Genomic DNA, 115,343 nt, shown 5'->3' with positions numbered 1-115,343 from the left:
TTTCGTCTGAATTCCAGTAATTTCTTATAATATTTTGCGCCTCTTCTGAATTTGAAAAATATTCATTTGCAATCCAATTAATTTTTTCTTTTTTGGATAATTTAGAAAATCCGGCAACAGCGTTGTTCATTCTCAATGTATTAAATAATAATGTTGCGGCAAAGATACTATTTTAAGAGTTTTGATTGCAATCTATTTCAGACATGAAAGTACGCAATCGTTATTTTTTTTAACATTTAACACTTAAAATGTGTATTATGTTTATTTTTTTTACTAAAATTGGGCTCTTTTTATATTTAAAATAATTCTAATGAATACAAGCAAATTTACTGCAGTACTTTTATTCTTAACTGCGGTTGTTTTTGGACAGCAGAAAATAACTGTCGAAAATGTTTTTAGCGGTACTTTCCGGGCAAAAGGAATGGATGAATTACAATCGCTGAAAAATACAAATCAATATACTGTTTTAAATGTTGATCAGGCGAGCAGAAGTATGCAGATTGATTTATACGACTTTGCTACCCTGAAAAAAGTATCAAATCTTATCGATACTAAAAACTTCAAAGAACTTGCAGACGGAATTGATAGCTACACTTTTGATGCCTCTGAAAAAAAGATCTTAATTGCTTGTAATTCTTCTAAAATCTTCCGTCACTCTTTTACTGCAGATTATTTCCTTTATGATATCGCAGCAAAATCTCTGACTAAACTTGTTGATTTTCAAATTCAAGAACCAACATTTTCACCTGACGGAACAAAAATCGCTTACGCAAAAGAAAATAACTTATATGTGTACGACGTAGCATCAAAAAAATCTACGGCTATTACAACAGACGGGAAGAAAAATGCTGTTATAAATGGTATTACTGACTGGGTTTATGAAGAGGAGTTTGCATTTGTTCGTGCTTTCGACTGGAGTAAAGACAGTAAAAAAGTAGCTTACATCCGTTTTGACGAAAGCCAGGTTCCTGAGTTTTCAATGTCAATCTTCCATAAAGATCTATATCCTAAAATTGAGACTTTTAAATATCCTAAAGCTGGAGAAAAAAATTCTGAAGTATCATTGCATATCTATGATGTAGCTGCGGGAGCAACAAAAAAAGTAGATTTAGGAAAATATAATGATTTCTATATTGCAAGAATGCAATGGACAAATGATGCAAATGTGCTTTCGGCACAGGTTTTAAACCGTCACCAAGATAATTTAGATCTATTGTTTATTGATGGAAATACAGCAACTGCAAAAGTAGTTTTAAATGAAAAAGATAAAGCGTATGTAGATATCAATGATAATTTGACGTTCTTAAAAGACAACAGTTTTATCTGGACAAGCGAAAAAGACGGGTTTAATCATATTTATGTATATGATAAAAACGGAAAACTTAAAAATCAAGTTACAAAAGGAAACTGGGAAGTGGTTTCATACTACGGTTTCGACGAAAAAACAAAAACTATTTTCTATCAGTCTACAGAAAATGGTTCTATCAATAGAGATCTTTACAGAATTGGTTTAGACGGAAAAAATAAAGTGCGTTTGTCTTCAAAAACAGGAACAAGTGCAGCTACTTTCAGTCCAAACTTCCAATACTTTATTACAACTTTCTCAAGTAATACACAGCCTACAACTTATACTTTAAACGAGGCTAAAACAGGAAAAGAAATTCAGGTTATCGAAAACAATCAGGCTCTTGCAGATAAATTGAAAGCGTATAACCTTCCTTCAAAAGAATACTTTGTTTTAAAAACAGCAAAAGGAAACGAATTAAATGCATGGATTTTAAAACCAAAAGATTTTGATCCTTCAAAAAAATATCCTGTTTTCATGTTCCAATATTCAGGGCCAGGATCTCAGCAGGTGGCAAATCAGTGGAATAATTCTAATGATTACTGGTTCCTTTCTTTAACACAACAAGGTTATATCGTAGCTTGTGTTGACGGACGAGGGACTGGTTTTAAAGGAGCTGATTTCAAAAAAGTGACTCAAAAAGAATTAGGAAAATACGAAGTTGAAGATCAAATCGATGCTGCAAAAGTAATTGGTGCTTATCCTTATGTTGATGCTTCAAGAATTGGAATCTTCGGATGGAGCTACGGTGGATTTATGGCTTCTAACTGTATTTTCCAAGGAAATGATGTGTTTAAAATGGCAATTGCTGTTGCGCCAGTTACAAACTGGAGATTTTATGACAGTGTTTATACAGAAAGATATATGCAGACTCCGCAAGAAAATGCAAGCGGATATGATCAAAACTCTCCAATCAATCACGTCGATAAATTAAAAGGGAAGTTTTTGTTGATTCACGGTTCTGGAGATGACAATGTTCATGTTCAAAACACAATGCAAATGATGGAAGCTTTAATTCAGGCAAATAAACAATTTGATTCTCAAATTTATCCAGATAAAGATCATGGTATTTATGGCGGGAAAACAAGAGTTCAGCTTTATACTAAAATGACCAACTTTATCAAAGAAAATTTATAATCTAAAAATAATTTAACCTAATTAAATAAACGAATAATATGGGAGAAAATCAAGTGAAAACTGCGCATCCAAAAGGACTTTGGGTATTGTTTGGAACTGAGATGTGGGAGCGGTTCAATTTTTATGGAATGCGAGCTTTATTGACTTTATTTCTTGTGAATTCATTATTGATGAAAGAAGAGGAGGCGTCATTAATTTATGGAGGTTTTCTTGGACTTTGTTATTTGACCCCAATGTTAGGTGGTTTTGTTGCTGACCGATATTTAGGAAACAGAAATTGTATCTTATTAGGAGGATTATTGATGGCAATAGGACAATTGCTTTTGTTTACGAGCGGGAGCGTTTTTGGATCTAATTTAGGTTTAGCAAAAATCATTATGTACTCTGCATTAGGAGTAATTGTTTTTGGTAATGGATTCTTCAAGCCAAACATTTCTAGTATGGTTGGAAGTTTATATCCAAAACAAGAAAAAACCAAATTAGATAGTGCTTTTACTATTTTCTATATGGGAATTAACATCGGAGCATTTTTAGGCCAGTCTATCTGTCCTTTGTTAGGAGATGTTAAAGATGCAGGAGGAATTAGAGATATTCATGCTTTTAGATGGGGATTCTTGGCAGCTTCTGTTGCAATGTTATTAGGAACAGTTCTTTTCTATTTCCTGAAAAATAAATATGTAGTTTCTCCGGAAGGAAAACCATTAGGAGGACTTCCTTCTAAAAATGATGCTTCAGATTTTGAAGAAGGAGAAGCGCAAAAAGCAAACTTTTCTAATAAGGCTTTGGCAGTTGCAGGAATTGCGTTTATCGCTTTAGGATTCTTTTTTCATTATGTTGTAGGTCAGAACTTAATTTATACTTTAATTTATTCAAGTGGTTTAGCTTTGGCGGGATTAATTATATCTGATACTTCTTTAACTAAAGTTGAAAGAGATAGAATTATTGTAATCTACATCGTGTCGTTCTTTATCATCTTCTTCTGGGCGGCGTTTGAACAAGCAGGTTCATCTTTAACTTTTATTGCAGATAACCAAACAGACAGGCATTTCTTTGGTTGGGCAATGCCTCCATCGATGGTTCAGATTTTTAACGGAATGTTTGTTGTGGTTTTAGCAGTTCCTTTTAGTATTCTTTGGGATACTTTAAGAGCTAAAGGAAGAGAGCCGATCTCTCCGGTAAAATTAGCAGCTGGTCTAGTCATAATTTCTGTGAGTTTCTTTATGATCGCTACTCAGGTTTCTTATATCGGAACTTCTGGTTTATTGCTAGTTAAATGGTTAATCTTATTATATTTCTTAAATACATGTGCTGAATTGTGTTTATCTCCAATTGGTTTGTCTTTGGTTGGTAAATTATCTCCAAAACGTTTTGCATCATTATTATACGGAGTATTCTTTTTATCTAATGCATCAGGATATGCCTTAGGAGGAACTTTGGGTTCTATCTTGCCTGCAACTGGTGATAAATTTGCAAAAGCAAAAGAATTAGGAATCGATCTTCAAGCGGTTTTAGATAAAAAAGTAACGTTATCGGCAGAGCAATTATCTTTATTGGATCACCATCAAATTAGTGCGCAAAATCCAATTTTTGCAGGATTTGAAATCCATAATTTATATGAATTCTTTATGGTATTTGTTGTGCTTACAGGTATTGCTGCAATCTTATTATTTGCTTTAACACCACTATTGAAAAAATTAATGCACGGTGTTAGATAAAAAAATGGAAAACAATATTACTTTAGAAGAAATTCAAAATTTTAAAGGCAAGTACCCAAAGCAATTGTGGTACTTGTTTTTGGTTGAAATGTGGGAGCGTTTTTGTTTCTACGGAATGCGTGGGGTTTTAGCTTTCTTTATGGTGGACCAATTAGGTCTAGTGGAAGGAAAAGCAAATTTGCAATATGGAGCAATTCAGGCCTTTGTATATGCATTTACTTTTATTGGTGGAATTTTTGCTGATAAAATTTTAGGATTTAAGAAATCGCTTCTTTTTGGAGGAATTGTCATGATTCTTGGGAACTTGCTTATTGCAGCTTCTCCGCATGATTTCTTTTACTACGGAATAACACTTTCTATTATTGGAACAGGTTTTTTTAAACCAAACGTTTCTTCAATGGTAGGAGAGTTGTATCATGAAAACGACGGTCGTCGTGATGCTGGTTACGGATTGTTTTATGCGGGAATTAATATAGGTGGAATGCTTGGTGGAGCAATTCCTATTTATTTAGGAAAGAACTATTCTTGGAGTCTTTGCTTTCTTTCTGCGGCAATTGTTATGGTAATTGGAGTTATTACTTTTCTTTTAACGAAAAAACATTTAGCGCCAATTGGAAATTCTCCATTAGAAAATCAAGCGCCTAAAAAACGTAATCTTTACGAAATTGCGGTATATGTTGGTTCTTTTGTTGTAATACCATTAGTTTATATAATGGTTATCAATTCTGATTTTACAGAGTACTTTATGTATACTATGGGAATAGTAGCATTAGGGTACTTTGCATATGAATTGATAATGCTAAAAGATGGAAAACAGCAGCGAAAACTTTTGGCTGCATTTGTGTTTATTTTTGGATACTTTATGTTTATGGCAATTTCGGAACAATCTGGAGGTTCATTGTCATTGTTTGCAAAAGATAATTTATCTAACAAGTTATTGTTTTTTAATATTGATCCAAACGTAGTAAATAATAGTATCAATTCATTGTATGTTGTTATTTTTAGTCCGTTGGTAGGATTGTTATGGATATTTATGGCTAAACGAAAAATTGAGCCTAATACTGTTATTAAGTTCGGTTTGTCATTTGTTTTGCTTGCAGCAGGTTTCTTCATTTTTTACTCTGCTAGATTTTTTGTTGATGCAGACGGATTAAGTTCTCTAGATGTTTTTGCTTTAGGATATCTTGTATATACGCTTGGAGAGTTGTGTATTGGTCCAATCGGAATGTCGGTAATTACAAAATTATCGCCTAAAAGATTATTTGGAATGATGATGGGATTATGGTTCCTATCAAGTGCATTTGGTCAGTTTGCTGCTGGGAAATTAGGAGCTGAAATATCTGATGCCAATACTGGAACTACATTAATGTCTAAACTTATTGCTTATACAGACGGATATTATCAATTAGCACTATATTCTTTAATTGCTGGAGTTGTTTTAATTGTTTTTACCCCGTTAATTAGAAAATTAATGCAAGAAGTTAAATAATTATGTTGTAATAACTTTTTGCATAAATTTGTGAAAAATTTCCCATTATGAAAAAAATAGTACTTATTGCTTTGTTTTTAATTGGTGCTGCTAATCTACAGGCACAAGAATTAAAATGGTATACAGATGTTAGAGAAGCAATTACTGTTAGTAATAAAGAGCAGAAGCCTATGCTGATGTTTTTTACAGGCAGTGATTGGTGCGGATGGTGTATTCGTTTACAAAATGAAGTTTTAAAGACTGCTGAGTTTAAAAAATGGGCAACAGACAATGTGGTTTTAGTTGAGTTAGATTATCCTAGATCCGTTCCTCAGACACCAGAGCTAAAAAGTCAGAATAACGAATTGCAACAAGCTTTTGGAATTCAAGGTTTTCCGACGGTTTTCTTTACTAGTGCAGAAACAAAAGATGGTAGGGTAAACTTTAAAGGTCTTGGTAAAACAGGATATGTTGCCGGCGGGCCGTCAGCTTGGTTAACTGTTGCGGAAGAAATAGTGCATCCGAAGAAATTGTAGTTTTTAATTAAAAGATAATGAAAAGGTCTCTTGCTTTGCAAGAGACCTTTTTTTTGTTTAGTAGGAAAAGCTCTTTAGAAAACTCTAGTAAATTGAGCATTATTTATTTTATTATATCTAAAAAAACATATAATGTATTTTTTGTGCTAATATAATTTGGATAACTAAAATATAATGTTAATTTCGTCTTGCTAATCTAACCAAAACCAATTTATATGACTAAAAAATTACTTATCCTACTGTTTTTTTTAGGTTCATTTATGATGCAAGCACAAAACTTAGCATGGAGAACAAACATGACAGATGCTATTGCTATAAGTAATGACCAGAAAAAACCAATGCTGATTTTATTCACTGCCTCAGGTGTACCAGAAAATCTTCAAAATGAAATCTTTAAAACACCCGATTTTGCTGTGTGGTCACGAGACAACGTGGTCTTAGTAAAATTAGATTTATCTGATATGAATGCTTCAGATAGTGATCGCGAGCAAAACGTAAAATTGAAAAATGCATTTGGAGTTCAAGATCTTCCAGAAGTATGTTTTGCAATGGCATCAGTAAGAAAAAACAAAACTACATTTAGTGCTTTAGGAAAAATAGCCTACAAACCTGGAGGAGCAAAAGCGTGGATTGCAGAATCTAATGCAATTTTACATCCAGCAGAATAGTAAACGATTTCATTCGACTTTTATTTTAATTTTTTTTAGTCCCTTTCTGTTTCATGCAGAGAGGGATTTTTTTTGATCTAAAAATAAGATGTAAAGAATTTGATTATTTCGAGGAGTGTTTATTTTACATTTGTTAAAAAACAACCTTTTTATTATCAATTTCATTTTAATGCTTAAAGGTTGATTTTTAATAGCTTAAATTTTTTATAGGATTGTGTTTTTGTATTAATTTAGTTGTATTAACCTACCAAAACCCCAATTATATGCCTAAAAAATTACTTATCCTATTGCTGTTTTTAAGTCCGTTTTACATGAATTCTCAAAATGTAATATGGAAAACAGACATTAATGATGCTGTGGCTGTGAGCGCTGAAAAAAGAAAACCTCTATTGATTTTTTTTACTGCTCAAGGTGTTAATCCTCAGTTGCAGAATGAAATTTTCTCTACTCGCGATTTTGAGGAATGGGCGCGTAAAAACGTTATTTTGTTAAAACTTGACCTTTCTGATCCTACTGCATCTGAAACTGCTAAAGAGCAAAATTTAAGATTAAAGAATGCTTTTGGTATAGAAGATATTCCCCAAGTATGTTTCTCTGAAGTCGCGGTCAGGAAAGGAAAAACCAATTTTAATAAACTGGGACTTATTGCTTATAAAGCTTCTGGAGTTAAGAATTGGATTTCTGAATCTAATTCGATTTTAAATCCAGAATAAAAAATTATAGTTGATAATATCCCTTTTCTTTTGTTGAATGAAAAGGGATGTTTTTTTTAAGACAGCTTTTTTTCCAGTATTTCTGAATCGAATTAGAATTTGAACCATCTGCAATAACAACTTTTGGATGAATATCTTCCAGTACTCGATCTAGATTTATTTTTGAAGTCTGAGTAAGGATTAAAATGTCTGGGTGAATTTTTTCTGGAACAACTTTAGCACTGTCAATTATTAGAATTTTGTTGTTTTTAAAGTAAAGCACGTTTTTAATCTCTTTGATTTTAGACAGATCAATTGAATTTCCAACGAGATAAGAATTTATAGTTCTTGTATTGATGTTCTTCTGAATTGTATCTCGGGTATAAAGTGTAATGTTTCTTCCTAAACGTTCAGAAATAATTGTATTGCTTTTTTCATTATAAACAATTAATTCTTCTTTGTTTTCGGTTTCGATTTTAGTTAGAATAAAAGAAATTTGGATCGTTATGATTGAGATAAATACCAATATCAATTTGTTGTAGTTTGGTTTTTTAATCCAGATTATTGAGCCAATTGTAAAGAGTGAGAATGCCCATAAATGATAGAAGTTGAAACGAATATCTCTAATGACAAATGAATCGACAGATGCTACAGCATGAATCATTAAGTTTAAAAGATAAATGCTTTTTTCAAAAATCAATGTTATGAATAACGGTGGACTTGTAAAAATGGCGATAATCATAACTACTATTCCTGCAATCATAATAAAAGACAAAACGGGAAGGATAATGATGTTAGTGACAAAAAAGAGACCTGGAAATTGGTGAAAATAGTAAAGGCATAAAGGCAAAGTACCAATTTGTGCCGCAAAAGAAACAGTCAAAGCCTCCCAAATATAAACTGTCAATTTGTTCTTTGGTTTATAAAGGTTTTTTAAAATAGGATGTAACCAAAGTATAAAGAATAAGGCGATATAACTTAATTGAAAACCAACATCAAATAAAAAATAGGGTTCAAAGAGTAATATCAATAAAATAGAAACTAATAAAGTATGATAGATATTACCATTTCTGCGTATATGACTTCCGATTGCAACAAATGAGAACATAACTACAGATCTTAAAACCGAAGGAGATAAACCAGAAATTATAGCAAAACCGACCAATGAAATTAAGATTGATGCCAATTTAAAGAAAGAACCTTTTCTCGTGTTTGGAATAGGTTTAAGGATAAAAGTGATGAAAAGCATTATAAAGCCTACATGGAGCCCTGAAACAGATAATATATGCGTTGCTCCAGAATATTGATAATCCTGAATAATATCTTGTGAAATCTCCTGTTGCTGTCCTAAAATTAGAGCCAAGGCAACATTCATTTCAGCTTTATTGAATTTTGATGTTTCGAGATTGGAAATTATTCTGGAATGCAATTTTGCACAGTAATACCAAATGTCTTTTTGAATCGTTTTGCTAACCAAAATTTCTTTCTTCTGACAATAAATCTGCGCGTAGATTTGTTTGTCTGCCAGATACCTGCTGTAATCAAACTGGTTTGGATTTTTGTTTGGTTTGTTTTGCTGAAGTACGGTTTCAAGTTTAATGTTATTTCCTATCAATAAAGTATTTTGGCTGCTATCTTTTTGAACGTTTACAATTACTTTTCCTGAATATGCTTTGCCCGAGATTGTTTTTATGAGGCCAATGTATCGATCGCTAAAATCGTTGCTTTTTAATTTTTCTCTTAAGATTAATGTGATAGATTGCGGATTCTTAAAAGCAATTTGACAGTGTGTGTAATTATTTTTCTGAAGACTTTGTGTATGGCATAAAAGTGTTAATGCTCCAATGTAGAAAGATAAAATGTAACTCAAAAATCCGAATAATTTCGATTTCTTATTGCGTTTTAAATTCCAAATGAAAACTCCGGAAAATGCTATAAAACTAATCGAGACGAAAATGCAAACTAGCGAGATGGAAAAATGAAGATAATACGAAGCAATTATGCCAAGTATAAAGGTAGATGTGATTTTTACTAACGGAAAATCTAATACTTTCATGGCATAAAAGTATTAAATATTTGTAAGAAAAATAATAAAAAAATATTCTTTTTTAAGGAATTACTCTGTTAACCTGTTCAAAAGAGTTTTTGTAATAAGGTTCTTTGGTAGAGGAAATAATTACTCCTTTTGAAGTCGAAGAATGAACAAATTTTACTTCATCAGAATTGACTTCTGTAATCAATCCAACATGATTGATTTGTCTGCTTTTGTTAGTTTTAAAGAAAATTAGATCACCTTTTTTGGCATCATTTAACGGAATCACTTTTCCAATTTTTGCCTGCTCATAAGAACTTCTTGGAAGATTGATGCTTTCGCTTTCAAAAGTAGTATAAACCAATCCAGAACAATCAAATCCGCTTTTTGTGGTTCCTCCCGCTTTATATCGAACACCAATATTGTCAGTAGCTTTTTCAACTAGATTATTTACTAAAGTTCTGTTTTCCCTTTTAGATTCGTTTTTGTTTGTAACCGAAGAGGTTGATTTACAAGAAGTAAAAGCAATTGCTAAAAGCAGAAAAAGGAGTATTCTTTTCAAAATAGATTAATTAGTTTGTTTTAAATCGGCAACAATGAGTTTTGCTGTGTTTTTACTTGCGCCAACTCCTCCCAATTTTTGTTCTAATATATCGTAATTTTGCAGTACTTTATTGCGATGACTAGGCTCTAATAATTTTTGAAGCTCTTCTTTAATTCGTTTTTTATTGCAATCTCCCTGAATCAATTCAGTCACAACTTCCTGATCCATAATTAAATTGACAAGAGAAATATACTTTAAAGTGATAATTCTTTTTGCAATTTGATATGAAACTTCGCTTCCTTTATAGCAAACCACTTCTGGCACTTTAAAAAGAGCTGTTTCAAGAGTTGCGGTTCCAGAAGTTACTAATGCAGCTGTCGAAGAACGAAGCAGATCATAAGTTTTGTTCGAAACAAACGCGATATTTTTATTTTTTAGGAATTGCTGATAGAATTCGTATTCCTGACTTGGAGCACCAGCAATAACAAATTCGTAATCCTGAAAATCATCTACAACGCTCAACATCACGCTTAACATTTTTGTAATTTCCTGTTTACGGCTTCCTGGCAGAACAGCAATGATTGGTTTTTCGCCTAGATTGTTTTCTTTTCTAAATAAAGCTTCATCAAAAGCAGGTTGATTCTGAATGGCGTCAATAAGCGGATGTCCAACAAAATCTACTGGAAAATGATGTTTGTCTTCGTAGAAGCTTTTCTCAAAAGGCAAAATCACAAACATCTTATCGACATCTTGTTTGATGGCTTTAATTCTGTTTTCTTTCCAAGCCCAAATTTGAGGAGAAATATAATAGTGTGTTTTATAGCCTAATTCTTTTGCCCATTTTGCAATTCGCATATTAAAACCAGGATAATCAATAAAAATAATCACGTCTGGTTTAAATTCTGTGATGTCTTTTTTACAGATTTTGATATTGTTCAAAATGGTTTTTAAATTGAAAACCACTTCAATAAAGCCCATAAATGCTAGATCGCGATAATGCTTTACCAGAGTTCCGCCTGCTTTTTGCATTAAGTCTCCGCCCCAAAATCTAATTTCTGCTTCTGGGTCTTCAACATATAATGCTTTCATTAAATTTGAACCGTGTAAATCTCCAGAGGCTTCTCCTGCAATTATGTAATATTTCATGTTGGTTTTTTTGTAAATGTGCTAAAGTTGTAACCGTTAAAGGGAACTTAGCAAAGATAAGATTTAAATAACTAATGTAGAAATTGCCAATACAATCACAGCTAAAATTACCCCTCGAGCCATATATTCTTTGTTTCTCTTTAAAAGAATAGCAAATACGCCAAGATCTAAAAGTGTTCCTATGGTAATTATTTTTCCAAGATATCCGTATTCTCGTATCATTTGAAATCCTTGTGAAATATCAAATGTGGTAAAAAAAGTGATGAAGAGATAACTTCCTAAAAGAGCCGTGAAAATTCCGATTATAAAACCGATCAGTATTTCTTTAGTCATTTAATTTCCAAGTATTAAGTTGCTGAATAGAGTGGTGGGCAGTCAAGTCAAATTGTACCGGAACTACCGAAATATATCCGTTTGCCAAGGCCCATTCATCGGTATCTTCACCTTTATCTTCGTTTACAAATTTGCCCGCAAGCCAGTAATAATCTTTCCCGAATGGAGTTTGTCTTTTGTCAAATTTCTGCGCATAATACGCTTTCGCTTGACGGCAAACTTTAATGCCTTTAATTTCAGATTCCTTTAATTTTGGAAAGTTGACGTTTAAAACTACTCCAGGTGGCAATTTATTGGCCAAAGTTTCTAAAGCAATTTTTTTCACAAAAGACTTGATCGGTTCAAAATCAGCATTCCAATCAAAATCTAAAAGAGAAAAGCCTATCGCCTGAATGCCTTCAATTCCGGCTTCCACTGCAGCACTCATAGTCCCAGAATAAATAACATTAATAGAAGAATTCGATCCATGGTTGATTCCCGAAACGCATAAGTCAGGTTTTCGTTTCAAGATTTCATTTACTGCCAATTTTACACAATCTACAGGGGTTCCAGAACAGCTGTATTCTGCAATTGTGTCATCGTCTTTTGAAATTTTATCGATAAACAAAGTATTGTTGACTGTGATTGCGTGTCCCATGGCGCTTTGTGGTTTGTCTGGCGCAACAACAATGACATCGCCTATTGTTTCCATAACGCTAATAAGGGCTCTAATTCCGGGAGCCAAAATACCATCATCGTTAGTTACTAATATAAGTGGTTTCTCAGCTTTCATTTAATAAGTATTATGTGTAGTTTTAACAATTGTAAGATTTTAAGAACAAAATTAATCACAATTATTTGCGATAAGTCACAAATACTGTAAAATTTGTCAACTAAGGTAAAGAACTTTTTTACGAATTAAACATTTTTATATCTTTAACAAAAAATTATCGAAGCGTTAGCTCTCGTGGCATAGTTTTTAACGTAACTTAGATAAAAAAATTGATGAATGCTATTATAAAGTTTATGAAAAGAAATTATAAGATACTCATAGCCGTATTGTGCTTATCGCTTACATTATTTGCATTTAAGATGAATGCTGATAGGACAATCGACCCAGATCCGAACAGAGACAAGACACTTTTAGAATTATTAGCATTTGTTATTGAAAAAGGACATTATAGTCCAGCAGAAATAAATGATGAGTTTTCAAAAGGTATTTTTAAGGATTATATTGATGCTTTAGACCCTTCAAAAAGGTTCTTTCTTCAGTCTGATATTGATGAGTTCAAACAGTATGAATTAATGTTGGATGATCAGTTTTTGAATAAAGATATTACGTTTTTTAACCTTACTTATACAAGGTTAATGAAGCGTATGGAAGAAAGTAAAAAACGTTACAAAACGATTTTAAGTCAGCCATTTAACTATAATGTCGATGAGACTTTTGATGCGGATTATGAGAAAATCCCGTATGCAAAGAACTTAAATGAGATTAATGAAAGATGGAGAAAACAGATTAAATTATCTACTCTTTCTTCTTTAGTTACAAAACAAAAAATTGAAGAAGAAAAGAAGAAAAAAGATCCAGCTTACAAAGAAAAATCTTTTGAAACTTTAGAAAAAGAAACTCGTGAAAGTTCTTTAAAATCTTTAGATGATAATTTTAGCGTAATTAAAGATTTGAATAGAGACTACTGGTTTTCTGTGTATTTGAACTCTATCATGGCTCGTTTTGACCCACACACAAGTTATTTTGCACCAGAAGAAAAAGATCGTTTTGATGTAAATATCAGTGGAAAACTTGAAGGTATCGGAGCTCGTTTGACTAAGAAAAACGATTTTACTCAAATTGATGAATTAATTTCTGGAGGTCCAGCTTGGAAAGGAAAACAACTTGAAGCTGGAGATTTAATCTTAAAAGTGGCTCAAGGAAATGAGGAGCCGGTTGATGTTGTTGGAATGCGTTTGGATGATGTTGTGAAAAAAATTAAAGGTCACAAAGGAACCGAAGTAAAACTGACAGTTAAGAAAGTTGACGGTTCTATCAAAGTAATTTCTATTATTAGAGATGTTGTTGAAATTGAAGAAACATATGCTAAGTCTAGTGTTGTTGAGAAAAATGGTTTGAAATACGGAGTAATTTATCTTCCTAAGTTTTATATCGATTTTGAAAATAAAGACGGACGTGATGCAGGAAAAGATATCGCGCGTGAAGTAGAAAGATTGAAACAAGCAAACGTTAACGGTATTGTTTTAGACGTTCGTGATGATGGTGGAGGATCTCTTTCTACAGTGGTTGATATTGCAGGTTTGTTTATCGAAGACGGACCAATCGTTCAGGTAAAATCTGCTGGTAAAAAGAAAGAAGTTTTATACGATAAAGACAAAAAAATCGAATGGGATGGTCCATTGGTTATTATGGTAAACAGTTTTTCTGCTTCGGCATCTGAGATTTTAGCAGCGGCAATTCAGGATTACAAACGTGGTGTAATTATCGGAAGTAAACAGACTTACGGAAAAGGAACTGTTCAAAATGTATTAGATTTAAATCAATTTGTGCGTAATGCAAATTATGGAGATCTTGGCGCATTGAAAATTACAGGACAGAAGTTTTATAGAATAAACGGTGGTTCTACTCAGCTTGAAGGAGTTCATAGCGATGTTGTAATGCCAGATCGTTATGCTTACCTTAAAATGGGCGAGAGAGATATTGATAATGCAATGCCTTGGGATAAAATTGATCCAGCTGATTACAGCACATGGGCTTCTAATGAGAATTTTTCTAAAGCAATCAATAACAGTAGAAACAGAATTGCACAAAATCCTCAGTTTAAATTAATTGATGATAATGCAAAATGGATTGATGTTAAAAATAAAGAAAACGTTTATAGCTTGAATATTAAGAGTTTTAAAGAGACTCAGGAACAAGTTGAAAACGAAGGAAAAAAATATAAGCCAATTTCTGATTACAAAAACGATCTGATTTTTACATCACTTCCTTATGAAGAAGAAGAAATGAAAGCTGATGCTTCTTTAAAAGAAAAAAGAGACGCATGGCACCAAGCATTATCTAAAGATGTTTATGTAGAAGAGGCTTTAAATGTATTAGATGATTTGCAAACAAAAAGTTTGGTAAAAACTACAGTTAATCCTAAAATGAAAAAGGATAAGCTAGTGAAGTCTTAAGTTCGAGAAGAATTTAATTTGTTTAAAAACGCTCTATAAATTTTGAATTTATGGAGCGTTTTTTTGTAAGTTCGCTTTTAAAAATAGAAATATGAAAGGTTGTGTCGGTTTAATTTTGCTGAGTTTTGCATTATTATCATGTAAAAAAGAAAATGCGGAAATTAAGGAAGATATAAATAGTAATGAAGTGGTTTCTTTTAAAGGGAATTCTACTCACAAAGATTCTTTATACACAGTTGCTTATCTCCCGACTTCGACAACCAAACAGATTGTAAAGCACCAATATTACACGCTTTCTTATAATGAAAAATTTGAACAGGCAGAATGGGTGGCTTACGAATTGAAAAAGGAGTATTTAAAAAACAATGATTACAAAAGACCTTATTTTATAGAAGATCCAAAAGTAACAACAGGTTCGGCTGATTGGAGAAATTATAAAAAATCAGGTTATGATAAAGGGCATCTTTGTCCTGCTGGTGATATGGAGTTCAATAAAGATGCATATAATGATACTTTTTATACGTCGAATATTTCTCCACAGAAAAAAGAATTTAATGCAGGAATTTGGAATAGAATCGAGCAGAAGACTCGCTATTGGGCAGGAAAATACAATGATATTTATGTCGTAACTGGTGGAATTGCGAAAGATTCGGATAAAAAAATTGGAACAGAGAAAGTTGCGGTTCCTAAATATTTTTATAAAATTGTTTTAGCTAAATCAGGAAAAGAACATAAGGCAATTGCTTTCTTAGTGCCAAATGAAAAAAGTGATAAATCCATTTATGATTTTGTTGTTCCAATCGAAACTTTAGAAAAAATGACTGGAATTGATTTCTTTCCAAATCTTAAAAATTTAAAAAGCAGTAAAGATTTTTAATTAAATACTGTTTACCTATAATTAATCTAGAATAGAAATAAGAATGCCTTTTTTTAAAATGAACAAGCAATTGATTTTTGCTGGTTTAATGATTGCTTTTATCATAAACCACGGCTATAGCCAAACAATACTGAATAAACAAAATATAGAAAATACGCTTAACGAGGCCTTTAATAAATTTAAAGATTTAAAGGAAGGAAAAAATGCTGACTATATTAAAGAACTAGCCAATGTTGATCCTAATATTTTTGGTATTGCAATTGTTACTTCAGAAGGAGCTGTCTATACAAAAGGAGATATAACATCAATGGTTTCAATTCAAAGTATATCGAAAGTATTTACGATGGCAAAAGTAATTGAGCAAGAAGGCCCACAGTTTTTGCAAGACAAAGTAGGCGTAAATGCCACTGGATTACCATTTAATTCGATTGTTGCAGTAGAAATGCATAAAGGTGATAAAATTAATCCTCTTGTAAATCCTGGAGCTATTGCAACTACGAGCCTTATTCGAGGTAATGATTCTGTAGCAAAATGGAAAGAAATCCAGAAAGTTCAGAGCGACTTTGCCGGAAGGCAGCTTTCTATGAATCGACCTGTTTATATAAGTGAGGCAGGTGATAATTTGCGAAATCAAGCTATTGCACATTTGTTATTGGCTTATAATAGAATGTATTTTGATCCAGTACAAGCAACAGACATTTATACTAAACAATGTGCATTGAATGTAAATGTAAAAGATCTTGCTACAATGGCGGCCACATTGGCAAATGGAGGCGTTAATCCTATTACAAAAAATAAGGTGGTTAGTCAGGCAACTGTAATGTATACTTTACCTGTAATGGCAACTGCGGGGCTATATGACAATTCTGGAATTTGGCTTTTTAATTCGGGACTTCCAGCAAAAAGTGGTGTAGGAGGAGGAATGCTGGCGATATGTCCTGGTAAATTTGGAATTGCTGTTATTTCGCCGCCATTAGATGAGTCTGGAAATAGTTTGAAAGCTCAGAAAGTGATCCAATATGTTGTAGAAAAACTTAAAGTGAATCCTTATTGGATTGAACCTAAGTAGGTTTTAGATAATAAAAAAGAAGAGTCCGAAAAATAATTTTCAGACTCTTCTTTTTTATTTTTGAAAATTTAAAAAGCAGTAAGATTTTTTAAATCTGCTATGGTTTCTGTTGGATTTTCAGCTTTAAAAACAAAGCTTCCGGCCACTAAAACATCTGCTCCAGCTTCGACTAATTGTTTTGCGTTTTTGCTGGTTACACCGCCGTCAATTTCGATTAATGTTGAAGCGTTTTTACGAGTAATAAGTGCTTTTAGCTTCTTTACTTTGTCGTAAGTATTTTCGATAAATGATTGTCCTCCAAATCCAGGATTTACACTCATAATGCAAACTACGTCGATGTCATTAATAACGTCTTCTAATAAGTCAACATTGGTATGTGGATTCATGGCAACACCAGCCTTCATTCCTTCTGCTTTAATTGCTTGCAGTGTTCTGTGTAAGTGTGTGCAAGCTTCGTAATGTACAGTAAGCCCATTTGCTCCTAAATCGGCAAAAGTCTTTATGTAACGATCTGGATCAATAATCATTAAATGTACATCAATATACTTTTTTGCATGTTTTGAAATTGCTTCTAAAACGGGCATTCCGAAAGAGATATTCGGAACAAAAACTCCATCCATAATATCGATATGAAACCAATCTGCCTGACTGTTGTTAAGCATTTCTGAATCGCGCTGTAAATTACCAAAATCGGCAGCAAGAACTGAAGGAGCAATAAGTGTATTTTTCATTGTGTGTTGTTTTATTGCAAAGATAAAGTTTTTATATTGTTGATTATAATTTAACCGCAAAGCACGCTAAGAATTACGCAAAGTGCACTAAGTTTTTTGCCACAGATTAAAGGGATTAAAATGATTTTATAATCTGTGTAAATCCTTTAATCTGTGGCTGTTTCTTTTTTTTGTGAACTTTGCGTAATTCTTAGCGTGCTTTGCGGTAAAAAAAACTTTAAAAATAAAAAACTCCGGTAATCAGCCGGAGTTTCAATCATCAATCAAAAAACGAACAGTCAATCAAACTGTTGTTTGCGGTACAAAGGTTTCAAGTTTCATGTTTCAAGTTACAAAAGCAACCTGAAACTTTAAACCTGAAACAAATATTGTCTTATCCTAAATAAGTTTTAAGGATTTTACTTCTAGAAGTGTGTTTCAATCTACGGATTGCTTTTTCTTTAATCTGACGAACACGCTCACGAGTAAGGTCGAAAGTTTCTCCAATTTCTTCAAGAGTCATTGGGTGCTGATCGCCAAGACCAAAATACAAACGAACAACATCTGCCTCTCTAGGAGTTAATGTTTCTAAAGAACGCTCTATTTCAGTACGAAGAGATTCGTGAATTAATTCTCTATCTGGATTTGGAGATTCACCAGAACGCAATACGTCATAAAGGTTAGAATCTTCTCCTTCAACAAGAGGAGCATCCATTGATAGGTGACGTCCAGAGTTTTTCATAGACTCTTTTACGTCGTTTACAGTCATGTCAAGTTCTTTTGCAATTTCTTCAGCAGAAGGTGGACGCTCGTTAGATTGCTCTAATAAAGCATACATTTTGTTGATTTTATTGATAGAACCAATTTTGTTTAATGGCAAACGTACAATACGAGACTGTTCAGCTAGAGCTTGAAGAATCGATTGACGAATCCACCATACAGCGTAAGAAATGAATTTGAAACCACGAGTTTCATCAAAACGTTGAGCCGCTTTAATTAAACCTAAGTTTCCTTCATTAATTAAGTCAGGAAGAGTTAATCCTTGGTTTTGATATTGTTTAGCCACAGATACTACGAAACGTAGGTTGGCTTTTGTTAGTTTTTCTAAAGCTCTTTGATCACCAGCCTTTATTCTTTGTGCTAATTCTACCTCTTCATCAGCGGTAATTAGGTCAACTTTTCCAATTTCTTGTAGATATTTATCTAACGATGCAGTTTCACGATTAGTTACCTGCTTGGTGATTTTAAGTTGTCTCATGTTGTTGTCTCCCTATTTTTAAAGTGTACAAATGGTTATACGTAAGGAGTATCGAAAAAGTTACAAAAAATTATTTTATTTTTTTAAAATTAAAAAATTTTAGTTGCCTGAAATTATAAAAGCCTTGATTTACAATGTAATCAAGGCTTTTAATTATTTGTTTTTTTACTGTAATTATTTTACTGTAATATTTTTTGAAACGTAAACCGGGTGTCCATTTTCAGTAAAACCTTCTAGAACGACCTCAAAATTTCCTTTAATATCGGAAGTGTAAAATGACAAATTTTCTTCTTTTGTATTTAGATTAATATCTGGCTTCCATAATAATTGATATCTGTAATCAGGAATTCTCTGTAATTTATTTCCAGATGAATAATCAGGATTATTATAAACTTTTTCAGGATTAGGACGCTGAAGTTCCATTGTTTTTAGATACTTTTTCGCATAATTCTCTGAAAATTCATTGTTTTTGGTTTCGAAACTAATTAACCCACCATATAAATTTGGACCATATACATAAGGTTCTGTAATTAAACTAACCTTATTGACATTTGCCATGTTATACTCAAAAAGATCACTTGGATCTTGAATTAAAAGCCCGTCAACAAGTACCAATGGTGGCCCAAAAATTTGCAAATCTTTTTGATTGTTTCTTATAAAGAGCTGATATTTTCCGTTGTTTTTTCTATAATAAAGTTCTACAATAATCTCTACAATGTTTTCTTTTAAAGTTGGAAATCGGGTATAATCATCTAAAACATATGATTTTTCGATTGTAGTAAAAAAAGGATTCATAACAGCCTCTGTAACCAAACTGTCTTTCTTGATTTGATAATAGGCATTTTGAATTTGACTTGCTGTTGATCTTTCTTCAATGTCATTTTTTAATTCTGGCGATAAATTTAGTTTTGATGAAAACTGTAATGAAGAAGCGTCAAATTTTGGAAACGGATCTAGATTGATAGTATAATCGTTTCGGTTTTCATCAAGTACCTGTAAAATTGCATTTGGAAAATTAGGAAATTGATCCAGTAAAAATGCAAATTTTCCCTGAGCATTTGTTTTTACAATTTTTAAAACATATTCCTTACCTGGTAGCGATAACGCAATCGATTTGTTGGCTACGTTTTGATTAGTACTTGAAGTTAGATTTCCTGTAATTAATTCTGATCTAATTTCTGGAATATAAATAAAACTGTTTGGAGTATTAACATAGTTTTCAGCAGTTTTTTTTGCAAACTCTGATGGGCTTAATTGTTTTAATGTCGGAATTTGGTCTGTTTTTCTTATCGAAACAGAATAATTCCCTTTTTCAATTGTTTCGGTTAGATGCTTTAATTTTAAGTCTACCTTTTCTCTTGTATAATAGCTTTCTTTGTCAAATAATAAATCGATTCTTTTATCATTTTCAGAGTTTGAATTTGTGGTTTGGATTACTGTATTCGATTTTCCAGGATTGGCTATGTCAAATGTAATATTGTCATTTGGTTCTTGAGTCTGAAATGGGTTAATAATAAAAATATCAATTTCATATTTTTGAGAATTAACATTATTGAGCATCCATTTTGTATATGCTACAATTTTATAATTTCCTGTTTTTAAGGTTGTAGGTATAAAATAATCTCCAGTTCCAATTCCTTTGTCAAGGTATATTTTGTTTTTTTGGAGTGGTTTTTTTTCACTGTCAATCAATTCAACATAAGCAATTTTGCTTATTTGGCTAGTTTTATTATTTAATGGATTTAGACAGTATAATTTGAAATATAATGTCTCACCAGTCAAAAAAGTTGTTGTATTTGAATGGATAAAAATAGTTTCCTGATCGGTAATATTTGGTAACGAATTTTTGTTTTGCAAACTCTGTGCGCAAGCAAATTCGATTTGAATAAACAAAAACATCAAAAACAGTAATTGTTTGATTCTAATTGAAAAGTTATTCGGGTTATGTATAGAAAAGTGTTTCATGAGATTTTAAAATTGTATTAATCTACCCAAAAAGGAGGAATGATATTAGAAGAAAATGAAGTACAGTCTCCACATGGAGTATTTACCATAAAATAAAGATTTTCAGCTTCGCTTGAAGAAAAGTATGCTAGTGTGAAAGTATTAATTCGTGATCGTAAAATAGCGCCGTTACATTCAGGGTTTGTTGGATCATCACAATTTTTAAATTTCTGCATTAAACAATTGCTTTCATAATATGGCGGTAATGGCTCTTTAGGAAATAAATCAGCATAATTAAAATAAATTCTTTCAGACGAAACCGCAGAAACTTCAAAAAAACCAATAACTTTCTCGTCCGAATTTTCATCTGATTTTATATTTCCATAAAAGAAGCCTGGTTGTTTTGGGGAAAGGATATTTCCTGAAGTTGAGGATATATCTCTCATCGTTTTGTAAAAACTATAAGAGGCTAAAGTTTGGATATATTGCTTTACGAAAATTGTATATCGATGGGATATAATATAGTTTTGGTCACTAATGAAACGAACAGGGAAATGAACTCTGTCTTCACTGAGATTATTTGTACTATTCAAGATAATTTCTTCAGATTTTTTACTAGAATAGCATGTTCTTGTTTCTTTTGTTCTCGGACTTATGATGATAGAAGTTCCCTCTGTTGTTGCTTTCCGAGAATCCCACATCGGAGCTATAATTTTATAAGTTTCTGTGTATTCGTACCTATAATATTTTGAGGTATTAATAGGGTCATAACTATTTACGTTTATTTGAACACCTCTTTGTCCGTTAACCGTTTCTACAGTTGCGGTTACATTATCAATTTTTGTTTCTGTCGTTAAAGTTTGTTGATCCGAAGAATAATTTTTGGCTTCTTTTGTTCTAATTTTTAATTGATATTTTCTTTCTGGTTCTGCTTTGAATGGAGTTATAGATGCATAAACAGTGTCTTTTTCCTCAAATTGATATTCTGTCCCCTGATCATCTAAGATATAGACGTTTGCGCCAGTTTCAAATTTCGGTCCTGTTTCTTCCAGTTGATAAACTTTAGAAATTTTAATGGTTTGATTTTTAAGCTCATTTGTAATTGTGCCTTCAACAACTAATGCACTTTCAAAATCACCATTCTTAAAAGCATATTGTTCTGTGCAGCTATTAAAAATAAGTGACAGAAAAAATATGACTAATATTTTATATTTAATATAATATTTCATGTTTTTTGAAATTTATTCTACCCAAAAAGGAGGAACAATATTAGATGAAAACGTTGTACAATCGCCACATGGCGCTTTAACCATAGAATAATCAAGTCCAGCAGAAGATAAATAGGATAGATAGCGACTGCTTATACCAGAACGTAATTGAGCACCGCTACATGGCGGGTCTCCTATACAATCTCTGAATTCTCTAACTGCACAATCACTTTCGTAGTAAGGAGGAAGCGGTTCTCTTGGAAATAAATCCGCGTAATTAAAGAAAATCCTCTCTGAAGACACAGATGACACTTCAAAAAAGCCAATTACTTTTTCAGATGGATTCTCTACAGACTTGATATTTCCATAGAAAAATCCAGGTTGTTTTGGAGAAAGGATACCTCCTGAACTCGATAAATTTTTTAAAGTTTCATAGTAAGTGTACGCTGCTAAATTTTGAACATATTGTTTTACGAAAATACTGTAGCGATGAGTGATTATATAGTTTTGATTGCTAATAAATCGTACAGGGAAATTCACTCTGTCTTCACCAAGATTATTTGTGCTATTCAAAATGATTTCATTAGATTTTTTTGTAGAATAACAAGTTCTGGTTTCTTTTTTTCTAAGGCTTATTACAATGTCTTCTCTTGCTGGGGAACCAGGAATATCTTCAGCAGGGTTTGCAGGAACTGCAGGAACATTTAGTATAGATGTTTCAAAAGGGCTCCATAATGGGGCTTCTATTTTGTACGTTTCAGCATATTCGTATCTGTAGTATTTTGAAGTATTGCTCGGATCGTAACTTTTTACATTAATCTGTGCACCTCTTTGTCCATTCACAGTTGTTGCAATTGCAGTAACATTGTCAATTTTGGTTTCGGTAGTTAGAACCTGTTCGTCAGAGGTATAGTTTTTACCCGCACTTGTTCTAATTTTTAATTGGTATTTTCTTCCCGGTTCTGCTTTAAAAGGTGTTATAGATACGTATATAGTATCTTTTTCTTCAAACTGATATTCATTGCCCTGATCATCAGAAATAAAAACATTTGCCCCTTTTTCCATTTTTGGGCCACTTTCTTCAAGTTGATAGACTTGAGAAAGTCTTATGGTTTGATTTTTAACTTCATTTGTAATAGTTCCTTCGACAACAAGAGCACTTTCAAAATCATTGTTCTGAAAAACATACTGTTCTGTACAACTGCTAGCCACAAGCGCGAGAAGGAATAAAAGACTAATTTTATATATGAAACTTTTCATGATTTTAGAACTTGAAATTGTAAGTAATACTAGGAATTGGAATAGAAAAAATAGATGTTTTGTAAGCTTTAATCTGTCCTTTATCAGTAACAAAAAATACCGAGTAAGGATTGTTTCTTCCTAAAACATTATACACTGAAATATTCCAAAAACTATGAGCTAACTTTTTAATTTTATGATTTCCTTCGATATTTAGGCCAACGTCAAGTCTGAAATAATCTGGGATTCTAAATTTGTTACGATCACTATATAAGGTGTATTGCTCATTGCCATAATCATATTTTCCAATAGGATATGTAATTGGTCTTCCTGTTTGATATGTAAAATTACTTGAAAAACTATAACGTTTGGTAATTTTATAGTTTAAAACTGCACTGAAATCGTGCGGTTTATCAAAGTTTGAAGGAAAGTATTTTCCGTTGTTTACCTTTTCCTGCTGAAATTGACTGTCAAGTTTTATCAATGATCTTGAATACGTATAGCCAAGCCATCCATTTAACTTTCCAACTTGTTTCTTTAACAAAACTTCGACACCATAGGCTTTTCCTTCACCTTGTAAAAGTTCAGTTTCAATATTTTCATTCAACAATAATTCGGCTCCAACCTTGTAATCCAAGATGTTTTTAGATCTTTTATAATATCCTTCTAAACTAAGTTCAACATCACCATCTTTTAAATTTTTGTAGAATCCTAAAGAAACTTGCTGTGCACTTTCTGGTTTAACGTTTAAATCTGAAAGCTTCCAAATGTCAGTTGGCGATTGTGTGGTATTGTTAGATAGTAAATGAATATATTGATATGTTTTGTCGTAACTTGCTCTTACAGAAAAATCATCTGTAATAAAATATCTTGCAGCGACTCTCGGTTCAAGTCCGCCATACCTTTTAATCACTTCATTGTTGCCATAAGTTTTGGTGTCAATTACAGTCGCATCGCTTATAGGCTGATTATCCTCGTAAATTCTCTGAGTAGATTTTCCTAAAGCAGCAAAAGTGGAATAACGCAAACCGAAATCAAGAAGAAATTTATCGCTTATTTTGAAATTATCACCAATATATGCGGCAGATTCTAAGCCTTTTTCTGTTTCTACATCAATAGGAACCAAAATACTTTCAGGATTTTTCGGATTTAAATATCCAGGATCAACAGAATATAATTTTGTTGAAATACCATAACTAAATTTGTGCTTTTGGTTGTACAAATAATTCATTTTGATCATTGCCTGAGTTTCGTTGATTTTATAGCCAAAATCAAAATTGTTTACTCCTTCAGACTCATAATCAATATTGAATTTATATTCACTATTAGTAACAATCAGAGAACCTTTATTTTTTTCATTAAAAGTATGATTCCATTTTAAAGACGCTAATCTGTTACTGTATTTGTATAAAGAATCTGAAGAAACGCTAAATTTATCGTGACTATAATATAAGGTAGATTCAATATCGTTACTTGCATTTATTTTATGGTTGTATTTTAGAATTAAATCATAAAATGAAGCTTGGCTGTTTTTTAAATTTTCATCGTCAAGACTTTTTAAAATATAATCTGAATAAGTTGCTCTTCCTCCCGCAACTAGGCTTGATTTCCCTTTTACAATTGGAGTTGAAACCATTAAATTGCTGGTTACAGGTCCAATACCACCTTCACCTTGAAATTCGTTGACATTGCCGCTTTTTGATGAAATATCAAAAACAGATGATAATCTTCCTCCAAATTCGGCAGGAATACTTCCTTTATAAATGTCTACTTTTTTAGTTGTATAAGGATTTAGCGCTGTAAAAAAGCCAAAGAAATGTGACGGATTATATAAAGTAGCATGGTCTAACAAGAATAGATTTTGATCTTCTTTACCACCTCTAACGTTAAATCCTGCTGAACCTTCGCCAGCAGTTTTTATTCCAGGCATAGTTAAAGCAACTTTAAGGATATCACGCTCTCCAAGCACCAAAGGAACGTTTTTAATTCCTTCAGAATCAATTGTTGTTACTCCTGTTATAGCAGATTTTGCGCTTTTGCTTTTATTGGTTTTAATAAGTACTTCATCCAGTTGGTTTATATTGTCCGTTAAAGAAAAATTTAATGCACCATCATTATAAACCATTATATTTTTAGTGACCTTATTATAGGAGAAACTTTCGGTTTCTACGACATTTAATCCTCCTGGAACTTGCAAGCTGTAGAACCCTTTTTTGTCTGTTACAGCAGAAAACTCAGAATTTGGTATTTTTACTACAATATTGGCAAGGCCAGAATTGTTTTTTCCGCCCTTTATAAATCCAGATAGTGTATAAGTAGATTTCTTTTTTTGATTTTTTACTTCCTTACCAATTAGAACAAGATCTCGAATGTTTTTATTAGGATTTCGAGAGTTTGTCTTTTTTAGCGAGTCGTATTGCTGATAAAATATTGGAGTTATTTGTCCGTTTTCATCTCTTTCTAGCGGAATCCCAAAATAATCATCTGGCAATTGACTGTAGATAATACTGTTATTAGTTACTATAACCTTGTTTTCAGAAATATAAAAATTAAAGCTCGTATTTTGAAAAACGTCTTCAAGAACTTCACCAATTTTAACTTCTTTATATTGTTTAGTTATAGATGTGCTGTCATTTTCAAACCATTTTTCATCAAAATAAAATTTATAATAAGACACTTTTTCAATGTCTTGAATAGCAGTTTTTATATTGGCATTTTTAAAATCAACAGATATTTTGTCACTGATTACTTGAGAATATATGATTTGTTGAAAGGCAATTAGAAATAGAATAAGAGTAATTTTTTTCATTTAATTAGAACTTTTTTTTAAAAGACCATTGATTTGTTTCGTTAGATTTTCCATGAATTGGGGCTTGTTGGAACGTTCTAAATTTTTATCGGTACTATAAATATTGTTTATTTCTTTCTTAAAATTTGGAAAAATTTTCTTGAAATCCTTTTCTGTTTCGACCTTATAGAAATAGTTGTTGTATTTTAAGATATAGCCTATTTTATAAATGAAATTATAATAGATGATATCTGCTTGAAAAGACTTTACTTTTTCTTTGGTATGCTTGATATAAAGAGAGACATTGTCTCCAATGTATGTCTCCTCATAAATGCCTTTTATGATAGAAGGAAATTTTACCGATTCTTCTTTTAGGTTGACAAATTTTTTGTTTTTAATAAAGAAGTAATCGACCTTATCGGTAATTAAGTTGATAGGTACATTTTCTGAAGAGCCATTCTGTTTGTAAATGACTTGATCGACAAGAATATCGTATTTAAGATTAACATTTGAATAAATCTGACCTTCGAAACTTATGTCTCCAAGATTGAACTCATCAATGTAATATCTGTTTTTGCCTTCTAAGGGGCGGAAAGATTCACTATGAATGATTCCGTTATTGATGTTTAGATTGTCTTTTCCAACCGCCTCATCGAAGTAATCGTATAGTGAGGATTTTTCAGTGGTTTGGGAATGTGCGTACGATATGTTTAACAGGCTTGCAAATATCGAAAGATAAATGATTTTTTTATTGTAATTTTTCAAAGGAAACGTAATTTTTGTTTTTGGATTGATGAATTTCAAAAGTATTAAAAAAATGTTATAAAAATCACGTAATATTGTTAAAATGTAATAAAAATTTTATGAATTGATTTAAAACTATATTTTCAGTATATTTTAGAAGAAAAGTTAGGAATTGGCTTGAAAAGCCAACAACAGTGATCTTTAATTTTCGAATCAACTTAAATTAAATAATGTTTGCTTCTATAAGCTGAAAACCCCAGTTCGGCAAAGAAGTGGGGACATAGTAGATTTTTATAGCAGTAAGATCTGAGAACTTATTCAGTTTTGAATGTTTTATAAAAATGAACATACTCCCCTGTTTCGGTAATTCCTTCTAAACTGATCTGATAATCTCCAGAAATATCAGATGTATAAAAAGGAATTGTCATGTCGCTATCTTTAAAAACAATATTGGGTTTCCAAACTAATTGATATCTATAATCCGGAATTCGACTAAGGTTGCTTGATGTATCGTATTTTGGTTCAAAATATACTTTTGCAGGTTCGGGTCTTAAAATCGTTGTTTTAAAAATATTTTTGTCGTTATAAATAGTGGCAAAATCCTTGTTTTTTGTAATGACACTGACTATTCCATTAAATATTTTAGGCCCATAACAATAAGGTCTATCTACAACGCTAATACTTTCAATTTGATAAGTGTTGTAATTTAATAGTGCATTTATATCCTGAATTTGTAGTCCGTCAACCAAAACAAGACATGGTTCGGGAGATTGTGTGATATTGTATCTGATGTCTCTTAAATACATTGAAGGCACTTGATTATAATCTTTAAAGTTAAGTTCGATAACAATTTCTATTATTGTTTCTTTAAACGTTCTAAATCTTTCAAAATCATCAAGATTATATTTTTTTTCGGTAGGTTGAAAAAAGAAATCGGTATTTTCAGTTTCAATAAGACTGTCTTTTTTCTGTGAAAAATAAACGTTTTCGACTTGAGTTGCTAGAGAACGCTCCTGAATCGTTTTTAAATATTTAGCCGAAATAAAGGTCTTTTTGGAAAAAACTAAATTTGATAAATCTGGACTTGGATTTTTATCTATTACAATAGTGTAATTTTCTTTATCAAGTTCTGATAACTGCACATAACAGTCCGATGTATTGGTTTGTTTATCTATTAAAAAAATGAATTTTCCGTTGCGATCTGTTTTGCTTGTTTTGAAAATGAAATTTTTTCCAGAGACAGATAATGTAACTATTTTAGAATCTAAATTAGAATTTGCAGCTTTTGCAGTTATATATCCAGTTATAACTTCGCCTCTTGTTTCTGGAAGTATCTTTATTTCTTGGTTTAAGTTTATATCAGCATTACTTGTTTCGCTATTTGTGTTTGTAGGCATAAGATCTATTTTCCTGATATTTAGAAAGTAATTTCCTCGATCTAATGTTTTTGGTATTACAAGAGAAGCTTTTTCTCTTTTAGAGTATTTTTCTTTATCAAGACTTAAGAGAATATTTTCAGATGTGTTTTTGGCTTCATCTTGAGAAACGTCAACTTTGTTATAAGAACTATCAATGACCATATTGATATTTTCTTGAAATGGATTTATAATTGTAAAATCTTTTTCAAAAAAGTTATTTGTACTATTGTTTAACATCCAGTTTGTGTAAGCAATAAGTTTATAGTTTCCAGTTTTTAATATGGTTGGAATAAAATAATCGCCAGATCCGATTCCGTTTTTCAGGCTAATTTTATTTTTAAAGACACTTTCTTTCTTATCATTAATTACTTCTACGTATGCAATTTTACTAATGTCAGAAAATACATTCGTCTTACTTAAACAGTATAATTGGTAATATAGAGTTTCACCGGTTAGAATTACTGAGGTATTCGTTTTAACTAATAATGATTCTGTGCTCAAAATAGTATTGTTTTGAGCGCTGCTTTTTAAAGTAAAATTTACTAATAGCAGTAGAAAAGCTAATTTGATGTTTAATTTTCCCAAAATGAAGGTATTACGTTAGACGAAAATGTTGTGCAATCGCCACATTTTTTTTCAACCATTATGAAACTGGTAGGAATAATTCCTCCAGGACCATCTGCTATATAAACATGTGTACTAAGTAAGAGATAATTTTGTCGCTCTATTTCAGCAAAACCATATGGTCTGGCATCGCAAGTTTGAAAATATTTAACAGGTTTTTCTAAGGGGAAAAAGTCGTTGAAGTTAAAAAAGATTCTTTTTTTGGAGACAGATGCGACTTCAAAATATCCCACAACTTTTTCATGTAAATCGGTTGTTGATTTTATATTTCCGGTAACATATCCTGGCTGATTTGGTGATAGTAATTCTCCAGAATCAATCATTTTTTTTGATTTGTAATAATAATCATAGGCAGATTGACTTTGCGTGTATTGAGAAACCATTATGCTATAACGATTTGTTAGCATATAATCTGTGTTGTTAATAAAACGGACAGGGTATTTTACACGATCTTCAGTTAAATTTACGGTATTGGTTTGCCTTATTCCTGTAGAATGCTTAGTTGTGTAGCAAATTTGAGTGTTTGGCTCAGCAGGAACTTTTTCGAAGCTATAGGAGTAATCGCTTTTTTGGACTAATTTGAGACGTGTTTGAATATTGTAAGGAGTTATTATTTTGTACGTCTCTTCATATTCATATCGATAATATTTGGAAGTATTGGTTGGATCAAAACTTTTAACGTTAACCTGAACCCCTCGAGCTCCATCTTTGTCTGCAATCTCTGTTTCTAGATCAATACTATTTTCTGTAGGCAAAATTTCTGTTGAAGAGACATACGATTTTCCAGAACTCGTTGTTATTTTTAATTGATAGTTTTTATTTGGTTCTGCTTTAAATTCATTTGCAGAAATATATTTTCCATCTTTTTCGTCAAAATTAAATACATTTCCATCGCTATCAACAACAGTAACGTTAGCTCCAGATTCTGGTTTTTTTATTGTATCGTTAACCAGTCTTGTTCGTGAAATGTTTATTTCCTGATGTTTTAATTCATTTGTTAATGTGGCTTCAACGTTCATTGCGTCTTCAAAATCTTGATTTTGATATACATATTGTTCTGTGCAACTTGATAAAAAAGCAAATGCAAAAATGGCCAACGATTTTTTTTTGATTATTGATAAATTCATATGCATGAGATAAATGAATTAAAACTTGATATTGTAAGTGATTGTTGGAATTGGAACAGAAAAAATAGAGGTTTTATAAGCCTTGATTTTTTTATCTTCAGTAACAAAATAAACATTGTAAGGGTTGTTTCGTCCAAGAACATTATAAACTGAAAGGTTCCAAAAGCTATGAGCGAGTTTTTTTATCTTGTGATTTCCTTCAAAATTAAGCCCTATATCTAATCTATAATAGTCTGGAATTCTATATTGGTTGCGATTGCTGTATAAAGTAAATTGCTCTCCTGTTAAGTCGTAAGATCCAATAGGGAAGGTGACAGGTCTGCCGGTTTGGTAAACAAAGTTAGTTGATAAGCTATACCTTTTTGTGAATTTATAATTTAGAATAGCACTAAAATCATGCGGTTTGTCATAATTCGTAGAAAAATAATCTCCATTGTTTATTTTTTCAGCGTCAAATCTGCTATCCAATTTTATTAAAGCTCTCGAATAAGTATAGCTTAACCATCCATTAAAATTTCCTTTTTCTTTCTTGATTAAAAATTCAATTCCATAAGCTTTTCCTTCTCCTTGAAGAAGTTCAGTTTCGATGTTTTGGTTCAAAAATAATTCAGCACCGACTTTGTAATCCAGAATATTTTTAGAGCGTTTATAATAACCTTCGACGCTTAGTTCTAATGATTTTTCAATTATATTTTTGAAAACTCCTAACGAGAATTGATTAGAAGATTGTGGCTCAGTATTTAAATCTGAAAGTTTCCACACATCCATTGGAGATTGAGTAGTGTTTGTAGACAGTAAATGCATATATTGATATGTTCTGTCAAAACTTGCTTTTATAGATAGATCTGGAAGTATAAAATATCGAGCTGAAACTCTAGGTTCAAAGCCACCATAAGTTTTTACAGACTCATTATTAGAATAGGTCTTGGTATCAATAATGGTTCTATCAGATTTAGGTTGGTCATCTTGGTAGATGTTTTGCGTGGCAGGGCCAAGTGCAGAATAGAAAGAATAGCGCAAACCTAAATTTATTAAAAACTTATCGTTGACTTTATAATTTTCGGTAAAAAATAAAGCCGACTCTAAAGCTTTTTCTTTTTCAAGTGTAATATCTTTAATTAGAGAATTGCCGCCTGTTGGTTTGAGAAAGCCAGGCTCGACATTGTATAATTTACTGCTAATGCCATAATTAAATATGTGTTTTTCATTAAGATTGGACTTCATTTTAAAAACAAACTGAGTTTCATTGATTTTATAGCCGTAATCAAATGATTTTTCTGGTTGAGAATCGTAGTCGATGTTAAATTTATATTGGCTATTGGTAACAATTAACGAAGATTTGTTTTTTAGATTGAAATCATGATCCCATTTTACTGTTGCTAATAAATTGCTGTATTTGTAGATAGAATCTGAATTAATACTGTATTTGTCATGACTATAATATAAGGAAGTTTCCAGATCATCTTTTTTTGAGATTTGGTGATTGTATTTTAAAAGCAAATCATAAAAAGAAGCTTGACTATTGTCTAATTCAGGTTCTTTGATAGTTTTTAGAATCCAATCAGAATAACTCGCTCTGCCACCAAATAACAAGCTTGATTTTCCTTTTACTATCGGAAGTTCGAGTGTTACATTGCTCATTACTGGGCCAATTCCTGCTTCGCCAGAAATTTTTTCGGTATTTCCGCTTTTAGATTTGATATCAAAAACAGAAGAAAGACGTCCTCCAAACTCAGCAGGAATACTTCCTTTGTAGATATCGGCTGTTTTGGTTGTAAATGGATTTACAGAAGAAAAGAAACCCAAAAAGTGAGATGGATTGTAAAGAGAAGCGTTGTCAAGTAAAAACAAGTTTTGGTCATCTTTTCCTCCACGCACATTAAATCCTGCAGAACCTTCTCCTGCCGTTTTTATTCCCGGAAGTGTTGTCGCAACTTTAAAAATATCTCTTTCACCTAGAATTAAAGGAACATTTTTGATGTTTTCAACATTAATGCTTGTAAGACCAGCAACTGCCGAAGCTGTATTTTTTGTTCTTTTATTTTCGATAACAACCTCTTTAAGTGCATTTACATTTTCATCTAAATTAAAATCAACCTTTCCATTATTATAAAGCACAATTTTTTTGGTCTTTGATTGATGATTTAATGATTGTGTCTCAATTATATTGATTCCTGCAGGAACTCTAAAGCTATAATAGCCATTTGCATCAGTTGTGGTGCTTATGTCTTTATCTTTTACTTTGATGGTGATATTGTATTCTGGTTTTCCTGAAATTCTGTCTTTAATGTAGCCTGATAAGGTATAAGTTTGAGATGTGTTTATTAAAGACTGTTTTCCTAAAGAAATTATAGAGTCTGAATCTTTCTTAGAATCATTTAGATACTGTTTATTATAAATTGGAACAACTTGCAAAGTGCTGATTTTGCTAACAGTTTTATTGTCAGTGTTTTTGAAATAATTTTCAGTAATCGGGTTTGATATTAATAGGCCATTGCTCAGAATTATATTATTGTTGTCAATAATATAATTTATGGTCGTGTTATTAAAAACAGCATCTAAAATTACTGTAATAGATGTATTCTTAAATTCGCCCGAAATAAGTTCATCTTTAGATAGCCATTGGTCTTCAAAATAGAAATGAAAAGATGTATTTTTTTCAATTATTTCGATAGCTTTTTTTCGTGTTACGTTTGAATATGCTACAGAAACATTTTTTTCCTGAGAAAAAAGAAAGAGTGGCAGTAACAAAAATAAACAGAAGAGAAAGTGTTTTTTCATTTAGATTTAGAAATAGAGCTTATAAATTGTTATCAATAAATTTTAGTAAATCTGCTTTAAATAGGTTTGGGGCTGTCTCTTCTAAAAGTTTATTTTTTTTGTAATAATCTTTTATTTCTTTTTTTAGGTCAGGAAATATTGCGAGGATTTCTTTTTGTGTATTTACAGGTGCAAATTTTGAATTATAAAGAACCTGATAATCACTCAATTCTTTGAATTCTGTATACAAAGTAGTTTCAATTATAATTTCTTTTGCAGTTTTAAAGTGCTTAATATATAAGGAGATTTTTTTGCCTAAATACTTTTCTTCAAAAAAGCCAGTAATAGCTTTTGGGAATTTGTATTTAGTATCAATATTGATGAATTTTTTATCTTCAATGAAAAAGTAATCTGTTTTTTCATTTATCAGAGTTATACCGAATGCGGTATTATTTGCAAACGATTTAACAAGTTGATCTTTGTATATGTCATACTTTATGAGGACATTTTCATAAAACTGGTTGTCATAAAAAACAGATCCTTTAATAAAGTTTTTATTTAAATAATAATTATGGCTGTTTTTTAAATTATAAGGTTCAATATGAATTTTGCCGTTATTGATATTTAAAATCTCTTCGCCAACAATTTTGTCAAAATAATTGGAAACTTCTTTTTTTTCATTGGTTTGAGAAAAGCTGTTGATTGAAAGCAATAAAAGGATGAAAACTATTGTTGGGGGAGATATAATTTTCGATGGTTGGTTTTTACAATATAGTTTGAATTTAAAAGAGATGGTAATAAATAATATTGTGTTATTAATTCTTGACCTTGCAATACCTTTTTTCATCAATATTTTAGTTTTTGTGTAGCTATTTTCTATATAAAACTATGTTAATGACGGTCCTTTAAAAAATAAATTAAACCAACAACATTGATTTTTAAACCAACAACATTATTTAACCTATAATGCGTTTTCTGAAAACGTTGTAGACTAGTGTTTTAACCTTTTGATTTTAGATTGGAAAGTAGCTGTAAAACTTAAAAACCCCAATTCAAATAAATGAATTGGGGTTTTTTATGAATAAACCTTTAGTAAACTAAGATCTGATTACTCTTTTTTCTCCTCACGTGGAGGTCTTGGAACAAGTGCTTTTTTAGACACTTTTTCTTTTTTAGTTTTAGGGTCAACTCCTAAGTATTTCACTTGGAAAACATCTCCCATTTTAACTACATCGGCAACATTTTCAGTACGTTCCCAAGCAAGCTCAGATACGTGAAGCAATACTTCATTTCCTGGTGCAGCAGTATATTCTACTACGGCTCCAAAATCTAGCATTTTGATTACTTTAACTTCATAAGCTTCTCCCATTTGAGGTTTGAAAGTCAATGCATCAATTTTAGCCAATACTGTTTTGATACCTTCTGGATCAGTTCCTAAGATTTCAACAACTCCTTGCTCGTCAACTTCGTTGATAACAATAGTTGTTCCAGTAGCTTTTTGTAATTCTTGAATTACTTTTCCACCAGGACCAATTAATGCTCCAATAAAGTTTCCAGGAATAGTTCTGGTAATGATTTTTGGTGCGTGCGCTTTTACGTCAGCTCTTGGAGTTGCAATAGTTTCAGTTAATTTTCCTAAAATATGCATACGTCCATCACGTGCTTGAGCCAAAGCTTGCTCCATAATGTCATAACGCAAACCATCAATTTTGATGTCCATTTGGCAAGCTGTAATACCGTCAGCAGTTCCAGTTACTTTAAAGTCCATGTCTCCTAAGTGATCTTCATCACCTAAAATGTCTGACAATACAGCAAATTTCTCTCCGTCAGTAATCAATCCCATAGCAATTCCAGAAACTGGTTTTACCATTTGAACTCCAGCATCCATCAAGGCCATTGTACCAGCACATACTGTTGCCATAGAAGAAGAACCGTTAGATTCTAAAACCTCAGAAACAACACGAATTGTATAAGGACAATCTGCAGGAATCATATTTTTTAATGCTCTTTGAGCTAAGTTACCGTGACCAACTTCTCTTCTTGAAGTTCCTCTTAGTGGTTTTGCTTCACCAGTTGAGAAAGGAGGGAAGTTATAGTGTAAGTAGAATTTCTCTTCACCTTGTTCAGATGGAGAATCGATTTGGTTAGCTTCTCTAGATGTTCCTAAAGTTACAGTTGCCAAAGCTTGAGTTTCTCCACGTGTAAATAAAGAAGATCCGTGAACTCTTGGTAAATAATCAGTTTCACACCAGATTGGTCTGATGTCTGTAGTTTTTCTACCATCTAAACGAACGCCTAATTCTAATACTACATTACGAACAGCTTCTTTGTTTGTTTTGTAGAAATATTTAGAAACTAAATCACCGTCAGCAGCTAATTCTTCTTCAGTAAATAAAGCTTTTACTTCTTCTTTTACTTCAGCAAATGCAGCGCCTCTTTCGTGTTTAGCTGAACCAACTTTTGCAATAGCATAGATTTTATCGTATGCTGCTTCTTTTACTTTTTTGTAAATTTCTTCATTTTCTTTCTCACCTTCGTAAGTACGGATTTCTTTTTTACCAAAAGCTTCCTGTAAACGGTATTGAGCTTGAATTTGAACTTTGATAGCTTCGTGAGCAAATTTAATTGCTTCGATCATTTCAGCTTCTGAGATTTCTTTCATCTCACCTTCAACCATCGCTACAGAATCCATAGAAGCACCAATCATCATGTCGATGTCAGATTTTTCTAATTCTTCTCTACTTGGGTTGATTACTAATTTTCCGTCGATACGTGCAACACGTACTTCAGAAATTAAGTTGTAAAATGGAATATCTGAAACTGCTAATGCTGCAGAAGCAGCTAAACCAGCTAAAGCGTCTGGCATAACTTCTTCGTCGTGAGACATTAACTGAATCATAACTTGTGTTTCAGCATGGTAATCGTCTGGGAAAAGCGGACGCAATACACGGTCAACTAATCTCATTGTCAATACTTCGCTGTCGCTTGGACGTGCTTCTCTTTTAAAGAAACCTCCAGGGAAACGACCTGCTGCTGCAAATTTTTCGCGGTAATCTACCGTTAACGGTAAAAAATCAACGCCTGGGTTTGATGTGCGAGCTGAAACTGCTGTTGCAAGAATCATAGTGTCGCCCATTCTAACTACTACAGAACCATCAGCTTGTTTAGCTAAACGTCCTGTCTCGATTGTGATGCTTCTGCCATCACCTAAATCGATCTTTTCTACAAATAATTGTGGAATCATAAATTTTTTCCTTATTGATTATACAATGGGTTTTAGTTGTGTTGTAGTTGTTGTTGTGTGTAGTTGTTGTTATCTAAAACCCAATGAAAAACCAAACTTTTTTTCTTGTAATATGCTTATTATAAACAGCAGTAATGTAAAAACAAAAAGAGGCACTTTCGCACCTCTTTTCTATATTGATTATTTTCTGATATTCAATACTTTGATAATCTCACGATATCTGTTAATTTCTTTCTTTTTCAAGTAATCAAGTAACGCTCTTCTTTTACCTACTAATAGTACAAGAGAACGCTCAGTGTTGTAATCGTGACGATTTTTTTTCAAGTGTTCAGTTAAGTGAGAAATTCTGTAAGTGAACAATGCGATTTGACCTTCTGCGCTTCCTGTGTTTGTTGCACCACCGTGTTGTGCGAAGATTTCTTCTTTCTTTTCTTTAGTTAAATACATTCCAATATTATTTAATGATTTTTATGTATGTCATACAACTTTTGTAAGACGGGTGCAAAATTAGATTAAAAAATCAAAAGAATCAAACAAAAACAAAAGAATCTTAAAATATTGGGTAATAAATTCTTTTTTAAGGATATAGATACTTTCAAATCTACATTATTTACCTTTTATTGTTATAGGTATAGAGAAAAGGGTGGATCTTTTTATTCCCCTAATTTTTCCAGGAATCCAGTTTCCAGCAGAGTATAAAGCTTTTACAGCTTCTTCACCTGTTCCGTATCCTAAATCTTTTATTATTATTGGTTTTGTAATTTTGCCTATTACGTCAATAACAAAAGTAACATAAATTTGACCTTGCACCTTGTTTTTAAGGGCTTCATCTGGAGTTTTGTAGTAAAGAGCAATATTTTTATAAAAATTATCCATGCCTACTTCAGGAGTTGGTTTTTCAAATATTTTTGAATAGGAATATTTTAGGCTGTCTTTGTCAGTGCTTATTCCAGAAACCAGTTTTCCTTTGTTGTAAGTTTCAGTATATCTAACTTTGTTTATTAAATCCTTGCCATACCAAACGTCTTGTTTTAATCCGTCTTTTATTTTTCCTTTTTCCTGAAAATCTTCATCATTATCATCACATTCTCCGTTTCCATCAATTACAGTAAGTTGATTTTCTTTATTCCAAAATCTTATAAGGAGTGTTTTTAAAGTTTTGGCTTTAGGATCATAGATGTTTTCCTTTTCAAATTTAGAATTCCCATTGTCATACCATTTATACTCTTTGCCCGTTTTCCAGCCATCAGAATAAGTTATAATAGCTTCTTTAGTGCCGTTTTCGTAAAAGTAAATAAAGGTGCCATCTTTTTTAATGATATCTTTATTTAAGGTTGTTCCTACCATTTTTTTTGCCCCAGACTTGTATAATTCTATTACCTTATAACTGTCTTTGTTTAAAAAATAATCTTCGATTACTCTTTTATATTTATGATTTTCTTCTGTTGTTTCACGATATAAAGAGTCTAGATAAACAGCTCTTGATGAATTTTTCTGTGCTGAAATAGTAAGCGAGGTTAAAGAAATAAGAATTAAGAAGAAGTTTTTTTTCATCAGCTTTTTTGTAGTAAAAATAATATTTGATAATTCATGAACAACTATTATTATTTTATTTTCTGAACTTTTTTACCTGCTTGCTTTTCGCTTAAAGAAGAATAAGAAAATTTGATATTCTTTTCATCTATACTTACGCCAGAAATTAGAACTCCACGATCATAATTATCAACAAATGTAATTTTTCGCAGACTATCGCTTCCTTCCCAAACTCCTTGTTTCAATCCATCTTTAAGAGTTCCTTTTTGTGTTACAAATAAATCGGTTTCTTCAAATTCACCATTTCCGTCCGTTACAATCTGATTTTTATTTTGATCCCAACAGTTCAGAACTAAGGTTTGCTGTTTTTTTGTTTTAGAATCCCAGATATTTTGTTTTTCACACTTTTTGCTTTGATTTTCATACCAACTAATCTCTTTGCCATTTTTATGATCATCAGTATAATTTACAACAGTTTCTTTAGCTCCGTTTTTATAATAATAGATAAACTCTCCGTCTTTTTTTAAAACATCACGATCGAGAGTATTGCCCGTCATTTTCTTTCTTCCATTTTTATAGAAATCTGTTACCACGTAGCGAATGCTTTTTTGAGAATAATTTGTAATTACTCTTGTGTAACTGTAATTGTCGGGCGTGCATTCGCGATTTAACGAGTCTAAAAAGATTTTTTTAGAAATCATGTTAATTTGCGCAGAAAGTTGAACTGAAATAATCAGAAGCAAAAAGAGTAAGCTGTTTCCTTTCATTCAGTTCTATTTTTTATTCTTAAAGATAATTTTTTTAGAATAATTTAGCAACCTCTTGATTTACAAATTCTAAAAATCTTTCGTCGGCTTCTGTAAACGGATCAATAACATGACTGTCAATATCAATTTGGCCAATATTTACTCCATTTACAAAAAGCGGAACTACGATTTCAGATTTAACTGTTAAACTGCAGGCAATATAATTGTCTTGTGCTTTAACGTCAGGGACTACAAAATTGGCATTGCTTTCGGCAACTTGACCGCAGATTCCTTTACCAAACGGAATAACTGTATGGTCTGTTTCTGCACCAACATATTGACCTAGATGCAAAGTTTTAGTATCGTGATTAGCAAAATAAAAGCCAACCCAATTGTAATATTCTATATTCTCGTTTAATAGCTTGCAAACTGCTAATAATTTTTCGTCTCTATTTGTTTCATTGTCAGCGACAATTGCACTTATTTTTGGTTGTAATTCTTGAAATGTCATGATATTAAATTTTATACAAAAGTATTTAAAGCTAAACTCAAAAAATATATAAATTTGAAAAAAAAATCTCTTGAAAAAATATTTAGTCCAGTTTAGGCCATTTCTGATTTTTATAAGCATCTTTTTTCTGACTTATATTGTTTTTACACTGCTTTATAAATTTTATTTAAACAGCTATCAAGCAGAAGATCTTGATGCTATAACGATGATTTCTGGCAAAAACTCAGAACAATTGCTAAAGCTTTTTGGGTACGATGTATTAATTCAGAAAAATTCACAAAATCCTTGGCAAGACATTATTTTAAATGGCAGATTTATAGCGCACATAACCGAAGGCTGTAATGCTGTAAGTGTGATGATACTTTTTGTGTCGTTTGTAGCCGCTTTTTCGGGAAATTTAAAAAAGACGCTATTATTTATAATCTTTGGACTTATATCTATTTATATTTTAAATATTGTTAGAATTTCACTTTTAATTGTACTTGTGTACCACTTTTCGCAATATACCAGTTTTCTGCATGGAACTTTCTTTCCTTTGATGATTTACGGATATGTTTTTATTTTATGGATTTTCTGGATCAATAGATTTTCAAAGTATGCTAAATAATTTAAAAGAGAATAGATTTAAAATCCTTACTGCAATTGTTGTTGTAATAGGTTTGGCTTTAATTAGAACATTTGAAAGGAAATTGTTTTATGATCCATTTCTGATATATTTTAATGCCGATTTTCATTCCATTCCACATCCTCCAGTAGAAGATCTAAAACTTTTCGCGGGACTTTTTTTTCGTTATTGTTTAAATTCGGCTCTATCTCTTTGGCTAATTTTTGCCTTATTTCAAGATCGTGATATTTTTAAGTTTAGTCTATTTGTTTACGGTTTATTTTTAGTCTTGTTTTTAATCGCATTTTATATTATTCTTGAATATTTTCCAGACTGCAATTGGCTTCTTTTTTATGTGCGTCGATTTTTAATTCAGCCCATTTTAGTGTTATTATTTATTCCTGGATTTTACTATCAGCTTCAAAAAACTAAAAAATAACATTTGTTTAGGTTTTTTTTATGCGGTTTTTAAATAGCTTTGCAGTATGAATTTGAAAAAGTGTACAGGTCTGTTTTTAGCGTTCCTTTTATTGGTTTCCAATATTGGGTTTGCTTTTGATGTGCACTATTGTGGCGGAGAAATTGCTTCAGTTTCTTTAAAAACTACGGCAGAACCAGTTGTTGAAAAGAAATGTTGCGGTTCTAAAGAAAAAGAAAACTCTTGCTGTAAAGATAAAGTTGTTCATTTCGAAAAGAAATCAGACAACGCGACCATCAAATTCTTCTTTTTTCAATTTGCTTTTCCAGCTGTTGTACAAGATTATAAACCTTTAGTCTTTTTAGAAATCCCAACGTTTAAAAAGAAAGAAGTTCTCTCGTATTATGCTGATGCAAATGCACCCCCCTTATTTAAATTATACCATCAGTATATTTTCTATTCCTGATTTTAATGTTAAGATGAAATGCAGGTCTTGATTAAGACTTTGTGTTTACATTTTGATTGTTTTTGTTCTTGTAAAAACATCAAAAATGTAATTCTATTTAAACATTAAAATCATTTTTTATGCAAAAAAATATAATGCTTTTTACAGCGTTTTTACTTTCTATTTCTGCCTTTTCACAAGAAGATCTGCAAGAAGTAAAAATTACTAAAAAGCAAAAAGGGATTAAAAAATCCTTTACAGTAACAGCCAATACATCTGTAATTACAAGTAAAGAACTGCTTAAAGCGGCTTGCTGTAATCTGGCAGAAAGTTTTGAGACCAATCCGTCAATCGATGTTAATTTTTCCGATGCTTTAACAGGAACCAAGCAAATTAAAATGCTGGGACTTACAAGTCCGTACTTGATGATCACAGAAGAAAATATTCCTTCTGTTCGCGGAGCTTCTCAAGCTTATGGTTTATCATTTACACCAGGAACATGGATTGAAAGTGTTCAAATTACAAAAGGTGCGGGGAGTGTTGTAAACGGTTATGAAAGCATTTCGGGCCAGATTAATACAGAACTTTTAAAACCGTTAAATGATATTCCTTTCTTTCTGAACGCTTATGGTTCAACCGATTCTCGTTTTGAATTAAACACGCATTTCAATAAAAAATTATCAGATAAATGGGCAACCAGTTTGTTTGTTCATGGAAATGCCCGTGTAGCAAAAAACGATATGAACAAAGATGGTTTTTTAGATAGTCCGTTAGGGAAACAAATTAATGTTTTAAATCGTTATCAATATTACAATCCAGAAAGTGGTTTGGTAAGTTTTATCAATTTCAGATATATGAATGATAAAAAACAAACCGGAGAAGTTAATTTTGATAAAGATCGTGATCGCGGTACAACTAACTATTGGGGTTCAGAAATCAATACAGAGCGTTTTGATGTTTCTACAAAAATCGGATATGTATTTAAAGACATGCCATTCCAAAGTATTGGTTTTCAAAATGCATTTAATAGTCATAAACAGGATTCTTATTATGGTTTGAATCAATACGATATTAAGCAAAATAGTTTTTATTCTAATTTGATTTTCAATTCGATCATCAATAATACGATGCATAAGTTTTCAACGGGTCTGAATTTTACTTACGACCAGTATCAGGAATTTGTAAACGTAACCGACGTAAGCAGAATTGATAATTCTGTTGGAGCTTTCTTTGAATATACTTACGATAATACAGATAATTTCAGTTTGATTTTAGGAGGAAGAGTTGACAATCATAACCGATTGGGACTTTTTGTTACGCCAAGATTGCACATGAGATATAATCCTTGGAAGAATGGAGTAGTTCGTTTTTCTGCGGGAAGAGGAAAACGTTCTGCTAATATCTTTGCCGAGAATCAGCAACTTTTTGCTAGTTCAAGAACTTTTTCGATTTTAGATTCTAATGGAAAAGTGTACGGATTAAATCCAGAAATTGCATGGAATTATGGTGTGAGTTTTTCGCAGAAATTCCGTCTTTTCAACAGAAATGCCGACGCAGGGTTCGATCTTTATAGAACCGATTTTCAAAATCAGGCTGTTGTAGATGTGATGCAAAGTCCGCAACAAGTATTGTTTTACGATTTGAAAGGAAGTTCTTTTGCAAACAGTCTTCAACTCGAGTTTAATTACGAATTGATTCACAACTTAAATTTAAGAACAGCCTACAAATATTATGATATTCAGACTGATTATTTGAGAGGGACATTTCAGCGTCCGTTACAGGCAAAACATCGTTTCTTAGGGAATCTAGAATACGAAACTATGATGAATAACGATAAGCAATGGAGATTTGATTTTACCTATAATTGGTCAGGAAAACAGCAGTTGCCTTATACTGCCACAAATCCTGCAGAAGATCAGTTTCCTGATTTCTCACCATCGTATGCGGTGATGAATGCACAAGTAACCCGCGTATTTTCGCCAGTTTTTGAAGTATATGTAGGAGGAGAAAATATTGGAAATTACAAACAAGAAAAAGCAATTTTAGGGGCAAATGATCCTTTTGGACCTAATTTTGATGCATCGATTGCATACGCGCCAATTTTTGGACAAATGTATTATGCAGGACTTAGATTTAAAATCAAATAACAATATCAAATAACAATATCAAAAATCAATTTCAATAACAATAAATTAAATACAATGAATAAAATAGTTTTAATCGCAATGATGGTTTTTCTGGGGTTTTCAGCTCAGGCTCAAACTAAAAAGAATAAGAATTTAAAATACACTACAGAGGTAAACGGAAACTGTGAACAATGCAAGAAACGAATTGAAAAAGCAGCTTACGGCGTTCCGGGAGTAAAAACAGCAACTTGGGATGTTGGTTCGCACCAGCTTTCGGTTATTTTAAACGAAGAGAAATGTTCTCCTTCAGATTTAAATAAAGCAATAGCAAGGGCAGGTCATGATACTAAGGAAGTTAAATCGACTACTGAAGATTATGACAACTTACACAGCTGTTGCAAGTATGTAAGAGAATAATAATTAGAGAAGCCCGAACAACTAGTTTGGGCTTTTTTTAATAGTTAATTTATGTTTAAAATACTGCATTTTATTGTGGTTAAGGTAAATTATTGTTACTTTCACAAACTATAAAAAATAACCAATCACATTTATGAATAATTTTGAATGGACTCAATTACTAAACCCTGAATTTTATATTACTTTAAGCGTCGGAGGTTTTCAGATTGGGTTGTTTATTGTTCTGTTTATAGTTTTTGCTGAGACAGGACTTTTTGCAGGTTTTTTTCTGCCTGGAGATAGTTTGCTTTTCTTAGCGGGTATTTACAGTCGTGATCTAATTGAAAATGTTGCCTATATTCCGAATGATTTTCTAAATGTATTTCTGCTTGCAACAGCTGTTGCTATAATGGGTGTTTTAGGTAATATGACTGGTTATTGGTTTGGTGCAAAAAGCGGTTATTATTTGTTTAAAAAAGAAGATACCTTCTGGTTTAAGAAAAAATACCTGCTTCAATCAAAAGACTTTTTTGAAAAATATGGAGGAAAAGCAATCATTTATGCGCGTTTCCTGCCAATTTTTAGAACTTTTGCTCCAATCGTTGCCGGAATCGTTTCGATGGACAAAAAGAAGTTTATGTTTTATAATGTTTTGAGTTCTTTCCTTTGGTCATTTATATTAATCTTCGCAGGACATTATTTATACGGTGTTTTCTTAAAACAAGGAATAGATTTAAAGAAACATATTGAATATATAATTATCATTATCATTATAATCTCTACTTTCCCAGTTATATTGAAACTTTTGAAAAAGAGACCTAGTGAAGAAATATAATTAAGATAAAAATAAGAAAGTCCGAAGTTTTGCTTCGGACTTTTTTGTTTTAACCAAGTCTATCTTCAATGACTTAATTGTGTGCTATTTTTGATATGGCTAAATATTTTAACTGTGACTACATAAGAGAAGATATTCAATCCATTTGATTCGATGATCGGCAAAACTTGAAAGCGATGGAATAAAAAAAAAGCTGTAATTAGTTTTTGAAAAACAATTACAGCTTTAGTTTAACTTATTTTATATTTCGAATTGAAATTTGCGATTTAGAAATTGAATATTTTAAACATTACCATTCATTCACTTTATTGGCATCCATTTTAAGGAAAATAAACAGCAAAATTGTAAATCCCCAGAGTCCAGAACCTCCATACGAAAAGAAGGGCAGAGGAACCCCGATTGTTGGGAAAATTCCAATTACCATGGCAATGTTTACAAAGAAATGTATGAAGAGAATTGCGGCAACACAATATCCGTAAACCCGGCTGAATTTTGTCTTCTGTCTTTCTGCTAAGTAAATTACTCTAAGTAATAAACTAACAAAAAGTAGAATAACAACAAAAGAACCTGCAAAACCCCATTCTTCACCAACCGTTGTAAAAATATAATCGGTATGTTGCTCAGGAACAAATCCTCCTTTGGTTTGTGTGCCTTCAAGAAAGCCTTTCCCGATCCATCCTCCAGATCCAATGGCAATTTCAGATTGGTTGGTATTGTATCCAATCCCTTTCATATCTACAGTTTTACCTAGTAAAATATTGAAACGATCTCTGTGGTGCTGTTTAAAAACATTGTCAAATACGTAATCAACAGAGAAAACAAATCCAGAAATTAAGACCAGTAAAATTCCGCTTAAAATAATATTTCTGTCAACCACTCTTCCTTTAAAATGTATAATGGCCAACACGATAAAAGCCATTCCAATAACAGCGTACGGCTCTAAAACTAAAGTAAGAACGAAAAGGACAATAGTGATAAATGCTGTCCATACATACCAAGAAGGCAAGCCTTCTCTATATAAAACAAGGATAAATGCGCTATAAATTAAAGCACTTCCTGGGTCTGGTTGTGGTAAAATCAATATTACAGGCAAAAGCATAATAGCCAAAGCTTGGATTTGTCTATTGGTTTCTTTTAAGTTGATTTGTGTATCACTTAAGTATTTGGCCAATGCCAAAGAAGTGGCCGCTTTTGCAAACTCAGATGGCTGTAAAGTGAAGCTTCCTATGGCATACCAGCATCTCTGTCCTGCTATGGTTTTTCCAAAGAGAAATAACCCTGCAAGAGATAATAAGGAAACTCCAAAGATGATACTGGCATATTTTTCGTAAAATTTACCATCAACAAAAAGCACAACAAATATCAATGGAATAGTACAGCAAATAAAAATCAGCTGTTTTTGATAGGTTCCATCGGTTGATAATAAAGAAGACGAATAAATATTAAGCCAACCTAAAGTTACCAGCGCAATGTAGATAAAGACACTTATCCAATCAATATTATTTTTTACACTTTGATTTTTCATTTGAAATAATCTTTCTTAGTTTTTCTTAGTTGTGTCTACCGCTGTTTTTTTAACTTCAGTTTTTGGTGCCGTTGTAACTGGTGCTTTTGGTTTTAAAATTTTTGCTTGTAAAACAGAATCTTTTGGGACAGATTCAATTTTAAGAGCATCACTTATTCCGCCTACTTTAGCATATTCCGAAAGTAAGCTTTTGTTTAATACTCTTACTTCTAGATCTGTTCTTGTGATTTTTTTTCTTAGATATTTTTCAATCATTAAACTCGCAATCGGACCTGCTACTGTTGCTCCAAAACCTCCATTTTCAATCATAACTGCAATAGCAATTTTCGGATTGTCTTTTGGGGCAAAAGCAACAAATATAGAGTGGTCTTTAAGCTGGGTTCTTTTACCGTTTATTTTGGCAAAGTTCTCGGCAGTACCTGTTTTTCCGCAAATATCGATTCCTTCTACTCTAAGACTGTAAGCTGTACCTTTGTTGTAAACGTCAAATAGTCCGCTGATAACCGGCGGGAAATATTTTTGATCAATCGTAGTCACGTGCTTTGTCGTGAACTTTTCGTCTATTTTTTCTCCCTCAATTTTTTTAATGATGTGAGGAGTATAATAATAACCCTGATTTGCAACGGTGGCCATCATGTTGGCTAATTGAATAGGAGTCATTAAAACCTCTCCCTGACCAATTGCATTTGATACAATGGTTGAGCTTCTCCATCCTCCGTTAGGGTAAATTCTTTTATAAGTTTTAGAAGTTGGAATATTTCCTCGTTTTCCAATAGGTAAATCATATCCCATAAATTGGCCTAATCCAAAACTTTTTACGTGACTGCTCCAAACATCAACAGCTTGACCGGGATCTTTGTACTTGTTGATCGTAAGCATATAGGCTTGTCCGAAATAAGTATTACAAGAGTTGTAAATTCCGTTATGCAATTGATGTGGACCAAAACCGTGGCATTTCATGAATCGGCCTCCACCATAACTAAATCCATGATGACACATAAAAGTAGTTTGTTCATTTATTACGCCTTCTTGCAATGCAACTAAACCAGTCAGGATTTTGAATGGAGAACCTGGAGGGTACTCTGCTAAAAGTCCTCTGTCATATAAAGGTTTTGCAATAGAATCGTGATATAAAAGTGTGTAATTTTTAGATCTTTGGCGTCCTACCAAAATACCTGGATCATAAGAAGGGGCAGTAACCAATGCTAGAATTTCTCCAGATTTAGGTTCAATTGCGACAATACCTCCTCTTTTGTTAATCATCAATTCCTCTCCATATTTTTGAAGTTCGGCATCGATAGTTAAATTGATATCTTCCCCAGCTACGGCAATGGTGTCGTATTTCCCTTCTTTATATGGGCCAATTTCTCGGTTGTATTTATCTTTCTGAATGTATTTTACCCCTTTTATTCCTCGTAAAATTTCTTCATAGCTTTGTTCTACACCTTGTTTACCAATTAAATCACCACTATTGTAGTAAGGATTTTTTTCGATCTGTTTTTCGTTCACCTGTGTAATAAAACCAAAAATATTGGCTCCGTAATCTACTTCGTAATCGCGAAGTGATCTTTTCTGGAAGTAAAAACCATCATATTTTCTGATTTTTTCCTGAAAAGCGGCAAATTCATTTTTATTCAGCTGAGATAAAAATACAGAAGGAAGTCTTGGGCTGTAGACTTTTGCTTTTTCAATACGTTTATGATATTCTTCTTCAGTAATATTTAAAAGGGCACAAAATTCGGCAATGTTTAAATCCTTTTTTATATCTCTTGGAATAACCATGATGTCATAAGAAGCCTGATTCGCAACAAGAAGTTTTCCGTTACGATCATAAATATAACCTCTTTCAGGATAGTCATATACTTTTTTTATCGCATTATTTTCCGATTTCAGTTTAAAAGAATCATCAATAATCTGCAAGTAAAAAATCCTAATCACTAGCAAAGACGCTGCAATAATAATTATAGTGGGCAGCAAGACTTTTCTCATCGTTTATTGGGCTTAATAAGATAAATTATTATTATTGAGGTGATTATAGTAAAGATAGAACTAAATAATGTTCGGAGCAAAATGTCCCAGATGAATTTGAACTGAAATGCTTCCAAAACAAATAATACAATATGGTGCATTAAAACCGAGACCAGTATAAATGAAAATCGTTCTGGTGTTAAAGAATCATTTAGTTTAATGGTTTGATACTCATAACTTAAACCAAAAGAAAATTTAAAAATGTAAGGCCTGTAATAGGCTAAAATAACACAGGCAGTTGCGTGTATTCCGCCAGAATTACAGAACATATCCATTATTAGTCCCAAGAAAAAACTAGAAATAATTAATCCTGCTTTATTGCTGTTTACAGGGTAAAGAATGATATACAAGATATACGGAAAGGGACTTATATATCCTAAGAAATTCATATTGTTGAAAATAACAATCTGAATTGCCAGTAACATAATAAATCGAAAAATATTGACTAACAGAGCGCTATTCATTTTTTTCTTTGTTTTCTAAATTAATAAGTTCCTCTCTGTCCTTACTCTTGATAATATAGACGTGTCCTAAGTTTGTCATATCGTTAAATAGCTTAACTTTTATAACATAAAAACTTGTTTGGGTTTCTTTGTAAATTGTTTCAACAGTTCCGATATTAATCCCTTCAGGGAAAATTACAGACTGTCCTCCTGTTACAATTGTATCTCCTTTTCTAACTGAAGCTAATCTTGGAACGTCTCTTAGCTGTACAAATCCAGTACTTTTTCCATCCCATGTCAAAGAACCAAAATGATTTGATTTTTTTAACTTGGCATTAATCTGAGATTTCATGTTCAAAATACTCACAACGGTAGAATATCTTGGTGATGTGTCATCTACAATACCAACAATTCCTAAACTGTTTATTACTCCCATATCTGGTTTTACGCCATCATTGGATCCAGAATTTAAAGTAAGAAAGTTTTCGTGTGTGCTGTATGTGTTATGGATTACTTTTGATACGATGATATCAGCAGGTTTTACACCTTTAATGGTATCTGGTAAAGGTAATTTAGATGTGTCTTCTTTATTAAATAAAAGACTTTTTAATCTTGCGTTCTCAAGTACAAGTTCGTCGTTTTCGGCTCTTAAATTCATGTACTCATTAACACGATTGATTTTTTCATAAACACCTCCACTTAAGAAATTTGCTGAGCTGATTATTTTGCTTCTGTGATAAGAATGAGATTGAATCGTGAGTCCTAACGATATACCTAAAAGCAGCAAAAACAGCAATCGATTACTGTTTCTTATAATGAAATTAAATATTTGCTGCATTTCTTGTCTGGTTATTTTGTTTCAGGATATGCTTAAAAGTTTCAGTTTTTACAAGGGTCAAAAAGTATAAATTTGACCCTTATAAAAGTAAATTGATTGTTATTTTTTGATCTTATTTAATTAAGATGCTTTTAAATTTAGCAATGTTTTTAAGGGCCATTCCTGTACCACGAACAACAGCTCTTAATGGATCTTCAGCAATGTAAACAGGTAAATCTGTTTTTTGAGAAATACGTTTGTCAAGACCTCTCAACATAGATCCACCACCAGCTAAATAGATACCAGTATTGTAGATATCTGCTGCTAATTCAGGAGGAGTCTGAGATAATGTTTCCATTACCGCATCTTCAATACGCTGAATAGATTTGTCTAAAGCTTTTGCAATTTCACGGTAAGAAACATCTACTTGTTTTGGTTTACCAGTAAGCAAATCTCTACCTTGAACTGACATATCTTCTGGTGGGCCATCTAAATCTTCGATTGCCGCTCCGATTTGAATTTTAATTTTTTCAGCAGTACTTTCTCCAACAAATAAGTTGTGTTGTGTACGCATATAATAAACGATATCATTTGTGAAAACGTCACCTGCAATTTTTACAGATTTGTCACATACAATTCCGCCTAATGCGATAACAGCAATTTCTGTTGTACCACCTCCAATATCCACAATCATGTTTCCTTTTGGTTGCATAATGTCAATACCAATACCAATTGCCGCTGCCATTGGCTCATGAATCAAGTAAACTTCTTTTCCGTTTACTCTCTCACAAGATTCCTTCACCGCTCTCATCTCCACTTCAGTAATACCAGAAGGAATACATACAACCATACGTAAAGCTGGGGTAAACATTCTTTTTTTCAATGCAGGAATACTTTTAATGAACATATTGATCATTTTTTCCGAAGCATCGAAATCAGCGATTACACCATCTTTCAAAGGCCTTATAGTTTTGATGTTTTCATGTGTTTTACCTTGCATCATATTGGCTTCCTTACCAACAGCAATGATTTTGCCTGATACTCTATCACGTGCAACGATAGACGGACTATCAATGACAACTTTATCATTATGAATGATTAAAGTGTTTGCGGTTCCAAGGTCTATCGCAATATCCTCGGTCATGAAATCAAAAAATCCCATAAGTTTTTTAGGGGTTTAAAATGTTATAAATTATTTATCGAACAAAGTTAAACAAATTAATGTTTAAAATGACGAGTTCCTGTAAATACCATTGCAAGATTATTTTCATTGCAATAATTTATACTTAATTCGTCTTTAATCGAACCTCCTGGCTGAATTACAGCAGTTATTCCTGCTTTTTTAGCTAATTCTACACAATCCGGAAATGGGAAAAATGCATCACTTGCCATCGAAGCTCCATTTAAATCAAATCCAAAAGCTTTTGCTTTGTCAACAGCTTGAATTAAAGCGTCAACTCTTGAAGTCTGACCTGTACCTGATGAAATCAATGTTCCGTTTTTAGCAAATACAATTGTGTTTGATTTTGTATTCTTGCAGATTTTAGAAGCAAAGATCAAATCTTCGATCTCTTGAGCAGTAGGTTCTGTAATTGTAACGGTTTTTAAATGCTCTTTATTATCCGTAATATTATTTCTGTCCTGAATTAACAAACCATTAAGACAAGTTCTTACTTGACGAGCTGGTAATTCAACTTCATTTTGAACTAATATAATTCTGTTTTTCTTCTCTTGTAATACCGTAACAGCCTCATCATCATAAGCTGGAGCAATTACAACTTCGCAGAATAATTTGTTGATTTCTTGTGCAGTTTCTAAATCAATTTTAGTGTTAGAAATTAACACTCCGCCAAAAGCTGAAGTAGGATCACAAGCTAAAGCTGCTAAATAAGCCTCACTGATTGTTTTTCTTGAAGCCAATCCGCAAGCATTGTTGTGTTTTAAAATCGCGAAAGTTGGTCCGTCAGTTTTAAACTCAGCAATTAAATTAACTGCAGCATCAACATCTAGTAAGTTGTTGTATGATAATTCTTTTCCGTGAAGTTTTTTGAACATTGCATCAAAATCTCCAAAGAAGAATCCTTTTTGGTGAGGGTTTTCACCGTATCTTAAAACTTGACCGTTTGCAATACTTTCTTTGTAAATAGTCTCGTCTGTATTGAAATAATTAAAAATAGCTCCATCGTAGTGAGATGAAACGTGGAATGCTTTAGTAGCCAACAATCTTCTGTTCTCCAAAGTTGTTGCTCCATCTTGTTCTGTAATCAAATCTAAAAGTAAACTGTACTCGTTTACAGAAGCCACAATTACAGTGTCTTTGAAATTTTTCGCTCCAGCACGAATTAATGAAATTCCGCCAATATCGATTTTTTCAATAATATCTTGTTCACTTGCTCCGGAAGCAACTGTTTTTTCAAAAGGATATAGATCAACAATTACCAAATCAATTTGAGGAATGTCAAATTCCTTCATTTGCTGAACATCGCTTTCATTATCCTGGCGATTTAAAATACCTCCAAAGATTTTTGGGTGTAAAGTTTTTACTCTTCCTCCAAGAATTTCAGGGAAAGAAGTAATGTCTTCAACAGGAACTACTGGAATACCAAGGTTTTTGATGAAATCTTCAGTTCCTCCAGTTGAATAAAGTGTTACATTTTGTTCGTGTAATTTTCTAACAATTGGTTCTAATCCATCTTTAGAAAAAACAGAAATTAATGCCGATTGTATTTTTTTTGTTGTGCTCATTGTGTAGTTATGATTTTGAGACTGCAAAAGTAGTTTTTTTATATATTATATTAAAAAAAATTAGTGTAACAAAATGCTAAAAAAATCTACTGATGAGTAAGTTAACTTTTATTAGGTTTTTGAATTTAAATTATTGAATTTTACTTTATTGAAAAATACAAAAATATGATCGTTTATCTGAGATTATTAAAGGAAAGTCTGAGCTTTGCCATCAATGCTTTGCGAAATAATAAATTGCGCACTTTATTATCGCTATTAGGTGTAACAATCGGTATTTTTTCGATTATCGCTGTTTTGGCTGCTGTTGACTCTTTAGACAAAAAAATCTCAAAAGATTTGAGCAGTTTAGATAAAAATACAATTTATTTAATGAAATACTGCTTTGGACCGTCTGAAATTCCACAATGGAAGAGAGAACAATTTCCAAATGTGAAATATGACGAGTATATCGGATTGAAAAATTCAATGAATAATACCGATCAAGTAGCATATCAGCTTTTTGTAAATAGAGAAAGCTTAAAATACGATTCTAAAACAGTCAGCGATGTAAATATTATTCCATCGTCAAGCGAAATGGTCGATATTGACGGATTGAGTTTTGATAAAGGAAGATTTTACAATGAATCTGAGTCAAATTCGGGAACTCCCGTTATTGTTTTAGGATATGACATAGCCGAAGGACTTTTTGGTTCAAGCGATCCAATAGGGAAAAATATTCGCTTATACGGACAGCGATTTACTGTAATTGGCGTAATGGCTAAACAAGGAGCTGGATTCTTTGGAGACAGTAATGATACTTCGGTTTATCTTCCGGCAAATTTTTTAAGAAGAATGTACGGTGATAGCGATTCTATGACTCCTGTAATTGTTTTAAAGCCTGTAAAAGGCGTGGATATGGATGCTTATAAAGCGGAGATAGCTCAAAAACTTAGAGCAATACGTGGAATGAAAGCAGGAGAAATGGATAATTTCTTTATTAATGTGCTTTCTGGCTTTACTGATTTTATTGATGGAATTTTGGGGCAGATGAATGTTGTAGGCTGGATTATCAGCGGATTTTCTCTTTTAGTTGGTGGTTTTGGAATTGCGAATATTATGTTTGTTTCAGTTAAAGAAAGAACAAATCTTATCGGAATTCAGAAATCACTGGGAGCAAAAAATAAATTTATCTTATTCCAGTTTTTGTTTGAAGCTGTTATTTTGTCGGTTATTGGAGGGATTATTGGTCTTCTCATGGTGTGGGGAATTGCTTTTGCTCTGACAAAACTGCTAGACTTTGAATTTGTTTTAAGTTTAGGAAATATTCTTTTAGGAACCGGTTTGGCTGCTTTTATTGGTCTCGTTTCCGGAATTCTTCCTGCCATTTCGGCGGCAAATCTAGACCCTGTTGAAGCCATTCGAACAGGAATGTAAAATGTTGTTTTTGTGTTATTTAATTGTAAATTTTGTTGAGTGGAAATAATTAGATACATTTGATAGACAACAAATTAAAACGCCACATAAATGAGCTTTAATCTTAAATCTGTTGATACTGTTGAGTCGATTTCCAAGGAAGATTTTAAAAAGAATTACCTAGATAAAAGAAAACCTTTAATCATAAAGGGGCTTACAAAAGATTGGCCAGCAAGGGAAAAATGGTCAACAGAGTATCTCAAGCAGATTGCTGGAGATATAGAGGTTAAACTTGTGGATAATTCTAAGGCAGATCCAAAAAAAGTAATCAATGCTTCGATTGCGAGTATGAAATTTGGGGAATATCTGGATTTGATAAAGCGCGAACCAACCCAATTGCGTATTTTTTTCTTCAATCTTTTCAAGCATAGACCCGAATTAATTGATGATGTAAAAGTTCCGAAAGAATTAATGGGCGGTTTTATAGAAAGTATGCCAGCCATGTTTTTTGGCGGTTCTAAGGCAATTACTTTTCTGCATTATGATATCGATTTGCCACATCTTTTTCACACTCATTTTGGTGGACGAAAACATATTATCTTATTTGATAACAAATGGAAAAAAAGATTGTATTGTCTTCCTAATACAACTTATGCTTTAGAAGATTATGATGTCGCCAATCCCGATTTTGAAAAATTTCCAGCATTAAGAGGAGTAGAAGGTTATGAAGTTTTTCTGGAGCACGGAGATACTTTATTCATGCCAACAGGAATGTGGCATTGGATGCGTTATATAGATGGTTCTTTTTCGCTCACACTTCGTGCTTGGGATTCGTCGATTTCTCGAAAAATGGCTAGCGTTTGGAGTTTATTTATGCATGGCGCAGTTGACAGTGCTATTAAAGTTGTTTTTAGAGAACGTTATGCAATCTGGCGTGAAAAATTAGTTTTTAAAATCGCTGAAAAAGAATTGAAGAAGGATTTGAAAAAGGCTGGGTAATAATTTAGGGTCTAAAAATATAAAAATCCTGTAGGAACTATATGTGCTAATTATTTGGTTTTTTTACAAATTTGACAAGTTCAGGAAATTTAATTCTTGTTTTATCCCATTTAATATCGGCAGAATTGTAATATTTATTATTTCTCTTATAATAAATAATCGTGTCTTCTTCCTGTGTTGTTCTTCTAATAACGATAAAATCTCTATCTTTCTTAAAGTAATTTAAAGATTTATTTAAATCAAAAAATATTTTAGAATTTAAAGTGTCAGATTGAGATGCGATGAAAGTTGCATTTCTAAAATCATCTTTATAATTCAATTTAATAAAATCATAAATATTTTTATTTGAAATTTCAATTAGATCTCTTGGATCTAAATCAGCGAAGTATGGAATTGTGTCTGTATTTGGTGTTCCACAGATCATTCCTATGCCTTTATTTTGCAAATAATAAGCCGTAGAATCTGAGTTGATGATAAAAGTATTTGTTCCGTAAAACAACCAGCCAGGTATAGGTGGAGGAGGTGGAACAGTGTCATTGTTTCGTATTATTGGTTTGTTTTCTTGCGAAATTATATAGGGAATGTTTTTTTCAATTTTAGCTTCTTTCTTGGTGCAGTTCCAAAAAAGGATACAAATCATAAAACCAATAAAAATTCTCATCATAAAAATCAGATTTAAAATAAAGATATAAAAAATCCCAAGAAGCAATTTCTTGGGATTTCTATTTTAAGTAGTTTTAAAACTATCTAATATCATTATTTTGAATCAAATCGATATATAAGTTGATCTTATCTTTCAATTCTTTTCTAGGCGTGATAAAGTCCAAGAAACCGTGCTCTAAAAGAAACTCAGCAGTTTGGAAACCTTCTGGTAAATCTTTTCCTGTAGTGTCACGAACAACACGAGGACCAGCAAAACCAATCAAAGCGCCTGGCTCAGAGATGTTGATATCTCCTAACATTGCGTAAGATGCAGTTGTTCCTCCAGTTGTTGGATCTGTACAAAGAGAGATATAAGGTAATTTAGCTTCAGCTAATTGAGCTAGTTTTACGGATGTTTTTGCTAATTGCATTAAAGAATAAGCAGCTTCCATCATACGAGCTCCACCAGATTTAGAAATCATTACAAAAGGAAGTTTGTTTTTGATGGCGTGATCAATTCCTCTTGCGATTTTCTCACCTACAACTGCTCCCATAGATCCACCGATAAAAGCAAAATCCATACAGCAGATTACAAGTTCTCTTCCTTTAGATTTTCCTACTCCCGTACGTACAGCGTCTTTAAGGTGAGTTTTTTCCATTACATCTTTCAATCTGTCTGCATATTTCTTTGTGTCTACAAAATGCAAAGGATCTTTAGAAGTCATGTTTTTGTCTAACTCAACAAATTCGTTGTTGTCGAATAAAATTTCAAAATAGGTTGCGCTTCCAATTCGAACATGAAAATCATCTTCAGGGCTAACGAATAAATTTCTCGCTAATTCGTCAGCATCAATAATTTTTCCAGTAGGAGATTTGTACCACAATCCTTTCGGAACGTCCATCTTATCTTCTGTCGCGGTCGTAATCCCTTTTTCTTGTCTTTTAAACCAAGCCATATTGAATGTTTTTTTTGTTTTAGGTTTCAATTTTCAAGTTGCGAAACCTGAAACTTGAAACGTTAAACTTGAAACTTTTTTATTATAGTGTATTCACATTATTTAAATCAGCAAAAGCTTGTTCAAGTCTTGCATTGAATGTTACTTCGCTTTCACGAACCCATCTTCTTGGATCGTAATATTTTTTGTTCGGAGCATCTGGACCTTCTGGGTTTCCAATTTGAGATTTCAAATAATCAAGGTTTTTAACCATATAATCACGGATTCCTTCAGTGTATGCAAACTGTAAATCAGTATCAATATTCATTTTGATAACTCCGTAGCTAATTCCTTCTCTGATTTCTTCAAGTGTAGAACCTGAACCTCCGTGGAAAACGAAATCAACTGGATTGTGTCCTGTGTTGAATTTGTTTTGTACGAAATCTTGAGAATTTTTTAAGATTTTTGGAGTTAATTTTACGTTTCCTGGTTTGTAAACACCGTGAACGTTTCCGAAAGCAGCAGCAATTGTAAATTTAGGGCTTACTTTAGATAATTCTTCGTAAGCGTAAGCTACTTCTTCTGGTTGAGTATATAATTTTGAGCTGTCAACATCAGAGTTATCAACACCATCTTCTTCACCACCTGTAATACCAAGTTCGATTTCTAATGTCATACCCATTTTGCTCATTCTAGCTAAGTATTCTTTGCAGATCTCAATGTTTTCTTCGATTGGCTCCTCAGACAAATCGATCATGTGAGAACTAAATAATGGTTTTCCTGTTTCTGCGAAATGTTTTTCAGAAGCGTCTAATAAACCATCAATCCAAGGTAAAAGTTTTTTTGCACAGTGGTCAGTGTGTAAGATTACAGTTGCACCGTAAGCTTCTGCCAAAGTATGAATATGTTTTGCTCCTGCGATTCCTCCCGCGATTGCTGCTTTTTCACCTGCATTTGATAATCCTTTTCCAGCGTTGAATTGTGCTCCACCGTTAGAAAATTGAATGATAACTGGCGCGTTAAGTTTCGCTGCAGTTTCAAGAACTCCATTAATTGTGCTTGATCCAGTAACGTTTACTGCTGGAAGAGCAAAACCCTTCTCTTTCGCATAATTAAAGATCTCTTGTACTTGATCTCCTGTAGCTACTCCTGGTTTAATGTTGTGTGCCATTTTAATTTTTTTTTATAGTTGTTTTTAGTTTTTAGGTTGCAAAAATAAGAATTAATTAGCATTAGAAAGGATAATTTATACCAAAATTTAAAACCGAGTGTCCAAAATTGTATTCTTTAAACCATCGGTCTCCCTTCTCATGTGCTGGATTATAAGTCTTAAAGCCTAAATCTAAACGAATCACAAAAAAGCTTAAATCGTATCTTAAACCGAATCCTGTACCTAAAGCAATTTCAGCTAAATCGTTTAAGTTGTCAAATCTTGCTTTCGGATCTATGACATTATCGAGCACATTCCAGATATTTCCGGCATCTGCAAAGAATGCTCCTTTAACATCTCCGAAAACTTTGAAGCGGAATTCGGCACTCGCCGCAATTTTCATATTGGCCTCATTAAAGTCGTTTACTGCATTGGTACTTCCAGGTCCTAAAGCGTAAGGCTGCCAAGCACGGTTGTCATTGGAACCTCCGCCATAATAACTTCGTGAAAAAGGAATATAGTTTGAATTTCCAAACGGAATTGCAATTCCAAAGAAGCTTCTAACTGCTAAAACTTTCTCTTTTCCAAAATCCCAGTGTTTAATATAGTCAAATTCAGTTTTTATATACTCTGAATATTCCAGATTAAAAATCTCGTAATTTCCTTTTGCGTTTTTTTGAAGATTTCCGACTTCAGAAATTAATGATAATAATGTTCCAGCAGATTCAATTTTGGTTCTAAATTGATAGAAATTATTATCTGCTAGATCTTTTTTGGTTGTTTTGGTAAAAGAAAAACTTGTGGCTAGAATAAAATCATTTTCGGTCAAACGAACTCTTCTTTCCTCAATACTTTCAACTTCTTGATATTGCGAGTTGTCTGGAGTTAAAGCTGTTTGTCCTGTCAACACATCATTAGTAAATCCCGTAGTCCCTTTTGGAATCGTAAGGTCTTTTCTGGCTTGTTCCTCAGGTGTAGTTCCCCAGTTATTGACATCAGTATTATAATCTTTACCAATAAAATTCAGATCATCGTAAGAAGAAGTATATACATTAAAGTAATTGTCAGGATTTAAATTACGAACAAACTGTGCGTTTAGCAATTCGAATTTTGCTGTGTTATGACGTTTTGGTGTCCAGTTGTACGAAATACCTCCTGTAAAATTTTCTTTATCCAAACCAATATTTCGTTGTTTCGAAAAACCAGAAGTTATAGAGGTGTAGGGGATCATACTTTTTGGGATAATCTTTTCTGTCCCAAACGGGAGAAGAATTCTCGGAAAATTCAATTTCATATCCAAACCATACTCAGAGACATTAAAGAAATTATTGTTCGGATTGGCCATATCTCTAGATGATCCAACATTTAGACGCGCTGATATTTCTAAAGTTTCTGCACGGTTAAATACATTTCGAATAGTTTCAGAAACACTGGCTCCAATCCCGAAATCCTGAATGTTAGAATGCGTTACGTCAAGAGTGGCTCCAAAACTGTATTTTTTTCTCGGAGTCAAATAAACATTGGCAATAAGAGATTGCGCTGTAGAATCTCTTTTGTCTACTTCGTATTGAATTGATGGATAGTTGAAAATCCTTAAATTATTTAAATATCGAGAAGAAAGAGTAGTTCTAAAATCGGCAAAAGTACTTCCTTTCGTAATGAAAATAGCATCGGTAATAGCGCGTGGTTTGTATTTTAAGGTCTTGTAACTGTATAAATTAAAGTTATTATACGTTACACTATCTGTTGGTTTTTTCTTGGCATTTGCAGCAGAATAATCTGTGTAAATGTTTACGTCGCTAATTTTATACAATTTAAAAGGTTCTGTGCGGCTAGAATCTCTCTCTTGAATTGTATTGTTGTTTATAATTAAAGTTACATCGGCTTTGGCTTTTTTACCAATCGTGTCAATGTCAAAAGTTACATAAGTAGGCTGAAAATAGTAGGCGCCGTGATTTCTAAAGTATGTTGTAATACGATTTTTTTCTTCTTCAAAATCTGTGGTTTTGTATTGATTACCAGATTTTAATAGCGAAGGCTCATTATTAGTTCTGTATAATGAGTCCAGTGCAGGAGTCATTATTTTAGTTGTAATAGTATCTAATTTGTAAGCTGGCCCTGTAGTAATATTATAATTAATTGCGGCTCTTTTTGTTCCGACTGTATCAATAGTGTAATCTGTTTTAACATTAAAATATCCACTATTAAAATAATAGTATTTTAGCCTCAGTAATGATTTTTTAGTTTTAGAAGTATCTATTATTACTGGTGGTTCTCCAGTGTTTTTTAGAAATTCATGAATTCCTTTATAATAAAAAGATTGTCCAAGGCGATCTACTTGTTTTGCTGAGAATATTTTTGACATACGCTCATACTTTCCCGGATTGTTTTTAAATTTGGCCTGATAAGTAGAATCTGGATTTAAATTGGCTAAATTGTACAGATTTAATCGAAGCTTATAACCTAATAGTTTGCCATTTGGTTTTTGGTACATCTGATTAGAAGCTGTCTCATCGTTTGTTGATTTTCCGTTAACTAGAATATTATTTTTTACAAGAAGGTTTTTTCCATCGGGAACTCTTTTTACGGCATTACAAGCGCAAATTAATATTGCAATTAGAAGAAATGCTATTATTTTTGTGGAATTCTTTTTCAAGTGTTTTTTTAATATTTAATTCAAAAGTACATTATTTTATGGTTAGTAAAAACCAAATAAAGCTTATCTCAGGCTTACATCAAAAAAAGCAGCGTTTTGCCAATCAATTATTCTTTGCTGAAGGAGTAAAAGTAATTCAAGAATTGCTGCAATCCAATTTTGAATTAGAACATTTATACACCACATTGAATGATTTTGAAACAGTTCACGCTTCAAAACGTACTCTTATTAATGATCAAGAACTGAAAAAAATAAGTGCTTTGTCGACTCCAAATTCTTGTCTGGCAGTTTTTAAAATTCCAGCCGAAAAGAAAATAGTCGATTCGGGTTTAATTTTAGCCTTAGACGATATTAGAGACCCTGGAAATCTAGGGACTATTTTACGTCTTTGTGATTGGTTTGGTATTAAGCAGATTGTCTGTTCTAAAGAAACAGTAGATATTTATAATCCGAAAGTGGTACAAGCTACAATGGGGTCTATTACCAGAGTAAATGTAAGCTATGTTGATTTAAAACTTTTTCTTGCTCAAACTAAACTGCCAGTTTTTGGAACTTTTATGGACGGAGAAAATATTTATCAATCCAAATTACCTCAGAGTGGCATCATTATTATGGGTAATGAAGCTAATGGTATTTCAGAAGAAATTGAAAAAATCATAACCAACCGTCTCACAATTCCTAGATTTGGAGAGCTTCAAAAAACCGAAAGTTTAAATGTAGCTACTGCAACCGCAATTATTCTTAGTGAATTTAAACGAAATAGTTGATATTTTGTTTTAATGAAAAGTGAAATTTATTAAAATCGCTCTAGATTTCATTGAATCAATGTTTCCTGTCCATGGACTGTCTGGAGTATTATCTCTAATAAGCTCATCGGTGATACCGAACATTCCTCTAACAGAAGGTGAGAAAATAAAGTATTCGGTAAAAATATCAATTCCTAAACCTAATTCGTAGGCAGCAGTCCATTGCTTTACTCTAAATTTCTGCTCAAAGTTATCGTCTTGAGATTTTGCGTTACTTGATAAATTTAAAGTTGTAGACATACCGCCCACTAAGTATGGGCGTATGTTTCCTGTACGTTTTGCAGAAAACTTCAATAATAACGGGAAGTGAATGTATGTACTATTTACTTCTCTTAAATAATCACTTTCGGTGTTTCCAATACCAGGAAAAAAAAGATCACGTTTAGTATAGTACAAACCTGGTTCAAAACGAAGATTGATATATTCCTGAAGTCTTAAATCGGCCACAACGCCCACATTAAACCCAGTAGTTTTTTTAACCTGAATATAGTTTTCTCCCGGAGGAGTTTTGTAATCAAATTTAAAGTCAAAACTATTAAAGCCTAAATAATAGCCAAAGTAAATACGCTGTTTCTGCCAGTTTTCAAGATTAATGATAGGATCTTTGCTAAACATATTTTTAGCAAATTGCGAATGTCCTTTTGTCGTTAAGACCAATAAAAATAAGATTACAATTTTTTTCATACTATTTTTTAGATGCAGAATAAATTGTTGCGACACCAAAAGTTTGAGGCATTGCCACAACATCTATAAACCCAGTTTTTCTTAAAATATTGTTTAAGGCTTCTCCATAAGGAAAAGCGGCGGCCGATTCAGATAAATAGCCATACGCATCATTATCTTTAGAGAATAATTTTCCGATTAACGGAAGTATATTTTTGCTGTAAAAATTGTATCCTTGTTTATAAGGAAATTTATCTGGAACAGAAGTTTCTAAAATAACAAAAATTCCGTTTGGTTTTAAAACCCTTAAGATTTCTCCAAAACCTTTTTCTAGGTTTTCAAAATTTCTTACACCAAAACCAACTGTAATAGCATCAAAATAATTGTCTTCAAAAGGCATGTTTTCAGAATCTCCTAAAACGAGTTCGATAACATTCGAAAGTTTTTTTTCTTCTACTTTCTTTTTCCCTACTTCCAGCATTCCGGCAGAAATATCAAGACCAATAATTTTTTCGGCATTAGTTTGTGAAAGTAAAATGGCTAAATCACCGGTTCCTGTTGCAATATCAAGAATAACTTTTGGTTTTTTGTCTGATACTAATTTTAATACTTTTTTACGCCATTTAATGTCAATTCCAAAAGAGATTACGCGATTCAAATTATCGTAATTCCCAGAAATGGTATCGAACATTTGGGTTACTTGCTCTTTTTTACCTAAAGAAGAGTCTTTATACGGAGTTATTTTTTCAGACATTTTTTTTATTTAGGCAAATATAAACAATCTAGTTTAACTGTAATTGAGTTTTTTAATTTGTAAAATAAATGTTTAATCAGATTTATTTTAAAGCAGATTTTGCTATCCCTAAATCTAGGTATTTTGGTAAAATCCCTAAATCTTGGTATTGTCTAATAGCGCTATAATGAGCAACTTTGTTTAAGTAAAAATGATTAAAGTTTTAATGATTGATAATGTCGCTATGACTTAAACAGATGATTGCTTTTTTTGCGCTGGCAATTCATTTGTTCATGAAAGAGTCTTGTAAAGTATTGTTCTTGGGGGGAAATACTAATATTAAGTGCAAAATACGTTCTTAGGATTAAATTTGTTTTTGGAAATTTTAATTTTCTGCCTTTAATATCTTAGTGGTATTTGTTATTAAAGGCGTTTGAGATTTAGGTCTCAAATAACATTAAATGTTATTCAGTTTTACAAATGTTTCTCGACATTTGTTATTTTTTAAACAAAATTCTTCTTGAGCGAGTTAGGCTTCAAAAATCAATTATTTAAAAACATCCTCCCTAAAAAGAGGATGTTTTTTATTTATTTTCTAATGTAAGTTTCATAAGTATAGTCATAAAGATGTTTTTCATCTTTATAATTTTCTTCAGATTCTACCAAAATCCACTCGCTTTTATTGATTTTAGGAAAGAAAGCATCTGCTTCAAAAGAATGATGAACTTTGGTTAGTTCTATAATATCAGTAAATGGAAGGGCAAGATTATAAATTTCGCCACCGCCAATAACATAACTGTCATCGTTTTCTGGGCATAAGGCAATTGCTTTTTCAATGCTATCTACCACAATGCATCCTTCTGGTTTATAATTTTCTTGGCGAGAAATTACAATATGGACACGATCTGGCAACGGTTTTGGAAAGCTTTCAAAAGTTTTCCTTCCCATAATAATATGATGACCAGTTGTAAGCGATTTAAATCTTTTAAAATCATTTGGAAGATGCCATACTAATTCGTTGTTTTTTCCAAGCGCATTATTTTCGGCTGCAGCCGCTATCATTATAATCATGGTATGCTTAACTAAATTTTATTTTCATTCTCTTCATTAATAGAAGATTCAAGCTGGCTAATTCTTTTTTGCTGTAAAGCAACTAATCGGTCAATTTGCTCTCTTTCCCATTTTTTATTCATAAAACGGTCTGTTATATACACTTTTATAAAATGCAGAATAAAAAGGAAAAGCCAGATTGTAATTCCCCAAATACACCAGTTTTGGGTTGTGCCGTCGCCAAAACCAAAAAACTTGTTAGCAATAAATAAAAATAAACTTCCTAGAAGGAAAAGAACAAAATGAAAATATAGGATTTTTTTTTGTCTTAATCGTCGTCTAGCGTATTCGTATTGTTCGTGCACTTCTTTTTCCATAAGATAAAAATGAGATTATAAAGTTAAAATTTATTTTCGAAAGTCAATATTTTGAATATGGAATATTTGCCTTTTGCAGATATAAGAATTTGAAAAACAAAATTTTAACCACTTTAAATTGCAGATAAAGCGAAAATATTAAGCTGTTTTTGGTATTATCATAAATCGCTTCTGAAGGTAGTTAGTGTTTCATTGAATTTAATTAATTTTAGATGTATAAATCTAAAAACGAAATAGTTATGTCTTTAAAGAAACAATTTGTGAAAACGAAACCCGTATGTAAAGTGACGTTTTCAATAGATGCTAAAGATGCAAATTCGGCAGCTGTTGTTGGAGATTTCAATAATTGGAATGCTGAAGAAGGAACTCTGAGTAAATTGAAAAATGGAACTTTTAAAGCAACTTATGACTTGGTTAAAGATGCTATTTATGAATTTAAGTATCTGATTGACGGAAATTATGTAAATGATCCAGAAGCCGATTCTTATAAATGGAATGATTACGCTGGAAGTGAAAACAGTGTTTTAGTTGTATAAAAAAATCCGCTATTAAAGCGGATTTTTGTTTTTTATACTGCAACACTTCCTTTAATGGCAGGATGCGGATCGTAATCTACAAGTGTGAAATCATTAAAATCAAAATCAAAAATGTTTTTAATCTCCGGATTTAAAATCATTTTTGGTAATGGTTTTGGTTCACGCGTTAATTGCAGTTCCAATTGTTCAAAATGATTATTATAAATATGTGCATCGCCAAAAGTGTGAATAAATTCGCCTGGCTCTAAATCGCATACTTGTGCAATCATCATAGTTAGCAATGCATAAGAAGCAATGTTAAAAGGAACTCCTAAAAAGATATCGGCACTTCGCTGATACAATTGGCAAGATAATTTTCCTTTTGTTTCTCCTTTTTCAGGATCTGGACTTGCTACATAAAATTGGAAAAAAGCATGACAAGGAGGCAAAGCTGCTTTGTTGTTAGCCACATTTTCTTCAAAAGACTTTTTAGTATCTGGCAAAACCGATGGATTCCATGCAGAAACCAACATTCTTCGGCTATTCGGATTTGTTTTTAATTCTTTAATTAATTCAGAAATCTGATCTATTTCTTCACTATTCCAATTACGCCATTGGTGGCCGTAAACAGGTCCTAAATCACCATTAGAATCTGCCCATTCGTCCCAAATTTTGACTCCATTTTCTTGAAGGTATTTTACGTTTGTATCGCCTTTTAAAAACCAAAGCAATTCGTAAATGATCGATTTCAAATGAAGTTTTTTTGTTGTAACCATTGGGAAGCCCTCACTTAAATCAAAACGCATTTGGTAACCAAAAACACTTTTTGTTCCAGTTCCGGTTCGGTCTCCTTTTTGATTGCCGTTTTCTAAAACGTGTTTTACTAAATCTAAGTATTGCTTCATCTTTGTTTAATCGTTTAATCGTGGATCTGTTTAATTGTAAATTTGTTTAATCGATTTAACGAATAAACGGTTTAACGATTAAACATTAAAATTTATCTTCTAGAGATTTCGTCTCTAATTTTTGCTGCTTTTTCGTAATCTTCTTGAGAAACGGCTTGATCTAAAAGCTCGTTTAGTTCTTGTAAACTATGTTTTGCGTAAACGTCTCCAGATTGGTTGCTTTCTTCTTCGTGTCCAAAAGTTTCAGGATTAGAAAGAACATCATCAATTTCTTGAGCACCAGAATCTGTTTCGGCAGTATTCGATTTTAGATAAATTCCTGCTTTGTCTAAAATGTTTTTGTAAGTAAAAATAGGAGCATTAAAGCGCAATGCTAAGGCAATAGCATCAGAGGTTCTAGCATCTATAATCTCTTCGATTTTATCTCTTTCGCAGATCAGGCTAGAATAAAAAACACCATCAACTAATTTGTGGATAATGACTTGTTTTACCACAATGTCAAATCTTTCAGCAAAATTCTTGAATAAATCATGTGTTAATGGACGTGGCGGTTTTATTTCTTTCTCTAAAGCAATAGCGATTGACTGGGCTTCAAAAGCACCAATAACAATAGGTAATTTTCTTTCGCCATCCACTTCATTCAAAATTAAGGCATAAGCGCCATTTTGAGTTTGACTGTATGAAATTCCTTTTATGGATAATTTTACTAGACTCATATATGTTTGTAAAAAAGGCACTTAGCGCCTTATTTTAATACTGTTTTGGTTTAAAAAATAAAGCTGCAATTTTAATCAAAAAATATGGAACAAAAAAGCTGCCTATAAACAAAGATACAACATCTTGTTTTTAGGCAGCAATATTTTTAAAGAGAATTCTTTGTGTTAAGAGTGCTGAGCTTTAAAAGCTTTTAATTTCTCTGTTAATTGTGGTACAATTTCAAAAGCATCTCCAACTACACCATAATCAGCCACTTTAAAGAAAGGAGCTTCAGGATCGTTGTTGATTACTACTTTTACTTTAGAAGAGTTAATACCTGCAATGTGCTGAATAGCTCCAGAAATACCGATGGCAATATATAAGTTTGTTGCAACTGGTTTTCCTGTTTGTCCAACGTGCTCGCTGTGAGGTCTCCATCCTAAATCTGAAACCGGTTTAGAGCAAGCAGTTGCAGCGCCAAGAACAGCGGCAAGATCTTCTACTAATCCCCAGTTTTCTGGACCTTTTAGTCCGCGTCCGCCAGAAACTACGATATCCGCGTCAGCGATAGAAACTTTTCCAGAAACTTTTTCTACAGATTCTACTTTTACACCAAAATCATTGTCTCCAATTGTTGGATTGAAATCTTCTGCTGCAGCCGCTCCTGCGCTTTCAAAAAGACCGTAAGAGTTTTTAGCTAAACCAAGAACTTTTACATCTGTACTGATTTCTGTAATGTTGAAAGCTTTGTTTGAGAAAGCATTTCTTTTTACTTGAAATGGAGAAGTACTAACCGGCAATCCAACCACATTTGAAGCGAAACCAGCATTTAAAGCTACCGCAACTAGTGGAGAAAGGTAAATACTATCAGTTGTAGAAGAAAGCAATACTACTTTTGTTCCTTCTTTCTCAGCAGCTTGTTTGATAACATCAGCGTAAGCTTTTGCATTAAAACCAGCTAATTTATCATTGCTTACTTTTAAAACTTTATCAACTCCGTATTTGCCTAATTCGCTCACATCGCTGATGTTTACAGTTAAAGCTGTAACAGTTGTTCCTAATGATTCAGCTACTTTTTTAGCATAAGAAGCTAATTCAAAAGCTACTTTTTTAAATTTTCCTTCTGCAGATTCTGCATATATTAATATTGACATGATGTTTTTGTTTTGAGGTTTAAAGTTTCAGGTTTCAAGTTTCAAGTTTGAAAACTGAACACTAAAAACTGATTACTAGATTACTTTCGCTTCGTTGTGTAATAAATTGATTAACTCATCTAAATTATCTGCAGAAATTAATTTTACTGCTGATTTTGGAGCTGGTTTTTCAAATTTCACCGCTTTTGTGTTTACAGCTGCATCAACTGGCTCAAGGATAGTTAAAGCTTTTGTTCTTGCAGTCATAATTCCTCTCATGTTCGGAATACGTAAATCTTTTTCCTCAACAAGACCTTTTTGACCTCCAATAATTAATGGAAGAGTAGTGCTTACAGTTTCTTTTCCACCGTCAATTTCACGAACTGCTTTTACATTGTTTCCGTCAACTGTTAAAGCTGTACAAGAGTTTAAGAAGTTAGAACCTAAAATTCCTGCGATCATTCCAGGGACCATTCCTCCGTTATAATCTAAAGATTCTTTTCCAGCAATTACAAGATCATAACCTCCATTTTTAATAACTTCTGCTAATTGTTTAGCAACAAAAAAACCATCAGTTGGATTTGCATTTACACGAATTGCTTCGTTTGCACCAATTGCTAATGCTTTACGCAAAGTTGGTTCAGTATCAGGACCTCCAACGTTTACAACCGTTACATTTGCACCTTGTTGCTCTTGAAACCAGATAGCGCGTGTAAGGCCAAATTCGTCGTTAGGGTTAATTACATATTGTACTCCATTAGTGTCAAATTCTGAATCACCGTTGGTAAAGTTAATTTTTGAAGTAGTATCAGGCACATGGCTGATGCAAACTAGTATTTTCATAAGTATATATTTTGAATTTATAATATGCTTTTACAAATTTAGAATTTAATTTGGAATAATTATACTATGCATGCATAATATTTTTTAAAACTATTACGATTTCGCTAATTGTGCAGTTTTAACTGAATTTCATCGGAATCTAAAAATAAAACAATATTCATTTTGCTTGATTGTTAGGAATTTTGCAATAACTGACGGTAGGCAAACGATTTAATTTTTGTCGTAGAAACACTAATTTTTGGTTTTTTACGTTATGATGAGTGAATTTGAAGAAACAAGAATTAAACAAATGCATAAAAGTTTGTCTAAAAAATATTTTGAGAGAGATTTAAGTGTGAATTGCACGTTATTATATCGATTTCGTTAATATCACAATAAAGTTTAAAAAGTTAAAACCTGAGAACAGATAGAAGTTCATGCGATTTTAAATTCAATTTATGCTTTTAAGTTATTTAAAATATTTATTTTTGCTCTTCAGAAAATTCAACATACAATATAAAATATGAGAACAATACAATTTAGAGAGGCCATTTGTGAAGCGATGAGCGAAGAAATGCGTCGCGATGAATCCATATATTTAATGGGAGAAGAGGTTGCAGAATACAATGGAGCTTACAAAGCCTCTAAAGGAATGCTTGCTGAGTTTGGTGAAAAAAGAGTAATCGATACTCCAATTGCTGAGCTTGGATTTTCAGGAATTGCAGTAGGTTCTGCAATGAATGGAAACCGCCCTATTGTAGAATATATGACATTCAACTTCTGTTTAGTTGGTATTGATCAAATTATAAATAACGCTGCTAAAATGCGTCAAATGACAGGAGGACAGTTTAATGTGCCTATCGTTTTCCGCGGACCAACAGCTTCTGCTGGTCAATTAGGAGCTACTCACTCACAAGCTTTAGAAAACTGGTTTGCTAATACTCCAGGTCTTAAAGTTGTTGTTCCTTCAACTCCTTATGATGCAAAAGGACTTTTAAAATCTGCTATCCGTGATAACGATCCAGTTATTTTCATGGAATCTGAGCAGATGTACGGAGACAAAGGTGAAGTGCCAGATGGAGAATATACAATTCCTCTAGGTGTTGCTGATGTTAAACGTGAAGGAACAGATGTAACGATTGTTTCATTCGGAAAAATTATCAAAGAAGCTTTTATCGCTGCTGATGAATTAGCAAAAGAAGGAATCTCTTGTGAGATTATCGATTTAAGAACAGTTCGTCCAATGGACAAAGATGCGATCTTAAAATCGGTTAAAAAAACAAACCGCTTAGTAATTCTTGAGGAAGCTTGGCCAGTTGCCAGCCTTTCTTCTGAAATCTCTTATATCGTTCAAGAACAAGCATTCGACTTCCTTGATGCGCCAATTCAACGTATTACAACAGCAGATACTCCAGCACCGTATTCTCCAGTATTGCTTAAAGACTGGTTGCCAAATGCAGGTGATGTAGTAAAAGCAGTTAAAAAAGTATTGTACAAATAATACAAATACATAATACTCATAAAACTTCATCAGACAACATGGATTGGTGAAGTTTTTTTTTACTTTATAATGAACAAATTAACTCTACTTCTCTTATATATTGTATTTGCATTTGCGAATGTTGTTACTGCACAAACTAAAGTGAGTGGAGTTGTTTTGGACAAATCGAATCAGCCAATACCATTTGCAAATGTAGTTTTTAAGGGTTCTAATATCGGAATCGTTTCCAATGAGGATGGGCGTTTTTATCTAGAATCGCCAAATACCTATACGACACTTTTGGTTACTTCAGCAGGATTTTCAGATAAAGAAGTTCCTTTAGACAAAGCAGTTAATTATAATTTTAAAATTGTTTTGTTTGAAGAGCAAGTGCTTAACGAAGTTGTGATTTATACGGGTAAAACTTCCAAAAAAAATAATCCGGCATTGGATATTTTGAGAAAAATATGGGAAAGAAAACGTAAAAACGGATTATACCTATTTAATCAGTATCAAATGCAGAAGTATGAAAAAGTGGAATTTGACATGAACACTATTGATAGTGCCTTCATGAAGAATAAGCTTTTTAAAGGAATGGAGTTTATCTTTAATCACGTTGATACTTCAGATGTTACCGGAAAAACCTATTTGCCAATTTTTATCAACGAATCGGTCTATGATGTTTACGGAGATAATAAATTAAAAAAGGTAAAGGAAAATCTTACCGGAAATAAAATGTCTGGATTCAATGGAAATCAGCAGATTTTATCTTTTGTTAAAGACCTTTATTCGGACTATAATATTTACGACAATCATCTGAAATTCTTTGATAAGAGTTTTACGAGTCCGCTTTCAAGAACAGGAATCGATGTTTACAATTATGTTTTAAAAGACAGTGCTTATATCGATAAGAAATGGTGTTATAATATTGTTTTTTATCCTAGACGTAAAAACGAATTGACTTTTAAGGGAGATTTTTGGGTAAATGATACCACTTTTGCGATCAAGAAAATTAATATGGGTGTGACAAAAAGCGCCAATATTAACTGGGTAAAAGACATTTATATTGAACAGGAATTTGAAGTAGAAAACGACTCCGTTTTCCTTTTGACACGTGATTACATGATGTCTGATTTTGCTTTAAATAAAAAAGAAAAATCAAAAGGAGTTTATGGTAAAAGAACAACTTTATACCGTAATCATAAATTCAATATTCAGAAGCCAGAGAAATTTTATAAAGAAGAAGTTAATTTTATAGATAATGCCGTTTATGAACGACCGCCTGAGTTTTGGGAAGAAAATCGTTTTGAAAAGCTAAATAAGGATGAACAGGGTATTTATAAAATGCTCGATACACTACAAACTGTTAAGCGATTTAAGCAGCTGTATAATCTGGTCTCGATATTAGGAAGTGGCTACATTGAATTTAAAAATTTCGATTACGGACCTATATTTTCAACTTTTGGATATAACGAAGTCGAAGGTTTGAGATTGAGAGTAGGAGGAAGAACCTATTTTGGACCGAATGATCCATGGCGTATTCAGGCCTATACAGCTTACGGATTTGATGATAATAAATTCAAATACGGGGTTTCTGGAAAATGGATGGTTGACAAGAAAAACCGAGTTATCATCTCTGGAGGAAACAGACGAGATATTGAACAGATTGGTGCCAGTTTAACGACTACGAATGACGTTCTAGGACGAAGTTTTGCCTCTTCGGCCTTGTTTACGACTGGAAGCAACGGGAAACTGACCAATATTAATTTGAGTAATGTTTCTGTAGAAATGGAGCCTAAAAAGAATTTTATTGTCTCGGCAGGACTTTCATATCGAACATTAGAATCGGCATCGAAGACCTTTAGTTTAGATTATTATACAACTTTACCAACTGCAGCAAATCCAGCAGGAGTTGTCGAAAGTATGGTAAAGCAATCTGAGGCTAATATTCAGTTTGAGTTTATGCCAAACAGAAAAACGATCGGTTATGGCGTAGAAAGAGATTTAGTTGATAGTCCGTATAGCCATTTCTTCGTTAATTTCAGTTACGGATTAAAAGGAGTTTTTGATAGTGATTTTGCGTACGAAAAAATTCAAGTTTTCTATAGACAGCCAATTATTATCGGGCCTTTAGGGAGAACAAATATTACAATTGAAACAGGAAAAACTTTTGGAACAATTCCGTTAGGTTTGATGAGCGTAATTCCGGGTAACCAGACTTACTTTACAATTGAAAATACATTCAGTAACTTGAATTTCTATGAATTCGTTACAGATCAATATACAACCTTGCAGTGGAATCATGATTTTGGCGGAAGATTGTTTGCCAGAATTCCATTCATGAGAAAACTGAATTGGAGAGAGTTTATCGGAATTAGAGCCGTTCACGGAACTATTTCTGATGCCAATCGTGCTATTAATGCTTCTGGATTACCGTATAACGCTCCTGAAAAAGTATACTGGGAATATAATGCAGGAATTGGAAATATTTTTAAAGTATTCCGTCTCGATTTTTCTTGGAGAGGAAATTATCTAGATATGCCAGACGCGCACAAATTTGCAATTAAAGGATCTTTCGGGTTTTATTTTTAATTGTATTTTAGAGGCAAAGGTTTAAAGTTACAGAGTCGCAAAGGTTTTAAAAATCTTTGCGATTTTTTTTGTTGTATAAAATTTGCGTGAAAAAAAACTTAGCAACTTGGCGTCTTTGCGAGAACTAATTTCATTTTTCTTATTTTTGATTTACTTTCGAAATTCAAAACCATGCAAGAAGCCATCGATTTTTTAATCAATAAAAATCCAATATTTCTAGAAATTATTGAAAAATACGGATTGCCTCCAATTCCGAGACGCCCGCCTGGATTTGAAACTTTGGTTTTATTAATTCTAGAGCAGCAGGTTTCTATAGACTCGGCGAAAGCCACATTTTTAAAAATCAAAGCTTACAAAACTTGCAATCCCGAAAATATGGCTGTTTTGACTGATGAGGAATTTAGAAATTTGGGGGTAAGTCGCCAGAAAACTAAATACATTAAGATTTTAGCGGAAGCGGTTTTAAACAAAGAATTAGATATTGAAAGTTTAGCTTTAAAACCAGCAAAACAAGTTCGTGAAGAGCTCATTAAACTAAAAGGAATCGGCAATTGGACAATTGATATTTATCTGATGTTTTGTTTGGAAGAACCCGATTTAATTCCGCTTGGCGATATAGCAGTAATAAATACGATCAAAGAATTGCTGGATATTCATGACAAACAAGAAATGGAAATTCACGCAGAACAGTGGAGTCCGTATCGTTCTTATGCGACCTATTTGCTATGGCATTATTACTTGAAGAAAAGAAATCGAACAATTACCTATTAAATGCTTGTTTTTTAAACTTTAATGCACATAATTTAACCTTGTTTTTTATTGTAAAACTAGATTCTTTAGTTATTTTTGCAACCGAAATTATAGAAACAATAAAAAACGAAAATGACCGCAGACAAATTAACGACTTTCGATGTGTTAATCGAAATACCACGAGGAAGCAGAAATAAATACGAGTACGATTTTGAAATTAAAAGAATGCGTTTTGACAGAATGTTATTCTCTTCAATGATGTACCCAGCTGATTACGGATTTATTCCAGAAACTTTAGCTTTAGACGGTGATCCTCTTGACGTATTAGTTTTGGTAAACGAACCAACTTTCCCTGGATGTGTTATGGAAGTGAAGCCAATTGGTGTATTCCACATGGCAGATGATAAAGGACCAGACGAGAAAATTATTTGCGTACCAGTTTCAGATCCAATCTGGAATTCATTAAATGATCTTTCAGATATTAATCCTCACTTAGTAAAAGAAATCGAGCACTTTTTCCAAGTTTACAAAGATCTTGAAAACAAAAAAGTAGATGTAGAAGGATGGGGAGACGTAAAAGAGGCTTACGATATTATCGCTGAGTGTACAAAACGTTTTGATGACATTGAAAATAAACCAGAGGGATTATTTAGCATTAAATAATTTTAACCTTATTCTATTATAAAAAAAGCAATACTACCGTCAGGAGTATTGCTTTTTTGTTTAAATTCGTTTTAGTTAGATTGTTGACTATTAACCAAAACCATTAATATATTATGAATGCATTTATGATTTATCTGCCAATTATAATGGCAGTTTTAGGATTACTTTTCATGGGAATAAAAAGGACTTGGGTTTTAAAACAAGATGCTGGAGACGGTAAGATGAAAGAGATTTCAGATTACATCTACGAAGGAGCCTTAGCCTTTCTAAAAGCCGAATACAAACTATTAACCATCTTCGTAATTATTGCCAGTCTAGCTTTGGCAGGAATTACTTTTATTCCTGGAGTAAAAACACATTTATTAATCGTAATAGCATTTATTTTTGGTGCATTTTTCTCTGCTTTAGCGGGAAATATGGGAATGAAAATAGCGACTAAAACAAACGTCAGAACTACTCAGGCAGCCCGTACAAGTTTACCGCAAGCTCTAAAAGTTTCTTTTGGCGGTGGAACTGTAATGGGATTAGGCGTTGCTGGATTAGCCGTTTTAGGTTTGACATCATTTTTTATAATTTTCTTTCATTTATTCTCTGGTGGAGTTTGGAAAGATACCGATACAATGACAGTTGTTTTAGAGACATTAGCTGGATTTTCGCTTGGTGCAGAATCAATTGCTTTGTTTGCCAGAGTTGGAGGTGGAATCTACACAAAAGCAGCCGATGTTGGAGCTGATTTAGTTGGTAAAGTTGAAGCTGGAATTCCAGAAGATGATCCGCGTAATCCTGCTACAATTGCAGATAACGTAGGAGATAACGTAGGAGACGTTGCAGGTATGGGTGCCGATTTATTTGGTTCTTATGTAGCAACTGTGTTGGCGGCAATGGTTCTTGGAAACTATGTAATAAAAGATATGGGAGGAAGTATCAATGACGCTTTTGGCGGAATTGGACCAATTTTACTTCCAATGGCAATTGCCGGTTTCGGAATTTTATTTTCAATTATCGGAACAACTTTAGTAAAAATATCAGATGACAATGCTAAAGAAGCGCAAGTACAGAAAGCATTAAATATAGGGAACTGGGTTTCTATTGTTTTAACAGCTGTGGCTTGTTTTTTCTTAGTACAGCACATGCTTCCTGAAACAATGCAAATGACTTTCTTTGGAGAAGGTTCTAAAGCGATTTCATCAATGCGTGTTTTCTATGCTACATTGGTCGGATTAGTTGTAGGTGGTGCTATTTCATCAGTAACAGAATATTATACAGGATTAGGAACAAAACCAGTTATGGCAATTGTTCAAAAATCATCTACAGGAGCGGGAACAAACGTAATTGCAGGTTTGGCAACTGGAATGATTTCCACTTTCCCAACCGTATTATTGTTCGCGGTGGCAATTTGGATTTCGTACGCTTTAGCAGGATTCTACGGAGTAGCTTTAGCAGCTTCTGCAATGATGGCTACAACAGCAATGCAATTGGCGATCGATGCTTTCGGACCAATTTCTGATAACGCTGGTGGAATCGCCGAAATGAGCGAATTACCAAAAGAAGTTCGTACTAGAACAGATATTTTAGATTCAGTTGGAAACACAACTGCAGCAACAGGAAAAGGATTTGCAATTGCTTCTGCGGCTTTAACTTCATTGGCTTTGTTTGCAGCATATGTAACTTTTACAGGAATCGACGGAATCAATATTTTTAAAGCTCCAGTTTTAGCGATGTTATTTGTTGGTGGAATGATTCCTGTGGTCTTCTCAGCTTTAGCAATGAATTCTGTTGGAAAGGCGGCAATGGATATGGTGTACGAAGTGCGTCGCCAGTTTAAAGAAATTGCTGGAATTATGGAAGGAACAGGAAAACCAGAATACGGAAAATGTGTTGAAATTTCTACAAAAGCAGCTTTGCGCGAAATGATGCTTCCAGGAGTTTTAACGATTGGTTTCCCAATTTTAATTGTTCTTTTAGGAAAACTAGTTTACTCAGACAACAATCAGTTAATTGCTGAAATGTTAGGAGGATATATGGCAGGAGTTACTGTTTCTGGAGTTCTTTGGGCAGTTTTTCAAAACAATGCTGGAGGAGCTTGGGATAACGCTAAAAAGTCTTTCGAAGCAGGAGTTATGATCAATGGCGAAATGACTTATAAAGGTTCTGATGCGCACAAAGCCGCAGTTACTGGAGATACAGTTGGAGATCCGTTTAAAGATACTTCTGGACCATCAATGAATATTTTAATTAAATTAACTTGCTTGATTGGATTGGTAATTGCTCCAATTTTAGGCGAAGGTCACGCACCATCAGACATTGCAGGAAAAGCTTCTTGCTGTGCTAAAACAGAAATGCATGCAGGAATGTCTAAATGTGGCGATATGTCTGGAATGACAAAAGAAGAATGTATTAAAATGTGTAAAGAAAAAGGTTGTTCTGAGGAAGAAACAGCTAAATGTCTGGCTCATTTTGATGTAAATGGAAAATATCAAAAGACGGATTGTTTTGATACTAGCAAATATGAGAAACAATCGGTTCGTGTTGAAGTAAAAAATATAAACGGTAAAACTACTGGAACTGTTACTAAAACAGTAGATGGAAAAACAACAACCGAAGTTTTTGAAGGAACTGAAGAAGAAGTTCTGGCAAAAGTTGAAGCTGCGAAATAACAACTTTGACAAGTTTCTTAAAATAGAAAAAGCCTCTAAAAATATTTTTAGAGGCTTTTATATTCTGTAACAATTCGTTTTTAGAACAATCCGTTCAATTCTGCATCAATTCTATTAATGATGTCTCCTAAATCTTCAGGATTATCAACAAAATTAATATTGTCAACATCGATAATTAGTAACTTTCCTTTTGTGTAAGTCTGAATCCAAGCTTCGTATCTTTCGTTCAAACGACTCAAATAATCAATAGAAATAGAATTTTCATACTCGCGTCCGCGTTTGTGGATTTGACCAACAAGATTAGGAATTGAACTTCTCAAATAAATCAACAAATCGGGAGCTTTAACCAAAGATTCCATCAATTCGAACAAAGATGTGTAATTTTCAAAATCACGACTTGTCATTAATCCCATTGCGTATAAGTTGGGAGCAAAAATATGTGCATCTTCGTAAATCGTTCTGTCCTGAATGATCTTTTTTCCGCTTTCGCGAATTTGCTGCACTTGACGAAAACGGCTATTAAGGAAATAAATCTGAAGATTAAATGACCAACGTTCCATCTGATGGTAAAAATCATCTAGATACGGATTGTCGACTACATCTTCATAATGAGGTTCCCATTTGAAATGTTTTGCCAATAATTTGGTCAGAGTAGTCTTTCCTGCGCCTATGTTTCCTGCTATTGCTATGTGCATTACGGTGTTACGATTTTATAATTTAATATATCTGTAGCTGTAAAAATAGATAAAATTTGGTCTTTGTAATAAAAATTGTCAAAGGTTTTTTCCAAAACTTTGATTTCAGAAATTACTTCGGGATTCAATTTATTCATTCCTTTAAAATACAATAAATTATCTTTACAGAAAAGATATTGCGAAGAATTGACAATAGTGATTCTATCAAAATCAGTTATCTTTCCCAGCGATGTGATCTTCCCAAAAATATCAGAAGAATACCAGTTGTTTTTCTTATCAATCCAATAAAAAGTATTAAAATCGGTTTGGTAATATTGAATGACTTCTGTCAGCGGAATTGAAATCGTTTTGTATTCGTTTTTTAAATAATCAAATAGACCAATCTGTTGGTTTAAAGTGTTATAAATCCATAACTGATTTTGCGTAGACATTCCGATGGCGCTCACTACAATTGGAGTTGCGTTTTGAGAAAAATTAATTTCTGTCATTTTATTCAGTTGATTGTCTAATAAAACAACACTATTGAAGTCTTCATAAAAAAGTACAATTTTTAACGGATTTTGAAGATCGACTTTCGTGATTTTTCCCAAAGAAACATTCTTATACTCGAAGATTTCTTTGCCTTTCGTTTTACTAAAAACATTATTCGTAATCTGATAAGAATATCCAAACGAATCATATCCTAAAAATATATCAGAAGTATTTTTATACTGTGAAATTAAAGTTGGAGTTATGATCAAATCCTGAGCTGAAAGCGCCTGAAAAGTGCAGAAAAGAAATAGGAAGAATAAAGTTTTTTGCACCGTTTTACACATTAGCGATTATTTTACAAGAGTACCAAATTACAAAAAACTCTCCTTAGAAATTCAATTTTAAGTTTTAAACCTTTTTAAAATCTAATAGTCTAAAAAATAAGCGGTTCTGTCTATGCGTTAATACCATTAATATATTTAGTTTTTCGAATTTTAAAATAAATAATACATTTGAATGTAAGTTTTATCGGATTTGCTCACTTTAAAGAAAATGAAATGAAAAAGATATTTTTTTATATGATTATAATGCTTGTTTCTACTCAAATTCAGGCGCAAAAAGATTTTCAGGGAATGGCCGTTTACGAGTCAAAAACACAAGCGCCAAAGTTTGAAGGAATGCGTGGAAATAGAGATATTACGCCAGAAATGCAGAAAAACATGGAGGAACGTATGAAAAAAATGCTCGAAAAAACATTCATTTTAAATTTTGATAAAGCAGCATCAATTTACAAAGAAGAAGAAAAACTAGAAACACCAGGCCAGCAAGGTGGTTTTCGCATGATGTTTGGCTCGCTTACAGGTGGAGGAGGCACATTTTATAAAGATGTAAAAGCAAAAACGTATACTGTTGATAAAGAATTTATGGGCAAAGAATTTCTTGTAGTCGATTCGCTGCCAAAGCTAAACTGGAAATTAGAACAAGAAACCAAACAAATTGGCGGGTACAATTGTTATAAGGCGACAGTAGTAAAACAAGCAAGTAAAACCGATTTTAGAAACTTTAGGCCTAAAAACAACGGCGAAAAGAAAGAAGAAGTTAAAAAGACTTCGGACGGTACGAAAACCAATTTTGCCGATAATTTTGAAATACCAAAAGAGATTGTCGTAACAGCTTGGTATACACCAGAAATCCCGATAAATCAAGGACCAGAAAACTATTGGGGACTTCCAGGATTAATCTTGGAAATCAATGATGGAACTACGACAATTTTATGTTCAAAAATTGTTTTGAACTCAAAAGACAAAGTAGAAATTAAACCTTCTAAAAAAGGAAAAGTAATTTCTCAGAAAGAATATGATGAAACGGTAATAAAAAAAATGGAAGAATTTAGAGAGATGAATCGTGGCAGAGCCGGTGGACCACCACCTCCAATGGGAAGGTAATGTTTGTAAAATACCAATTCTTTAAAATCCAAAACTCAAACTTTCAATATTCTTATCATGAATAAGATCCTTTTTGTATTTGCCTTGCTTTTTACTTCTATTTCCTTTTCGCAAAGTATCCGTTTTGATGGTTTAATTCAGGATGAAAAAAAGAATCCGTTAGAAATGGCCAATATAATGGCTATTAATAATGGCACAAAAGCAATGGATTCTTACGGAATAACCAATGATAAAGGAAAGTTTCAGCTGACATTAAAACCAAATACGGCTTATACTATAAAAGTGAGTTATTTGGGAATGAAATCTAAAGAAATTGCAGTATCGACTAAAACTGAAAATATGAGTCAGAATATTTTTTTAGATGGTACTGGAATAGAATTGGAAGGCGTTGAAATTGTTCGCGAAATGCCCGTTTCCATAAAAGGAGACACAATTGTTTATAATGCTGATTCTTTTAAATCGGGAACAGAAAAAAAGCTTGAAGATGTCTTAAAGAAGCTGCCAGGAGTTGAGGTAAATGCTGATGGAGAAATTGAAGTGGAAGGAAAAAAAGTCAGTAAATTGATGGTGGAAGGAAAAGACTTTTTTGACGGAGACACCAAATTGGGCGTCAAAAATATCCCCGCCGATGCGATTGATAAAGTTCAAGTTTTACGAAACTATAATGAAATAAGTCAGCTAAAAGGTCTAGAAAACGATCAGGAAAATGTAGCAATGAACATCAAACTAAAAGAAGGGAAAAAGAACTTTTGGTTTGGAGATGTAACTGCAGGAATTGGCGTTGCAGAATTGGATAGCAGATACATTATTAATCCTAAATTGTTTTATTATAGTCCGAAATACAGCATTAATTTAATCACCAATTTTAATAATATTGGCGAATTACCTCTTACTGCACAAGATTATTTTAAGTTTACTGGTGGATTTAAGAACGTCATGAAAAAGGGAGGAAGTAGTTTTAATGTTTCTTCGAATGATTTAGGAATTTCACTGCTTAGAAATAATCGGGCAAAGGAAATTGAAACAAAATTTGGAGCGACAAACTTTGCTTATTCCATTAACAAAGCTTGGAATATAAGTGGTTTCGGAATTCTTTCAACTTCAAAAACAGATTTAGAGACTAAATCTCAAACTACGATTTTGGATTCTGGAGATCAGCAGAAACGTGATGAAATGACGCATCAAAAGAATAATTTGGGACTTTTTAAATTAAGTTCAACTTACAAACCAAATGATAAATTTCAGTTTGATTATGATATCTTAACCAAATTATCAAAACAGAATGAAGATACAGATTTGCTTCGTGAATCTATTGTTAGTGATGTTTCTGCGGTAGAAACTATTTTAACTCAAAAAAAGCAAGATCCAACTTCTATAAATCAGAATCTAAGTTTATATTATACACAGAGCAGTAAAAATATTTTTGCTTTTGAAATGCAGCATCTATATCAAGATGAAAATCCGTTTTATAATGCCAATTTAAGAACACAGCCTTTTGATTTATCGGGTTATATTTCTGGGCAAAATCGTAATGATTTAAATCAGGATCGTTTTGTAAAAACCAATAAAATCGATGCAAAACTGGATTACTATTATATGGTGACACCAAAAAGCAATATTAATGTTACTTTTGGAAATACCTATTCTTATCAGAATTTTAATTCTCATATTTTCCAAATGTTAGATAATGGGGATCGAAATGATCTTAATGATACGGAAAACAATAATGATGTAGATTATAGATTTAATGATGCCTTTTTAGGTTTTCATTATAAAATTCTAACAGGAAAATTTACGTTTACGCCAGGAGTAAGCCTTCATACGTATCAAATGACAAATGGCCAATTGGGGAACGATTATTCTCAGAATTTTGTAAAAGTACTTCCAGATTTCTTTGCTTTATATCAAATCAAAAAATCAGAAACTTTGACTTATAATTTCTCTCTGACTAATGATTTTACAGATATCAATCAGCTGGCGGCGGGTTATGTTTTGTCAGATTACAGTAGTTTATTCCGCGGAAACCGTTTTTTAGAAAATGCTACTTCACAAGTGCATTCGTTGCGCTACTTTAAGTATAATATGTTCAATTTTGAGAATATATTTGCCAACGCAACATACACGAAAAAGGTAGACGCCATTAAAACAAAAGCCGATTTTGACGGAATTAATCAGTCTTCGGTTCCTTATAATTCCAATTTAGCAGACGAAACTTTTTCGGGAATGGGAACTTATGGACGTTCTTTCTTGAAAAACTACAAAGCATCAGCAAGTGCAAGTCTTAATTGGTCAAAATTCAACAACATTCAAAACGAAAAATTAGCAACTACAGAGAGTTTTGTGCAAAGCTATACTGTTAAAGCTTCAACAAATTATAAAAAACTGCCTAATATAGAGTTTGGCTATAATCTCTTGGTTAACAAGTACAGCGGCTCTACTTTTTATACCGATAAACCATTTGCAAGATTAGACTATTATTTCTTAGACAGTTTTTCTTTTGTTTCAGAGTATGAATTCTATCATTATTACAACGGAAATAAAACTGTAGATAACGAATATGATTTTTTAAGCGCCAGTTTAATTTATCAAAAAAATAACAGCAAATGGGAGTATAAAGTGTCTGCAACCAACTTGTTAAACACGAGATATCTTAACGATGATAGCTTTTCGCAATTTTCGACGCGAGTATCGCAATACACCGTGCAGCCTCGTTACATTATATTTTCAATGAAATATAATTTGTAGTATTTTAACTGCAAAAATTATGATTTTTTATGATTTGTTTAAAGATGAATCAGATATCTTTGCGCAATATTACTAACAACAAAACATGTAGTTATGCGCAATTTTCTTTGGAGCTTATCACTCCTTTTTGCTGGATTTTCTACCTCTTTCGGCCAAACAAATGGGATAGAAAAAGGAACTTATTTATCTATAAATAAGGGAGGGAAAATCAAATTAAATTTATTAGAGAATAATAAGTACGAATTGGTTTTTTATTCAGGAGATTACAAAATTGAAGGAGATTCTCTTATCTTCTTAAAAAACACAAAAACAGTCAATAGATTTGATCTTTCTTTTGTTAAAGATAAAAAAGCAAAAAAGATTAAAATTAAGTTTTTGAATCCTTCTTATTACTCATTTTTTATAGGAACTCAAAATGGTTCTGAAGCAGTTCAATATCAAAGAGTAGCCGATATTAAAACAAAAGTTGATCCAGATTGGAAAACTACTGATTTAGATTTCGAAATAGAAAGAACTGATTTTCTATACTTGGTTTATGAAGATTACAACGGTAAAAGTGACGTAAGCAAATATGCCTTACCGAAAGATGTTTCGGAGGTAACAATAAACTATGATCTGGCGGTTTTGAATGATTTAAATCTTGGAGGATTTTTTGATAAAAAAACAAATGAATTACGAATTTCTGAATCATACGGGAAAGATCCTTTGGTATTTGTAAATGAAAAAGATGAAAAGCCAGCTAAGACTCCAGCAGTCGTTCCAATACAAACTGAAAGTATTTCAAACTGGACGTATCCAGGGAAAGACTCTTATTATGGAGAGAGTTACGGAGGAGCTGTAGTCGATAGCATATATAATAGTCTGCCAGTTGATACTACTACTGCAATACCAGCAGCAGATTATCCTCTTGATCCTCCTTCTTCTTATACCAAATACGATTTTAAACTAAAAATAGAAGACAATCTAAAAAAGGCAATAGAATCTACCAAAACAGCTAGTAACAAATTTTTGGTAGTTGTGGTTGATGACAAGAATAAAAAGGCAAAAGAAGATTTTGATGCTTTTATAAAAAATCAGGAAACACAAGCTGGATATAGTATGTATGATTCCTATAATGCTCAATATGATATTTATAACTATTATCTGGCTGGAACCAATGATAAAAAATGGCTGAAAAGCAATAAAATTACAAACGATCCAATTGTTATTGTTTTAAACGATAATGGGGATATATTGGCAACAGCAAAAGCTAATTTGTCAAATAAGGAGGAAGCGTTTAATTATTATGGAAATTTTTATCCCAAATTATTGCGTACAAATGCTCTTGTTTCTTTAGGAAAAAATCTGAAAAACCAAAAAGCGTCAGATGATGATCTGATTCAAGCTTTTAATAAAGCGGCATTACTTGCAATATCATACAGTTACGATTCAGATTACATTTCATCAGATCCTACAGAATTAGTTTTTGCAAAAACAGTATTGGATCAAAAAGAAGTGGCACAAAGTTGGAAAAAATTGATTGAGGCTCATCAAAAAGATAAAACAGTAAATATGTATTTGGTGGAAACAATTTTGAAAGAAATCAAAAATGAAGGATTTACAAAACAGCTCTTTAACGAAGATAGAATTCTTAACGACACAGATTTCTTAGCAATTGATTATATATTAAAGCATTCTGACGAAATTGAAAAAGAACTAGGTACATTCAACAATTTGAAAAGAAATGACATGTATGGACAAGTGCCTTTAATGAATAACCCGATTTCTGAAGTTACGAATGCATTACAGCAAAATCTGTACGCTTCTCAGGACGGACTGACTGGGGAGATCAATAAGGAGAAAATCAATTCTATTTATAAAAAGATTATCGCATCAGGAAAAGGTAATTTTGATGTCTACAAAAATTATTTTTATTATTTAAGTCAGATTGTAGATCAGGATGGTTCTAATACAACTTATTTAAGAGAGTTTAATGCCTATTTTGATACAACATTGGCAGGAGCAAGTCCAATAGAAAAATTAGACGCTATTTTCTCTGGATTAGATTCAAGTTCAAGTTATTCTTATGATGGATGGAATTCATTCAAATATTATCATTCAGACATTTCCAATAATGCGGCTTGGGCAGTGGTGACAAATCTTCAGAATTCTAACTTTATCAAAGATGCGATAAAGTGGTCTGAATACAGTTTAGTGTTAACTAAAAACAATCCATATTATTTAGATACTTTGGCGCAGCTATATTATAAAGACGGACAGAAAGATAAAGCTATTGCAACTCAGACTTTAGCGGTAAAATATTTAAGTGATACTGTTGAAGAAGAAACTGCAAGCGAAATAAAAGAAGTATTAGCTAAAATGCAGAATGGAACTTATTAATAAGATTAGCATATAAAATAAAAGCCGATTTCTAAATTTTTAGAAATCGGCTTTTTTATGTTTAGCCAACTAAGATATCTAACAATCTAAGCTAGTCTATAAATCTAGATTTACAATCCAAATGCAGCTTTTACTTGGTCAACAAAATCAAGTTTTTCCCATGTAAACAATTCAACAGTAACTGTTTTTTCGTTTCCGCCTGGAGCAGAGAAAGTTTTAGTTACCGTTTCTGGTTTACGTCCCATGTGTCCGTAAGCAGCAGTTTCGCTATAAATTGGGTTTCTTAATTTTAAACGTTGCTCAATAAAGTAAGGACGCATATCGAAGATAGCTTCTACTTTTTTAGCGATTTCACCGTTAGTTAAGTTTACTTTAGAAGTTCCATAAGTTTCAATGAAGATTCCCATTGGCTCAGCAACTCCAATTGCGTAAGAAACTTGAACTAAGATTTCGTCAGCAACACCGGCAGCAACTAAGTTTTTAGCGATATGACGAGTTGCATAAGCAGCACTTCTGTCTACTTTACTTGGATCTTTTCCAGAGAATGCACCACCACCGTGAGCACCTTTTCCACCGTAAGTATCCACGATAATTTTTCTTCCTGTTAAACCAGTATCTCCGTGAGGTCCTCCAATAACGAATTTTCCTGTTGGGTTAATATGGTAGTTGATTTTATCGTTAAATAAATGAGCGTGTTCTGGGTTTTTAGCAATAATTCTTGGAATCAAGATTTCGATAATATCTTTTTTGATTTTAGCCAACATTGCAGCTTCTTCATCAAAATCATCATGCTGAGTTGAGATAACAATCGCATCAATACGAGTTGGTTTGTTATCATCGCTGTATTCTAAAGTTACCTGAGATTTAGCATCTGGACGTAAATAAGTGATTTCTTTGTTCTCACGTCTTAAAATAGCTAATTCTTGTAATAATTTATGAGATAAATCTAATGCCAATGGCATGTAGTTTTCAGTTTCGTTTGTAGCGTAACCAAACATCATTCCTTGGTCACCTGCGCCTTGTTCTTCTGGCTTAGCTCTGTCAACACCTTGATTAATGTCTGCAGACTGCTCGTGAATAGCTGATAAAATTCCACAAGAATTTGCTTCAAACATATATTCACTTTTAGTATATCCAATTTTACGGATTACCTCACGTGCAATTTGCTGAACATCAAGATAAGTATTCGATTTTACTTCACCTGCTAAAATAACCTGACCAGTTGTAACTAACGTTTCGCAAGCTACTTTTGAGTCAGCGTCAAATGCCAAAAAGTTGTCAATTAATGCATCCGAAATTTGATCTGCAACTTTGTCTGGATGCCCTTCACTAACAGATTCTGACGTAAATAAATAAGCCATAATAATGTAATAAAAATGTATTAGTTTTAAATTTAAGCGAGGAAAATAATTGCTAAAAAGGGCTAAAGGAGAGTTTCTGCTTTAGCATTTTTTACTGCTGAAATGAATCTTTCAGCATTCACAATGAAACCATTTCATTATGAAGAGGTTGCAATCAGTTCAAATTTTTCCTCTGTTTCGGGTGCAAAGGTATGAAACCATTTTGATTTGCAAATTAAAGTTCAACTTTTTTTATTTTTTCTAGCAGAAATTTAACAATAACATACTATTTTGATAGGGTAATAGAAAATATTTTGTTTTTTGTTTGGTCGATTAAAAAATAGTTTGCAACTTTGCCCCGTTAAAACAAAGAAACAAATGAAATTTACAGTTTGCAATATGATGTCTTGTAAGATGCCGGAGTTCTCCGCAGAGACGCTATTGTAGTTATTTTTCAATAAAATATAAATAGAACCTCTGCCGAACCGCAGAGGTTTTTTTATGCCAAAAATAAACCTGTAAGATTTTTTTTAAGCCAAAAACAATAATTAATCAGTAAAAAAAGAAATGAAGAAAAATGTACTAATCGTTTTAGGTCTTGTGACTTTTTCAGGACTTTATGCTCAAGACAATAAAAAAGAGCAAGACAGTTTAAAAAACAACGAACTGTCTGAAGTTACTATTATTGGATCAAGAAGTAAAAACAGAGTTAAAACAGACGTGCCAGTTCCGGTAGATGTTTTTAACGTATCAGAAATAACAAAAGGAGCACCTCAAACCAGTGTAACTCAAATTTTAAATTATGTTGCTCCTTCGTTTACGAGTAATCCAACATCTACGGCAGATGCAACAGACCACGTTGACCCTGCACAATTACGAGGGTTAGGGCCAGATCAGGTTCTGATTTTAGTAAACGGAAAAAGAAGACATACAAGTGCTTTAGTAAACATAAACGGATCGCCAGGAAGAGGATCTGTAGGAACAGACTTAAATGCAATTCCATCTTTTGCCATAGAAAGAATAGAAGTTTTACGAGATGGAGCTGCCGCACAATACGGTTCTGATGCGATTGCGGGAGTTATTAATATTGTTCTAAAGAAAAACGCTAATTATTTGACAGGAGGAATTCAATATGGCGCGAATCTATCTTCGGGATCAAATAATTTTGAAGGAGGAGCAGACGGTCAAACTGCTCAAATCGATTTAAACTACGGAACTTCATTGGGCAAACCTGGAAGTTTCTTAAATATCACAGGAACTGCGGTAACGAGACAAGCAACAAGCAGAGCAGGAATTAGAAGCAATGCTATTTTTAATGCTTATAATGCAGTAGAAAATAGAGCAGCACAAGATGGTGTAGAAATTAACTCTTTGTTTAGCAACATTAATACGACTGCTAATTCAGCTCAGATTTTGTCTTCTTTAAAACAATATGCGCCGCAAGTAAGTTATTTTACAACAGCACAGCAAAACGCCATAGCATCAGCTTCAACAATTGCGCAAATGCAGACCGCTTTAAATTTTGATGTAACTAATAATGAATTGGCTTATAGAGGACAGCAGAGAAGTGATTATAATATGAGTGTTGGTCAGTCAGAATTGGCTTCGGGACAAACATATTACAATGCAAAATATCCTTTAACAGAAATAACTTCTTTATATTCTTTTGGTGGATTATCGTACAGAAGCGGAAAATCATATGCATTTAATAGATTGCCAAATGGTTCTGGAACTTTCACGCAAGTGTATCAAAACGGATTCTTGCCAGAAATTGAATCAAAAATTTTAGATGCTTCTGCAGCAGTTGGTGTAACTACGCAATTATTTGGATTTGATACCGATATGAGTACCACTTTAGGAACAAACTCTTTTAATTATGATGTAAATAATTCCATCAATGCAACTTTAGGAATAAATTCTCCTTTTAGTTTTGATGCAGGAAAAGTTTCGTTTTTACAAAGCACAACTAATTTGGATTTTAGTAAAAAGCTAGATGTTCTTTCTGGACTGAATGTTGCTTTTGGCGGTGAATTCAGATATGAAAACTACGAAATTAAAGCAGGAGAAGAAGCTTCTTACGGATTGTATGATGTAAACGGAAATTTAGTTTCAGGAATTCTGCCAAGCAATTCACCATTAATTGTAACTGACTTCTTTGGAAACAAACGTGGAGCAGGAGCTCAAGGATTTTCAGGATTTCAGCCTTCGGATGCTAAAGAAAAAAACAGAAAAAGTGGTGCCGCTTATGTTGATTTAGAATTGAATGCCACTGAAAAATGGCTTATAAATGGAGCTGCGCGTTATGAAAATTATTCAGATTTTGGAAATACGGTTACGTTTAAACTGGCTTCACTTTTAAAATTAAATGATAATATCAATTGGAGAATTTCTGGACAGACTGGTTTTAGAGCGCCTTCTTTACAGCAAAGATATTTTGAGTCAAGTTCTACTCAATTTATAAACGGTTCTCCATATCAAGTTGGTTATTTTACAAACGATTCGCAAGCGGCAAAAAGCATTGGAATTGAAAGTTTAAAACCAGAAAAATCAAAAAGCATCAGTACAGGATTTACATTCAAAATTCCTGAAGCTAACATAACCATTGCTACTGATGCTTATTTTACAAGAATCAACGACAGAATTGTACTGTCTGGACAATATTCTAGACCAACAGATGCGCAGATTGCAGCGGCAACTTCACCAGAACAGGCTGAGGCGTTGACTTTATTTCAGCAGGCATTTGATTTGAAAGGAGTGGAAAGAGCTTCGTTCTGGACAAACGGAATCGATTCTGAAACAAAAGGAATTGATTTGGTAATTTCGCAGAAATACGATGTAATTCAGTATTTCACAATTAGAAATGATTTTGCATTAAGCTTCAACGAAACTAAAAGAGTAGGAGATCTACATATTCCGCAGTCTATCGTTAATGCTGGAGGAGAACCTTACATCTATTCTTTCTTTCCAGAATCAAGCCGAGTATATTTGGAAGAAGCGATTCCAAAATTGAAAGCCAATTTGATGACAACTTTCAATATTAAAAAACTGGATATTTATTTAAGAAACAGCTATTTCGGAAAAGTTACAGATCCAGGAGCAACAGATGTTAATCTGGACGGATTTTCTTCTGTATATGAACATCCAGAATACAGCGCAAAATTGGTTACAGATTTATCTTTAGGATATCAGATCAACGAGCATTTGAGAGCTACCATTGGAGTTAATAATATAGGAGATGTTTATCCAGATAGAAATAATCCTGCAACTCCTGCATTTACAAACACAACGCCAACTTTGTCGCCAGCGCCAAGTACAGATTTGACAAATGCGAATCAGTTTGCATATTCAAGAGCAGTTTCTCAATTCGGATTAAACGGAAGATTTGGTTTTGCTCGTTTGAGCTTTAAATTTTAATTAAATAAATTTCTTTCAAGTCTTTATTTGAAAGGCTTGAAAGAAATTTCAAAAAAAAATAGTACAAAATTTCAATTTTAATTTGGTCGTTCAAAAAATACTTATTACATTTACTCTATCGAATTAGTCGAATTTAAAAAATAGTCGAATTCAAATTTTAAATCAAAATGAAAACAATAGCAAAAGGAAATATGATGTGTTGTAAGATGATGCAAATGTGCATCCCAATTTGCTGTTGCCAAAAGTGAAAGAGACAATCTTTGTTATAGTTAAACTATAAGCCCTTTTGGCGCCATCCGAAAGGGCTTTTTTATTTCCAACATTTTAAATTTTAAATCATGAATACAATTAACAATACCTAAAAACTTAAAAATCATGAGCACACAAAAATTTGCAACAAACGCATTACACGCAGGACACGACGTAACTAAAAACGCAGGAACAAGAGCCGTGCCTATTTATCAGACATCATCATACGTGTTTAATAACGCCGATCATGCAGCCAATTTATTTGGTCTTGCCGAAGCCGGATTTATTTATACAAGATTAAATAACCCGACAAATGATATTTTAGAACAGCGACTGGCTGCACTCGAAGGCGGAATTGGAGCTGTTGTGACGGCTTCTGGAGCATCAGCAATTTCGACAACTTTGTTGACTTTGCTAAAAGCGGGAGATCATATCGTAGCTTCAAACAGTTTATACGGAGGGACTTATAATCTTCTAAAAGTTACCTTGCCAAGATTAGGAATCACAACCACATTTGTAGATCCTTCAAAACCTGAAAATTTTACTAAAGCAGCAAAAGAAAATACAAGAGCCTTCTTTGTTGAGTCTCTTGGAAATCCAAAATTAGATGTATTAGACTTAAAGGCAATTTCGGCAGAAGCCAAAGCATTCAAAGTACCATTTATAGTAGACAATACAGTTGCGACACCTTATTTATTGAACCCAATTAAATATGGCGCCGATATTGTAATTCACTCCTTAACTAAATATATCGCAGGAAACGGAACTTCATTAGGAGGCGTTATCATTGATGCTGGAAACTTTGATTGGGCAAACGGAAAATTCCCGGAATTTACCGAGCCATCTGCAGGATACCACGGATTAGTATATCATGAAGCTTTAGGAAATGCCGCTTTTATAGCAAAAGCTCGAATTGAAGGTCTGCGTGATTTTGGTGCCGCTTTGAGTCCATTTAATGCTTTTCAGATTATTCAGGGACTAGAAACACTTCCAATCCGAATCAAGAAACACAGTGAAAATGCTTTGGCTCTAGCTGAATGGTTAGAAAAACAAGATGAGGTAGTCTGGGTAAATTATCCAGGTCTAAAATCAAATAAATATTTTGATCTGGCCAAAGAATATTTGCCAGAAGGTCAAAGCGGCATTATCACTTTCGGATTAAAAGGAGGTTTTGATGCAGCCAAAAAAGTGGTAGATGATACAAAATTGTTCTCTTTGCTGGCTAATATCGGAGACACAAAATCACTGATTATTCACCCAGCAAGTACTACACACCAGCAATTAACAGAAGCGGAACAAATAGAAACTGGAGTTTCTAAAGATTTGATTCGTCTGTCTGTTGGAATTGAAGATATCGAAGATTTAATTGCTGATTTACAAACTGTTTTTGAGAGCGTTTCGCTTTCTCAATTCAGCATCAATAAAAATTAGGTTTTTTTGTTTTTTGTTTGAAAAATTGCCTTTAGCGAGTGGTTTTGCTAAAGGTAATTTTTTATGAAAAACACCATTATAAAATTTAAATCATATGTAGAGACGCACTGCAGTGCGTCTAATTGATAAACGTTGGAATATTAAATGAACTTACATCACTTATATGGTTTTAAAAAATTAAAAATGTTAGAAATTATGTCAAAGCTTAAAATAAACATTATCCTTTTCGGAATTGGTAATATCGGAAGTACTTTGATTAATCAAATTGTAGAAAGTCAGGAGTTTTTTCTGGAAAGTAAAAATGTCGATTTTCATTTTCCAATAATAACCAATTCAACGGTTGCTTTTTTTGAGAAAGAAGGCGTTGGATATGCTTGGGAAACCAATTTTAGACAATTGGCTGTTCCTTTTAAAGTAGAAGATATTGTCGAATTTGCACAAGAAAATGAATTCGAAAACTTGATTGCCGTAGACGCAACAGCCAGCGATGAATTGGTGAAGCATTACAATACTTTAATCAAAAATGGATTCAATATTGTAGCAGTAAACAAAAAAGCCAATACGCTCCCGATTGACTTATATAAAGAACTGAGAGCAGATCTTAAAAAGTATGACAAGGAGTTTTTTTATGAAACATCTGTTGAGGCTGGAATTCCTGTTTTGCAAACCTTAAGAGATTTGTATTATTCGGGAGAAAAAATCACTAAGATTCGAGGGGTTTTCTCTGATAATTTGAGTTATGTCTTTAATCGATTTTCATCGGAAGATGTTTCGTTTTCGTCTGTTTTAAAAGATGCAAGCCTTTTAGGTTTAATGAAATCAAACTTCAAAGAAGATTTATCAGGAAATGATACAGCAAGAAAGCTTCTGATATTGGCTAGAGAAATTGGAAAAGATTTTGAGCTTTCAGATATTAAAATTAAGCCGTTTATAACCGAAGAACATTTGGAAAAAAATGGTGTGTTAAATAAAGACGCAGTCGATAAATCTTTTAAGATTGCCAAAATTACTCAGGCAGAAAGTCATGTGCTTCGATATGTAGGAGAATTTGATATTGAAAAAGGCACTTTGGAAGCCAAATTGATTTCTGAACCAGTCGATTCTCCAATCGGGCAATTGAAAGGTTCTGATACCATTTTTGAAATTTATACCAAATCGTACGCCGATATTCCGATTGTAATTCAGAGTGCTCCACCATGCAAACAGGCAATTTCAAGAGGAATTATAACCGATATTCTGAAAATTGCTGAACGAATTAGGGCTAAAGAAGCCGTTTGGCTATAAATTTTTAGAAAAAAAGAGAGAAAGTTCTTTGATAAATTGATTTGTCAAATGGAATTGTTAAGGAAAATATGTTTTTTTGTAGGTTTTTTACCTTTAATATTTCGTTTTCGTTTTTGTAAGATGTTTTTTGTCGTTAAAAAACTGATTTTTAACGATTTTTGTAATTAAATTCTTGAATTTAATTTGTGTAATAAAAAAAATATTTGCATATTTGTTATACCCAAAATCTACTAGAAATCAAATGAACTTAAAAGTCAACAAAATGTTTTGTGCCATTTCGGTTAATACCGAGGCTGGGGTGTCTATTGCTTAAAAAAATTGTAAGAATACAATAATAATATAGTAAAAGCCTCCCAAGAAAAATTGGGAGGCTTTTTAATTTACAACAAATGCAGAATTTAAATAAAATACAATATAAATCACAGATGAATAAATCCTTACAGATGAACAAGATGTTTACTGTCGCGCTTATTTGCGCATACGTCTGTTGATACTAAAAGTATAAATGAGTTTAAAAACTTAAACCCTTTTGGTATCTAGAAAATCCAAAAGGGTTTTTTTATTCCCGAAAGGGGCTTAACACAAACATAAAAGAGAAATAAAGATTATAAAACGCAACTTAACTAAAACTTAATATCATGAGCACATTGAACTACTTAGCAGAAAAAATTTCAGATTTGAAAAATAGAAGAACAAGAAAAAATAATCCGCCTCCACCAATAAACGAATTGGCTCATCCAAGATTCGGAATAACAGAGGCTGAAATCACAGAGGAAGGTAAAGCAGCAGAGAAAAAAGTACCTAACTCTTTATTGTTTTTGATGTATTCAAAAGAAAATGAAACGCTTTTTATCTAAACGGAAAAGCATCATAAACTAGGGTAAAACCTGCTTAATTTTACTGGACATTTTTGTTCGGTAAATTTTTGCGTATAATAGTTTTTGCTAAAATAAGTCTCAGAAATTTAACAAACACTTTTAGATAAAATTTGTTTGTTAGAGAAAATAGTAGTTAATTTGCACCGTTAAGTTCAAACACGTATTGAAATGTTATAAAGAAAGGACGAGGGATTAGACCCGATGAAGCCTTAGCAACCCTTCGTTAAAACGAAGAAGGTGCTACATTCTACCACGCCAAACGTGGAAAGATAACAACAAGATTTTTTCTAGTTAAACCTAGTTTTTCTTTCTAATATTTCCATATACAAATCAATAATACAACAGATTTGAAATTGGAAAATATACCAAATCCCATTATAATTCAAGATTTCATCACAGAAAGTGATGCAACTTATCATTCTATACCATTAAGTTTTACGCTGGCAGGTCAACCTCTGCACAGCGCGCCTATTGTTTTGGTTAACCATGCTTTAACTGGAAATTCGCAAGTTACTGGCGAAAGTGGCTGGTGGAATGACTTGATTGGCGAAGGCAAAACCATTGATACTGCTGTTTACACCATTTTGTCTTTTGATGTTCCAGGAAACGGAAACGATTCTTTCTTAATCGATAACTATTTAGATTTTACAGCAAGAGACATTGCAAGAATTTTTATCGAAGGTGTGAAAACTTTAAATATCGAAAAGCTTTTTGCAGTTATTGGAGGTTCTGTTGGAGGTGGAATTGCTTGGGAAATTTTAGCATTAGCGCCAAATATCACAGAAAACCTTATTCCGATAGCGAGCGACTGGAAATCGACAGATTGGCTTATCGCAAATTGCTTTTTACAAGAGCAAATTCTTAATAATTCGTCGAAACCAATTGAAGACGCCAGAATACATGCCATGCTTTGTTACCGTTCGCCAGAATCTTTCAAAGAAAAATTTCAGCGTACCATAAACCAAGATCTTTTAATTTTTAATATCGAAAGCTGGTTGGCGCATCATGGAAAAAAATTGCAGAAAAGATTTCAGTTGTCTTCTTATAAATTAATGAATCAGTTGCTTAAAACAATTGATATTACTAGAAATAGTGAAAGTTTTGAAAACTTAATGTCTAAAACAAAAGCTTCAATTCATATTGTCGGAATCAATTCAGATTTGTTTTTTACAGCAAAAGAAAACGTAGAAACTTATGAAGAGTTGAAGAAGTTTAAAGACAATGTTTTCTATAGCGAAATTGATTCGGTTCACGGACATGACGCTTTTTTAATCGAGTACAAACAATTAGATCATTTACTTGCCGATATTTTTAAGGCAGAAACAATAAAGAAATAAAATGAAAGTATTAAAATTTGGAGGTAAATCGTTAGCAAACGGAGAAGGACTTAACAAAGTTGTTTCAATCATTTCTGATAAAGTAAATCAAGGTGAAAAAATTGCCGTTGTAGTTTCTGCACGCGGAAATGCTACTGACGAATTAGAGTTTATTTTAAGCATTGCAGCTAAAAATGGCAGTTATAAAGAATTATTAGAGAATTTTAAAAAATATCAAATATCAGATTATCCACAGGTTGATTTATCTGAAGAATTTAATGTCTTAGACAAACTTTTTGAAGGAGTAAGTCTAATTGGTGATTACAGCAAAAAAATCAAAGATCAGATTTTATCTAAAGGAGAATTGCTTTCGGCTAAATTATTGACGGCTATTTTACTGGAAAAAGGAATTCCTGCCAATTTTGTAGATACAAGAGATTTGTTGAAAACAGATTCTAAATTTGGCGATGCTCAGCCTTTAGAACAGCTTTCAAAGAAAAACGTAGTAAATTATTTTAAAGAACATAACGGCGAAACGGTTAATATAGTTACAGGCTTCATTGGCTCAAACAACAACAACGACACAACTACTTTAGGTAGAAATGGCAGTAACTATACCGCTTCGTTAATCGCAAATTATTTAAACGCAGAAGAATTACAAAACTTCACGCACGTAGACGGAATCTATACTGCAAATCCAGATTTGGTTGCAGATGCTAAAAAAATCGAATATTTATCGTTTAACGAAGCAAATGAGCTGGCAAATTTTGGAGCAACGATTCTTCATGCTAAGACGATTATTCCTTTGTTAGAAAAGAATATCCCGTTACGAATTTTAAATACTTTCAATCATGAAAATCGCGGAACTTTAATTACATCGGATTCTTCTAAAGAAGGGATTAAAACACTTTCTGTTTTAGAAAATGTCTCTCTTGTAAATCTTGAAGGACGTGGATTACTTGGAAAAGCGGGAGTTGATGCCCGAATTTTTAAAGTAATGGGCGATCACAATATTAGTGTAAGCATCATTTCTCAAGGTTCTTCAGAAAGAGGAATCGGTCTTGTGGTGGCAACAGAAAAAGCTACTCTTGCGATGGTTGAATTAGAAAAAGAGTTTGAAAATGACTTTTATTCTAAAGATGTAAATCAAATCACGGTTACAGACAATGTATCAGTAATTTCGATTATTGGACAGGATTTAAGTACTTTCCATAAACCATACACCGCTTTAATCAAAAATAAAATTGTTCCAATTTTATTCAACAACACTGTAACAGGTAAAAACGTGAGTTTAGTTGTGAAAAAAGAGGAATTAAACAAAGCTCTGAACGTAATTCACGGAGAGATTTTTGGAGTTTCTAAAAAGATCAACATTGCCATTTTCGGTCACGGATTAGTTGGAGGAACTTTAATCAATCAGATTTTAGAATCGGCTGCAGCAATTGAAAAACGTAAAGACATTAAGCTTAATGTTTTCGCTATAGCGAATTCTAAAAAACTGCTTTTAAATAAATACGGTGTTAACAGCAATTGGAAAAGCGAAATTGAAACCAAAGGCGAAGCTTACACCATAAAAGATATTATTGCTTACGCGAATGAGCATCACTTAGAGAACTTAATTGCGATTGATAACACCGCAAGCGCAACTTTTGTTGAGAATTACATTCCGCTTGTAGAAAGCAGTTTCGATTTGATTTCTTCTAATAAAGTGGCAAATACATTAAGCTATGGTTTCTACAAAGAGTTAAGAAAAGCATTAGCAGAAAACCAAAAGAATTATTTATATGAAACCAATGTTGGTGCGGGATTACCATTAATTGATACGATTAAATTATTACACCTTTCAGGAGAAAATATCACAAAAATAAAAGGAGTTTTCTCTGGAACTTTAAGTTATTTATTCAATAATTTCTCAGCGAAAGATGCTCCATTTAGTGAAATCTTGCAAGAAGCAATTGATAACGGATATACTGAACCAGATCCGCGTGAGGATTTATGCGGAAATGATGTTGGTAGAAAATTATTAATTTTAGCTAGAGAATTAGATTTGCAAAATGAATTTGAAGAAATCTCAATTCAGAATTTAATTCCAGAACACCTACGCGAAGGAAGTGCTGCCGATTTCTTGACAAAATTGAAAGAATTCGATCCAATTTATGCTAAAATAAAAGCAGAACAACAGCCAAATCATGTTTTAAGATATATTGGTGAATTGTCTGGAGATTTGCAAAATGACAAAGGAAATCTAGAAGTTAAATTAGTTTCAGTGCCAAAAGATACTGCATTAGGCGGATTAAAAGGTTCAGATTCTTTCTTCGAAATTTATACAGAATCTTACGGAGATCGTCCAATCGTTATTCAAGGAGCCGGTGCAGGTTCTGCGGTAACGGCAAGAGGAGTTTTTGGAGATATTTTAAGATTATCTGATAAAGGATAATAATGCAACAGCAATAAAAGAAAGAAAAATCTTAAATTCGTAACTTAATTAAATAGTTTTAAAAGTATGAAAAAGATTTTTATCTTATTGTTGATTTCAAATAGTATCATGGCTCAGGTTTCTAATGTTATTAGGAACAAAGACAGTTATACTCAGGATGTTTTTCCGTACAAAGGAGTAAGAATAATTCAGGTTGATGAGGTAAGCTCTCCAGGGAATGAAGAAAATGTTTTTATTTTTTCTAAGATTGAAAAAAATGTTATTCCTGACAAAATGTATTTCCAAAGGTTTACGAAAGTAAATGATAAATGGGTTTTAAAATCGATTTTGGAAGTAAACCACAACGGAATTATTTCATCTTGGGGAAGCCGAAAAGCATTTGGAGATTATAATAAAGACAAAAGTGTAGATGCTCTTTTTATTTACGGATTATACAATGCTGATTTTAAGCAACAGTCAGTTCATCTTGTATTTTCCCAAAAAGATAAATTTTACAGCATAGAGTCAAGTGTTTCAGATAATTTTGGAACAGACAAGTTTTCAGATAATTTTAAATCTTTAGATGCAGAATCTAAAAAACAGGTTTTAGAGTATTGGAATAAATTAGATAAAAAAGACAAATAACTTAGGAATAAATACCATGAAAGTAACTTTAAACAGAGTAAATGATGCATTTCATTTCAAAGTGAAAAATGAACGCGGTCACATAGTTGACGTTGACAGCAGAGCTGAATTTGGCGGAAGTGATTTAGGTGCAAGCCCAATGGAACTGGTATTAATGGGAGTTGCAGGATGCAGCGCTATTGATATGATTTCGATCTTAAAAAAACAACGTCAGGAAATTACTTCTTTCAACGCTGAGGTTGAAGGAACTAGAGTTCAAATCGAAGAAGCAAAACCTTTTAAAGAAATCGATGTGGTTTTTTATTTAGAAGGAGAAATCAATCCTGATAAAGCAAAAAAAGCGGCTCAACTTTCTTTTGAGAAATACTGTTCGGTAGCTAAAACGGTTGAACCAACAGCGACAATTAAATACAAAGTTGTCTTGAACAACGAAGCTTTATAAATTAGATAATTTGTCAATTAGATAATTAGAAAATGCTCAGATTGCGCATAAATAATTGACTTGTTTTGGGTTTAGATTTCAGTTTTAAAACTTAAAACTTGAAACCTGAAACAAAAAAAACAAAAAAAACAACACACAATGAATACAGAAGAATTTGGTTTTGAAACACAAGCCATCAGAACACAATTAGAAAGATCTCAATATTTAGAACATTCGGTGCCTTTGTACCTTTCATCAAGCTTTGTTTTTGAAGATGCTGAAGATATGAGAGCTTCTTTTACAGAAGAAAAGGAAAGAAATATTTACAGCCGTTTTAGCAATCCAAACACTTCGGAGTTTGTAGACAAGATCTGCAAAATGGAAGGAGCCGATTCTGGTTATGCATTTGCAACAGGAATGGCAGCAGTATATTCTACTTTTGCCGCTTTGTTAAACTCTGGAGATCATATTGTTTCTGCGAGCAGTGTTTTTGGTTCAACTCACGCTTTGTTCATGACTTATTTTCCAAAATGGAATATCGAAACTTCTTATTTCGAAATTAATAAGCCGGAAACAATAGAAAGTTTCATTAAGCCAAATACTAAAATATTATACGCCGAATCTCCAACAAACCCTGGAGTTGATGTAATCGATTTAGAATTGTTAGGAAATATTGCTAAAAAGCACAATTTGATTTTAATTATAGATAATTGTTTTGCAACGCCATATTTACAGCAGCCAATTAAATTTGGAGCGCATTTGGTGATTCATTCAGCTACTAAATTGATTGATGGTCAAGGACGCGTTTTAGGCGGAGTAACAGTTGGAGATGCAGAATTAATCAGACAGATTTATTTGTTTTCTAGAAATACAGGACCAGCTTTATCACCGTTTAATGCTTGGGTTCTTTCAAAAAGTTTAGAAACATTGGCTGTTCGCGTTGACAGACATTGCGAAAATGCATTAAAAGTTGCTGAGTTTTTAGAAAGTCACCCGAATGTAAACAGCGTAAAATATCCGTTCTTGAAATCGCATCCACAATACGAAATTGCTAAAAAACAAATGAAAGCTGGTGGAAACATCATTGCATTTGAAATTAAAGGCGGAATCGAAGCAGGAAGAAAATTCTTGAATTCAATTCAACTTTGCTCATTATCTGCAAATATTGGAGATACGAGAACAATTGTAACTCATCCAGCTTCTACAACACACAGCAAATTATCTGAAGAAGATCAATTGGCAGTAGGAATCACGCAAGGTTTAGTTCGTGTTTCTGTTGGTTTAGAAACGGTTGAAGATGTAATTGCAGATTTAAAGCAAGCATTGGCTTAAACATAAAATATAATATTTTTGAAGGGCTGTTTTTTTGAAATAGCCCTTTCTTTGTTATTGAAAGAATCACTCTTCTTAATTTAGTTTTACAATATATGAAAAAACCAAGATTGCTTTTTCTGTCAGATTTGTTTGGAGGCAATCCTGAATGGATTCAGAATTATATCGAAATTTTAGAACTTAAATTTGATGTTCAATATTATGATGTTTTAAAATTAGCTCAGATTGATTCTTCAAGTGATGAAATCCATAATCAATTTTTGAATGGCGGAATTGAAAAAGCTGTAAATAACTTATTGGATTTGGAGAGGGAAAATGCCTCAGTTTTAGGTTTTAGCATTGGTGGAACAATTGCTTGGAAAGCTTGCTTAAGAGGTTTAAAAGTTAGCGAGTTAGTAGCTGTCTCTTCGACAAGATTGCGTTATGAGGAAGAAAAACCTAATTGCAGTATAAAACTTTATTATGGCGATAAAGACAAAAATGTGCCAAATTCAAGCTGGTTTCTGGATCTAAAAATTCCCAATGAGATTCTTGAGTCAAAATCATCAATTGTATATGGAAAAAGAAAATGCATCTCTAATTTGTGATGATTTTTTGTAGTTTTTTACTTAAAAATTATATTTTTGTTGCGACTAAAATTATAACCAAAAGTTTAACTAACAATTAATTGCATATGAGCAATTCTACTTACGTTTTAGATGACAAATTATTAGTGTCTGCAGGGGCACGTTTTTTAAATTACATAATTGATCTTTTTATATTTTTTATAATCCTGATTGCAATTGGTGCAATGATAGGTATTCTTTCTGCATTATTTGGGCTTACAGGATTAGCAGCATGGATGGATGGTTTAGGCGATTTAGGGTGGAATGTCATTGCTATTGTAGTTTCTCTAGTTTATTATATTACTATGGAAGCTTTATTTGGAAGAACTGTAGGGAAATTTGTTACAGGTTGTATTGTTGTAGATGAAAATGGTAAGAAACCAGATTTTGGAACAATTGTTAAAAGAAGCTTATGCCGATGTATTCCTTTTGACGCTCTAACTTTTTTGGGAGGCTCTAGAGGTTGGCATGATTCGATATCAGAGACCTATGTTGTAAGTAAGAAGGCTTTGGATGAAGAAATAAAAACGTTTCATGAATTCAATTTAATAGGTGTAGAAGAGGCAAATTAATTAAACTATACTAATTTAGTAGAATATAAGTTTGGATCTGTTATATTCTCATTTAAAAAGATTATTTTTGTTGCAGAAAATATACGTATTGTTTGTTTTAGTTCATTTTGCTAATTATCGGAACTAGAATTTGCAGTTACAATCTAAAACTTAAAAATGCTTTCAAAAAAGACAAAATACGGAATTAAAGCTCTTACATATTTAGCCAGAAGAGAAAATAATGAACCTGTGCAAATTGCCGAAATTGCTAAAAGCGAGCATATTTCGATAAAATTTCTGGAAAGTATTTTGTTGTTGCTTAGAAATTCAGGTTTTCTTGGTGCAAAAAAAGGAAAAGGTGGGGGGTATTATCTGATAAAAGATCCTAAAGATATTAGTATGGCTAAAGTATACAGAATTCTTGAGGGACCCATAGCATTATTGCCTTGCGCGAGTCATAATTTTTATGAAAGATGTGATGATTGCGATGACGAATCCACTTGTGCAGCACGACGTTTAATGACGGAAGTTCGTGATAATACACTTAAGATATTAGAAAGTAATTCTCTGGCAGATATTGCATTTTAGGAAATGCTATTATTTATAAAACAAAAGACCATTTCTGAATTTGAAATGGTCTTTTTTCTATTTATGATGTATTAGAAAATCAATTTATACCCAGCTAAGAAAAGCATTACTGCGATTGCATTTCTAAGAAACTGATCAGGTACTTTTCCGCTTAGCATACTTCCCATATAGATTCCAGGAAGCGATCCCATTAATAATTGACCTAATAAACCTAAATCTAAATTTCCCATAGAAGCATGCCCAAGACCTGCAACTAGGGTTAATGGAACAGCGTGTGCAATTTCAGTTCCTACTAAACGAGGAGTTGGTAAAAGCGGATAAAGAAAAAATAGAGTTACAGTTCCTAGCGCTCCCGCTCCAATAGAAGTTAAAGTTACAGTTGCACCTAGTAAAACTCCAATTGCAATTGTAAGCATATTTTGAGTGGTACTTGCGCTATGAAATTTATCTCCAGCATGTTTTTGAGAAAAAACTAAAAGTTTCTTTTTGAATATAATCGCTACCGAAGTAAACAATAAAGCCCAGCCTAAACTATATTTAATAACGCCATTTATAGTTTCAATATCAGTTTTAATACTGTTTAAAATCCATAATGTGATTAAAGAAGCGGGAACACTGCCAAGAGTGAGCCAGCCTGTAATTTTCCAGTTGATATTGCCTTTTTTATTGTGAACAAAAACACCACCTGCTTTAGTAAACGCAGCGTACAATAAATCGGTTCCTACTGCGGTTGTTGGCGGAATATTAAAATATAATAAAATAGGAGTCATTAATGAGCCTCCACCAACACCTGTTAATCCGACAATAAAACCAACTACTAAACCTGCAATTACAAGACCGATCTGAAAATCCATGAAAAAATATTTGCCGCTAAAATAATAACAATTTTATAATTATCCTATAGATTTTGTAGAGATTAAATGTGTATTTTTGCGGATCACAAAATTGAAGCGTGTTGTTAAAATAACAAGAGGCAGCATTTAATTTGTTAAAATAATCACTAATTCCTTTTTAAATCTCTTTTAACTTGGTTTATAAGACTATAGCTAATGTAAAAAAGTAAATATATTGTTTTGATATTTCGAAATATATAGTACTTTTGCAAAGTAATCTACTAAGCCGATAGGGTAATGGGTTTTTAAGAGTAAAAAAACAATTCTTAAAATATGGAAAATGAACTTAAGTTAAACAACGCTATAGTAAAGTCTGATTCTTTATTAAAGGAAAAATTGTGGGTTGTAATACCTGTTGTTTTGTTGTTAGGTTTGGCAGTTACATTAATATATAATCATCACGCCGAATTTTCGTGGGATGGTTTTGTTCAGGGATTTGATGAAAATCTTTTAGCGTTTTTCTTAATTGGTGTTTTTGCACAATTAGTAGATGGCGCTTTAGGAATGGGATATGGAGCAACTTCTACGTCATTTTTATTGGCTTATGGAGTTTCGCCAGTTTTGAGTAGTACGGCAGTTCACGTTTCAGAGATGTTTACAACTGGAGCATCGGCGCTTTCGCACCACCGCTTTGGAAACATCAATAAAAAACTGGTAAAGCATCTATTGATTCCTGGAGTTTTAGGATCAATTACAGGGGCTTATTTATTATCAGATGTTATTGACGGAGATATTATTAAACCATTTATTGCGGTTTACATGATTGTTCTGGCAGTTGTAATTATCAGAAAGGCTCTTAGAAAAAGTGTTGTAAAAAAGAAAACAAAAAAACTTGGAGTTTTGGCAGTGTTTGGAGGTTTTATGGATTCTGTTGGAGGAGGAGGCTGGGGGCCAATTGTGACTTCAACGTTATTAGGAAGAGGAAGAAACCCGAAATATACCATTGGGTCTGTAAATGCGGCTGAATTTGCGATTTCGTTTGCTAGTGGAATCACTTTCATGCTTTTTGGTGGAATTCACGGCTGGCAGATCATTATCGGATTGATTTTAGGAGGAGTTATTTCAGCGCCAATAGCAGCTTATTTGGTAAATAGAATCAAAAGAAAACCAATGATGGTTGCGGTTGGTGTTCTAATTATAATATTGAGTTTAAAAACATTATCTAAATTATTGTAAAAGATAATTTTAGAAAGGAGAGATTATGAGTGCGATTATTGTACAAGAATTATTAGAGAAAACTAAAGATTTTTCGCTTGACGAAACCTTAGTTTTTTTAGCAAAAGAGTTTCCGGGAAAAGTAATTTTCTCAACTTCTTTTGGTCAGGAAGATCAGGTGATTACCGATTTTATAGCAAAAAGTAATACTGATATTACCATTTTTACTTTAGACACAGGAAGATTATTTCAGGAAACGTATGATGTTTTTCATAAGACATTAAAAAAATACAAAAGGCCAATCGAAGTGTATTTTCCAGAAGCAGCTTCAGTAGAAAAACTATTGCAAGAAAAAGGACCAAACAGCTTTTACGATTCGGTTGAAAACAGAAAAGAATGTTGTTTTATTCGAAAAGTGGTTCCGTTACGAAAAGCTTTGGCAGGAAATTCGGTTTGGATAACAGGTTTAAGAGCTGAACAATCGGAGAACAGACATGATTTAAGTTTGTTTGAATACGACGGAAACTTCGAAATCATCAAATTCAATCCGTTATTAAAATGGACTTTAGAAGAAGTTGAAACGTATCTGTCAGAAAACAATGTTCCTCAAAACGCTTTACACAAACAAGGTTTTGTAAGTATTGGATGCGCGCCTTGTACGAGAGCGATTTTTCCAGGTGAGGATATCAGAGCCGGAAGATGGTGGTGGGAATCAAGCCATAAAGAGTGCGGACTTCATAGTGCTAAGAAAGAGTAGGCTTTTTAGAAGAAAGAAGCAAGAGGCAAGACTTCTTTAGAGAATAGAATATAGATTATAGAATAAAGAGTGGAGATTTTTAGAGCAGGTAACTTGAAACCTGAAACTTAAAACTTGAAACTCACAAAATATCAAACAAAAAAACAATGAGTTCAGTATTAAAAACAAACGCTTTAGAGAGTGAAGCGATATACATTTTCAGAGAAGTAATTTCACAGTTTGACAAACCGGTTTTACTTTTCTCAGGAGGAAAAGATTCTATCACATTAGTGCGTTTAGCGCAAAAAGCATTTTTCCCTGCTAAGATTCCGTTTCCTCTTTTGCACGTTGATACGGGACACAATTTCCCTGAGACGATTGCTTTCAGAGATAAATTAGTGGAAGAATTAGGTTTAGAGTTGATCGTTCGTAATGTTCAGGATGCTATTGATGAAGGAAAAGTAGTTGAAGAAACTGGAAAATATTCTAGTAGAAACAGCTTGCAGACTACAACGCTTTTAGATGCAATTGAAGAATTTAAGTTTGATGCTTGTATTGGTGGCGCGCGTCGTGATGAAGAAAAAGCAAGAGCTAAAGAGCGTATTTTCTCAGTTCGTGATGATTTCGGACAATGGGACGAAAAAAATCAGAGACCTGAGTTGTTTGATATCTTAAATGGAAAAATTGAAAATGGTCAAAACGTTCGTGTTTTCCCAATTTCAAACTGGACAGAATTAGATGTTTGGAGTTATATCGAGAAAGAAAAAATCGAGATTCCGTCAATCTATTTCTCACATAAAAGAAAAGTTTTTTTGAGAGACGGTTTAATCTGGTCGCATTCTCCTTTTGTGTACCAAGAAGAAGACGAACAAATCGAAGAACGAATTGTTCGCTTCAGAACCGTTGGAGATATGAGTTGTACAGCAGCGGTTGAATCTTATGCAGCAACAATCGAAGAAGTAGTTGGAGAAATCAGATCATCAACCATTTCTGAAAGAGGAGCTAGAATCGATGACAAACGTTCTGAAGCTGCAATGGAAAAGAGAAAACAACAAGGATACTTTTAATAATTGTGAATTATGAATTGTTAATTGTAAATGCAATTCGGAACCTTTAAAAGTAAAAATCAAGAAAACAAAAACATACAGATTATAAGTTTCAACAGAAAACTTGAAACTTTAAACCTGAAACAAAAATATTAGAATGGACGTTTTAAAAATAGCAACAGCAGGAAGTGTAGATGACGGAAAAAGTACTTTAATCGGGAGATTATTGTACGATACAAAATCATTGACGACTGATAAAATAGAAGCAATCGAAAAAAGCAGTAAACAAAAAGGATACGATTACCTTGATTTTTCTTTGGCAACAGATGGTTTAGTGGCAGAAAGAGAGCAAGGAATCACTATTGATGTTGCGCATATTTATTTTTCGACTGCAAAGAAAAGTTACATTATCGCCGATACTCCGGGTCACGTAGAATATACAAGAAACATGGTTACAGGAGCTTCGACTTCTCAGGTTTCTATCATTTTGATTGATGCCAGAAAAGGAGTTATTGAGCAGACATACCGTCACTTTTTCATCAATAATTTATTGAGAGTAAAAGAAGTAATCGTTGCCATCAACAAAATGGATTTAGTGGATTATTCAGAAGAAGTTTTCAATAAAATCAAAGCTGATTTTGAGGCATTAAATGCAAAAAGTACTTTCAAAGAACAAAACGTAAGTTACATTCCGTTAAGCGCTATCAACGGCGGAAACGTTGTGGATAAATCTGAGAATATGCCTTGGTACGAAGGACAAACAGTTTTAGAACATTTAGAAGGGTTACATTCTCATGATGTTTACGAAGCAGGAAAAGCACGTTTTCCGGTTCAAACAGTGATTCGTCCAAAAACAGAAGAATACCACGATTTTAGAGGTTACGCAGGAAAATTATACGGAAACTCAATTAAAGTTGGAGATGCTGTAACAGTTCTTCCTTCTTTAACAGAATCAAAAGTATCTAAAATTCATTTTTTCGATAAAACATTTGACGAAGCTACAGCAGGTTCTTCAATCACAATCGAATTAGAAAATGACATCAATGTAACAAGAGGCGATATGATTGTAAAATCAGATGAGCTTCCAAAAATTGAAAAAGATATTACCACTACAGTTTGCTGGATGGACAGTAAAAAACTGGTTCCAGGAACTAAATATTTAGTACAACACAATACAAACAGAGTTTTAGCAAAAGTAGAAAGCATCAAAAATACAATTGCTACAGATTACTCTGGAACGACAGAAGCTTCACAATTAGCAATCAACGAAATTGGAGAAGTTACGATCAAATTAAGCAAACCGTTATATTTTGATTCATACAACGAAAACAAATCAAACGGAGCTTTCATCTTAATTGATACAGCAACAAACACAACAGCAGGAGTAGGATTTATTAGGTAAACCTGCCGTAAGCTTTAAGCTATAGGCTTTAAGCTTTTAGCAAAAACGTATAAAAAGGCACGCAAAAAAGCTTATAGCTTATTGCCTAAAGCCTAAAGCAAGAAAAACACAAAGTTTAAAAAGCTTATAGCCTAAAGCTTAAAGCCTAAAGCGAAAAAGAGAAATGGAAAGTTTTAGAACAGAAATAGAAAATCCGGTAGTTCAGAAGGAGATTATCGAATTAGAAAAAAAGATTCACTTATTCCGTGGAGGAAAAATTGATGATGAGCGTTTTCGTAGTCTTCGTCTAGCGCGTGGAATCTACGGTCAGCGCCAGGAAGGCGTTCAGATGATTCGTATCAAATTGCCTTACGGTAAAGTAACCAGCGAGCAATTGGTGCGTATAACACAAGTTTCTGATGAATATTCAACAGGGCGTTTGCATATTACAACACGTCAGGATATCCAGATTCACTATGTGAGTTTGGACAGAACGCCAGAACTTTGGGCAGATTTGGCTAAAGACGATATTACACTTCGTGAAGCTTGCGGAAACACCGTTAGAAATATTACAGGAAGCGAATTAGCTGGAGTTGACGTAAACGAACCATTTGATGTTTCGCCTTATGCACACGGACTTTTTCAATATTTGTTAAGAAACCCAATCTGTCAGGAAATGGGACGTAAATTCAAAATTTCGTTCTCTTCTTCAGACGAAGATACTGCTTTGAGTTATTTACACGATTTAGGATTTATTCCGAAAATTAAAGACGGACAACGCGGATTTAAAATCATGTTTGGTGGAGGTTTAGGATCTCAGCCAGCACATGCCGAATTGCTTTCGGAGTTTGTTCCGGTAAACGAAATCATTCCAACAGCAGAAGGAATCATCCGTATTTTTGATAGATACGGTGAGCGTGCAAAAAGAATGAAAGCGCGTATGAAATTCTTAATCAAAGAAATGGGGAAAGATGTTTTCCTTGATTTGGTTGAACAAGAGAAAAAAGCCATCGCTTTTGAAACATACGAAATTGATACAACTGCTTTTGACGGACCAATTCCAGAACCAGTTTTAGAAGTTCCACAAGTTACAATCGAAGATACAAAAGCGTATGAAGCGTGGAAAAATTCGAATGTAATCAAACAGAAACAAGACGGTTATTATGCTATTGGAATTAAAGTTTTATTAGGAGATTTTTATACAGATAAAGCCAGATTATTAGCCGCTTTAATAAAAAATTACGGAGCAAATGAATTACGTTTTTCATTGCGTCAAAATATTGTAATACGTCACATAAAAGAAGAGAATCTACCTTTCTTTTATCAAGAATTAGCCAAACTTGACTTTGTTCAATTAGGATATAATTCAGTTGGAGATATTACGGCATGTCCGGGTACTGATACTTGCAACTTGGGGATTGCAAGTAGTACCGGTATTGCAGAAGAATTAGAAAGAGTTTTAAGTGCGGAATATCCTCAGTATTTGAACAACCGCGAAATTGAAATTAAGATTTCAGGATGTATGAATGCCTGCGGACAGCACAATATGTCTGCAATTGGATTTCAAGGAATGTCTATCAACTCAGGAAAATTGGTAGCTCCGGCTTTACAAGTTTTGTTAGGAGGAGGAAGATTAGGAAATGGCGCTGGACGTTTTGCTGATAAAGTAATCAAAGTGCCTAGTCGTAGAGGTCCTGATGCGTTGCGTACCATTTTAAATGATTTTGATGCTAACGGAAGCGGACAAAAATTCCTTGATTATTATGATACAAAAGGAGAAAAATATTTCTACGAAATCTTAAAACCTTTCGCAGATGTAACCAATTTAACAGAAGCTGATTTTGTGGATTGGGGTAACGCTGACAATTATGTAAAAGCAGTAGGAGTTGGAGAATGTGCCGGAGTTGTGATCGATTTAGTAGCAACATTATTGTTTGAAGCTAAAGAGAAATTGATCTTGGCTCAGGAATCTTTCGATGAGAAAAAATGGTCAGATGCAATTTACCATGCTTACGCAGGATTTGTAAATGGAGCAAAAGCTTTATTGTTGTCAGAAAACCAAAAAACAAACCACCACGCAGGAATTGTAGACTTGTTTGATACTGTTTTTGTTGAAAATAATAAAATCGAATTAAACTCAACTTTCAAAGACTTGGTTTACCAAATCAATAAAAATGAACCATCAGAAGCTTTCGCTAAAGATTATATTGCTCAGGCAGTAGTTTTCTTTGATAAAATCGAAACTTTCAGAGCTCAGGAATTAGAAAATGCTTAATATAAAACCCAAAATAACTTTAGTCGGTGCAGGTCCTGGCGATCCCGATTTACTTACGCTGAAAGCTGTAAAAGCATTGGCTGAAGCTAATGTGGTTTTGTATGATGCTTTGGCCAACGAAGAAATTCTGGATTACGCACCTAAAAATGCTATTAGAATTTTTGTGGGGAAAAGAATCGGAAATCATGCTTACACGCAGGATCAAATCAATCAATTGATTGTAGATAATGCTTTGACTTACGGAAACGTAGTGCGATTAAAAGGCGGAGATCCTTTCATTTTTGGAAGAGGAAGCGAAGAAGTAGAATTTGCAGAAAGTTTCGGAATTGAAACTATCGTAGTTCCCGGAATTTCATCTGTAGTTGCTGTTCCCGCAAGTCAGGGAATTTCAATCACAAAAAGAGGAGTTTCAGAAAGTTTTTGGGCTATTACAGGAACAACTTCTGATAGAAAATTATCTTCGGATATTGCCTTATCAGCTAAATCTTCTGCAACTGTTGTGATTTTGATGGGAATGCACAAATTGCCTCAAATCATCGATTTGTTTCAAAAAGAAGATAAAGGAAATTTACCCGTTGCGATCATCCAAAACGGGACAACAGCAGAGGAAAAAGTGGGAGTTGGAACCGTTAATTCGATTTTGGAAGTTGTAAAACAAAAAGAATTAGGTTCACCAGCGATTATTGTTTTAGGTGAAGTTGTCCGCGAAAGCAATAAATTAAAAGGCTTTTACGAAGAATTTTTATCAAAAGAAATCATTCATTAGAATTATATGTTCCGTTAGGAACAATTCGTTGGTAAATCATCTAATTTTGTTTAGATGAAATTAAATTAAAATGGAACAAAACGAATTATATCCAATATTTCTAAAGCTTCACAATTTAAATGTCTTGATTGTAGGTGGAGGAAATGTAGGTCTGGAAAAGCTTTCTTTCTTGCTAAAATCAAGTCCGAATGCTAATGTTGAGGTAGTTGCACCTGATTTTCATTTAGAAATTAAGGTTTTAGCAGAAAAACATCCTTCAATTAAATTGACGGAAAAAAAGTTCAAAAAGAAAATGCTTAAAAAGCGTCACATGGTAATTGCCTGTACAGACGATTTAAAAGTGAATAAAAAAGTTTACGATTTAGCAAGAAAACGTTACCTGATTTGCAATATTGCCGATACGCCAGATTTATGCGATTATTATTTAGGCGGAATCGTAACAAAAGGAAACGTGAAAATTGCCATTTCAACAAACGGAAAATCGCCAACAACAGCAAAGAGATTGCGTGAGTTTTTTGAAGAAGTAATTCCAGAAGATATTAACCAAATGGTTGAAAATCTGAATGAATATCGAAAAACCTTAAAAGGCAATTTTGAAGAAAAGGTAAAAAGAATGAATGAGATTACCTCTTCATTAAAAAATAAAGAGTAAAAAAGTTTCGGAAAGAAATTAATGATAAAAATCATTGAAAGTACAAGGATTTATTCGTTTCTTTGCGTTATTAAGAATGATTATAAACAACAACATAATGATTAAAACAGATATACTTATAATTGGAGCAGGCCCAACAGGTTTATTTGCCGTATTTGAGGCAGGATTGTTAAAATTAAAATGCCACATTTTAGATGCTCTTCCACAACCAGGAGGACAACTATCAGAGTTATATCCAAAAAAGCCAATTTATGATATTCCTGGATTTCCAGAAGTATTGGCAGGAGATTTAGTTGACGGATTAATGGAGCAAATCAAACAATTTGAACCAGGTTTTACTTTAGGAGAACGTGCTGAAACAGTTGAAAAACAAGAAGACGGAACTTTCATTGTAACATCAAACAAAGGAACTAAATTCCACGCGCCAGTTATTGCAATTGCTGGAGGTTTAGGAAGTTTTGAGCCTCGTAAACCACTTATCGAAGATATCGAGTTTTATGAAGATAAAGGAGTGAAATACTTCATCAAAAATCCTGAGAAATTCAGAGATAAAAGAGTTGTTATTGCAGGAGGAGGAGATTCAGCATTAGACTGGTCAATTTTCTTAGCAAATGTAGCTTCAGAAGTAACTTTAATCCACAGAAGAAACGAATTCAGAGGCGCTTTAGATTCAGTAGAAAAAGTACAGGAATTAAAATCAGCCGGAAAAATTAAATTAATCACTCCAGCAGAAGTTATCGGAATCAATGGTGCTGAGCATGTTGAGTCATTAGATATCGAAGAAAACGGCGCACACCGTAAAATCGAATGTGACTACTTCATCCCACTTTTCGGATTGACTCCAAAATTAGGTCCAATTGGAGACTGGGGATTAGAAATAGAGAAAAATGCTATTAAAGTAAATAATGCATTAGATTACCAAACTAACATTCCTGGAATCTTCGCAATTGGAGACGTAAATACATACCCAGGAAAATTAAAGTTGATCCTTTGTGGTTTCCACGAAGCAACTTTAATGTGCCAAGCTGCTTATTCAATCATTAACCCAGGTAAAAAATATGTATTGAAATATACAACGGTTTCAGGTGTAGATGGTTTCGACGGAACTCGTAAAGAAGCGCCAAAAGCAGTTGTGAAGGCGATTGTTTAATCTGAGGTGCTGAGGTTCTAAGGTACTAAGGCGCTAAGGTTTTTAAATATTGTAAAGCCCAAACTTTTTAAAGTTTGGGCTTTTTTAATTACCATGAATAATCCCAGAGGGATGATATATTTATAGAAAAGAAATTATTCGTTTGCAAAAGCTCCAGCGGAGCGAAATATATGTCGCTCTGCTGGAGCTTTTGCGTTGTGTAGATTGTTTTCTATAAATATTATGCTCCTCCGGAGCTAAATCAAGCAAAAGATAAAACCTAAGAACCTTAGCACCTAAGTCCCTCAGAACCTTAGAAAAAAAACATTTGCAAATCGAAACCCTATTTCATAACTTTGCACTGTTCTTAAAATTATTGTTCGTTATCACGAAAGGCGGAGGGATAGACCCGATGAAACCTTAGCAACCCTTTATCATAAAGAAGGTGCTAAATTCTACTTTATACGATATTTTCCAGTATTAAAGATAGATAACACAAATACATACTCGTATTTCTCAAAACTTTTCTCGATAACATATAATATTTACTGAAACAACTCAGTAAAGGAGCGAATCATTGGCGCATTTTTGCAGTCAGTAGTTCCCGCTTTTCGTTGCAATCTTTTGATTTTTTAAAGAAAAAATCAAAAGGATTTCCACTTCAATCGGGGCTAATGAGCCAGCAATAGTGCATTTTTGGAATTAATGTGAAAAAAATATCGAAGGTTAAACCCGACAGGTTTTCAAAACCTGTCGGGTTTAAATAGAACCTTCAAAAATTATAATTAAAAAAGCTTTGTGCCTTAGCGCCTTAGCGGCAAAAGAATATGGCAATTACAATTCAAGAAGCAATAAAAAAAAATATCCTAATCCTTGACGGAGCAATGGGAACAATGTTGCAACGCTATAATTTCTCCGAAGAAGATTTCAGAGGAGAGCGTTTCAAAGATTTCCCGCATCCGTTAAAAGGAAACAACGATTTACTATCCCTAACACAACCACAAGCGATTCGCGATGTACACGCCGCATATTATGAAGCAGGTGCTGACATTGTAGAAACCAATACCTTCTCTGGAACGACAATCGGTATGGCCGATTATCACATGGAAGATTTGGTTTACGAGTTAAACTACGAATCGGCAAAAATCGCACGCGAGGTTGCCGATGAGTTTACCGCTAAAAATCCGGAAAAACCACGTTTCGTAGCCGGTTCAATCGGACCAACAAACCGTACAGCGAGTATGTCGCCAGATGTAAACGATCCAGGTTACAGAGCCGTAACATTTGACGATTTACGTATTGCTTACAAACAACAAGTCGAAGCTTTAATGGATGGTGGTTGTCATTTGCTTTTGGTCGAAACAATTTTCGATACATTAAATGCAAAAGCAGCACTTTTTGCAATCGAGGAAGTAAAAGAAGAACGCAATCTGGATATTCCAATCATGGTTTCAGGAACGATTACCGATGCATCTGGAAGAACGCTTTCTGGACAGACAGTTGAAGCGTTTTTAATTTCAGTTTCACATATTCCGTTATTAAGCGTAGGATTCAATTGCGCTCTTGGAGCCGATTTGCTGAAACCGTATTTAAAAACATTAGCACATAACACAAGCTTTAATGTTTCGGCACATCCAAATGCAGGATTGCCAAATGCATTCGGACAATACGATGAAACGCCAGAGCAGACGCAAGTTTTCATTAAAGAATATTTAGAGGATAATTTAATCAATATCATTGGTGGTTGTTGTGGAACAACGCCAGATCATATCCGATTAATGGCTGAGGTTGCGAAAGATTATAAGCCTAGAGTGGCGCCGGTAATTGGGTAAACATTTCCGTTTCCTGCAAGGTTTTCAAAACCTTGTAGGTATAATTTGTTGACTTTAAAAGATAGAAACCTACAAGGTTTTGAAAACCTTGCAGGTTGAAATGAGAATAAAATGTTCGGTACGAACAAATTGTCGGTAGAAACGTTGAATATAATATTGAAATCTCGGGAAATATAAAACATTTTATGAAACCGAGACCGCGTGAGGGATAGAAGTGAAAAGCCCACAGCCTGACGAAGGAAGAGCGAGGACTTGTAACGGATAGCCCGACCAGAAGGGGTACGCGCAAAATATTAAAAAGATTACAGGTTTAATAACCTAAAAAAATATAGAATAAAAAACTTAGAACCTTAGAATCTCAGGATCTCAGTAACTTTAAAAAGAAATGACAGAAAAAAGAAGAGACCTTGTATTATCAGGATTAGAACCGTTGATTATTACGCCAGAAAGTGTTTTCGTGAATGTTGGCGAGCGTACGAATGTAACAGGTTCAAGAAAATTCCTAAGACTTATCAAGGAAGAGAAATATGACGAGGCGCTTGATATTGCAAGACAGCAGGTAGAAGGTGGAGCACAGATCATCGATATTAATATGGATGAAGGAATGCTTGACGGTGTTACTGCAATGACTAAATTTTTGAATTTAATTGCGGCAGAACCAGACATTTCGAGAGTGCCGATTATGATCGACAGTTCGAAATGGGAAATCATCGAAGCCGGTCTGAAAGTAGTACAAGGAAAAAGCGTTGTAAACTCGATTTCGTTAAAAGAAGGTGAAGAAGCCTTTATTCATCACGCACGATTGATCAAACGTTATGGAGCGGCGGCAATTATCATGGCGTTTGACGAAGTAGGTCAGGCTGATAATTACGATCGTCGAGTTGAAATCTGTCAGCGTTCTTATGATATTTTGGTGAACAAAGTAGGATTCCCTCCGCAGGATATTATTTTCGATTTAAATATTTTCCCAGTTGCAACGGGAATGGAAGAGCATAGATTGAACGCTTTAGACTTCTTTAGAGGAACAAAATGGGTTCGTGAAAACCTTCCGCACGCGCATATCAGTGGTGGAGTGAGTAACGTTTCGTTCTCTTTTAGAGGAAATGATACGGTTCGTGAAGCGATGCACTCGGTGTTTTTATACCACGCAATCAAAAACGGAATGACGATGGGAATCGTTAATCCTGAAATGTTGACGATTTACGATGATATTCCGAAGGATTTATTAGAATACGTTGAAGACGTAATTTTAGATAGACGCGATGATGCTACAGAACGACTTTTGGATTTTGCTGAAAGTGTAAAAGGCGAAGCAAAAAGCGATGAAAAAGCGGTTCAAGAATGGCGTTTTGGAACCGTTCAGGAACGTATTACGCATTCGTTGGTAAAAGGAATTGATGCTTTTATTGAAGAAGATGTTGAAGAAGCACGTCAGGCAGCAACAAAACCAATTGAAGTTATCGAAATCAATTTGATGACAGGAATGAATGTGGTTGGAGATTTATTCGGAAGCGGAAAAATGTTCTTGCCTCAAGTAGTAAAATCGGCTCGTGTAATGAAAAAAGCCGTAGCTTATTTATTGCCTTTTATCGAAGCCAGCAAACAAGCCGGAGACAAACAAGGAAACGGAAAAATCTTGATGGCAACCGTAAAAGGTGACGTTCACGATATTGGAAAAAACATCGTTTCGGTAGTGTTGGCTTGTAATAATTATGAGATTGTAGATCTTGGCGTTATGGTGCCTCCGGAAAAAATTATTGCAGCTGCAATTGAGCATAATGTTGATATCATTGGATTAAGTGGATTGATCACTCCTTCGCTTGACGAAATGGTGTATTTGGCCAAAGAATTAGACAAACAAGATATTAAAATCCCAATTATGATTGGTGGGGCGACGACTTCTCGCGCGCATACAGCCGTGAAAATTGCACCTCAATACAGAGAAACTGTAATTCACGTTAACGATGCTTCAAGAGCTGTTACCGTTGCAGGAAATCTGTTAGATCATAACCGAAAAATATATGCGGCAGACATTCGTGCAGAATATGATTCTTTTAGAGAAACGTTTTTAAATCGTTCGAGAGACAAGAATTTCTTAACGATTGAAGATGCTCGCAAAAATAAATTACCATTGGATTGGTCGGAATACACGCCAACTAAACCAAAAGTAATTGGCGCACAAACCATTGAAATAGAATTGGATGTTTTGGTTCCGTATATCGACTGGACGCCATTTTTCCAGACTTGGGAATTGTACGGAAAATATCCAGCGATTTTAACAGATGAGGTTGTGGGCGAACAAGCAACATCTGTTTTTAATGATGCTCAGGCGATGTTGAAAGTAATTTTGGAAGAGAAAAAACTAAAAGCAAAAGGTATTTACGGAATTTTTCCTGCGAATCAGGTTAATGACGATGATATTGAATTGCGTGATGAAAACGGAAAAGTTTTGGAGAAATTCTTAACGCTTCGTCAGCAGTCACAAAAAACAAAGGGTGCTCCAAACATCGCTTTAGCCGATTTTATTCTGCCAAAAGAAAGCGGTATCGATGATTATATTGGAGCTTTCTGCGTAACAACCGGTTTTGGTGTTGATGAATGGGCAGCGGAATACGAAAAGAATTTAGACGATTATAATTCGATTATGGTGAAAGCGCTTGCCGATCGTTTTGCTGAGGCTTTCGCCGAATATCTTCACGAGAGAGTGCGTAAAGATTTCTGGGGTTATGATAGCGAAGAATCTTTAACCAACGAAGAATTGATTAAAGAAAATTATAAAGGAATTCGCCCGGCTCCGGGTTATCCAGCTTGCCCAGATCACTTGGAAAAACCAACGATTTGGAAGCTTTTAGATGTTGAAAAACAAATTGGAGTAAAGCTGACAGAAAGTATGGCAATGTGGCCGGCGTCATCGGTTTCAGGATATTATTTCGGAAACCCAAAAAGCCGTTATTTCGGACTAGGAAAAATAAAAGAAGATCAGGTCACAGATTATGCCAAACGCCGAAATGTACCGCTTGATTACGCAATGAAATGGTTAAACCCTAATATAGCAGACTAGAATAGTTGATAGTTGATGGTTTTTGGTTGATAGATTTGAATGCAAAATGCCAACAACTATCAACCATCAACAAACAACTAATAAAAAATGGAATACAGTAAACTGGATGTGTGGCTGGAGGCTCGGAAGTTGGTGAATTTATTGTATGATTTTTCCAAATTGTTTCCAAAAGAAGAGTTATTTGGATTGACGAATCAAATGCGAAGAGCATCAATTTCAATACCTTCAAATATTGCTGAGGGTTGTGGAAGACAGACATCAAAAGAAACAATACATTTTCTTCATATTTCGAGAGGATCGCTTTATGAATTGGAAACTCAATTTTATTTAGCTTTTGATCAAAAATATATAGAAGAAAATAATTTTAATATCGCACTTGGACAGATTGAAACCTGCAAGAAGTTATTAAACGGATTTATTAATTATTATAAAAAAATAATGTAGTTGAAGTTATGATTGTAAAGTTCCACAAGAACCATCAACCAACAACCAACAACCAACAACCAACAACAATCAACCAAAAATAAATGAAAGTAACAGAACATATAGAAAACGCCAAAGGAAAAACATTATTCTCATTTGAAATTATTCCGCCTCAAAAGGGTAAAAGCATTCAGGAATTATACGATAATATTGATCCGTTGATGGAGTTTAATCCGCCGTTTATTGATGTAACGACTTCTCGCGAAGAATATATTTATATTGATCGTGGTAACGGACTTTTGGATAAAAAATTGACTCGTATGCGTCCAGGAACGCTTGGAATTTGCGCTTCTATAAAACACAAATACAATGTTGATACGGTTCCGCATTTACTTTGTGGCGGTTTTACCAAAGAAGAAACCGAGTATATGCTGGTTGACTGTCATTATTTAGGCATTAATAATGTAATGGCGCTTCGTGGTGACGCTATGAAAGATGAACAATCTTTCGTTCCAAAAGCTGGAGGAAATCATTATGCAATTGATTTAGTAAAACAAATTAAAGACTTAAACTGTGGACAATATCTGCATGAAGTAATCGATGCCGATAACAAAGCCGATTTCTGTATTGGAGTTGCAGGTTATCCAGAAAAGCACTTAGAATCTCCTTCTTTACAATCAGATTTAAAAAGATTAAAAGAAAAAGTTGATGCAGGAGCAGATTATGTGGTGACACAAATGTTTTTTGACAACTCAAAATATTTTGCTTTTGTAGAAAAAGCAAGAGAAATGGGAATCACAATTCCGATTATTCCGGGGATTAAACCGATTGCGGTTCAAAGACATTTACAAGTTTTGCCTCAAATTTTCAGAATCGATTTACCGGAAGATTTAATCGATGCCGTTGATAAGTGCAAAAACAACGCTGAAATCAAACAAGTCGGAGTCGAATGGGCGATTCAGCAGTCATTAGAATTAAAAGCCGCTGGAGTTCCGTTTTTACACTATTATTCAATGGGTAAATCTGAGAATATCCGCCAGATTGCAAGTCAGGTTTTTTAAGGAATTCTATTAGATATAACGGGAGTTTGTCATTTCTGTAAAGGTTAGATATTTCGGTAACAAAATTTAAATTTAATAAATTTTGTTACGATGAGAAATAATAGTCAAGATTGTACATTAGAGAGGAACTATTTAGAGAAGTATCG

95 protein-coding genes and 2 riboswitches (1 of these 97 running past the window's edge) are annotated in these 115,343 nt (G+C 33.1%); of the genes, 51 read left to right on the top strand and 44 right to left on the bottom strand.

The genetic code is table 11. From position 1 onward, the window contains the following. Nucleotides 1–130: the beginning of a hydroxymethylglutaryl-CoA reductase, degradative gene (locus AC5ZCW_RS17475; protein ID WP_496120997.1), read on the bottom strand. The gene continues 1,184 nt to the left of window position 1, outside the view; only the first 130 of its 1,314 coding nucleotides appear in the window; its start codon is at nt 128–130; its stop codon lies off the left edge, out of view. Between the two features lie 180 nt (nt 131–310). Here AC5ZCW_RS17475 and AC5ZCW_RS17470 point away from each other — a divergent pair, with 180 nt between their 5' ends. From AC5ZCW_RS17470 to AC5ZCW_RS17445, 6 genes are all read left to right on the top strand, one after another. Continuing rightward, on the top strand, nt 311–2,482 hold the full coding sequence (locus AC5ZCW_RS17470) for a S9 family peptidase (RefSeq protein WP_496120996.1): 2,172 nt from the start codon (nt 311–313) through the stop codon (nt 2,480–2,482). A gap of 38 nt (nt 2,483–2,520) precedes the next feature. Then, nucleotides 2,521–4,197, top strand: a complete 1,677-nt coding sequence (locus tag AC5ZCW_RS17465) for a peptide MFS transporter (protein WP_496120994.1) — start codon at nt 2,521–2,523, stop codon at nt 4,195–4,197. Nucleotides 4,198–4,201: 4 nt separating this feature from the next. Next, on the top strand, nt 4,202–5,686 hold the full coding sequence (locus AC5ZCW_RS17460; protein WP_281634663.1) for a peptide MFS transporter: 1,485 nt from the start codon (nt 4,202–4,204) through the stop codon (nt 5,684–5,686). A 47-nt stretch (nt 5,687–5,733) separates the two neighbouring features. Further along, nucleotides 5,734–6,201, top strand: a complete 468-nt coding sequence (locus tag AC5ZCW_RS17455; protein ID WP_177211154.1) for a thioredoxin family protein — start codon at nt 5,734–5,736, stop codon at nt 6,199–6,201. A 215-nt stretch (nt 6,202–6,416) separates the two neighbouring features. Then, nucleotides 6,417–6,869 carry a thioredoxin domain-containing protein gene (locus AC5ZCW_RS17450; protein WP_281634664.1) on the top strand — a complete coding sequence of 151 codons (453 nt, stop codon included), beginning with the start codon at nt 6,417–6,419 and terminating at the stop codon, nt 6,867–6,869. 263 nt (nt 6,870–7,132) lie between these two features. Then, the gene (locus AC5ZCW_RS17445; RefSeq protein WP_343545104.1) at nt 7,133–7,582 is read left to right on the top strand and encodes a thioredoxin family protein; all 450 of its coding nucleotides are present in this window, start codon (nt 7,133–7,135) and stop codon (nt 7,580–7,582) included. 4 nt (nt 7,583–7,586) lie between these two features. Here AC5ZCW_RS17445 and AC5ZCW_RS17440 read toward each other — a convergent pair whose 3' ends face one another. The 5 genes from AC5ZCW_RS17440 to surE all read right to left on the bottom strand — a co-directional run bounded on the left by AC5ZCW_RS17440 (nt 7,587) and on the right by surE (nt 12,388). After that, nucleotides 7,587–9,617: a ComEC/Rec2 family competence protein gene (locus AC5ZCW_RS17440; RefSeq protein ID WP_496120992.1), complete on the bottom strand. Its 2,031-nt coding sequence runs from the start codon at nt 9,615–9,617 to the stop codon at nt 7,587–7,589. Between the two features lie 52 nt (nt 9,618–9,669). Continuing rightward, nucleotides 9,670–10,155: a C40 family peptidase gene (locus AC5ZCW_RS17435; RefSeq protein ID WP_496120990.1), complete on the bottom strand. Its 486-nt coding sequence runs from the start codon at nt 10,153–10,155 to the stop codon at nt 9,670–9,672. A gap of 6 nt (nt 10,156–10,161) precedes the next feature. After that, complete coding sequence (gene lpxB, locus AC5ZCW_RS17430) at nt 10,162–11,283, bottom strand: lipid-A-disaccharide synthase (protein ID WP_496120989.1); 1,122 nt, start codon at nt 11,281–11,283, stop codon at nt 10,162–10,164. A gap of 63 nt (nt 11,284–11,346) precedes the next feature. Beyond that, nucleotides 11,347–11,616 carry a hypothetical protein gene (locus AC5ZCW_RS17425; RefSeq protein WP_177211148.1) on the bottom strand — a complete coding sequence of 90 codons (270 nt, stop codon included), beginning with the start codon at nt 11,614–11,616 and terminating at the stop codon, nt 11,347–11,349. Further along, entirely contained in the window at nt 11,609–12,388 is a 780-nt protein-coding gene (gene surE, locus AC5ZCW_RS17420; RefSeq protein ID WP_008466485.1) for a 5'/3'-nucleotidase SurE, read from the bottom strand. The genes AC5ZCW_RS17425 and surE overlap by 8 nt, the downstream gene beginning before the upstream one ends. Nucleotides 12,389–12,600: 212 nt before the next feature. Between surE and AC5ZCW_RS17415 the strand changes: the two genes are divergently transcribed. The 3 genes from AC5ZCW_RS17415 to glsA all read left to right on the top strand — a co-directional run bounded on the left by AC5ZCW_RS17415 (nt 12,601) and on the right by glsA (nt 16,730). Further along, the gene (locus tag AC5ZCW_RS17415) at nt 12,601–14,784 is read left to right on the top strand and encodes a carboxy terminal-processing peptidase (RefSeq protein ID WP_496120988.1); all 2,184 of its coding nucleotides are present in this window, start codon (nt 12,601–12,603) and stop codon (nt 14,782–14,784) included. 91 nt (nt 14,785–14,875) lie between these two features. Then, nucleotides 14,876–15,661, top strand: coding sequence for a DNA/RNA non-specific endonuclease (locus AC5ZCW_RS17410; RefSeq protein ID WP_496120986.1), 786 nt, complete (start codon nt 14,876–14,878; stop codon nt 15,659–15,661). A gap of 58 nt (nt 15,662–15,719) precedes the next feature. Next, nucleotides 15,720–16,730 carry a glutaminase A gene (gene glsA, locus AC5ZCW_RS17405; RefSeq protein WP_496120984.1) on the top strand — a complete coding sequence of 337 codons (1,011 nt, stop codon included), beginning with the start codon at nt 15,720–15,722 and terminating at the stop codon, nt 16,728–16,730. A gap of 68 nt (nt 16,731–16,798) precedes the next feature. On the opposite strand, the gene rpe is transcribed toward glsA, so the two are convergent. The 16 genes from rpe to AC5ZCW_RS17325 form a co-directional block, all read right to left on the bottom strand. Continuing rightward, entirely contained in the window at nt 16,799–17,461 is a 663-nt protein-coding gene (rpe, locus tag AC5ZCW_RS17400; protein ID WP_496120982.1) for a ribulose-phosphate 3-epimerase, read from the bottom strand. 373 nt (nt 17,462–17,834) lie between these two features. Next, nucleotides 17,835–18,698 (bottom strand): sigma-70 family RNA polymerase sigma factor, encoded by an 864-nt coding sequence (locus AC5ZCW_RS17395; protein ID WP_007804760.1) that lies wholly within the window; start codon nt 18,696–18,698, stop codon nt 17,835–17,837. A 174-nt stretch (nt 18,699–18,872) separates the two neighbouring features. After that, complete coding sequence (locus AC5ZCW_RS17390; protein WP_496120980.1) at nt 18,873–20,663, bottom strand: hypothetical protein; 1,791 nt, start codon at nt 20,661–20,663, stop codon at nt 18,873–18,875. 17 nt (nt 20,664–20,680) lie between these two features. Beyond that, nucleotides 20,681–21,871, bottom strand: a complete 1,191-nt coding sequence (locus AC5ZCW_RS17385) for a DUF4249 domain-containing protein (protein WP_496120978.1) — start codon at nt 21,869–21,871, stop codon at nt 20,681–20,683. A gap of 12 nt (nt 21,872–21,883) precedes the next feature. Further along, nucleotides 21,884–23,110, bottom strand: a complete 1,227-nt coding sequence (locus tag AC5ZCW_RS17380; RefSeq protein ID WP_496120977.1) for a DUF4249 domain-containing protein — start codon at nt 23,108–23,110, stop codon at nt 21,884–21,886. 4 nt (nt 23,111–23,114) lie between these two features. Then, complete coding sequence (locus AC5ZCW_RS17375; RefSeq protein WP_496120976.1) at nt 23,115–25,898, bottom strand: TonB-dependent receptor; 2,784 nt, start codon at nt 25,896–25,898, stop codon at nt 23,115–23,117. Then, nucleotides 25,899–26,642: a hypothetical protein gene (locus tag AC5ZCW_RS17370; RefSeq protein ID WP_343544406.1), complete on the bottom strand. Its 744-nt coding sequence runs from the start codon at nt 26,640–26,642 to the stop codon at nt 25,899–25,901. A 293-nt stretch (nt 26,643–26,935) separates the two neighbouring features. Beyond that, nucleotides 26,936–28,540, bottom strand: coding sequence for a hypothetical protein (locus tag AC5ZCW_RS17365; protein WP_496120975.1), 1,605 nt, complete (start codon nt 28,538–28,540; stop codon nt 26,936–26,938). Nucleotides 28,541–28,611: 71 nt separating this feature from the next. After that, nucleotides 28,612–29,790 carry a DUF4249 domain-containing protein gene (locus AC5ZCW_RS17360; protein WP_496120974.1) on the bottom strand — a complete coding sequence of 393 codons (1,179 nt, stop codon included), beginning with the start codon at nt 29,788–29,790 and terminating at the stop codon, nt 28,612–28,614. Between the two features lie 18 nt (nt 29,791–29,808). Then, on the bottom strand, nt 29,809–32,571 hold the full coding sequence (locus tag AC5ZCW_RS17355; protein WP_496120973.1) for a TonB-dependent receptor: 2,763 nt from the start codon (nt 32,569–32,571) through the stop codon (nt 29,809–29,811). Between the two features lie 19 nt (nt 32,572–32,590). Further along, nucleotides 32,591–33,397 carry a hypothetical protein gene (locus AC5ZCW_RS17350; protein ID WP_496120971.1) on the bottom strand — a complete coding sequence of 269 codons (807 nt, stop codon included), beginning with the start codon at nt 33,395–33,397 and terminating at the stop codon, nt 32,591–32,593. A 261-nt stretch (nt 33,398–33,658) separates the two neighbouring features. Continuing rightward, on the bottom strand, nt 33,659–35,794 hold the full coding sequence (locus tag AC5ZCW_RS17345) for a polyribonucleotide nucleotidyltransferase (RefSeq protein WP_496120969.1): 2,136 nt from the start codon (nt 35,792–35,794) through the stop codon (nt 33,659–33,661). Between the two features lie 180 nt (nt 35,795–35,974). Beyond that, entirely contained in the window at nt 35,975–36,241 is a 267-nt protein-coding gene (gene rpsO, locus AC5ZCW_RS17340) for a 30S ribosomal protein S15 (RefSeq protein ID WP_007804772.1), read from the bottom strand. Between the two features lie 159 nt (nt 36,242–36,400). Next, nucleotides 36,401–37,348: an energy transducer TonB gene (locus AC5ZCW_RS17335; protein ID WP_496120968.1), complete on the bottom strand. Its 948-nt coding sequence runs from the start codon at nt 37,346–37,348 to the stop codon at nt 36,401–36,403. 50 nt (nt 37,349–37,398) lie between these two features. After that, entirely contained in the window at nt 37,399–38,094 is a 696-nt protein-coding gene (locus tag AC5ZCW_RS17330) for a toxin-antitoxin system YwqK family antitoxin (RefSeq protein WP_496120967.1), read from the bottom strand. Between the two features lie 34 nt (nt 38,095–38,128). Continuing rightward, nucleotides 38,129–38,584, bottom strand: a complete 456-nt coding sequence (locus AC5ZCW_RS17325; RefSeq protein ID WP_496120966.1) for a GAF domain-containing protein — start codon at nt 38,582–38,584, stop codon at nt 38,129–38,131. 70 nt (nt 38,585–38,654) lie between these two features. Between AC5ZCW_RS17325 and xrtF the strand changes: the two genes are divergently transcribed. From xrtF to AC5ZCW_RS17295, 6 genes are all read left to right on the top strand, one after another. Next, on the top strand, nt 38,655–39,191 hold the full coding sequence (gene xrtF, locus AC5ZCW_RS17320; protein ID WP_281634686.1) for an exosortase family protein XrtF: 537 nt from the start codon (nt 38,655–38,657) through the stop codon (nt 39,189–39,191). Beyond that, entirely contained in the window at nt 39,181–39,627 is a 447-nt protein-coding gene (locus tag AC5ZCW_RS17315) for an exosortase F system-associated membrane protein (RefSeq protein WP_445709719.1), read from the top strand. Before xrtF ends, AC5ZCW_RS17315 begins: the two co-directional genes overlap by 11 nt. 46 nt (nt 39,628–39,673) lie before the next feature. Then, complete coding sequence (locus tag AC5ZCW_RS17310) at nt 39,674–40,072, top strand: HYC_CC_PP family protein (protein ID WP_308067444.1); 399 nt, start codon at nt 39,674–39,676, stop codon at nt 40,070–40,072. Between the two features lie 119 nt (nt 40,073–40,191). After that, on the top strand, nt 40,192–42,198 hold the full coding sequence (locus AC5ZCW_RS17305) for a TonB-dependent receptor plug domain-containing protein (RefSeq protein WP_496120964.1): 2,007 nt from the start codon (nt 40,192–40,194) through the stop codon (nt 42,196–42,198). A gap of 54 nt (nt 42,199–42,252) precedes the next feature. After that, nucleotides 42,253–42,594 carry a heavy-metal-associated domain-containing protein gene (locus AC5ZCW_RS17300; RefSeq protein ID WP_496120963.1) on the top strand — a complete coding sequence of 114 codons (342 nt, stop codon included), beginning with the start codon at nt 42,253–42,255 and terminating at the stop codon, nt 42,592–42,594. Between the two features lie 133 nt (nt 42,595–42,727). Then, nucleotides 42,728–43,408, top strand: coding sequence for a DedA family protein (locus AC5ZCW_RS17295; RefSeq protein ID WP_343544394.1), 681 nt, complete (start codon nt 42,728–42,730; stop codon nt 43,406–43,408). Between the two features lie 289 nt (nt 43,409–43,697). Here the strand turns inward: AC5ZCW_RS17295 and rodA are convergent, their stop codons facing one another. The 6 genes from rodA to purH form a co-directional block, all read right to left on the bottom strand. Next, complete coding sequence (gene rodA, locus AC5ZCW_RS17290; RefSeq protein WP_177211121.1) at nt 43,698–44,933, bottom strand: rod shape-determining protein RodA; 1,236 nt, start codon at nt 44,931–44,933, stop codon at nt 43,698–43,700. A 15-nt stretch (nt 44,934–44,948) separates the two neighbouring features. Beyond that, nucleotides 44,949–46,922 carry a penicillin-binding protein 2 gene (mrdA, locus tag AC5ZCW_RS17285; RefSeq protein WP_343544393.1) on the bottom strand — a complete coding sequence of 658 codons (1,974 nt, stop codon included), beginning with the start codon at nt 46,920–46,922 and terminating at the stop codon, nt 44,949–44,951. Beyond that, complete coding sequence (locus AC5ZCW_RS17280; protein ID WP_111379478.1) at nt 46,919–47,425, bottom strand: rod shape-determining protein MreD; 507 nt, start codon at nt 47,423–47,425, stop codon at nt 46,919–46,921. Before AC5ZCW_RS17280 ends, mrdA begins: the two co-directional genes overlap by 4 nt. Continuing rightward, the gene (mreC, locus tag AC5ZCW_RS17275; protein ID WP_281634693.1) at nt 47,418–48,242 is read right to left on the bottom strand and encodes a rod shape-determining protein MreC; all 825 of its coding nucleotides are present in this window, start codon (nt 48,240–48,242) and stop codon (nt 47,418–47,420) included. Before mreC ends, AC5ZCW_RS17280 begins: the two co-directional genes overlap by 8 nt. 112 nt (nt 48,243–48,354) lie before the next feature. Beyond that, nucleotides 48,355–49,383 (bottom strand): rod shape-determining protein, encoded by a 1,029-nt coding sequence (locus AC5ZCW_RS17270; RefSeq protein WP_008466528.1) that lies wholly within the window; start codon nt 49,381–49,383, stop codon nt 48,355–48,357. Between the two features lie 56 nt (nt 49,384–49,439). Further along, nucleotides 49,440–50,966 (bottom strand): bifunctional phosphoribosylaminoimidazolecarboxamide formyltransferase/IMP cyclohydrolase, encoded by a 1,527-nt coding sequence (gene purH / locus AC5ZCW_RS17265; protein WP_281634694.1) that lies wholly within the window; start codon nt 50,964–50,966, stop codon nt 49,440–49,442. Nucleotides 50,967–51,131: 165 nt separating this feature from the next. Between purH and AC5ZCW_RS17260 the strand changes: the two genes are divergently transcribed. Both AC5ZCW_RS17260 and AC5ZCW_RS17255 read left to right on the top strand, forming a co-directional pair. Continuing rightward, nucleotides 51,132–52,379 (top strand): ABC transporter permease, encoded by a 1,248-nt coding sequence (locus AC5ZCW_RS17260; protein WP_496120962.1) that lies wholly within the window; start codon nt 51,132–51,134, stop codon nt 52,377–52,379. A 90-nt stretch (nt 52,380–52,469) separates the two neighbouring features. Further along, entirely contained in the window at nt 52,470–53,357 is an 888-nt protein-coding gene (locus tag AC5ZCW_RS17255) for a cupin-like domain-containing protein (RefSeq protein WP_343544391.1), read from the top strand. Nucleotides 53,358–53,403: 46 nt separating this feature from the next. Here AC5ZCW_RS17255 and AC5ZCW_RS17250 read toward each other — a convergent pair whose 3' ends face one another. From AC5ZCW_RS17250 to tamL, 4 genes are all read right to left on the bottom strand, one after another. Continuing rightward, nucleotides 53,404–54,021: a hypothetical protein gene (locus tag AC5ZCW_RS17250; protein ID WP_496120961.1), complete on the bottom strand. Its 618-nt coding sequence runs from the start codon at nt 54,019–54,021 to the stop codon at nt 53,404–53,406. A 79-nt stretch (nt 54,022–54,100) separates the two neighbouring features. After that, nucleotides 54,101–54,955 carry an acetyl-CoA carboxylase, carboxyltransferase subunit beta gene (gene accD / locus AC5ZCW_RS17245; protein WP_111367748.1) on the bottom strand — a complete coding sequence of 285 codons (855 nt, stop codon included), beginning with the start codon at nt 54,953–54,955 and terminating at the stop codon, nt 54,101–54,103. Nucleotides 54,956–55,037: 82 nt separating this feature from the next. Continuing rightward, nucleotides 55,038–56,105, bottom strand: coding sequence for a class II fructose-bisphosphate aldolase (fbaA, locus tag AC5ZCW_RS17240; protein WP_012023542.1), 1,068 nt, complete (start codon nt 56,103–56,105; stop codon nt 55,038–55,040). Between the two features lie 61 nt (nt 56,106–56,166). Next, nucleotides 56,167–58,740: a translocation and assembly module lipoprotein TamL gene (gene tamL, locus AC5ZCW_RS17235; RefSeq protein ID WP_496120960.1), complete on the bottom strand. Its 2,574-nt coding sequence runs from the start codon at nt 58,738–58,740 to the stop codon at nt 56,167–56,169. A 38-nt stretch (nt 58,741–58,778) separates the two neighbouring features. Here tamL and AC5ZCW_RS17230 point away from each other — a divergent pair, with 38 nt between their 5' ends. After that, entirely contained in the window at nt 58,779–59,507 is a 729-nt protein-coding gene (locus AC5ZCW_RS17230; RefSeq protein WP_281634697.1) for an RNA methyltransferase, read from the top strand. A 9-nt stretch (nt 59,508–59,516) separates the two neighbouring features. On the opposite strand, the gene porT is transcribed toward AC5ZCW_RS17230, so the two are convergent. The 4 genes from porT to AC5ZCW_RS17210 all read right to left on the bottom strand — a co-directional run bounded on the left by porT (nt 59,517) and on the right by AC5ZCW_RS17210 (nt 62,369). Then, a complete protein-coding gene (gene porT, locus AC5ZCW_RS17225; RefSeq protein ID WP_281634698.1) occupies nt 59,517–60,230 on the bottom strand; it encodes a type IX secretion/gliding motility protein PorT/SprT in 714 nt (237 codons plus the stop codon). 1 nt (nt 60,231) lies between these two features. Next, nucleotides 60,232–60,963: a bifunctional demethylmenaquinone methyltransferase/2-methoxy-6-polyprenyl-1,4-benzoquinol methylase UbiE gene (gene ubiE / locus AC5ZCW_RS17220; protein WP_281634699.1), complete on the bottom strand. Its 732-nt coding sequence runs from the start codon at nt 60,961–60,963 to the stop codon at nt 60,232–60,234. Between the two features lie 567 nt (nt 60,964–61,530). Then, nucleotides 61,531–62,013 (bottom strand): dihydrofolate reductase, encoded by a 483-nt coding sequence (locus AC5ZCW_RS17215; protein WP_496120959.1) that lies wholly within the window; start codon nt 62,011–62,013, stop codon nt 61,531–61,533. An 11-nt stretch (nt 62,014–62,024) separates the two neighbouring features. Then, on the bottom strand, nt 62,025–62,369 hold the full coding sequence (locus AC5ZCW_RS17210) for a 2TM domain-containing protein (RefSeq protein ID WP_496120958.1): 345 nt from the start codon (nt 62,367–62,369) through the stop codon (nt 62,025–62,027). A gap of 239 nt (nt 62,370–62,608) precedes the next feature. Between AC5ZCW_RS17210 and AC5ZCW_RS17205 the strand changes: the two genes are divergently transcribed. After that, the gene (locus tag AC5ZCW_RS17205; protein ID WP_198854650.1) at nt 62,609–62,905 is read left to right on the top strand and encodes an isoamylase early set domain-containing protein; all 297 of its coding nucleotides are present in this window, start codon (nt 62,609–62,611) and stop codon (nt 62,903–62,905) included. A gap of 32 nt (nt 62,906–62,937) precedes the next feature. Here AC5ZCW_RS17205 and AC5ZCW_RS17200 read toward each other — a convergent pair whose 3' ends face one another. From AC5ZCW_RS17200 to AC5ZCW_RS17185, 4 genes are all read right to left on the bottom strand, one after another. Then, the gene (locus AC5ZCW_RS17200) at nt 62,938–63,789 is read right to left on the bottom strand and encodes a thymidylate synthase (RefSeq protein ID WP_343587849.1); all 852 of its coding nucleotides are present in this window, start codon (nt 63,787–63,789) and stop codon (nt 62,938–62,940) included. Between the two features lie 92 nt (nt 63,790–63,881). After that, complete coding sequence (locus AC5ZCW_RS17195) at nt 63,882–64,505, bottom strand: bifunctional nuclease family protein (RefSeq protein ID WP_008466556.1); 624 nt, start codon at nt 64,503–64,505, stop codon at nt 63,882–63,884. Nucleotides 64,506–64,670: 165 nt separating this feature from the next. Continuing rightward, nucleotides 64,671–65,639: an electron transfer flavoprotein subunit alpha/FixB family protein gene (locus tag AC5ZCW_RS17190; protein WP_496120957.1), complete on the bottom strand. Its 969-nt coding sequence runs from the start codon at nt 65,637–65,639 to the stop codon at nt 64,671–64,673. Nucleotides 65,640–65,714: 75 nt separating this feature from the next. Continuing rightward, nucleotides 65,715–66,461 carry an electron transfer flavoprotein subunit beta/FixA family protein gene (locus tag AC5ZCW_RS17185; protein WP_496120956.1) on the bottom strand — a complete coding sequence of 249 codons (747 nt, stop codon included), beginning with the start codon at nt 66,459–66,461 and terminating at the stop codon, nt 65,715–65,717. Between the two features lie 502 nt (nt 66,462–66,963). On the opposite strand from AC5ZCW_RS17185, the gene AC5ZCW_RS17180 reads away from it, so the two are divergent. From AC5ZCW_RS17180 to AC5ZCW_RS17160, 5 genes are all read left to right on the top strand, one after another. Beyond that, nucleotides 66,964–67,941, top strand: coding sequence for a pyruvate dehydrogenase complex E1 component subunit beta (locus AC5ZCW_RS17180; RefSeq protein ID WP_008466560.1), 978 nt, complete (start codon nt 66,964–66,966; stop codon nt 67,939–67,941). Nucleotides 67,942–68,010: 69 nt separating this feature from the next. Then, nucleotides 68,011–70,512 carry a DUF5686 and carboxypeptidase-like regulatory domain-containing protein gene (locus AC5ZCW_RS17175; RefSeq protein ID WP_496120955.1) on the top strand — a complete coding sequence of 834 codons (2,502 nt, stop codon included), beginning with the start codon at nt 68,011–68,013 and terminating at the stop codon, nt 70,510–70,512. Nucleotides 70,513–70,683: 171 nt separating this feature from the next. Beyond that, complete coding sequence (locus AC5ZCW_RS17170) at nt 70,684–71,283, top strand: DNA-3-methyladenine glycosylase family protein (protein ID WP_496120954.1); 600 nt, start codon at nt 70,684–70,686, stop codon at nt 71,281–71,283. A 111-nt stretch (nt 71,284–71,394) separates the two neighbouring features. After that, nucleotides 71,395–71,925, top strand: a complete 531-nt coding sequence (locus AC5ZCW_RS17165; RefSeq protein WP_281634707.1) for an inorganic diphosphatase — start codon at nt 71,395–71,397, stop codon at nt 71,923–71,925. 113 nt (nt 71,926–72,038) lie between these two features. Continuing rightward, nucleotides 72,039–74,582, top strand: coding sequence for a sodium-translocating pyrophosphatase (locus AC5ZCW_RS17160; protein ID WP_343544383.1), 2,544 nt, complete (start codon nt 72,039–72,041; stop codon nt 74,580–74,582). Between the two features lie 80 nt (nt 74,583–74,662). On the opposite strand, the gene AC5ZCW_RS17155 is transcribed toward AC5ZCW_RS17160, so the two are convergent. Beyond that, the gene (locus AC5ZCW_RS17155; protein ID WP_129746158.1) at nt 74,663–75,277 is read right to left on the bottom strand and encodes a deoxynucleoside kinase; all 615 of its coding nucleotides are present in this window, start codon (nt 75,275–75,277) and stop codon (nt 74,663–74,665) included. Beyond that, nucleotides 75,277–76,092, bottom strand: coding sequence for a hypothetical protein (locus tag AC5ZCW_RS17150; RefSeq protein WP_496120953.1), 816 nt, complete (start codon nt 76,090–76,092; stop codon nt 75,277–75,279). The genes AC5ZCW_RS17155 and AC5ZCW_RS17150 overlap by 1 nt, the downstream gene beginning before the upstream one ends. 213 nt (nt 76,093–76,305) lie before the next feature. Between AC5ZCW_RS17150 and AC5ZCW_RS17145 the strand changes: the two genes are divergently transcribed. The 3 genes from AC5ZCW_RS17145 to AC5ZCW_RS17135 all read left to right on the top strand — a co-directional run bounded on the left by AC5ZCW_RS17145 (nt 76,306) and on the right by AC5ZCW_RS17135 (nt 82,317). Next, complete coding sequence (locus tag AC5ZCW_RS17145; protein ID WP_343544381.1) at nt 76,306–77,193, top strand: GLPGLI family protein; 888 nt, start codon at nt 76,306–76,308, stop codon at nt 77,191–77,193. A 57-nt stretch (nt 77,194–77,250) separates the two neighbouring features. Continuing rightward, nucleotides 77,251–79,938, top strand: a complete 2,688-nt coding sequence (locus AC5ZCW_RS17140; protein WP_343544380.1) for a carboxypeptidase-like regulatory domain-containing protein — start codon at nt 77,251–77,253, stop codon at nt 79,936–79,938. 93 nt (nt 79,939–80,031) lie between these two features. After that, entirely contained in the window at nt 80,032–82,317 is a 2,286-nt protein-coding gene (locus tag AC5ZCW_RS17135; RefSeq protein WP_496120952.1) for a hypothetical protein, read from the top strand. A gap of 110 nt (nt 82,318–82,427) precedes the next feature. Here AC5ZCW_RS17135 and metK read toward each other — a convergent pair whose 3' ends face one another. Next, a complete protein-coding gene (gene metK / locus AC5ZCW_RS17130; protein WP_111367782.1) occupies nt 82,428–83,678 on the bottom strand; it encodes a methionine adenosyltransferase in 1,251 nt (416 codons plus the stop codon). 546 nt (nt 83,679–84,224) lie between these two features. Between metK and AC5ZCW_RS17125 the strand changes: the two genes are divergently transcribed. The 12 genes from AC5ZCW_RS17125 (at nt 84,225) to AC5ZCW_RS17070 (ending at nt 98,787) form a co-directional block, all read left to right on the top strand. After that, nucleotides 84,225–87,071 (top strand): TonB-dependent receptor plug domain-containing protein, encoded by a 2,847-nt coding sequence (locus AC5ZCW_RS17125; RefSeq protein WP_496120951.1) that lies wholly within the window; start codon nt 84,225–84,227, stop codon nt 87,069–87,071. A gap of 375 nt (nt 87,072–87,446) precedes the next feature. Next, nucleotides 87,447–88,751, top strand: a complete 1,305-nt coding sequence (locus AC5ZCW_RS17120) for an O-acetylhomoserine aminocarboxypropyltransferase/cysteine synthase family protein (protein WP_496120950.1) — start codon at nt 87,447–87,449, stop codon at nt 88,749–88,751. 195 nt (nt 88,752–88,946) lie between these two features. Continuing rightward, on the top strand, nt 88,947–90,035 hold the full coding sequence (locus tag AC5ZCW_RS17115) for a homoserine dehydrogenase family protein (protein ID WP_343544376.1): 1,089 nt from the start codon (nt 88,947–88,949) through the stop codon (nt 90,033–90,035). Between the two features lie 638 nt (nt 90,036–90,673). Then, entirely contained in the window at nt 90,674–90,892 is a 219-nt protein-coding gene (locus AC5ZCW_RS17110) for a hypothetical protein (RefSeq protein ID WP_343544375.1), read from the top strand. A gap of 189 nt (nt 90,893–91,081) precedes the next feature. Further along, nucleotides 91,082–91,189: riboswitch (SAM riboswitch) on the top strand. 77 nt (nt 91,190–91,266) lie between these two features. Then, nucleotides 91,267–92,250, top strand: a complete 984-nt coding sequence (locus AC5ZCW_RS17105) for an alpha/beta fold hydrolase (RefSeq protein ID WP_343544374.1) — start codon at nt 91,267–91,269, stop codon at nt 92,248–92,250. Nucleotide 92,251: 1 nt separating this feature from the next. Next, nucleotides 92,252–94,666, top strand: a complete 2,415-nt coding sequence (gene thrA / locus AC5ZCW_RS17100) for a bifunctional aspartate kinase/homoserine dehydrogenase I (protein ID WP_343544373.1) — start codon at nt 92,252–92,254, stop codon at nt 94,664–94,666. Nucleotides 94,667–94,732: 66 nt separating this feature from the next. Then, the gene (locus AC5ZCW_RS17095; protein WP_343544372.1) at nt 94,733–95,290 is read left to right on the top strand and encodes a hypothetical protein; all 558 of its coding nucleotides are present in this window, start codon (nt 94,733–94,735) and stop codon (nt 95,288–95,290) included. 16 nt (nt 95,291–95,306) lie between these two features. Further along, on the top strand, nt 95,307–95,732 hold the full coding sequence (locus AC5ZCW_RS17090) for an OsmC family protein (protein WP_281634721.1): 426 nt from the start codon (nt 95,307–95,309) through the stop codon (nt 95,730–95,732). 138 nt (nt 95,733–95,870) lie between these two features. Further along, nucleotides 95,871–97,043: a trans-sulfuration enzyme family protein gene (locus tag AC5ZCW_RS17085; RefSeq protein WP_198854634.1), complete on the top strand. Its 1,173-nt coding sequence runs from the start codon at nt 95,871–95,873 to the stop codon at nt 97,041–97,043. A 95-nt stretch (nt 97,044–97,138) separates the two neighbouring features. After that, nucleotides 97,139–97,630, top strand: coding sequence for an alpha/beta hydrolase (locus tag AC5ZCW_RS17080; protein WP_496120949.1), 492 nt, complete (start codon nt 97,139–97,141; stop codon nt 97,628–97,630). Between the two features lie 86 nt (nt 97,631–97,716). Beyond that, nucleotides 97,717–98,220: an RDD family protein gene (locus AC5ZCW_RS17075; RefSeq protein ID WP_496120948.1), complete on the top strand. Its 504-nt coding sequence runs from the start codon at nt 97,717–97,719 to the stop codon at nt 98,218–98,220. A gap of 156 nt (nt 98,221–98,376) precedes the next feature. Next, nucleotides 98,377–98,787: an RrF2 family transcriptional regulator gene (locus AC5ZCW_RS17070; protein WP_008466594.1), complete on the top strand. Its 411-nt coding sequence runs from the start codon at nt 98,377–98,379 to the stop codon at nt 98,785–98,787. 71 nt (nt 98,788–98,858) lie between these two features. On the opposite strand, the gene AC5ZCW_RS17065 is transcribed toward AC5ZCW_RS17070, so the two are convergent. Next, nucleotides 98,859–99,641: a sulfite exporter TauE/SafE family protein gene (locus AC5ZCW_RS17065; protein ID WP_343544369.1), complete on the bottom strand. Its 783-nt coding sequence runs from the start codon at nt 99,639–99,641 to the stop codon at nt 98,859–98,861. A gap of 312 nt (nt 99,642–99,953) precedes the next feature. Here AC5ZCW_RS17065 and AC5ZCW_RS17060 point away from each other — a divergent pair, with 312 nt between their 5' ends. The 12 genes from AC5ZCW_RS17060 to metF all read left to right on the top strand — a co-directional run bounded on the left by AC5ZCW_RS17060 (nt 99,954) and on the right by metF (nt 115,197). Continuing rightward, nucleotides 99,954–100,856, top strand: a complete 903-nt coding sequence (locus AC5ZCW_RS17060) for a sulfite exporter TauE/SafE family protein (RefSeq protein ID WP_496120947.1) — start codon at nt 99,954–99,956, stop codon at nt 100,854–100,856. Between the two features lie 25 nt (nt 100,857–100,881). After that, nucleotides 100,882–101,592 (top strand): phosphoadenylyl-sulfate reductase, encoded by a 711-nt coding sequence (locus tag AC5ZCW_RS17055; protein WP_496120946.1) that lies wholly within the window; start codon nt 100,882–100,884, stop codon nt 101,590–101,592. 146 nt (nt 101,593–101,738) lie between these two features. After that, nucleotides 101,739–102,638, top strand: coding sequence for a sulfate adenylyltransferase subunit CysD (gene cysD / locus AC5ZCW_RS17050; RefSeq protein ID WP_008466601.1), 900 nt, complete (start codon nt 101,739–101,741; stop codon nt 102,636–102,638). A 136-nt stretch (nt 102,639–102,774) separates the two neighbouring features. Then, nucleotides 102,775–104,019 carry a sulfate adenylyltransferase subunit 1 gene (locus tag AC5ZCW_RS17045; RefSeq protein ID WP_496120945.1) on the top strand — a complete coding sequence of 415 codons (1,245 nt, stop codon included), beginning with the start codon at nt 102,775–102,777 and terminating at the stop codon, nt 104,017–104,019. Nucleotides 104,020–104,182: 163 nt separating this feature from the next. After that, on the top strand, nt 104,183–106,273 hold the full coding sequence (locus AC5ZCW_RS17040) for a ferredoxin-like domain-containing protein (RefSeq protein WP_496120944.1): 2,091 nt from the start codon (nt 104,183–104,185) through the stop codon (nt 106,271–106,273). Beyond that, entirely contained in the window at nt 106,266–107,039 is a 774-nt protein-coding gene (gene cobA / locus AC5ZCW_RS17035; protein WP_496120943.1) for a uroporphyrinogen-III C-methyltransferase, read from the top strand. The genes AC5ZCW_RS17040 and cobA overlap by 8 nt, the downstream gene beginning before the upstream one ends. Nucleotides 107,040–107,109: 70 nt before the next feature. Then, nucleotides 107,110–107,691, top strand: a complete 582-nt coding sequence (locus AC5ZCW_RS17030; protein ID WP_091493804.1) for a precorrin-2 dehydrogenase/sirohydrochlorin ferrochelatase family protein — start codon at nt 107,110–107,112, stop codon at nt 107,689–107,691. Between the two features lie 97 nt (nt 107,692–107,788). After that, on the top strand, nt 107,789–108,841 hold the full coding sequence (locus AC5ZCW_RS17025; protein ID WP_073412897.1) for an NAD(P)/FAD-dependent oxidoreductase: 1,053 nt from the start codon (nt 107,789–107,791) through the stop codon (nt 108,839–108,841). Nucleotides 108,842–109,200: 359 nt separating this feature from the next. Beyond that, nucleotides 109,201–109,317, top strand: a riboswitch (SAM riboswitch). Between the two features lie 330 nt (nt 109,318–109,647). Beyond that, entirely contained in the window at nt 109,648–110,652 is a 1,005-nt protein-coding gene (locus tag AC5ZCW_RS17020) for a homocysteine S-methyltransferase family protein (protein ID WP_496120942.1), read from the top strand. Between the two features lie 385 nt (nt 110,653–111,037). After that, nucleotides 111,038–113,713: a methionine synthase gene (gene metH / locus AC5ZCW_RS17015; RefSeq protein WP_343544362.1), complete on the top strand. Its 2,676-nt coding sequence runs from the start codon at nt 111,038–111,040 to the stop codon at nt 113,711–113,713. An 87-nt stretch (nt 113,714–113,800) separates the two neighbouring features. Beyond that, nucleotides 113,801–114,157: a four helix bundle protein gene (locus tag AC5ZCW_RS17010; RefSeq protein ID WP_343544361.1), complete on the top strand. Its 357-nt coding sequence runs from the start codon at nt 113,801–113,803 to the stop codon at nt 114,155–114,157. A gap of 83 nt (nt 114,158–114,240) precedes the next feature. Beyond that, nucleotides 114,241–115,197: a methylenetetrahydrofolate reductase [NAD(P)H] gene (gene metF, locus AC5ZCW_RS17005; protein WP_496120941.1), complete on the top strand. Its 957-nt coding sequence runs from the start codon at nt 114,241–114,243 to the stop codon at nt 115,195–115,197. Nucleotides 115,198–115,343: the final 146 nt, after the last annotated feature.

This window comes from Flavobacterium sp. PLA-DH12 (genome assembly GCF_059511845.1).
This window is presented reverse-complemented; position numbering and strand designations above follow the sequence as displayed.

What these genes read in the sequence shown, in the direction of transcription:
- AC5ZCW_RS17350 (WP_496120971.1), bottom strand. Translation starts at nt 33,397, where the DNA reads ATGAAAAAAGGTATTGCAAGGTCAAGAATTAATAACACAATATTATTT.
- AC5ZCW_RS17230 (WP_281634697.1), top strand. Translation starts at nt 58,779, where the DNA reads ATGGTTAGTAAAAACCAAATAAAGCTTATCTCAGGCTTACATCAAAAA.
- AC5ZCW_RS17025 (WP_073412897.1), top strand. Translation starts at nt 107,789, where the DNA reads ATGATTAAAACAGATATACTTATAATTGGAGCAGGCCCAACAGGTTTA.
- AC5ZCW_RS17085 (WP_198854634.1), top strand. Translation starts at nt 95,871, where the DNA reads ATGAATACAGAAGAATTTGGTTTTGAAACACAAGCCATCAGAACACAA.
- AC5ZCW_RS17345 (WP_496120969.1), bottom strand. Translation starts at nt 35,794, where the DNA reads ATGATTCCACAATTATTTGTAGAAAAGATCGATTTAGGTGATGGCAGA.
- AC5ZCW_RS17080 (WP_496120949.1), top strand. Translation starts at nt 97,139, where the DNA reads ATGAAAAAACCAAGATTGCTTTTTCTGTCAGATTTGTTTGGAGGCAAT.
- AC5ZCW_RS17010 (WP_343544361.1), top strand. Translation starts at nt 113,801, where the DNA reads ATGGAATACAGTAAACTGGATGTGTGGCTGGAGGCTCGGAAGTTGGTG.
- AC5ZCW_RS17395 (WP_007804760.1), bottom strand. Translation starts at nt 18,698, where the DNA reads ATGAGACAACTTAAAATCACCAAGCAGGTAACTAATCGTGAAACTGCA.
- AC5ZCW_RS17375 (WP_496120976.1), bottom strand. Translation starts at nt 25,898, where the DNA reads ATGAAAAAAATTACTCTTATTCTATTTCTAATTGCCTTTCAACAAATC.
- metH (WP_343544362.1), top strand. Translation starts at nt 111,038, where the DNA reads ATGACAGAAAAAAGAAGAGACCTTGTATTATCAGGATTAGAACCGTTG.
- AC5ZCW_RS17040 (WP_496120944.1), top strand. Translation starts at nt 104,183, where the DNA reads ATGGAAAGTTTTAGAACAGAAATAGAAAATCCGGTAGTTCAGAAGGAG.
- AC5ZCW_RS17415 (WP_496120988.1), top strand. Translation starts at nt 12,601, where the DNA reads ATGAATGCTATTATAAAGTTTATGAAAAGAAATTATAAGATACTCATA.
- AC5ZCW_RS17190 (WP_496120957.1), bottom strand. Translation starts at nt 65,639, where the DNA reads ATGTCAATATTAATATATGCAGAATCTGCAGAAGGAAAATTTAAAAAA.
- AC5ZCW_RS17145 (WP_343544381.1), top strand. Translation starts at nt 76,306, where the DNA reads ATGAAAAAGATATTTTTTTATATGATTATAATGCTTGTTTCTACTCAA.
- AC5ZCW_RS17455 (WP_177211154.1), top strand. Translation starts at nt 5,734, where the DNA reads ATGAAAAAAATAGTACTTATTGCTTTGTTTTTAATTGGTGCTGCTAAT.
- rodA (WP_177211121.1), bottom strand. Translation starts at nt 44,933, where the DNA reads ATGAAAAATCAAAGTGTAAAAAATAATATTGATTGGATAAGTGTCTTT.
- AC5ZCW_RS17440 (WP_496120992.1), bottom strand. Translation starts at nt 9,617, where the DNA reads ATGAAAGTATTAGATTTTCCGTTAGTAAAAATCACATCTACCTTTATA.
- rpe (WP_496120982.1), bottom strand. Translation starts at nt 17,461, where the DNA reads ATGAAAAATACACTTATTGCTCCTTCAGTTCTTGCTGCCGATTTTGGT.
- AC5ZCW_RS17390 (WP_496120980.1), bottom strand. Translation starts at nt 20,663, where the DNA reads ATGAAACACTTTTCTATACATAACCCGAATAACTTTTCAATTAGAATC.
- purH (WP_281634694.1), bottom strand. Translation starts at nt 50,966, where the DNA reads ATGAGCACAACAAAAAAAATACAATCGGCATTAATTTCTGTTTTTTCT.
- AC5ZCW_RS17195 (WP_008466556.1), bottom strand. Translation starts at nt 64,505, where the DNA reads ATGAGTCTAGTAAAATTATCCATAAAAGGAATTTCATACAGTCAAACT.
- lpxB (WP_496120989.1), bottom strand. Translation starts at nt 11,283, where the DNA reads ATGAAATATTACATAATTGCAGGAGAAGCCTCTGGAGATTTACACGGT.
- AC5ZCW_RS17425 (WP_177211148.1), bottom strand. Translation starts at nt 11,616, where the DNA reads ATGACTAAAGAAATACTGATCGGTTTTATAATCGGAATTTTCACGGCT.
- AC5ZCW_RS17110 (WP_343544375.1), top strand. Translation starts at nt 90,674, where the DNA reads ATGAGCACATTGAACTACTTAGCAGAAAAAATTTCAGATTTGAAAAAT.
- AC5ZCW_RS17065 (WP_343544369.1), bottom strand. Translation starts at nt 99,641, where the DNA reads ATGGATTTTCAGATCGGTCTTGTAATTGCAGGTTTAGTAGTTGGTTTT.
- AC5ZCW_RS17170 (WP_496120954.1), top strand. Translation starts at nt 70,684, where the DNA reads ATGCAAGAAGCCATCGATTTTTTAATCAATAAAAATCCAATATTTCTA.
- glsA (WP_496120984.1), top strand. Translation starts at nt 15,720, where the DNA reads ATGAACAAGCAATTGATTTTTGCTGGTTTAATGATTGCTTTTATCATA.
- AC5ZCW_RS17470 (WP_496120996.1), top strand. Translation starts at nt 311, where the DNA reads ATGAATACAAGCAAATTTACTGCAGTACTTTTATTCTTAACTGCGGTT.
- AC5ZCW_RS17410 (WP_496120986.1), top strand. Translation starts at nt 14,876, where the DNA reads ATGAAAGGTTGTGTCGGTTTAATTTTGCTGAGTTTTGCATTATTATCA.
- AC5ZCW_RS17380 (WP_496120977.1), bottom strand. Translation starts at nt 23,110, where the DNA reads ATGAAAAGTTTCATATATAAAATTAGTCTTTTATTCCTTCTCGCGCTT.
- AC5ZCW_RS17020 (WP_496120942.1), top strand. Translation starts at nt 109,648, where the DNA reads ATGGCAATTACAATTCAAGAAGCAATAAAAAAAAATATCCTAATCCTT.
- thrA (WP_343544373.1), top strand. Translation starts at nt 92,252, where the DNA reads ATGAAAGTATTAAAATTTGGAGGTAAATCGTTAGCAAACGGAGAAGGA.
- AC5ZCW_RS17305 (WP_496120964.1), top strand. Translation starts at nt 40,192, where the DNA reads ATGCAAAAAAATATAATGCTTTTTACAGCGTTTTTACTTTCTATTTCT.
- AC5ZCW_RS17210 (WP_496120958.1), bottom strand. Translation starts at nt 62,369, where the DNA reads ATGGAAAAAGAAGTGCACGAACAATACGAATACGCTAGACGACGATTA.
- AC5ZCW_RS17215 (WP_496120959.1), bottom strand. Translation starts at nt 62,013, where the DNA reads ATGATTATAATGATAGCGGCTGCAGCCGAAAATAATGCGCTTGGAAAA.
- AC5ZCW_RS17205 (WP_198854650.1), top strand. Translation starts at nt 62,609, where the DNA reads ATGTCTTTAAAGAAACAATTTGTGAAAACGAAACCCGTATGTAAAGTG.
- AC5ZCW_RS17260 (WP_496120962.1), top strand. Translation starts at nt 51,132, where the DNA reads ATGATCGTTTATCTGAGATTATTAAAGGAAAGTCTGAGCTTTGCCATC.
- ubiE (WP_281634699.1), bottom strand. Translation starts at nt 60,963, where the DNA reads ATGTCTGAAAAAATAACTCCGTATAAAGACTCTTCTTTAGGTAAAAAA.
- AC5ZCW_RS17095 (WP_343544372.1), top strand. Translation starts at nt 94,733, where the DNA reads ATGAAAAAGATTTTTATCTTATTGTTGATTTCAAATAGTATCATGGCT.
- fbaA (WP_012023542.1), bottom strand. Translation starts at nt 56,105, where the DNA reads ATGGCACACAACATTAAACCAGGAGTAGCTACAGGAGATCAAGTACAA.
- AC5ZCW_RS17295 (WP_343544394.1), top strand. Translation starts at nt 42,728, where the DNA reads ATGAATAATTTTGAATGGACTCAATTACTAAACCCTGAATTTTATATT.
- rpsO (WP_007804772.1), bottom strand. Translation starts at nt 36,241, where the DNA reads ATGTATTTAACTAAAGAAAAGAAAGAAGAAATCTTCGCACAACACGGT.
- AC5ZCW_RS17335 (WP_496120968.1), bottom strand. Translation starts at nt 37,348, where the DNA reads ATGAAAAAAAACTTCTTCTTAATTCTTATTTCTTTAACCTCGCTTACT.
- AC5ZCW_RS17090 (WP_281634721.1), top strand. Translation starts at nt 95,307, where the DNA reads ATGAAAGTAACTTTAAACAGAGTAAATGATGCATTTCATTTCAAAGTG.
- AC5ZCW_RS17250 (WP_496120961.1), bottom strand. Translation starts at nt 54,021, where the DNA reads ATGATGAGAATTTTTATTGGTTTTATGATTTGTATCCTTTTTTGGAAC.
- AC5ZCW_RS17185 (WP_496120956.1), bottom strand. Translation starts at nt 66,461, where the DNA reads ATGAAAATACTAGTTTGCATCAGCCATGTGCCTGATACTACTTCAAAA.
- cysD (WP_008466601.1), top strand. Translation starts at nt 101,739, where the DNA reads ATGAGTTCAGTATTAAAAACAAACGCTTTAGAGAGTGAAGCGATATAC.
- AC5ZCW_RS17135 (WP_496120952.1), top strand. Translation starts at nt 80,032, where the DNA reads ATGCGCAATTTTCTTTGGAGCTTATCACTCCTTTTTGCTGGATTTTCT.
- mreC (WP_281634693.1), bottom strand. Translation starts at nt 48,242, where the DNA reads ATGCAGCAAATATTTAATTTCATTATAAGAAACAGTAATCGATTGCTG.
- surE (WP_008466485.1), bottom strand. Translation starts at nt 12,388, where the DNA reads ATGAAAGCTGAGAAACCACTTATATTAGTAACTAACGATGATGGTATT.
- AC5ZCW_RS17360 (WP_496120974.1), bottom strand. Translation starts at nt 29,790, where the DNA reads ATGAATTTATCAATAATCAAAAAAAAATCGTTGGCCATTTTTGCATTT.
- AC5ZCW_RS17060 (WP_496120947.1), top strand. Translation starts at nt 99,954, where the DNA reads ATGGAAAATGAACTTAAGTTAAACAACGCTATAGTAAAGTCTGATTCT.
- metF (WP_496120941.1), top strand. Translation starts at nt 114,241, where the DNA reads ATGAAAGTAACAGAACATATAGAAAACGCCAAAGGAAAAACATTATTC.
- AC5ZCW_RS17450 (WP_281634664.1), top strand. Translation starts at nt 6,417, where the DNA reads ATGACTAAAAAATTACTTATCCTACTGTTTTTTTTAGGTTCATTTATG.
- AC5ZCW_RS17180 (WP_008466560.1), top strand. Translation starts at nt 66,964, where the DNA reads ATGAGAACAATACAATTTAGAGAGGCCATTTGTGAAGCGATGAGCGAA.
- AC5ZCW_RS17270 (WP_008466528.1), bottom strand. Translation starts at nt 49,383, where the DNA reads ATGGGATTTTTTGATTTCATGACCGAGGATATTGCGATAGACCTTGGA.
- AC5ZCW_RS17140 (WP_343544380.1), top strand. Translation starts at nt 77,251, where the DNA reads ATGAATAAGATCCTTTTTGTATTTGCCTTGCTTTTTACTTCTATTTCC.
- AC5ZCW_RS17115 (WP_343544376.1), top strand. Translation starts at nt 88,947, where the DNA reads ATGTCAAAGCTTAAAATAAACATTATCCTTTTCGGAATTGGTAATATC.
- AC5ZCW_RS17150 (WP_496120953.1), bottom strand. Translation starts at nt 76,092, where the DNA reads ATGTGTAAAACGGTGCAAAAAACTTTATTCTTCCTATTTCTTTTCTGC.
- AC5ZCW_RS17465 (WP_496120994.1), top strand. Translation starts at nt 2,521, where the DNA reads ATGGGAGAAAATCAAGTGAAAACTGCGCATCCAAAAGGACTTTGGGTA.
- AC5ZCW_RS17325 (WP_496120966.1), bottom strand. Translation starts at nt 38,584, where the DNA reads ATGACATTTCAAGAATTACAACCAAAAATAAGTGCAATTGTCGCTGAC.
- accD (WP_111367748.1), bottom strand. Translation starts at nt 54,955, where the DNA reads ATGGCTTGGTTTAAAAGACAAGAAAAAGGGATTACGACCGCGACAGAA.
- AC5ZCW_RS17200 (WP_343587849.1), bottom strand. Translation starts at nt 63,789, where the DNA reads ATGAAGCAATACTTAGATTTAGTAAAACACGTTTTAGAAAACGGCAAT.
- metK (WP_111367782.1), bottom strand. Translation starts at nt 83,678, where the DNA reads ATGGCTTATTTATTTACGTCAGAATCTGTTAGTGAAGGGCATCCAGAC.
- AC5ZCW_RS17120 (WP_496120950.1), top strand. Translation starts at nt 87,447, where the DNA reads ATGAGCACACAAAAATTTGCAACAAACGCATTACACGCAGGACACGAC.
- mrdA (WP_343544393.1), bottom strand. Translation starts at nt 46,922, where the DNA reads ATGAGAAAAGTCTTGCTGCCCACTATAATTATTATTGCAGCGTCTTTG.
- AC5ZCW_RS17445 (WP_343545104.1), top strand. Translation starts at nt 7,133, where the DNA reads ATGCCTAAAAAATTACTTATCCTATTGCTGTTTTTAAGTCCGTTTTAC.
- AC5ZCW_RS17175 (WP_496120955.1), top strand. Translation starts at nt 68,011, where the DNA reads ATGAACAAATTAACTCTACTTCTCTTATATATTGTATTTGCATTTGCG.
- AC5ZCW_RS17165 (WP_281634707.1), top strand. Translation starts at nt 71,395, where the DNA reads ATGACCGCAGACAAATTAACGACTTTCGATGTGTTAATCGAAATACCA.
- AC5ZCW_RS17385 (WP_496120978.1), bottom strand. Translation starts at nt 21,871, where the DNA reads ATGAAATATTATATTAAATATAAAATATTAGTCATATTTTTTCTGTCA.
- AC5ZCW_RS17315 (WP_445709719.1), top strand. Translation starts at nt 39,181, where the DNA reads ATGCTAAATAATTTAAAAGAGAATAGATTTAAAATCCTTACTGCAATT.
- porT (WP_281634698.1), bottom strand. Translation starts at nt 60,230, where the DNA reads ATGAAAAAAATTGTAATCTTATTTTTATTGGTCTTAACGACAAAAGGA.
- AC5ZCW_RS17160 (WP_343544383.1), top strand. Translation starts at nt 72,039, where the DNA reads ATGAATGCATTTATGATTTATCTGCCAATTATAATGGCAGTTTTAGGA.
- AC5ZCW_RS17125 (WP_496120951.1), top strand. Translation starts at nt 84,225, where the DNA reads ATGAAGAAAAATGTACTAATCGTTTTAGGTCTTGTGACTTTTTCAGGA.
- AC5ZCW_RS17300 (WP_496120963.1), top strand. Translation starts at nt 42,253, where the DNA reads ATGAATAAAATAGTTTTAATCGCAATGATGGTTTTTCTGGGGTTTTCA.
- AC5ZCW_RS17310 (WP_308067444.1), top strand. Translation starts at nt 39,674, where the DNA reads ATGAATTTGAAAAAGTGTACAGGTCTGTTTTTAGCGTTCCTTTTATTG.
- AC5ZCW_RS17255 (WP_343544391.1), top strand. Translation starts at nt 52,470, where the DNA reads ATGAGCTTTAATCTTAAATCTGTTGATACTGTTGAGTCGATTTCCAAG.
- AC5ZCW_RS17355 (WP_496120973.1), bottom strand. Translation starts at nt 32,571, where the DNA reads ATGAAAAAACACTTTCTCTTCTGTTTATTTTTGTTACTGCCACTCTTT.
- AC5ZCW_RS17045 (WP_496120945.1), top strand. Translation starts at nt 102,775, where the DNA reads ATGGACGTTTTAAAAATAGCAACAGCAGGAAGTGTAGATGACGGAAAA.
- AC5ZCW_RS17460 (WP_281634663.1), top strand. Translation starts at nt 4,202, where the DNA reads ATGGAAAACAATATTACTTTAGAAGAAATTCAAAATTTTAAAGGCAAG.
- cobA (WP_496120943.1), top strand. Translation starts at nt 106,266, where the DNA reads ATGCTTAATATAAAACCCAAAATAACTTTAGTCGGTGCAGGTCCTGGC.
- AC5ZCW_RS17075 (WP_496120948.1), top strand. Translation starts at nt 97,717, where the DNA reads ATGAGCAATTCTACTTACGTTTTAGATGACAAATTATTAGTGTCTGCA.
- AC5ZCW_RS17155 (WP_129746158.1), bottom strand. Translation starts at nt 75,277, where the DNA reads ATGCACATAGCAATAGCAGGAAACATAGGCGCAGGAAAGACTACTCTG.
- AC5ZCW_RS17280 (WP_111379478.1), bottom strand. Translation starts at nt 47,425, where the DNA reads ATGAATAGCGCTCTGTTAGTCAATATTTTTCGATTTATTATGTTACTG.
- AC5ZCW_RS17330 (WP_496120967.1), bottom strand. Translation starts at nt 38,094, where the DNA reads ATGAAAGGAAACAGCTTACTCTTTTTGCTTCTGATTATTTCAGTTCAA.
- AC5ZCW_RS17030 (WP_091493804.1), top strand. Translation starts at nt 107,110, where the DNA reads ATGGAACAAAACGAATTATATCCAATATTTCTAAAGCTTCACAATTTA.
- AC5ZCW_RS17070 (WP_008466594.1), top strand. Translation starts at nt 98,377, where the DNA reads ATGCTTTCAAAAAAGACAAAATACGGAATTAAAGCTCTTACATATTTA.
- AC5ZCW_RS17055 (WP_496120946.1), top strand. Translation starts at nt 100,882, where the DNA reads ATGAGTGCGATTATTGTACAAGAATTATTAGAGAAAACTAAAGATTTT.